Annotated in this window: 107 protein-coding genes (1 of these 107 running past the window's edge); 57 read left to right on the plus strand and 50 right to left on the minus strand. The window is 64.9% G+C overall.

Annotated elements, in window-relative coordinates:
- Nucleotides 1-88: 88 nt before the first annotated feature.
- Both coaD and rsmD read right to left on the minus strand, forming a co-directional pair.
- Nucleotides 89-592, minus strand: coding sequence for a pantetheine-phosphate adenylyltransferase (gene coaD / locus IPU70_RS22715; RefSeq protein ID WP_013396175.1), 504 nt, complete (start codon nt 590-592; stop codon nt 89-91).
- A 58-nt stretch (nt 593-650) separates the two neighbouring features.
- Nucleotides 651-1217: a 16S rRNA (guanine(966)-N(2))-methyltransferase RsmD gene (gene rsmD, locus IPU70_RS22720; RefSeq protein WP_054451938.1), complete on the minus strand. Its 567-nt coding sequence runs from the start codon at nt 1215-1217 to the stop codon at nt 651-653.
- A gap of 205 nt (nt 1218-1422) precedes the next feature.
- Here rsmD and ftsY point away from each other — a divergent pair, with 205 nt between their 5' ends.
- On the plus strand, nt 1423-2661 hold the full coding sequence (ftsY, locus tag IPU70_RS22725; RefSeq protein WP_371819052.1) for a signal recognition particle-docking protein FtsY: 1239 nt from the start codon (nt 1423-1425) through the stop codon (nt 2659-2661).
- A gap of 78 nt (nt 2662-2739) precedes the next feature.
- Here the strand turns inward: ftsY and IPU70_RS22730 are convergent, their stop codons facing one another.
- A complete protein-coding gene (locus tag IPU70_RS22730) occupies nt 2740-4398 on the minus strand; it encodes a CYTH and CHAD domain-containing protein (protein ID WP_207470558.1) in 1659 nt (552 codons plus the stop codon).
- 340 nt (nt 4399-4738) lie between these two features.
- Here IPU70_RS22730 and IPU70_RS32840 point away from each other — a divergent pair, with 340 nt between their 5' ends.
- Nucleotides 4739-10687: an autotransporter domain-containing protein gene (locus IPU70_RS32840; RefSeq protein ID WP_242702651.1), complete on the plus strand. Its 5949-nt coding sequence runs from the start codon at nt 4739-4741 to the stop codon at nt 10685-10687.
- Nucleotides 10688-10757: 70 nt separating this feature from the next.
- Here IPU70_RS32840 and phnE (IPU70_RS22765) read toward each other — a convergent pair whose 3' ends face one another.
- The 6 genes from phnE (IPU70_RS22765) to IPU70_RS22790 form a co-directional block, all read right to left on the minus strand.
- Nucleotides 10758-11582: a phosphonate ABC transporter, permease protein PhnE gene (gene phnE, locus IPU70_RS22765; RefSeq protein WP_207470560.1), complete on the minus strand. Its 825-nt coding sequence runs from the start codon at nt 11580-11582 to the stop codon at nt 10758-10760.
- Nucleotides 11579-12463, minus strand: coding sequence for a phosphonate ABC transporter, permease protein PhnE (gene phnE, locus IPU70_RS22770; protein ID WP_041654340.1), 885 nt, complete (start codon nt 12461-12463; stop codon nt 11579-11581). The genes phnE (IPU70_RS22765) and phnE (IPU70_RS22770) overlap by 4 nt, the downstream gene beginning before the upstream one ends.
- Nucleotides 12460-13230: a phosphonate ABC transporter ATP-binding protein gene (phnC, locus tag IPU70_RS22775; RefSeq protein ID WP_013396168.1), complete on the minus strand. Its 771-nt coding sequence runs from the start codon at nt 13228-13230 to the stop codon at nt 12460-12462. Before phnC ends, phnE (IPU70_RS22770) begins: the two co-directional genes overlap by 4 nt.
- 6 nt (nt 13231-13236) lie before the next feature.
- Complete coding sequence (phnD, locus tag IPU70_RS22780) at nt 13237-14235, minus strand: phosphate/phosphite/phosphonate ABC transporter substrate-binding protein (protein WP_013396167.1); 999 nt, start codon at nt 14233-14235, stop codon at nt 13237-13239.
- 161 nt (nt 14236-14396) lie between these two features.
- Nucleotides 14397-15215, minus strand: a complete 819-nt coding sequence (locus IPU70_RS22785; RefSeq protein ID WP_207470562.1) for an IclR family transcriptional regulator — start codon at nt 15213-15215, stop codon at nt 14397-14399.
- 12 nt (nt 15216-15227) lie between these two features.
- Nucleotides 15228-16043 carry an HAD-IIB family hydrolase gene (locus tag IPU70_RS22790; protein WP_207470563.1) on the minus strand — a complete coding sequence of 272 codons (816 nt, stop codon included), beginning with the start codon at nt 16041-16043 and terminating at the stop codon, nt 15228-15230.
- 151 nt (nt 16044-16194) lie between these two features.
- On the opposite strand from IPU70_RS22790, the gene ribBA reads away from it, so the two are divergent.
- The 6 genes from ribBA (at nt 16195) to IPU70_RS22820 (ending at nt 20697) form a co-directional block, all read left to right on the plus strand.
- Nucleotides 16195-17370, plus strand: a complete 1176-nt coding sequence (gene ribBA, locus IPU70_RS22795) for a bifunctional 3,4-dihydroxy-2-butanone-4-phosphate synthase/GTP cyclohydrolase II (RefSeq protein ID WP_207470565.1) — start codon at nt 16195-16197, stop codon at nt 17368-17370.
- 10 nt (nt 17371-17380) lie between these two features.
- Entirely contained in the window at nt 17381-17911 is a 531-nt protein-coding gene (gene ribH, locus IPU70_RS22800; RefSeq protein ID WP_006391339.1) for a 6,7-dimethyl-8-ribityllumazine synthase, read from the plus strand.
- Nucleotides 17880-18383: a transcription antitermination factor NusB gene (nusB, locus tag IPU70_RS22805; protein ID WP_088142634.1), complete on the plus strand. Its 504-nt coding sequence runs from the start codon at nt 17880-17882 to the stop codon at nt 18381-18383. Before ribH ends, nusB begins: the two co-directional genes overlap by 32 nt.
- A 222-nt stretch (nt 18384-18605) precedes the next feature.
- Nucleotides 18606-19571: a thiamine-phosphate kinase gene (gene thiL / locus IPU70_RS22810; protein ID WP_207470568.1), complete on the plus strand. Its 966-nt coding sequence runs from the start codon at nt 18606-18608 to the stop codon at nt 19569-19571.
- A gap of 56 nt (nt 19572-19627) precedes the next feature.
- Nucleotides 19628-20134 (plus strand): phosphatidylglycerophosphatase A, encoded by a 507-nt coding sequence (locus tag IPU70_RS22815; RefSeq protein WP_207470840.1) that lies wholly within the window; start codon nt 19628-19630, stop codon nt 20132-20134.
- Nucleotides 20131-20697: a CinA family protein gene (locus IPU70_RS22820; RefSeq protein ID WP_207470570.1), complete on the plus strand. Its 567-nt coding sequence runs from the start codon at nt 20131-20133 to the stop codon at nt 20695-20697. Before IPU70_RS22815 ends, IPU70_RS22820 begins: the two co-directional genes overlap by 4 nt.
- 43 nt (nt 20698-20740) lie before the next feature.
- Here the strand turns inward: IPU70_RS22820 and pyrF are convergent, their stop codons facing one another.
- Genes pyrF through IPU70_RS22835 form a run of 3 tightly spaced genes read right to left on the minus strand, consistent with a single transcriptional unit; the run spans nt 20741 to nt 23333 of the window.
- Nucleotides 20741-21559 (minus strand): orotidine-5'-phosphate decarboxylase, encoded by an 819-nt coding sequence (pyrF, locus tag IPU70_RS22825; RefSeq protein ID WP_013396159.1) that lies wholly within the window; start codon nt 21557-21559, stop codon nt 20741-20743.
- 6 nt (nt 21560-21565) lie between these two features.
- A complete protein-coding gene (locus IPU70_RS22830; RefSeq protein ID WP_207470572.1) occupies nt 21566-22885 on the minus strand; it encodes an NAD(P)/FAD-dependent oxidoreductase in 1320 nt (439 codons plus the stop codon).
- Between the two features lie 49 nt (nt 22886-22934).
- Nucleotides 22935-23333 carry a diacylglycerol kinase gene (locus IPU70_RS22835; RefSeq protein WP_207470574.1) on the minus strand — a complete coding sequence of 133 codons (399 nt, stop codon included), beginning with the start codon at nt 23331-23333 and terminating at the stop codon, nt 22935-22937.
- Nucleotides 23334-23505: 172 nt separating this feature from the next.
- Here IPU70_RS22835 and IPU70_RS22840 point away from each other — a divergent pair, with 172 nt between their 5' ends.
- The 11 genes from IPU70_RS22840 to IPU70_RS22890 all read left to right on the plus strand — a co-directional run bounded on the left by IPU70_RS22840 (nt 23506) and on the right by IPU70_RS22890 (nt 35650).
- Complete coding sequence (locus tag IPU70_RS22840; protein WP_207470575.1) at nt 23506-24243, plus strand: FadR/GntR family transcriptional regulator; 738 nt, start codon at nt 23506-23508, stop codon at nt 24241-24243.
- 49 nt (nt 24244-24292) lie between these two features.
- Nucleotides 24293-25327, plus strand: a complete 1035-nt coding sequence (locus IPU70_RS22845; protein WP_207470577.1) for an L-idonate 5-dehydrogenase — start codon at nt 24293-24295, stop codon at nt 25325-25327.
- A 61-nt stretch (nt 25328-25388) separates the two neighbouring features.
- Complete coding sequence (locus IPU70_RS22850; protein WP_207470579.1) at nt 25389-26363, plus strand: sialic acid TRAP transporter substrate-binding protein SiaP; 975 nt, start codon at nt 25389-25391, stop codon at nt 26361-26363.
- Nucleotides 26364-26427: 64 nt separating this feature from the next.
- Entirely contained in the window at nt 26428-27054 is a 627-nt protein-coding gene (locus IPU70_RS22855; RefSeq protein WP_207470581.1) for a TRAP transporter small permease, read from the plus strand.
- 44 nt (nt 27055-27098) lie between these two features.
- Nucleotides 27099-28505, plus strand: a complete 1407-nt coding sequence (locus IPU70_RS22860) for a TRAP transporter large permease (RefSeq protein ID WP_207470582.1) — start codon at nt 27099-27101, stop codon at nt 28503-28505.
- A 13-nt stretch (nt 28506-28518) separates the two neighbouring features.
- Nucleotides 28519-29265, plus strand: a complete 747-nt coding sequence (locus IPU70_RS22865) for an SDR family oxidoreductase (RefSeq protein ID WP_207470584.1) — start codon at nt 28519-28521, stop codon at nt 29263-29265.
- A gap of 29 nt (nt 29266-29294) precedes the next feature.
- A complete protein-coding gene (locus tag IPU70_RS22870) occupies nt 29295-30161 on the plus strand; it encodes a fumarylacetoacetate hydrolase family protein (RefSeq protein WP_207470587.1) in 867 nt (288 codons plus the stop codon).
- A gap of 24 nt (nt 30162-30185) precedes the next feature.
- A complete protein-coding gene (locus IPU70_RS22875) occupies nt 30186-31721 on the plus strand; it encodes a UxaA family hydrolase (protein ID WP_207470589.1) in 1536 nt (511 codons plus the stop codon).
- A gap of 46 nt (nt 31722-31767) precedes the next feature.
- Nucleotides 31768-32979, plus strand: coding sequence for a D-mannonate dehydratase ManD (gene manD, locus IPU70_RS22880; RefSeq protein WP_207470591.1), 1212 nt, complete (start codon nt 31768-31770; stop codon nt 32977-32979).
- Between the two features lie 3 nt (nt 32980-32982).
- The gene (locus IPU70_RS22885; RefSeq protein WP_207470593.1) at nt 32983-34545 is read left to right on the plus strand and encodes a mannitol dehydrogenase family protein; all 1563 of its coding nucleotides are present in this window, start codon (nt 32983-32985) and stop codon (nt 34543-34545) included.
- Between the two features lie 40 nt (nt 34546-34585).
- Nucleotides 34586-35650: an Ldh family oxidoreductase gene (locus IPU70_RS22890; protein ID WP_207470595.1), complete on the plus strand. Its 1065-nt coding sequence runs from the start codon at nt 34586-34588 to the stop codon at nt 35648-35650.
- A gap of 28 nt (nt 35651-35678) precedes the next feature.
- Here IPU70_RS22890 and IPU70_RS22895 read toward each other — a convergent pair whose 3' ends face one another.
- From IPU70_RS22895 to IPU70_RS22920, 6 genes are all read right to left on the minus strand, one after another.
- Nucleotides 35679-36689, minus strand: a complete 1011-nt coding sequence (locus IPU70_RS22895) for an amidohydrolase family protein (protein ID WP_013396145.1) — start codon at nt 36687-36689, stop codon at nt 35679-35681.
- 61 nt (nt 36690-36750) lie between these two features.
- The gene (locus IPU70_RS22900) at nt 36751-37302 is read right to left on the minus strand and encodes a 3-hydroxyanthranilate 3,4-dioxygenase (RefSeq protein ID WP_207470597.1); all 552 of its coding nucleotides are present in this window, start codon (nt 37300-37302) and stop codon (nt 36751-36753) included.
- A gap of 139 nt (nt 37303-37441) precedes the next feature.
- Complete coding sequence (locus IPU70_RS22905; protein WP_207470599.1) at nt 37442-38410, minus strand: LysR substrate-binding domain-containing protein; 969 nt, start codon at nt 38408-38410, stop codon at nt 37442-37444.
- 6 nt (nt 38411-38416) lie between these two features.
- Entirely contained in the window at nt 38417-38866 is a 450-nt protein-coding gene (locus IPU70_RS22910) for a RidA family protein (protein ID WP_207470601.1), read from the minus strand.
- Nucleotides 38867-38891: 25 nt separating this feature from the next.
- Complete coding sequence (locus IPU70_RS22915) at nt 38892-40349, minus strand: 2-hydroxymuconic semialdehyde dehydrogenase (protein ID WP_207470604.1); 1458 nt, start codon at nt 40347-40349, stop codon at nt 38892-38894.
- A gap of 78 nt (nt 40350-40427) precedes the next feature.
- A complete protein-coding gene (locus IPU70_RS22920) occupies nt 40428-40982 on the minus strand; it encodes a GNAT family N-acetyltransferase (RefSeq protein ID WP_242702652.1) in 555 nt (184 codons plus the stop codon).
- 147 nt (nt 40983-41129) lie between these two features.
- Between IPU70_RS22920 and IPU70_RS22925 the strand changes: the two genes are divergently transcribed.
- Together IPU70_RS22925 and IPU70_RS22930 are read left to right on the plus strand one after the other, a co-directional pair.
- Nucleotides 41130-41966, plus strand: a complete 837-nt coding sequence (locus tag IPU70_RS22925; protein WP_207470606.1) for an AraC family transcriptional regulator — start codon at nt 41130-41132, stop codon at nt 41964-41966.
- An 82-nt stretch (nt 41967-42048) separates the two neighbouring features.
- On the plus strand, nt 42049-42546 hold the full coding sequence (locus tag IPU70_RS22930) for a MarR family winged helix-turn-helix transcriptional regulator (RefSeq protein ID WP_013396138.1): 498 nt from the start codon (nt 42049-42051) through the stop codon (nt 42544-42546).
- An 11-nt stretch (nt 42547-42557) separates the two neighbouring features.
- Here IPU70_RS22930 and IPU70_RS22935 read toward each other — a convergent pair whose 3' ends face one another.
- The 3 genes from IPU70_RS22935 to groES all read right to left on the minus strand — a co-directional run bounded on the left by IPU70_RS22935 (nt 42558) and on the right by groES (nt 45651).
- Nucleotides 42558-43484, minus strand: coding sequence for a YihY/virulence factor BrkB family protein (locus IPU70_RS22935; RefSeq protein WP_207470608.1), 927 nt, complete (start codon nt 43482-43484; stop codon nt 42558-42560).
- Between the two features lie 201 nt (nt 43485-43685).
- Nucleotides 43686-45326 (minus strand): chaperonin GroEL, encoded by a 1641-nt coding sequence (groL, locus tag IPU70_RS22940; RefSeq protein WP_013396136.1) that lies wholly within the window; start codon nt 45324-45326, stop codon nt 43686-43688.
- A 37-nt stretch (nt 45327-45363) separates the two neighbouring features.
- Nucleotides 45364-45651, minus strand: a complete 288-nt coding sequence (gene groES / locus IPU70_RS22945) for a co-chaperone GroES (protein WP_006221616.1) — start codon at nt 45649-45651, stop codon at nt 45364-45366.
- 797 nt (nt 45652-46448) lie between these two features.
- Between groES and IPU70_RS22950 the strand changes: the two genes are divergently transcribed.
- Both IPU70_RS22950 and IPU70_RS22955 read left to right on the plus strand, forming a co-directional pair.
- Entirely contained in the window at nt 46449-46805 is a 357-nt protein-coding gene (locus IPU70_RS22950) for a hypothetical protein (RefSeq protein ID WP_207470609.1), read from the plus strand.
- 555 nt (nt 46806-47360) lie between these two features.
- The gene (locus IPU70_RS22955; RefSeq protein ID WP_207470611.1) at nt 47361-48344 is read left to right on the plus strand and encodes a tripartite tricarboxylate transporter substrate binding protein; all 984 of its coding nucleotides are present in this window, start codon (nt 47361-47363) and stop codon (nt 48342-48344) included.
- 166 nt (nt 48345-48510) lie between these two features.
- On the opposite strand, the gene IPU70_RS22960 is transcribed toward IPU70_RS22955, so the two are convergent.
- A complete protein-coding gene (locus tag IPU70_RS22960) occupies nt 48511-48936 on the minus strand; it encodes an Rrf2 family transcriptional regulator (RefSeq protein ID WP_207470613.1) in 426 nt (141 codons plus the stop codon).
- A gap of 72 nt (nt 48937-49008) precedes the next feature.
- On the opposite strand from IPU70_RS22960, the gene IPU70_RS22965 reads away from it, so the two are divergent.
- The 9 genes from IPU70_RS22965 (at nt 49009) to IPU70_RS23005 (ending at nt 55657) form a co-directional block, all read left to right on the plus strand.
- The gene (locus IPU70_RS22965) at nt 49009-49986 is read left to right on the plus strand and encodes an alpha/beta fold hydrolase (RefSeq protein WP_207470620.1); all 978 of its coding nucleotides are present in this window, start codon (nt 49009-49011) and stop codon (nt 49984-49986) included.
- 161 nt (nt 49987-50147) lie between these two features.
- Nucleotides 50148-50756 carry a hypothetical protein gene (locus IPU70_RS22970; protein WP_207470622.1) on the plus strand — a complete coding sequence of 203 codons (609 nt, stop codon included), beginning with the start codon at nt 50148-50150 and terminating at the stop codon, nt 50754-50756.
- Between the two features lie 261 nt (nt 50757-51017).
- Nucleotides 51018-51947 carry a DMT family transporter gene (locus IPU70_RS22975; RefSeq protein ID WP_242702653.1) on the plus strand — a complete coding sequence of 310 codons (930 nt, stop codon included), beginning with the start codon at nt 51018-51020 and terminating at the stop codon, nt 51945-51947.
- 35 nt (nt 51948-51982) lie between these two features.
- Complete coding sequence (locus tag IPU70_RS22980) at nt 51983-52210, plus strand: hypothetical protein (RefSeq protein WP_242702654.1); 228 nt, start codon at nt 51983-51985, stop codon at nt 52208-52210.
- Between the two features lie 147 nt (nt 52211-52357).
- Nucleotides 52358-52825 carry an ester cyclase gene (locus IPU70_RS22985; protein WP_207470624.1) on the plus strand — a complete coding sequence of 156 codons (468 nt, stop codon included), beginning with the start codon at nt 52358-52360 and terminating at the stop codon, nt 52823-52825.
- Nucleotides 52826-53170: 345 nt separating this feature from the next.
- Nucleotides 53171-53752 carry a methylated-DNA--[protein]-cysteine S-methyltransferase gene (locus IPU70_RS22990; RefSeq protein WP_207470626.1) on the plus strand — a complete coding sequence of 194 codons (582 nt, stop codon included), beginning with the start codon at nt 53171-53173 and terminating at the stop codon, nt 53750-53752.
- Nucleotides 53753-53884: 132 nt separating this feature from the next.
- Nucleotides 53885-54589: a 2OG-Fe(II) oxygenase gene (locus IPU70_RS22995; RefSeq protein ID WP_207470628.1), complete on the plus strand. Its 705-nt coding sequence runs from the start codon at nt 53885-53887 to the stop codon at nt 54587-54589.
- Nucleotides 54579-54917 (plus strand): Ada metal-binding domain-containing protein, encoded by a 339-nt coding sequence (locus IPU70_RS23000; RefSeq protein WP_207470845.1) that lies wholly within the window; start codon nt 54579-54581, stop codon nt 54915-54917. The genes IPU70_RS22995 and IPU70_RS23000 overlap by 11 nt, the downstream gene beginning before the upstream one ends.
- The gene (locus IPU70_RS23005; RefSeq protein WP_371819050.1) at nt 54914-55657 is read left to right on the plus strand and encodes a 2OG-Fe(II) oxygenase; all 744 of its coding nucleotides are present in this window, start codon (nt 54914-54916) and stop codon (nt 55655-55657) included. The genes IPU70_RS23000 and IPU70_RS23005 overlap by 4 nt, the downstream gene beginning before the upstream one ends.
- Before the next feature lie 178 nt (nt 55658-55835).
- On the opposite strand, the gene IPU70_RS23010 is transcribed toward IPU70_RS23005, so the two are convergent.
- From IPU70_RS23010 to IPU70_RS23025, 4 genes are all read right to left on the minus strand, one after another.
- Nucleotides 55836-56345 (minus strand): flavin reductase family protein, encoded by a 510-nt coding sequence (locus IPU70_RS23010; RefSeq protein WP_207470630.1) that lies wholly within the window; start codon nt 56343-56345, stop codon nt 55836-55838.
- A 74-nt stretch (nt 56346-56419) separates the two neighbouring features.
- A complete protein-coding gene (locus tag IPU70_RS23015) occupies nt 56420-57448 on the minus strand; it encodes a methionine synthase (protein ID WP_207470854.1) in 1029 nt (342 codons plus the stop codon).
- Between the two features lie 27 nt (nt 57449-57475).
- On the minus strand, nt 57476-58459 hold the full coding sequence (locus tag IPU70_RS23020) for a DUF1852 domain-containing protein (RefSeq protein ID WP_207470632.1): 984 nt from the start codon (nt 58457-58459) through the stop codon (nt 57476-57478).
- A gap of 300 nt (nt 58460-58759) precedes the next feature.
- Complete coding sequence (locus IPU70_RS23025) at nt 58760-59650, minus strand: LysR family transcriptional regulator (protein ID WP_207470634.1); 891 nt, start codon at nt 59648-59650, stop codon at nt 58760-58762.
- A 98-nt stretch (nt 59651-59748) separates the two neighbouring features.
- Between IPU70_RS23025 and IPU70_RS23030 the strand changes: the two genes are divergently transcribed.
- The 5 genes from IPU70_RS23030 (at nt 59749) to IPU70_RS23050 (ending at nt 65178) form a co-directional block, all read left to right on the plus strand.
- Nucleotides 59749-59838 carry a hypothetical protein gene (locus tag IPU70_RS23030; protein ID WP_207470636.1) on the plus strand — a complete coding sequence of 30 codons (90 nt, stop codon included), beginning with the start codon at nt 59749-59751 and terminating at the stop codon, nt 59836-59838.
- Between the two features lie 125 nt (nt 59839-59963).
- Entirely contained in the window at nt 59964-60503 is a 540-nt protein-coding gene (locus IPU70_RS23035; protein WP_207470638.1) for a sigma-70 family RNA polymerase sigma factor, read from the plus strand.
- 22 nt (nt 60504-60525) lie between these two features.
- Entirely contained in the window at nt 60526-61518 is a 993-nt protein-coding gene (locus IPU70_RS23040) for a FecR domain-containing protein (protein ID WP_207470640.1), read from the plus strand.
- 78 nt (nt 61519-61596) lie between these two features.
- Entirely contained in the window at nt 61597-64062 is a 2466-nt protein-coding gene (locus IPU70_RS23045; protein ID WP_207470642.1) for a TonB-dependent siderophore receptor, read from the plus strand.
- Between the two features lie 6 nt (nt 64063-64068).
- The gene (locus tag IPU70_RS23050) at nt 64069-65178 is read left to right on the plus strand and encodes a PepSY domain-containing protein (RefSeq protein ID WP_207470644.1); all 1110 of its coding nucleotides are present in this window, start codon (nt 64069-64071) and stop codon (nt 65176-65178) included.
- A 79-nt stretch (nt 65179-65257) separates the two neighbouring features.
- On the opposite strand, the gene IPU70_RS23055 is transcribed toward IPU70_RS23050, so the two are convergent.
- Complete coding sequence (locus IPU70_RS23055) at nt 65258-66427, minus strand: GGDEF domain-containing protein (protein WP_242702656.1); 1170 nt, start codon at nt 66425-66427, stop codon at nt 65258-65260.
- 389 nt (nt 66428-66816) lie between these two features.
- Here IPU70_RS23055 and IPU70_RS23060 point away from each other — a divergent pair, with 389 nt between their 5' ends.
- Both IPU70_RS23060 and IPU70_RS23065 read left to right on the plus strand, forming a co-directional pair.
- Nucleotides 66817-67998, plus strand: coding sequence for an MFS transporter (locus IPU70_RS23060; protein WP_207470658.1), 1182 nt, complete (start codon nt 66817-66819; stop codon nt 67996-67998).
- Nucleotides 67999-68147: 149 nt separating this feature from the next.
- Nucleotides 68148-69047, plus strand: a complete 900-nt coding sequence (locus IPU70_RS23065; protein WP_207470659.1) for an arginase family protein — start codon at nt 68148-68150, stop codon at nt 69045-69047.
- A gap of 23 nt (nt 69048-69070) precedes the next feature.
- On the opposite strand, the gene IPU70_RS23070 is transcribed toward IPU70_RS23065, so the two are convergent.
- The 7 genes from IPU70_RS23070 to IPU70_RS23100 all read right to left on the minus strand — a co-directional run bounded on the left by IPU70_RS23070 (nt 69071) and on the right by IPU70_RS23100 (nt 77101).
- Complete coding sequence (locus IPU70_RS23070; protein ID WP_207470661.1) at nt 69071-69922, minus strand: ABC transporter permease; 852 nt, start codon at nt 69920-69922, stop codon at nt 69071-69073.
- A gap of 8 nt (nt 69923-69930) precedes the next feature.
- Nucleotides 69931-70785: an ABC transporter permease gene (locus tag IPU70_RS23075; protein ID WP_207470663.1), complete on the minus strand. Its 855-nt coding sequence runs from the start codon at nt 70783-70785 to the stop codon at nt 69931-69933.
- A gap of 2 nt (nt 70786-70787) precedes the next feature.
- On the minus strand, nt 70788-71834 hold the full coding sequence (locus IPU70_RS23080; protein WP_207470665.1) for an extracellular solute-binding protein: 1047 nt from the start codon (nt 71832-71834) through the stop codon (nt 70788-70790).
- A gap of 11 nt (nt 71835-71845) precedes the next feature.
- Complete coding sequence (locus tag IPU70_RS23085; protein WP_207470667.1) at nt 71846-72967, minus strand: ABC transporter ATP-binding protein; 1122 nt, start codon at nt 72965-72967, stop codon at nt 71846-71848.
- Nucleotides 72968-73010: 43 nt separating this feature from the next.
- Nucleotides 73011-74213: an aspartate aminotransferase family protein gene (locus tag IPU70_RS23090; RefSeq protein WP_207470668.1), complete on the minus strand. Its 1203-nt coding sequence runs from the start codon at nt 74211-74213 to the stop codon at nt 73011-73013.
- Between the two features lie 351 nt (nt 74214-74564).
- Nucleotides 74565-76091, minus strand: a complete 1527-nt coding sequence (locus tag IPU70_RS23095; protein ID WP_207470670.1) for a M81 family metallopeptidase — start codon at nt 76089-76091, stop codon at nt 74565-74567.
- A gap of 14 nt (nt 76092-76105) precedes the next feature.
- Entirely contained in the window at nt 76106-77101 is a 996-nt protein-coding gene (locus tag IPU70_RS23100) for a tripartite tricarboxylate transporter substrate binding protein (RefSeq protein ID WP_242702657.1), read from the minus strand.
- A 187-nt stretch (nt 77102-77288) separates the two neighbouring features.
- Here IPU70_RS23100 and IPU70_RS23105 point away from each other — a divergent pair, with 187 nt between their 5' ends.
- The gene (locus tag IPU70_RS23105; protein WP_207470672.1) at nt 77289-77969 is read left to right on the plus strand and encodes a GntR family transcriptional regulator; all 681 of its coding nucleotides are present in this window, start codon (nt 77289-77291) and stop codon (nt 77967-77969) included.
- A gap of 91 nt (nt 77970-78060) precedes the next feature.
- On the opposite strand, the gene IPU70_RS23110 is transcribed toward IPU70_RS23105, so the two are convergent.
- Nucleotides 78061-78732: a lysozyme inhibitor LprI family protein gene (locus tag IPU70_RS23110; protein ID WP_207470674.1), complete on the minus strand. Its 672-nt coding sequence runs from the start codon at nt 78730-78732 to the stop codon at nt 78061-78063.
- A 130-nt stretch (nt 78733-78862) separates the two neighbouring features.
- On the minus strand, nt 78863-79762 hold the full coding sequence (locus tag IPU70_RS23115) for a LysR family transcriptional regulator (RefSeq protein ID WP_207470681.1): 900 nt from the start codon (nt 79760-79762) through the stop codon (nt 78863-78865).
- A gap of 73 nt (nt 79763-79835) precedes the next feature.
- Here IPU70_RS23115 and IPU70_RS23120 point away from each other — a divergent pair, with 73 nt between their 5' ends.
- The 9 genes from IPU70_RS23120 to fes all read left to right on the plus strand — a co-directional run bounded on the left by IPU70_RS23120 (nt 79836) and on the right by fes (nt 91448).
- Nucleotides 79836-81035 carry a pyridoxal phosphate-dependent aminotransferase gene (locus IPU70_RS23120; protein WP_207470683.1) on the plus strand — a complete coding sequence of 400 codons (1200 nt, stop codon included), beginning with the start codon at nt 79836-79838 and terminating at the stop codon, nt 81033-81035.
- Between the two features lie 66 nt (nt 81036-81101).
- Nucleotides 81102-82709, plus strand: a complete 1608-nt coding sequence (locus tag IPU70_RS23125; protein WP_207470684.1) for a thiamine pyrophosphate-binding protein — start codon at nt 81102-81104, stop codon at nt 82707-82709.
- Between the two features lie 75 nt (nt 82710-82784).
- On the plus strand, nt 82785-83753 hold the full coding sequence (locus IPU70_RS23130) for a tripartite tricarboxylate transporter substrate-binding protein (protein ID WP_207470686.1): 969 nt from the start codon (nt 82785-82787) through the stop codon (nt 83751-83753).
- Nucleotides 83750-84916, plus strand: coding sequence for an acetylornithine deacetylase (gene argE / locus IPU70_RS23135; protein WP_207470688.1), 1167 nt, complete (start codon nt 83750-83752; stop codon nt 84914-84916). Before IPU70_RS23130 ends, argE begins: the two co-directional genes overlap by 4 nt.
- 446 nt (nt 84917-85362) lie before the next feature.
- Nucleotides 85363-87510: a TonB-dependent receptor gene (locus IPU70_RS23140; RefSeq protein ID WP_371819053.1), complete on the plus strand. Its 2148-nt coding sequence runs from the start codon at nt 85363-85365 to the stop codon at nt 87508-87510.
- 79 nt (nt 87511-87589) lie between these two features.
- Nucleotides 87590-87877 (plus strand): hypothetical protein, encoded by a 288-nt coding sequence (locus tag IPU70_RS23145; protein ID WP_207470691.1) that lies wholly within the window; start codon nt 87590-87592, stop codon nt 87875-87877.
- Complete coding sequence (locus IPU70_RS23150) at nt 87864-88154, plus strand: hypothetical protein (RefSeq protein ID WP_207470693.1); 291 nt, start codon at nt 87864-87866, stop codon at nt 88152-88154. The genes IPU70_RS23145 and IPU70_RS23150 overlap by 14 nt, the downstream gene beginning before the upstream one ends.
- Nucleotides 88155-88169: 15 nt before the next feature.
- The gene (locus IPU70_RS23155; protein WP_207470695.1) at nt 88170-89798 is read left to right on the plus strand and encodes a PepSY domain-containing protein; all 1629 of its coding nucleotides are present in this window, start codon (nt 88170-88172) and stop codon (nt 89796-89798) included.
- A gap of 42 nt (nt 89799-89840) precedes the next feature.
- Complete coding sequence (gene fes, locus IPU70_RS23160) at nt 89841-91448, plus strand: enterochelin esterase (protein WP_242702659.1); 1608 nt, start codon at nt 89841-89843, stop codon at nt 91446-91448.
- A 15-nt stretch (nt 91449-91463) separates the two neighbouring features.
- On the opposite strand, the gene IPU70_RS23165 is transcribed toward fes, so the two are convergent.
- A complete protein-coding gene (locus IPU70_RS23165; protein WP_207470697.1) occupies nt 91464-91793 on the minus strand; it encodes a helix-turn-helix domain-containing protein in 330 nt (109 codons plus the stop codon).
- A gap of 104 nt (nt 91794-91897) precedes the next feature.
- Here IPU70_RS23165 and IPU70_RS23170 point away from each other — a divergent pair, with 104 nt between their 5' ends.
- Nucleotides 91898-92602 (plus strand): glutathione S-transferase family protein, encoded by a 705-nt coding sequence (locus tag IPU70_RS23170; protein ID WP_207470699.1) that lies wholly within the window; start codon nt 91898-91900, stop codon nt 92600-92602.
- Between the two features lie 15 nt (nt 92603-92617).
- Here the strand turns inward: IPU70_RS23170 and IPU70_RS23175 are convergent, their stop codons facing one another.
- Nucleotides 92618-94972, minus strand: a complete 2355-nt coding sequence (locus IPU70_RS23175; protein WP_207470868.1) for a mechanosensitive ion channel domain-containing protein — start codon at nt 94970-94972, stop codon at nt 92618-92620.
- A gap of 228 nt (nt 94973-95200) precedes the next feature.
- Here IPU70_RS23175 and IPU70_RS23180 point away from each other — a divergent pair, with 228 nt between their 5' ends.
- Nucleotides 95201-95434 (plus strand): hypothetical protein, encoded by a 234-nt coding sequence (locus tag IPU70_RS23180; RefSeq protein ID WP_207470701.1) that lies wholly within the window; start codon nt 95201-95203, stop codon nt 95432-95434.
- Nucleotides 95435-95437: 3 nt separating this feature from the next.
- Here the strand turns inward: IPU70_RS23180 and IPU70_RS23185 are convergent, their stop codons facing one another.
- From IPU70_RS23185 to IPU70_RS23210, 7 genes are all read right to left on the minus strand, one after another.
- Nucleotides 95438-96406, minus strand: a complete 969-nt coding sequence (locus IPU70_RS23185; protein ID WP_207470703.1) for a spore coat U domain-containing protein — start codon at nt 96404-96406, stop codon at nt 95438-95440.
- The gene (locus IPU70_RS23190) at nt 96403-98682 is read right to left on the minus strand and encodes a fimbria/pilus outer membrane usher protein (RefSeq protein WP_207470710.1); all 2280 of its coding nucleotides are present in this window, start codon (nt 98680-98682) and stop codon (nt 96403-96405) included. The genes IPU70_RS23185 and IPU70_RS23190 overlap by 4 nt, the downstream gene beginning before the upstream one ends.
- Before the next feature lie 32 nt (nt 98683-98714).
- Nucleotides 98715-99443 (minus strand): molecular chaperone, encoded by a 729-nt coding sequence (locus tag IPU70_RS23195; RefSeq protein ID WP_207470712.1) that lies wholly within the window; start codon nt 99441-99443, stop codon nt 98715-98717.
- Nucleotides 99444-99455: 12 nt separating this feature from the next.
- On the minus strand, nt 99456-99977 hold the full coding sequence (locus IPU70_RS23200; protein WP_207470714.1) for a spore coat U domain-containing protein: 522 nt from the start codon (nt 99975-99977) through the stop codon (nt 99456-99458).
- A 277-nt stretch (nt 99978-100254) separates the two neighbouring features.
- A complete protein-coding gene (locus IPU70_RS23205) occupies nt 100255-101967 on the minus strand; it encodes a cytochrome c biogenesis protein DipZ (protein WP_207470716.1) in 1713 nt (570 codons plus the stop codon).
- A gap of 54 nt (nt 101968-102021) precedes the next feature.
- Nucleotides 102022-102153, minus strand: coding sequence for a hypothetical protein (locus IPU70_RS33005; RefSeq protein WP_256439250.1), 132 nt, complete (start codon nt 102151-102153; stop codon nt 102022-102024).
- Between the two features lie 12 nt (nt 102154-102165).
- Nucleotides 102166-102618, minus strand: a complete 453-nt coding sequence (locus IPU70_RS23210) for an Ohr family peroxiredoxin (protein ID WP_207470718.1) — start codon at nt 102616-102618, stop codon at nt 102166-102168.
- Between the two features lie 189 nt (nt 102619-102807).
- Here IPU70_RS23210 and IPU70_RS23215 point away from each other — a divergent pair, with 189 nt between their 5' ends.
- Nucleotides 102808-103275, plus strand: a complete 468-nt coding sequence (locus IPU70_RS23215; RefSeq protein WP_207470870.1) for a MarR family winged helix-turn-helix transcriptional regulator — start codon at nt 102808-102810, stop codon at nt 103273-103275.
- Between the two features lie 12 nt (nt 103276-103287).
- Here the strand turns inward: IPU70_RS23215 and IPU70_RS23220 are convergent, their stop codons facing one another.
- On the minus strand, nt 103288-104619 hold the full coding sequence (locus tag IPU70_RS23220; RefSeq protein WP_207470720.1) for a PLP-dependent aminotransferase family protein: 1332 nt from the start codon (nt 104617-104619) through the stop codon (nt 103288-103290).
- Between the two features lie 82 nt (nt 104620-104701).
- Between IPU70_RS23220 and IPU70_RS23225 the strand changes: the two genes are divergently transcribed.
- Entirely contained in the window at nt 104702-105463 is a 762-nt protein-coding gene (locus IPU70_RS23225; RefSeq protein ID WP_207470721.1) for a sulfite exporter TauE/SafE family protein, read from the plus strand.
- 76 nt (nt 105464-105539) lie between these two features.
- Here the strand turns inward: IPU70_RS23225 and IPU70_RS23230 are convergent, their stop codons facing one another.
- On the minus strand, nt 105540-106382 hold the full coding sequence (locus IPU70_RS23230) for an oxidoreductase (RefSeq protein WP_207470727.1): 843 nt from the start codon (nt 106380-106382) through the stop codon (nt 105540-105542).
- Nucleotides 106383-106545: 163 nt separating this feature from the next.
- Here IPU70_RS23230 and IPU70_RS23235 point away from each other — a divergent pair, with 163 nt between their 5' ends.
- From IPU70_RS23235 to IPU70_RS23250, 4 genes are all read left to right on the plus strand, one after another.
- Nucleotides 106546-107514 carry a LysR family transcriptional regulator gene (locus tag IPU70_RS23235; protein ID WP_207470729.1) on the plus strand — a complete coding sequence of 323 codons (969 nt, stop codon included), beginning with the start codon at nt 106546-106548 and terminating at the stop codon, nt 107512-107514.
- Nucleotides 107515-107523: 9 nt separating this feature from the next.
- The gene (locus IPU70_RS23240; RefSeq protein ID WP_207470730.1) at nt 107524-108432 is read left to right on the plus strand and encodes a LysR family transcriptional regulator; all 909 of its coding nucleotides are present in this window, start codon (nt 107524-107526) and stop codon (nt 108430-108432) included.
- Between the two features lie 80 nt (nt 108433-108512).
- Entirely contained in the window at nt 108513-109193 is a 681-nt protein-coding gene (locus IPU70_RS23245; protein ID WP_207470733.1) for a DsbA family protein, read from the plus strand.
- Between the two features lie 85 nt (nt 109194-109278).
- Nucleotides 109279-110292 (plus strand): cyclase family protein, encoded by a 1014-nt coding sequence (locus IPU70_RS23250; protein WP_207470734.1) that lies wholly within the window; start codon nt 109279-109281, stop codon nt 110290-110292.
- Between the two features lie 84 nt (nt 110293-110376).
- On the opposite strand, the gene IPU70_RS23255 is transcribed toward IPU70_RS23250, so the two are convergent.
- The 3 genes from IPU70_RS23255 to IPU70_RS23265 form a co-directional block, all read right to left on the minus strand.
- Nucleotides 110377-110988 (minus strand): TetR/AcrR family transcriptional regulator, encoded by a 612-nt coding sequence (locus IPU70_RS23255; RefSeq protein WP_207470736.1) that lies wholly within the window; start codon nt 110986-110988, stop codon nt 110377-110379.
- Complete coding sequence (locus tag IPU70_RS23260) at nt 110985-111605, minus strand: NAD(P)H-dependent oxidoreductase (protein WP_207470739.1); 621 nt, start codon at nt 111603-111605, stop codon at nt 110985-110987. Before IPU70_RS23260 ends, IPU70_RS23255 begins: the two co-directional genes overlap by 4 nt.
- Nucleotides 111606-111742: 137 nt before the next feature.
- Nucleotides 111743-112250: the 3' portion of a GntR family transcriptional regulator gene (locus tag IPU70_RS23265; RefSeq protein WP_207470741.1), read on the minus strand. Its footprint extends 200 nt past the window's final position; only the last 508 of its 708 coding nucleotides appear in the window; its start codon lies off the right edge, out of view; its stop codon occupies nt 111743-111745.

A 112250-nucleotide genomic window follows, 5' to 3' on the forward strand; every position in this document is an offset into this window, starting at 1 on the left:
TGTACCGCCGCCGCCCGCCCCGGCCGCGCAGCGCAAGAAGGGCGCTGTGCGCGCCCTTCGAGGGTGGAGCAATACCTGGTGGCGGGGCTCAGCCCGGCCAGGACTGTTCGCGGCGTTCCTTGGCCTTTTCCTGCAGCCAGCGCTCGACCGACGGAAACACGAACTTGCTCACGTCGCCGCCCAGCTGCGCGATTTCGCGCACGATGGTGCCCGAGATGAACTGGTACTGGTCCGAGGGCGTCATGAACAGCGTTTCGACGTCGGGCAGCAGATGGCGGTTCATGCCAGCCATCTGGAACTCGTACTCGAAGTCGGACACGGCGCGCAGGCCGCGCACGATGACGCGGCCGCCCTGGTCGCGCACGAAGTCCTTGAGCAGGCCGCCGAAGCTTTGCACTTCCACGTTGGGATAGTGGCCCAGCACTTCGCGCGCGATTTCCACGCGCTCGTCGATGCTGAAGAAAGGCTTCTTGTTGCGGCTAATGGCGATCCCAACCACGACTTTGTCGAAAAGCGTGGCGGCACGGCGGACCAGATCCTCGTGGCCTCTGGTCAGCGGGTCGAAAGTGCCGGGATATACAGCGGTGATCATACGAGCTCCGTACCGTTATAAGTGGTGTACACCATCCTCCGAAGCTCGGATTATTGACCTATTTGCGCAATGCAGCAAATTCCAGCAGATGGTAGTGGACCGCGCCTGCCTTGTCTTGCCGCAAGATCGTGAATCCTTCGGGGGCTTCGATGGGGCTTTCCGCCTCTACGTAGACTAGCCCATGCTCGGTCAGAATGCCCGGCAGAATCGGCCACAGGCGCGGCAGCCAACCCTGGCCGAAGGGCGGATCCAGCAATATCAGGTCAAACCGGGACGCATCCATGCGTTCGGCGACCTGCATGGCGTCGCCCACGTGGATGCGTATCATGTCGGCTTTGAGCTTGTCGCGCAGTGTCCGCAGCGCGGACGCGGCGGTCTTGTCCCGCTCGACCATCTGCACATGCGCCACGCCGCGCGAGGCCGCCTCGAAGCCGAGGGCGCCACTGCCGGCGAACAGATCCAGCACCTGCTTGTCGGCGAACTCGCCGCCCCACAGGTGATTGAGCCAATTGAACAGCGTCTCGCGCACCCGGTCGGGCGTGGGGCGCAGCGTCTCCACGTCGGGTACGGCAATGGGGGTGCGTCTGTATTGGCCCCCGACGATACGAATATACTTGTTACCCATGTTTAGCCGCTTCTTCAAGAAAAAATCCCCTCCGCCCGCCGCGCCGGTCCAACCCGCGCCGCCGCCGGAGGCCGCAGACGCCGTAGCCGCGCCTGCCGAGCCCGCCGCCGTCCCGGTCACGCCGGCGCCTGTGGCCGCCGAGCCGCGCCGCGAACCGGGCATCGAACCGGCCGCCGCCGCGCCGGCCGTCATCGCCCCGGCCGTCATCGCCCCGGCTGCTGCCGCCCCGGCTGCAACGCCTGTTGTTCCGCCTGTTGCTGCGCCGCATGAAGCGCCGGCTGTAACGCCCGCGCCGGCTGCGCCCGCAGCATTTTCGCCGGCGCCCGCTCAGGCATCGTCGCCGGCACCTGTTCCGGCGCCGGCACCTGTTCCGGCGCCAGCGCCTGCCCCGGCAGCGGCTCCCGCACCTGTCGCGGTTTCCGCGCCAGCGGTAGCAACGCCGGCGCCGATCTCCGCTCCTGCGCCCGTTGCGGCTGCGCCGGCCGTACCGGCTCCCGCGCCTGCTCCCGAGCCCGTCGCTGAAGCTCCCAAGAAGGCCTCGTGGCTGTCCCGCTTGAAGCAGGGGCTGTCGCGCACGGGCCAGAGCATCGGCGGCATCTTCGTCGGCGTGAAGGTCGACGAGAACCTCTTCGAGGAACTCGAATCGGCGCTCATTATGGCCGATGCGGGTCTGGAGGCCACCGAAAAACTCCTGACCGCGCTGCGCGCCCGGGTCAAGAAGGAACGCATCGAGGACCCGGCCAAGGTGAAGACGGCCCTGCGCCAACTGCTGGCGGACCACCTGCGCCCGCTGGAACGTGCCTTCGACCTGAAGCGTACCCAGCCCCTGGTCGTCATGATCGCCGGCGTCAACGGCGCCGGCAAGACTACTTCCATCGGCAAGCTGGCCCACACCTTCCAGCGCCAGGGCGCCAGCGTGCTGCTGGCCGCCGGCGACACGTTCCGCGCCGCCGCGCGCGAGCAGCTCATCGAATGGGGCAGCCGCAACAACGTGACGGTGATCTCGCAGGACGGCGGCGATCCGGCGGCGGTGGCGTTCGACGCCGTCAACGCGGGCCGCGCGCGCGGCATGGGCGTCGTGATGGTCGATACCGCAGGCCGCCTGCCCACGCAGCTGCACCTGATGGAAGAGCTGAAGAAGATCCGCCGCGTGATCGGCAAGGCGGATGCCGCCGCGCCGCACGAGGTGCTGCTGGTGGTGGATGGCAACACGGGCCAGAACGCCTTGGCGCAGATCCGCGCTTTCGACGCCGCAATCAATCTGACGGGCCTGGTCGTGACCAAGCTGGATGGCACCGCCAAGGGCGGTACGCTGGCCGCCGTGGCCGCGGGCAGCCAGGGCGTGCGCCCGATCCCGGTGTATTGGATCGGCGTGGGCGAAAGCCTGGAAGACCTGCAGCCCTTCGTGGCGGACGAGTTCGCCGGGGCCTTGCTGGCGGATTGATGCCCGTGGATCCGGCGCGCTTGCGCTGGCAAAAACAAAGGGACGGCGCATGCCGTCCCTTTTGCGTTCAAGCCCGCATCACTTCCAGAATGGTTTGCTGGCGGCGAGGTCGTCGAAGGCTTTCTGCGCGTCGTCCGCCAGTTCTTCCAGGCGGGCGCTGATCCAGCCCAGGGCGAACCAGGCTTGCGGGTGGGTGGCGGTACACGACTCGTAATAGTCCTTGGCCACTGCCAGGTCGTTGATCTCGCCCAGCACGTCCTGCACGCGCGACAAGAGCTTACGATAGCCGCGCAGCTTGCCCGAGGGCAGCAGTGATTCCGCGAACGCCAGGCTGTAGCGCAGCCGTTTGCCGCGCTTGCGCAATTCGTGGCGCGTGGGGATGTCCAGCGTCGCAAACTGCGTGCCCTGGTCGGCCACCTTGCTGTGCCAGCGATGCAGGCGCCGCGCGAGCTGCTTGTGCAGGCGTTGCGGATCGGGTTCGGGCGCCAGCATGGGGATGATGGTGGGTTTGACGCTGGGACCGGCCACGCCGCCTTCCAGCCGGATGGCGGGTTCGGGCGCGGTGTCGCTGGGGGTGCCGTTGGCGATGGTCTGGTTGTCGATGGCGGGCAGGGCCGGCGGCACGTCCAGGCTCCATTCCAGCAGGTCCAGCAGCCAGGCCTGGAAGGTCTTGCCGCCGGCGATGCTGCGCGCGTCCTGTTCCGGGGGCGCGGCTTCCATGGGGATGACCGGCATGCCCGCCCGTATCAGCGCGGGCGCCACGGTTTCGTTCAGCACGTCCTGGTCGCGGTTGGCGCCGAAGGCGGCGAAGTGCGTGCGCACGCCTTGCAGCAAGGCGTCCGGAATCGGCGCGATCCAGCCGTCGAACAGCTTCCAGGCCGAACGCAGTCGGCGCACGCCCACGCGCAGCTGATGCACGTGTTCGGAGTTGCCGGCGCGGTAGACGCCTTCGGTGTCGACCTCGGCCAGCACCGAGGCGTTGCGCGCGATCTGGTCCAGGCATTCCGCCGCGATGCGCGCCATGGCCTGGGGCGCCGTCATATCTTCGCGCAGCTTGACCGATGCGGCGCCGCGCGGCGCCCAGAACTGGGCGATGGCTTGGGCGCGGCGGGCTTCGAGGTCATCGCCCGGGATGGCGTCTGCATCTGCCAGGCGCTGAGCCAACTGGGCCAGCGCATCGCCGCGTTCGGACTTGCTGCGCGGATCCAGCACCAGGCTGTGGCGCTGCTGCCAGCCGCGGGCTGCGGCGAAGATGGCGGCGGGGCGGCCCGACACCAGTTCGAATTCCAGTTCAGAGATCGGCAGTTCCAGCGCCCCTGCGCGCAGGATGCCGGTGTCGTAGGCCAGCTCCACCGTGCCGTAGCGTGTGCGGACCTTGCGCAGCAGCCGCTGCACGTCGGTTTCGTAGCGCAGGCCCAGTTCGCCCTTGACGGCCGCCAGCGCGGCTTCGACCTCGGTGCCGGCGTAGACCGACAGGTCCAGCACCGGGCCCGGTCGCGGGTGATTGAGTTCGATGCGCGTGATGGCGTTGATGCCGGGCATCTTCAGCGTCTGCACCCAGTCGCGGCCTTCCTGGCGCAGCCGGATGGCGATGCGCGCCCGCGCAAGCTCGCGTTCGGGCGTATCGAAGTACATGGCATGCAGGCGGATACGGGTCGCCTCGCGTTGCTTGATCTCTCGCTGCACCGCCTGGCGCGAAGCCGCGGGCACGTGCAGTTTCAATTCCTGTTCCGACATGGCGGCGGGTGTCCAACGGCAAAAGCCGAGATCTTAATCAAACGAGGGGGGCGATTTGATGACCGGTCATATTTATTTCACATTGAGCATAGACGGGTTTGCGGCGCATCAACAACTGGGGCAAAGGGCGCGAATCTTTGGCTGGAGTAGCGGACCAGGACAGTGGCGGGCAGACGTGCTTGAGCAGACATGAGCCCTGAAATTACCCAGTTTCAGTGATATGCATGGTTACGAATCGCTTTTCTAATTGTAATCGGCGGGTTACGCGGCCCGCGCCATCCGATTCCACACGCGTCCGCCTGGCGTCAGCCCGAGCGGGCCACGATTACAGAAGAGCCCAATGAACCATACGTATCGCATCGTCTTCAACCGCAGCGCAGGCTTGTGGCAGGTTGTAAGCGAGCATGCCCGCGGGCAAGGCAAGGGCGGCCGCCGTGCAAGCAGATCTGCGCGCAGACGCCTGCCCTTGATGGCGATGCTGCTGGCGGCCCTGGGTGCGACCGGCCAAGCGCAGGCAGGGCCGATGGTCACGCTTACCGGCGATACCACTTTCGGATCCTACTCAGATCTGAATTTGACGGTTGTTGGTCCGCTACACGTGGGCATATCCGGTGTAGGAACATTGACCGCCGCCGATGGCGGCCAGGTGACGATATTGCCGGGCCACACGCTCACTCTGGCCGACTCGGCCTCGGCTAACGGCACGATCAACATCGGCGCGGCTCCCGGCGCCGCGCCCGCGGGCGCCGGTTTCCTGGCGACGTCGCTACTCCAGTTCGGCGCGGGCACGGGCACGCTGAACTTCAACACCAACAACTTCCACGACTTCGCCGCGGCGCTGGTCAGCAGGGATGCAGGCACGCATCAGCTCAATCACTATGCCGGCTCCACGCGGCTGGTCGGTAATAGTTCAGGCTTCGTCGGCAAAACCACCGTCACGGGCGGAAACCTGCAGATCCTCAACATTCTGGGCACCACCGAAGGACGTATCGACGCCGGACAAGCGCCAGGCGCCACGGCCCGGGTCAGCGTGTTCAGCCCGGGCTCGACCTGGGCGCTGACGGACAACCTTTTCGTCGGCGGCGCCGGGCCCGGAGAGCTGAGCATCTTCAGTAGCGGCACGGTCTCGAACCAGTTTGCAACGGTGGATGCTCAGCAGAACGACGCGGCGAAAGTGACGGTTTCCGGTGTCGGGTCGCTTTGGAGCAATCGCGCGGTGCTGCTGGTTGGCTCCGAAGGCGGGCGGGGCAGCGTGTCGGTCCTGGCGGGAGGATATGCGACCAGCGTCGATGGCGTTGTCGGGCGCACCCAGAACGGCAGCGGCGCCTTTCTGGTGTCGGGGGGCGGCTCCGCCTGGACCAATGGCGGCGAGCTCAGGGTGGGCGATGTCAACGGACAGGGCACGTTGACCATCGAATCGGGGGGCTTTGTCTCGAACAAAGACAGCTATGTGGGCAGCATGGGCGGCAGCGGCAACGTCGTTGTCCGCGGCGCCGGCTCCATCTGGGACAACAGCGGCGCGATGACCCTGGGGTTCGGCATAGGAACGGGGGCGGGCAGCCTGACGATCGCGCAAGGCGGCACAGTGAGCGTCGGCGTGAACGGTGGAGGGGCCATTTCCCTGGCGCAGGATCGGTTTCTTATCTTTCCCACCACCGGCACGATCAATATCGGGGCGGCGGCGGGGCAACTGGCCGCAGGTGCCGGCACGCTCAATGCCAGCGCGATCCAGTTCGGCGCCGGCATTGCGACCGTGAACTTCAACCATACCGAGCCTGCCTACACGTTTTCGACGCCGCTGTTGAGTACAGGCGCCGGCTCACATAGTCTGAACCAGATAGCCGGTACCACGTTGTTGACGGGCGCCAATGGCTCATTCCGCGGCAGGACCACGGTGTCCGGCGGCAAGCTGGTGGTGCTGGGCCAATTGGGAGGTTCGGCCGCCGTCACGGGCGGGGTCTTGCAGTACGGCAATGGCGTCACGGGCGCGGCCAACTCCCTGAGCGACAACCTGAAGGTCTCCGGCGCCGGCAGCACGCTGGCGGTGCAGCGGGGCGCCTCGCTGGCGGTCGCGGGCGATGTGGAAATGGCCGACGGCACCGTGCTGGACCTGATGGCCGGCACGGGCAGTCCGCTATTGCAGGCAAACAAAGTCACGCTGGGCGATGGCGTGGTGTTCAGGCTGAGCGGCCTCGCCGACAAGAACGCGCTCGATACCGTGTTGATCCACGCGCCCACGGGCGGCATCGATGGCGACTTCAGCGCCGTCAGCGTGGGCGGCTTCACCGGAGAGGTCGACTATCTCACCGTCAACACGCACAAGTCCGCCGACAACACGCAGTACCTCGCCACCTACGGCCTGAGCTGGACCGCCAGCAACAATCTGGCCCATGGCACTTTCACGCTGACGGATGCGTCGAACAGCTTCACGCTGGGGTTGCCACTTTCCGACCAGGCCGCCAATGTCGCCGCCGGTTGGGACGGCAAGACCCTGACCAAGGCTGGCGCAGGCACGCTGGTGCTGCAGGGCGCCAACACTTACAGCGGCGGCACGGCCATCCTGGGCGGCACGTTGCAGGTCGATCGCGATGCCAACCTGGGCGCCGCCGCCGGGGGGCTGCGCTTTGGCGAAGGCACGCTGGTGACCACCGCCAGCTTCGATATGGCACGCGCCGTTACGCTGGGACAGACGGGGCGCTTTGACGTGGCCGCGAACACCACGCTGGGACTGACGGGCGCGGTGTCGGGTGCTGGAGCCTTGGTCAAGAACGGCGCCGGCACGATGGTGTTGAGCGGCAGTAATAGTCACGGCGGCGGCACGACGATCGCCAGCGGCACGCTGCAGATAGACCGGGATGCCAATCTGGGCGCGGCTACCGGCGGCCTGGCCTTCGGCGACGGCGCGCTCGCCGCTACGGCCTCGTTCGACACCGCGCGTACCGTGTCGCTGGCGCAGTCGGGAAGATTCGACGTGGCCGCTGGCGCCACGCTGGGCCTGACCGGCACGGTGTCGGGAGCGGGCGCGCTGGCCAAGAGCGGCGATGGCACGCTGGTTCTGAGCGGCAGCAACAGCTATGGCGGCGGCACGCTGATTTCAGGAGGCCGGTTGCAGGTATCGAGCGATGCGAATCTGGGAGCCGCGTCCGGCGGTCTGAGTTTCGACGGCGGCACCTTGGCGACCATGGGCAGCTTCGATACCGCGCGGGCGGTCGAACTGACGAAGGTAAACAGTTTTGACGTGGCTGCCGGCACGACATTGGGCTTGGGCGGCGCCATAACGGGCAGCGGAGACCTGTTCCTGTCCGGGGCGGGTACGCTGCGCCTGGACAATGGAGCCAACGCCTACGGCAATACCTGGGTGCGGGCCGGCACACTGATCGGCCATGCCGGTTCGATCTCGGGCAACGTCGACATCAACAACATCGGCAGGCTGCTGTTCGAGCAGGCCGCCGATGCGCGCTTTGCCGGCGCCATCTCCGGCAACGGCGCGCTCGTCAAGAACGGCGCGGGCACGCTGAGCCTGGACGGCAGCAATTCCTACTCCGGCAAGACAACCGTGTCTGGCGGCCGGCTGGTGGTGCAGGGCGTCCTGGGGGGATCGGCCGAGGTCACGGGCGGCGTCTTGCAGTATGGCGATGGCGTAGCGGGCGCGGCCAACAGCCTGACGGGCAACTTGAACGTTGGCGCTGCGGGCAGCGCCCTGTCGGTTCAGGGGCCGGCGACGCTGGCGGTGGCGGGCGATGTCAATCTGGCGGATGGCACCCTTCTGGACATTGCTGCCGGCGCGGGCGGCCCGTCATTGCAGGCGGGCGGACTGACGCTGGGCGCGGGCGTCGCCTTCGCCCTCAGTGGCATAGGCAGCGCCAGCCAGCTCGACAAGGTGCTGATCTCCACTCGCGACGGCATCCGCGGCGATTTCGGGTCGGTGAGCGTGGGCGGCTTCAACGGCGCGGTGGACTATCTCACGGTCAATACGCGCAAGTCGGCCGACGGCTTGCAGTATCTCGCCAGCTACGACCTGAGTTGGACCGCGAACAACAATCTGGCGCATGGCACGTTCACGCTGAGCGATGCCGCCAATCGGTTCGTGGTCGGCGCGGATCTGGCAGACCAGGCGGCCAACGCCGCGACGGGCTGGAATGGACGGTCGCTGCTCAAGGCCGGCGCCGGCACGCTGGTCCTGAGCGGCAACAACACCTATAGCGGCGGCACCACGATCGCCGGCGGTACGTTGCAGGTCGCAAGCGATGCGAACCTGGGCGCGGCGTCTGGCGGCGTGGCATTCAACGGCGGCACGCTGGCGGCGTCGGCGTCCTTCGATACCGCGCGTGCCATGACGCTGACGCAGGCCGGGCGCTTCGAGGTGGCGGGCGGCGCAACGCTGGGGCTGGTTGGCACAGTCTTGGGCAACGCCGACCTGATCAAGACCGGAGCCGGCACGCTGCGACTGGACAACGCGGGCAACGCCTACGGCAATACCGTCATCCAGGAAGGCACGCTGATCGGCGATGTCGGGTCGATCCGGGGCAATGTCGACAACAATGGCTCCTTGGTGTTCGAACAAGGCGCGAACGCAACGTTCGGCGGCGCCATCTCCGGTGGCGGCGCGCTGGTCAAGAGCGGCGCCGGGACGCTGGCGCTGAGCGGCGACAGCTCGGGCTTTACCGGCAGTACCACGATTCAGGGCGGCCGGCTGGCCTTGAACGGCAAACTTGGCGGCGCGCTCAATATCGGCCAGGGCGGCGTGCTCGGAGGCCGCGGCACAGTGGGCTCGGGCGCTGGCTCGGTGGTGACCGTGGCGGCCGGTGGCACGCTGGCGCCAGGGAATTCCATCGGCACGCTGACCGTCGACGGCGATCTCGTCATCGAGAGCGGCGCGCGCTACGCCGTGGAAACCAATCCGCAGGGTGCCGATGCCGACCTCATCCATGTCACCGGCAATGCCACGATCAATGGCGGCTCGGTCGCGCATATCGGCATCGGCGGTGACTATGGGCTACGTTCCGTCTACACGATACTGGCGGCCGACGGCGCCTTGTCTGGCCGGTTCGACACGGTGACGTCCGACTATGCCTTCCTGACGCCGAAACTCGGCTACGACTACGGCGCGGGCCGCGTGTCGCTGGAATTGGCGCGCAACGGCACCGCGATGGCCACAGCCGCCGACACGCGCAACCAGCGCGCGGCGGCGGGCGCCATCGACAGCATCGGCATGGCGGCGGGGAATGGGCTTTACGACGCGATCGCCGTGCTGCCGGACGACAAGGGCTTGCTGCGCTCCAGCTTCGACCAGCTATCCGGCGAAATCCATGCATCGGCCAAGACCGTGCTGCTGGAGGACAGCCGCTACGTGCGCGACGCCGCCAACGAACGCCTGCGCTCGGCCGCAGGCGCGGTCGGCGCGTCGGCGGCGCCGGTGCTGGCGTCCGCCGGGGGCGGCGCCCGCCTGGCTCCGGCAACGGCGACGGGGCCAGCCAGCTGGATACAGGGCCTGGGTTCCTGGCGCCAGACCGATGGCGACGGCAATGCCGCCCAGGTCAAGAGCTCGACCGGCGGCTTTCTGCTGGGCGTGGACGCGCCCGTGTCCGACGCCTGGCGGCTGGGCCTGATGGCGGGCTACACCCGCACGGATCTCGACGTGCGCGACCGCGCGTCATCGGGCGACAGCGACAACTATCATCTTGGCGCCTACGGCGGCGGCCAGTGGGGCGCGCTGGGCCTGCGCGGCGGGCTGGCCTACAGCTGGCACGACATCGCCACGCGGCGCTCGGTTTCCATGCCCGGCTACTCTGATCGCCTCAAGGCCAACTACGATGGCCGCACGGTCCAGGCTTTTGCGGACCTCAGCTATCGCATCGACACGCGCATCGCCGCGCTCGAACCGTTCGCCAACCTGGCTTACGTCAATCTCAAGACCGACGGCTACAGCGAAAGCGGCGGCGCTGCGGCGTTGCGCGCAAGCAGCCAGACCACCGAGACCACCTACACGACGCTCGGCTCGCGGGTCATGTCCAGTTTCGAACTGGGCAGCGCGCAAGCCACGGCCCGGGGATCGCTGGGCTGGCGCTACGCCTTCGGCGACTTGAAGCCCACAGCCACCCAGGCATTCTCCGCTGGCGATGCATTTACCGTGGTCGGCGTACCCATCGCGAAGAACAGCGCGGTGCTGGAAGCGGGGCTGGATGTGCAGGTGTCGCGCAAGGTGTCGTTCGATCTGTCATACCAAGGGCAGCTCGCAAGCGGGGCGCAGGACCACGGTGTCAGGGCCGGGGTAAGCGTGCGGTTCTGATTCGCCGGCGCAAAAAAAACCGCCCGTTTCCGGGCGGAGCAAAGGAACGCTGTAGGGATCCGCGGACGCGTCAGAGGATGCGCTTGCGGACCTGCGTGATGACGATTTCGGCCACGACGACCACCGCGAAGATGGCGGCCAGCACCAGCGCCACGCGGTCCCACTGGAACAGGTTCAGCGCCGTGTCCAGCGCCATGCCGATGCCGCCTGCGCCCACCAGCCCGAGCACGGCCGATTCGCGCACGTTGATGTCCCAGCGCAGCAGCACGATGGACCAGAAGGCAGGACGGATCTGCGGCCAGTAGGCGTACCAGATCACCGAGGCCTTGCTGGCGCCGGTGGCGGTGACGGCTTCGATGGGGCCGCGCTGCGCTTCCTCGATGGCTTCGCCCACCAGCTTGCCGACGAAGCCGATGGAGCGGAACGCGATGGCCAGCGTGCCGGCCAGGGCGCCCGGCCCGAAGATGGCAATGAACAGCAGCGCCCACACCAGCGAGTTGACCGAGCGGCTGGATACCAGGATCAGCCTGGCCAGCATGTTGACGGTCTTGCTGGGCGTGAGGTTGTTGGCCGCCAGCAGGCCTACCGGCACCGCCATCACCACGGACAGGATGGTGCCCAGCGTGGCGATGTGCAGCGTTTCGATCAGCGCGCCATGCACGCCTTCCGGGTAGTAGGCCCAGTCTATTGGCCACATGCGCCGGAACAGGTCAGCCATCTGCTCGGGCGCGTCGTACAGGAACTCCGGAATGACCTCGACGCCGCGGATCGCCTGCACGATGGCCGCGACCACCAGCAGGTAGAGCGCGAAGCGCAGCAGGCGCTGGCCCATGCTGTAGCGTTGCCAGACGCGCGGCGAGCCTGCCGGATTCAAGGTGGAAGCGTGGGCGTTCATTCGTCCACCTCCGCCCGGCGCTTGACTGGCGTTGCGCTGCTGCCGATGCCGCGCGCGCCGGCAAAGCGGCCTTGCAGGATGCGGTCAAAGCCCAGGTTGTCCAGGAACACGGCGCGCACGAAGCCGGCCAGGATTTCGCCCAGCATGATGATGGCGATCAAGGTCAGCAGGATGGCGCTGACGAAATCGTAGTCGAAGCGCTGGAACGCCGAGAACAGCGTGCCGCCGACGCCGCCCGCGCCCACGATCCCCACCATGGTGGAGTTGCGCAGGTTGGAGTCGAACTGGTAAGTCGCAAAGCCGATGAAGCGGGCGAACACCTGCGGCAGCACGCCGAAGATGATTACGTTGGCGAACGACGCGCCGGTGGCGCGCACGGCTTCTACCTGCTTGAGCGAAATTTCCTCGATGGCTTCGGTGAACAGCTTGCCGATGAAGCCGACCGACGCGACCGTCAGCGCCAGGATGCCGGCCAGTGCGCCGAAGCCCACGGCCTTGACGAACAGGATGGCGACGATGACGGGGTGCAGCGCGCGGCACAGCGCCACGATGGCGCGGGCGGGCCACGAGACCCAGGTCGGCATCATGTTGCGCGCGCCCAGCAAGCCGATGGGCAGGGCGATGAGGATGCCCAGTACCGAGGCCAGCACCGCGATTTCCAGGCTCTCCGCGATGCCCTTCCACAAGGTGGCGGGCTTTTCGAAGTTGGGCGGGAACATGCGCGCCAGGAACGTGGAGGCGTGGCCCATGCCGGTTTCGAAGCGGGCCCAGCTGAAGTCCAGCTGCGCGCCGGCATACAGCGTATAGGCCAGCAACAACAGCACGCCGGCCTTGGCGCGCCCGGACATGGCGAAGGGGCGGGCGCCTTGGGGTGGGATCATTCCAGCCAAGACTCGCCTCCGTAGATGGTCTTGAGCATGGCGGCGTCCAGCCCCTGGCCGTCGCCGTCATAGACCACGTGTCCGCCGGACATGCCGACGATGCGGGTAGCGTAGCGGCGGGCCAGTTCGACGTCGTGGATGTTGACGATGACGGGGATGCCCGTGGCGCTGCCCTGCTCGGATAGCAATTCCATGATCTCGACGGAGGTCTTGGGATCGAGCGAGGAGGTGGGCTCGTCGGCCAGCAGCAGCTGCGGGCGCTGCATCAGCGCGCGGGCAATGCCCACGCGCTGGCGCTGGCCGCCCGACAGCGCGTCGGCGCGCTGGTCGGCAAAGCCCGCCAGGCCCACGGTATCCAACAGCTTGTAGGCGTGCTGGATGTCCTCGGGCTCGAAGCGGCGCATCCACGCTTTCACGGCGGAGGTGTAGCCGAGCCGTCCGGTCAGCAGGTTTTCCATGACCGTCAGGCGTTCGACCAGGTTGTATTCCTGGAACACCATGCCGATGCGGCGGCGCGCGCGGCGCAGCGACGCGCCACGCACGCGGGCCAGGTCCACGGATCCATCCTGCGACTGCAGCACGATCTCGCCCTTGGTGGGTTCGATCAGCCGGTTGATGCAACGCAGTAGCGTGCTCTTGCCGGTGCCCGAGGGGCCGATGATGGCGGTCAGCCCCTGTCCCGCGATCTGCAGGTCGATGCCGTTGAGTACCGGCCGGCCGGCCCGGTATTCCTTCACCAGGCCGGAAATGCGTAGCGACGTCGTCATACGGAATTACTTCTTGCTCTTGGCGGATTCGCGGTCGTAAGCGGCGCGGTTGAAGCTTTCGCCACCGGATTCGGCGACCTGGCGCACGATGGCCCAGTCCTTCTCGTAGGTCACCGGATAGAAGCGGTCGGCGCCGTCGAAGGCCTTGGACATTTCCGCCGGGAAGCGGTAGTCGTAGAAGCACTTGAGCATCTGGTCGCGGAACTTGGGTTCCAGGTCATGCGCGTAGGCGAACGACGAGGTCGGGAACTTCTCGCTCTTGTAGATCACGCGGAAGTCGGCTTCCTTGACCTGGCCGCGTTCGACCATGCGCTTGAACACGTCCGAGGCCACGGCGGCGGCGTCGTAGTCGCCGGAGTTCACGCCCATGACGGACTGGTCGTGCTTGCCGGAGAAGATGACCTTGTAGTCCTTGTCGGGGGTCAAGCCTTCCTTGGGGAACAGCGCCACGGGCGCCATGTGGCCCGAGTTCGACGAGGGCGCGGTGTGCGCCAGCTTCTTGCCCTTCAGGTCGGTCAGCTTCTGGTACGGGCTGTCCTTCTTGACGATGACGATCAGGTTGTAGCCCTGGAAGCCGTCGGCGTAGCCCTTGACCGCGAACGGCACGGCGCCCGCGATGTTCACGGCGAAGGCAGTGGGGCCGGTCGAGAAACCGCCCACGTGCAGGCGGCCCGAGCGCATGGCCTCGATTTCCGCGGCGTTGCTTTGCACCTGATAGAACACCACGCGCTTGCCCGTGCATTCGGACAGGTGCTTGGTGAAGGGCTTGAAGATGTCTTCGTAGACCGCCGGGTCTTCCACCGGGGTGTAGGTGAACACCAGGGTGGACGGCGTCTTCAGCTTGGCCGGATCGGTGGGCGTGTCGGCCACCAGATCCTTGTTGGCGTCGCAGTACATCTGGTCCAGGTCGCCGCGGTTGGAGCAGGCGTCGGCGGCTTGCGCGGCGGACGCACCCAGGGCGAAGGCGGCCAGCGTGGCCGCTTGAAGCAGGCGCAGAGCTTGCATCTTGTGTCTCCTCTTTCTTTGTTTGTGTGACGTGTCACTTAATTCAACCTGAATTCAAACATGGAAGAGGAGGGGACGCACTCGGGAAAGTCCCTGTGTTTCTTTTCGGCTTTTGTTCGTTTTATTCGATTTATGTTCGTTTTTGCGCGAATTTCAGCCTATCAGGTCCGGTACCCGAGCTTGCGCGAGATTTCCTGCGCGCAGGCCAGCAGCGGCCTGGCGATGGCACCGTCCCAGGCCACGTCGAACAGTCCGGTGGGGCCCAGGCTGGTCAGGGCCAGAACGATATTGCCGGTGTTGTCGAAGACCGGCACCGACAGCGCGTCCACGCCCGGCAGCGGATTGCCCAGCGCGCGCGCCATGCCGTGCACGCGGATGTCGGCCAGTTGGGCCTCGATGTTGGCGCGCGAGGCCTTGCGCGGGGGCGGGGTGCTGGCGATGACGGCGGTGTCGCCTTCCTCGCGCGCGATGTAGTGTTCGCTGACCTTGGGCGGCAGCCAGGCCGCGAACACCAGGCCGGTGGCCGTGTGCAGCATGGACATCACCGTGCCCTTGCGCATGTTCACGTGGACCGGGTAGCTGGCTTCGGTCATGTGGATCATGGTGGGGCCGTGCGAGCCCAGCACCGCGATGCCCAGGGTATGGCCGATTTCCGATTGCAGCTTGGCGATTTCCGGCATGGCGACGCGCACCGGGTCCAGGCGTTGCAGGCTGACTAGCCCCATCTGCAGGGCAAAGGGGCCCAGTTCGTACTGGCCGGTGATGGCGTCCTGCTGCACCAGGCCGACGCGGATGAAGCTGACCAGGTAAGGGTGCGCCTTGGCCGAGGTCATGCCGGCGCCCGCGGCCAGGTCGCGCAGGGTCAGGGGCTTGCCGGCGTCGACCAGGGCGGCCAGCAGCGGCACGCCCACCTCGATCGACTGGATGCTGCGGCGGCCATCGTTGGCGGCCGGGGAGGAAGCGGAAGGGGATGTCGCCACGGTGTGCGGACCTCAGGCCGGCTGTGCTGGGGTGGACCGCGCGGCGAGCAGCCGGTCGGCCATTTCGACGAAGCCCGCGCCGCCGTGGAAGGCGGCGACGAAGGCGGGACGGTGCGTCAGGCGGTGCAGTTGGGCCTGGATATTGGCCACGCCGACCGAAATCGGGAAGTAGGCGAACATGGGCTCGTCGTTGGGCGAGTCGCCGATGAACAGGGTGCTGTCCAGGGCGTTGGCCACGTCCGCGCCGAACTCGCGCTGGAACATGGTGCGCGTCATGGTGAGCTTGTCATAGTCGCCGAACCAGCCATTGACGTGGATGGAGCTGACCTTGGCCTGGGCGCCGGCTTCCTCGAAGATCTGGACGATGCGGCTGATGGCGGAATCGGGCAGGGCCGGCACGTCTTCGCAGAAATCGATGGCCAGGTCGGCCACGCGGTAATCCTGGTCGCTGGCGACGGCGGCACCCGGCACTTCGGCCAGGACGCGGTCGCGGATGGCGTCCAGCTTGCGGCGGCTGGCCTGGCGCGAGGCGGCGTCGGTCCAGTAGTGGGTGGTCATGCGGCGGGCCTGGCGATCATAGGCGTAGTAGAACGCGCCGTTCTCGCCGACCACGGCGCGCACCGGCCACATGCGGGCGATATGGTCGCACCAGCCGGCCGGGCGGCCGGTGATGGGTACGACCTGGATGCCAGCCTGCTCCAGGCGCTCCAGCGCCGCGTAGGCGTCCGCCGGCAGGCGGCCCTCGGTGGTCAGGGTGTCGTCGATGTCGGTCAGCACGACGCGGACGGCCGCCGCGACGGTCAAAGGCATGGCCGCAAGGGCTTGCATGTGGGGTTTCCTTGGCTCGGTTTTTAAGGGGTGGTCTCCGGGCGAAAGTTTACCGGAGGCCCCCGCCCGGCGGGGCCGGCAGGGCCGGATAGGGGTTCCGCCTCCAGGGGCGGTAAAATCCGGGCTTTCCCGCCTGGTTTACGTGCCCGCCATGTCCGTCCAGTTGTCCCCCTTGCCCGGCTCCGAGCCGGAATCCTTCGGTATCGCTTCGGTTGCCGAAATCATCGCCGAGCTGCGCGCCGGTCGCATCGTCATCCTGGTTGACGAGGAAGACCGTGAAAACGAGGGCGACCTGGTCATGGCCGCCGAATTCGTCACGCCCGAAGCCATCAACTTCATGGTGACCCATGGCCGCGGCCTGGTTTGCCTGACCCTGACCGAAGAGCGCTGCCGTCAGCTGGACCTGCCCCTGATGGCGGCCCGCAACGGCACGCGCTACGGCACCAACTTCACCCAGTCCATCGAGGCCGCCGAAGGCGTCGAGACCGGCATTTCGGCCGCCGACCGCGCCCGCACCATCCAGGTGGCGGTGGCGCGCGACGCCAAGCCCTCGGACCTGGTCCAGCCCGGCCACATCTTCCCGGTGCGCGCGGTGCCCGGCGGCGTGCTGGTGCGCGCCGGCCACACCGAGGCAGGCTGCGACCTGACCGCCATGGCCGGCCTGACGCCCGCCGCCGTGATCTGTGAAATCCTCAAGCCCGACGGCACCATGGCCCGCCTGCCGGACCTGGTGCAGTTCGCCCGCGAGCACGGCCTGAAGATCGGCACCATCGCCGACCTGATCCAGTACCGCAGCGAACACGAATCCATCGTCAAGCGCGTGGGCAAGCGCACCATGCAGACGGCCTGGGGCGAGTTCGAGGCCGTGGCCTACGAAGACGCCGCCACCGGCTCCGCCCATTTGGCGCTGGTGCATGGTAACGTGACTCCCGATGCCGAAACGCTGGTGCGCGTGCACGAACCGGCCTCCGTGCTGGACGTGCTGGACACCGGCGCCAGCCCGCACAGCTGGGGCGTGGCGCAGGCCCTGCAAGCGATTGTGGCCGCGCCTGCCGGGGTGCTGGTGCTGATGAATTGCCAATCGTCCACGGAACACCTGTTTGGCCAGATCGCCGGCTGGAATGATCCGAAGGCCCAGGCCAACCCCGCCAACGCCGACCGTTACGGCCTGCGCACCTACGGAATTGGCGCCCAGATTCTGCGTGACTTGAACGTGGGCCAGATGAAGCTGCTGGCCCGGCCGCGCAAGATGCCCAGCATGGCGGGCTTCTCGCTCACCATTACGGGTTACGATTGCGACCCTCCGAATACTCCCGCAACACACTGAAGGCCGACATATGAACCCTTACATCCTTACCCCCGACCTGAACGGCGAAGGGCTGCACATCGGCATCGTACGCGCCCGCTTCAACGAGGAAATCGGCCAGGCCGAACTCGAAGCGTGCCTGAAGGAACTGGCCGAACTGGGCGTGGACGAGCGCGACGTGATGGTCGCCACCGTTCCGGGCGCCCTGGAACTGGGCGTGGCCCTGTCCCACATGGCCGAAACGTTTGAATTCGACGCCCTGATCGCGCTGGGCGCGGTCATCCGCGGCGAGACCTATCACTTTGAAGTGGTCAGCAATGAAATGGCCACGGCAATCACCCGTATTTCCCTGGAAACCGGCATCCCCGTCGCCAATGGCGTGCTGACCGTCGACACCGACGAGCAGGCCCAGGCGCGCGCCGCCGGCAAGGGCCGCGATTGCGCCCAGGTGGCCGTTGAAATGGCCAACCTGGTGGCGGCCCTGGAGCCCGAGGAAGAAGACGAAGACGACGAAGACGAGGACGAAGATTTTGACGACGAAGAAGACGACGACCAGCGCTGATAGCGCGGCGCAAGCCCGCGCCAACGCGCGCAGCGCGCGCCGCCGCGCCCGTGAATTCGCCCTGCAGGGCGTGTACGCGTGGCTGCTGCGCGGCGGCGAAGGCACGCAGGACGCCGGCGAGATCGACGCCCATCTGCGCGACACCGAGGACTTTTCCGAGGCCGACGCGCAATGGTTCAAGACCTTGCTGCATGGCGTGCTGCGCGAAGCGCCCGCGCTGCGCCAGCGTTTCACGCCCTATGTCGACCGTCCGCTGGCGGAACTGTCGCCTGTCGAGCATGGCATCCTGCTGATCGGCAGCTTCGAACTGATCCATCACGTCGAAGTGCCGTACAAGGTCGCCATCAATGAAGCCGTCGAACTGGCCAAGTCGTTCGGCGGCACCGACGGCTTCAAGTTCGTCAACGGTGTGCTGGACAAGCTGGCGGCCGACGTGCGCGCGAACGAAGTTCAGGCCGCTGCTAGAAGGTAGGGGCTCCCCCCGAAGCGCTGCGCGCTTCCCCCGGGGGGGGGCACCGCTGCGGACCGGCGGAGCCGGATCCGCGCGGCCCGGATTGGGAGGCACCTGTTTCTTGCCACGCAAGGAGTGGGTTGGGGGTCTTCCTGGTTGTGCGGGGGCGCCGCATGATTTTTGGGGGTAGCAAGCCCCCGTGGGATTCAATGCCGGCCAGCAGCGCCGGACTGCGGAGTTGCCTTGGCGTCCGAATTTGATTTGATCGCGCGCTATTTCACGCGCGCGGCCCCGGTCGGCCTGCTGGGCGTGGGCGATGATTGCGCCCTGTTCCCTGTTCCGCCCGGCGAGCAGGTGGCCACCAGCACGGACCTGCTGCTGGAAGGCCGCCATTTCTTTCCTGATGTCGATCCGAAGTCGCTGGGGCACAAGGCTCTGGCGGTGAACTTGTCCGACCTGGCCGCCATGGGCGCCCGTCCCATCGGCTGCGTGCTGGGCCTGGCCTTGCCGCGGCTGGACGAGCCCTGGCTGGCGGCGTTTGCCGAAGGCTTCCATGCGCTGGCCGGCGCTCACGACTGCCCGCTGATCGGCGGCGACACCACCCGCAGCGCGCATGACCTTGCCATCAGCGTCACCGTGTTCGGCGCAGTACCCGCCGGGCAGGCCTTGCGCCGCGACGGCGCGCGCGTTGGGGACGACATCTGGGTATCGGGCGAACTGGGGGCGGCTGACGTCGCCTACCGCCTGCTGGACGGGCAGTACCCCGCGAACCCCGCGCTGCTCGCGGCGACCCGTGACGCCCTTGAATGGCCGCAGCCCCAGGTGGCGTTGGGCCTGGCGCTGCGCGGCATCGCCCATGCCGCCATCGACCTCTCCGACGGCTTGCTGCAGGACCTGGGCCACATCCTGGCCGCCAGCCGCGTGGGCGCTACGCTGCATTACGCCGAGCTGCCCGTGGCAGCCGCCCTGGCGTCCCTGGAAGATGCGCCGCTGCGCCGCGCGGTGCTGGGCGGGGGCGACGTCTACCAGCTATGCTTCACCGCGCCTACCTCCCGCCGCGAGGCCGTGCTGGCCGCGGCGGCGGCGGCCGGCGCGCGCGTCATCCGCGTGGGGCAGATCCAGGCGCAGCCCGGCCTGTCCGTGCTGGACAGCCAGGGCCAGCCCCTGGCCGAGCTGCCGGCGGGTTTCGATCACTTTCCCGCGGCCTGATCCGCCGCATTCCAACCCTCTTCCCCATGTCCGCGACCGACAATCGTCCCACCTCCATGCGCGACCGCGCCCGGACCGCATATCCGCCGCTGTCCTGGGTCTGCCGCGATCCGGGCCGGCTCATCGCCTTCGGCTTCGGCAGCGGCCTGATCCGGCCGGCGTCGGGCACCTGGGGCACGCTGCTGGCCTGGGCGATCTGGGTCGCCGCCGCGCCCGCCGCATCGGACCTGGCGATCGGCGCGTTCCTGGCGCTGGCTTTTTTGTACGGATGCTGGGCCTGCCATCGCGTCGGCCGTGAACTCCAGCAGTCGGATCATGTCGGAATGGTCTGGGACGAGATGGTGGCGTTCTGGCTGGTGCTCTGGCTGACGCCCGCGGGCTGGCTGTCGCAGGCGCTGGCGTTCGTGCTATTCCGCACGTTCGACATCGTCAAGCCGCCTCCCATCAAGTTCTTCGACGCCCACATCAAGGGCGGTTTCGGCGTGATGTGGGACGATATCGTGGCGGCCGGATATGCCTTGCTGGTCATGGCGCTGGTCGTGCGCACAGGAGTCTTGGGATGAGCGGACAACAAGAAGGCACCCGGCCCAATCTGTCGGCCGAACAGCTGGCGCAGGCGACGTCGCTGGCGCTGGCCGAAAGGCTGGGCGAAACGCTGCGGCGCAAGGGCTGGATGCTGGGCACGGCCGAATCCTGCACCGGCGGCCTGCTGGCCGGCGCGATGACCGCGGTGGCCGGTTCCAGCGACTGGTTCGAGCGCGGCTTCGTGACCTACAGCAACGAAGCCAAGGTCTCCGAGCTGGACGTTTCGCCCGACGCCTTGCACCACTTCGGCGCGGTCAGCGAACCGGTGGCGCTGGAGATGGCCAATGGCGTGCTGCTGGCGTCCCCCGCCGCGCATGTGGCCGTGTCCACGACCGGCATCGCCGGCCCGGGCGGCGCTACCCCAGGCAAGCCGGTGGGCATGGTGTGCTTCGGTTTCGCGCTGCGCGCGGGCGAAGGCATCAGCAGCCGCGCCGTTACCCACGTGTTTCCGGGCGACCGCGCGCAAGTGCGCCAGGCAGCGGTGGATTACGCGCTGCGAGGCCTGCTGGAATTGTTGGGAGCGCCGGTCAACCGGCGCTGAAGCTAGGGACTGCCGCGGCTGGGGGTGCAAGACCCCCGCCGGATCAGCGCACCGCGTTGATCGCGTCGCGCAAGCCCTTGGCCGCCGTGCCGGCGGCTTCGCGCCAGTCGTCGCCGCCGCTGGCGTAGATGATGGCGCGGGAAGAGTTGATCATCATGCCGCTGCGGGCGGCGTTGGCGCCTGCGTTCACGGTGGCGGTGATGTCGCCGCCCTGGGCGCCGATGCCCGGCACCAGCAGGGGTACCGCGTCGCCGATGCGCTCGCGCACCGCGGCCAGCTCATTCGGGAAGGTCGCGCCCACCACCAGGCCGCATTGGCCGTTGGCGTTCCATTTGTCGGCGACCAGGCCCGCGACGTGCAGGTACAGCGGCTCGCCATTGTCCATTTTCAGGAATTGCAGGTCCGAGCCGCCAGGGTTGGAGGTGCGGCACAGCACGATCACGCCGCGGTCGCGCCACGCGAGGTAGGGCTCGACCGAGTCCAGGCCCATGTAGGGGCTGACGGTCAGCGCATGCGCCTGGTAGCGCTCGTAGGCTTCGCGGGCATAGTTCTCGGCGGTGGAGCCGATGTCGCCGCGTTTGGCGTCGAGCACGATGGGCAGGTCGGGATGCTTCTCGCGGATGTGCTGGCACAGCGCCTCCAGCTGGTCTTCGGCGCGGTGCGCGGCGAAGTACGCGATCTGCGGTTTGAAGCTGCAGGCGTAGGGCGCGGTGGCGTCCACGATGTCGCGGCAGAACTGGAAGATGGCGTCCGGCTTGTCCTGCAATTCGCGCGGGAAGCGCTGCGGATCGGGATCCAGCCCGACTTGCAGGAGCGAGTTGCTGGTGGTCCAGGCGTGTTCGAGTTTTTGCAGGAAATTCATGGGAGTTCAGTGCAGTTTGACCCGCGGGCGCGTGCGCCGCATGAGCAGGCGGGCCAGGGCAAGGGAGGCGGTACGCGAGATGCCGAGCACCGCCTTGTGGTGCATCAGGTGCAGGCTCATGTACATCAGGCGTGCCAGTGTACCGCTTACGAACAGTCCCCGCCCCGCCAGCTTGCCCATCAGGCTGCCGACGCCGGCGTCCTGGCCCAGCGACACCAGGGAACCGTGGTCCTCGTAGACATAGGGCGCGGTGGGCTCGGCCGCGTGGCGCAGGCGCGCGGTGAGCTTCTTGGCCAGGTAGTCGGCTTCCTGATGCGCGGCCTGGGCGCGGGCCGGCACGCTGCGGCCGTCGCGCCAGGGCGCGGCGCAGCAGTCGCCCAGCGCCAGGATGTGCGGATCGGCGGTTTCCAGGCGCTCGTTCACTTCCAGCTGGCCTACCTTGTTCAGCGGCAGGCCCAGGTCGGCCAGCAGGGCCGGACCCTGGATGCCGGCGGCCCACATGCAGAGCTGGGCGGGGAATTCGCGGCCATCGGCCGTCTTGACGCTGTCGTCGGTGACTTCCGAGACCCGGCAGGAGGCTTCCACCCGGATGCCCAGCTCGGTCAGCCGCTTGGTGGCCGCCACTGAGATTTTTTCGGGCAGGGCCGACAGGATGCGCGGCGCGCCCTCGACCAGGGTGATGGCCAGGTCGCGTTCGGCTTGGAAATTGGGCAGGCCGTAGGCGCTGACCACATGGCTGGCCTCGACCAGTTCCACTGCCAGCTCGACGCCGGTGGCGCCTCCGCCCACGATCACCAGATCCAGCCGGGCCGAGGGGTTGCGCACCTTGGCCTGGTCCACCAGCGCCATGGCCTTGAGCATGGTCAGGCGGAATTGCTCGGCGTTTTCGGTGGAGTCCAGCGTCACCGCGTGTTCGGCCGCGCCGGGGGTATTGAAGAAATTGGAGGTGCTGCCCATCGCCAGCACCAGGGTGTCGTAGGCGAGTTCGCGGCGCGGCAGGACTTCCTGGCCCTGCGCGTCGTTCACGGCGTCCAGGGTGATGCGGCGTTGTTCGCGGTCGACCTGTTCCAGGCGGCCCTGCGCGAACGAAAACCCGTTCATGTGGGCCAGCATCAGGTAGGACAGGCCTTCCTGGTGGATGTCCAGCGTGCCCGCGGCCGCCTCATGCAGCGAGGGCTTCCAGATATGGAAGGGGCGGCTGTCGACCAGCGTGATGTGCTGCCGGCCGTGCACGCGGCCCAGCTTGGCCGCCAATTCCAGGCCGCCGGCACCGCCGCCGACGATGACAATGCGCTCAGAAGAATTGGGCGTCGATCTAGGCATCATGGCTCCCAGTATAAATAGCGGCGCATCTCCCCGGAGATGTTTAGCCGTGTCAATGCATGACGAAACGGCTGATGGCCACGCCCACCCAGACCGTCCCGGCGAAGATCAGCAGCAGCATCACCGCGGCGCTGCCCAGGTCCTTGGCGCGGCCCAGGAGCGGGTGCGATTCGACCGAAAGCGCGTCGGCCAGCGCTTCGATGGCGGAATTCAGCAGCTCCGCCGCGAGCACCATGATGACCGTGCCCACCAGGAAAAACACTTCGACCGTGGTCCGGCCGAGGAAGAACGCGGCCGGAATCATAAGCACGGCCAGCGCCAGTTCCTGGCGGAAGGCCGCCTCGTACTTGATGGCGGCCTTCAGGCCCTGCAGGGAGTAGCGCAGCGCGTTGAGGATGCGACGCAGGCCGCCTGTGCTCTTGTAGGGCGAATGATGCGGATTGTGTGACATGGATGCTGAAAGTGGGCTGGGTGTGGCGGCTTTTTAACAGATAAGCATTGCCCGCGAAGCCATCGCGCGAATCTTTGGGCAAACCCTAATTGTGACCTATGCGGGAGCGGCGCAAGATTTGATCAATTGGTAAGGCCACTTTACCTTTTGGCCTGAATTTTCCACCCAGTCCATGCCTATCCAGACCATCGAACCTCGCCGCCTGTACCGCCAGATCGCCGACCAGCTCCGCTTGCTGATCGAGACGGGCGAGTTTCCGGTCGGCGCGCGCCTGCCGCCTGAGCGCGATCTCGCGCTCAAGCTGGGCGTGTCGCGTCCTTCGGTGCGCGAGGCGCTGATCGCGCTGGAGGTCGAAGGTTGGGTGGAAGTGCGCATGGGCTCGGGCGTCTATGTGCAAAGCCTGGCCGGGGGGCCGCGCGCCAGCCTGACGGCCGAGAGCCCGCTGGAAACCATACGCGCCCGCCAGGTGATCGAGGGCGAGCTGGCCGCACAGGCCGCGCTGCGCAACACCCCCGCGCTGGTGGACGGGCTGGCCGAAGCCGTCGGCACCATGGAAGACGAGGCGCTTGCGGGCAATGTGCCCATCCGCGGCGACCGGCTGTTCCACCTGCGCGTTGCCGAGATGGCGAACAATGCCGTGCTGGTGCGCGTGGTGAGCGAGCTGTTCGACGAGCGCCACAACCCCCTGTCCGTGAAGCTGGGCGACTACTTCGAGAATCCGGCCAGTTGGGCGGCCGCCATTGCCGAACATCGCAAGGTGATCGACGCCATCCGCGCCGGCGACGACCGCGGCGCGCGCGCCGCCATGCACCACCATCTGGCCTGCTCGCATGACCGCCTCACCGCAAGCTGGCCCGGCGCGGACGCTCCCGGCCAGCCGCTAGCCAGCCGGGAGCAGACGACACCATGAGCATCACGCGCCGGTTCCCCCCGTTCGGAATGACCAGGAGAAAATCGCCATGACGCTGGCCTGTCGCATCCACGGGGCGCGCGACCTGCGCCTGGAACCGGACGAAGTCGCGCCGCTGGCGCCGCACGAGGTGGAATTGAGACTGGGGGCCGCGGGCATCTGCGGTTCCGACCTGCACTATTTCCTGCATGGCCGCGTGGGCGCCTTCGTCATCCGCGAGCCCCTCATTCCCGGCCACGAGGCCTCGGGCGTGGTGCTGCGCACCGGCGCGGCCGTGCGCTCGGTGGCGCCGGGCATGAAGGTTGCGATCAATCCCTCTCATCCCTGTGGCGGCTGCGATTACTGCCGCGCCGGCCGCGACAATCTTTGCCGCAATATGCGCTTTCTCGGCAGCGCCAGCCTCTATCCGCATGTGCAAGGCATGTTCCGCGAGCGTTTCGTGATGGGCGAGCGGCAGCTCACGCCGGTGCCGGAAGAGGATGTCTCGCTGGGCGAGATCGCCTGTGCCGAGCCGCTGTCCATCGGCCTGCACGGCGTCAACCGGGCTGGGCCGATGATGGGCAAGCATGTCCTGGTGACGGGGGGCGGCACCATAGGCTGCATGACCGTGTTGGCAGCCAGACTGGCGGGCGCGGCGCGCGTGACGGTGTTGGACGTGGCCGACCGGCCGCTGGACATGGCGCGTCAGGTCGGCGCCGATGAGGCCATGCGCAGCGACCTGCTCGCGCCCACCGATCTGGCCGATATCGCCGACATCAGCATCGAGGCCGCCGGCAGCCCGGCGGCGCTGGCGACCTGCCTGACGGCGACGCGGCGCGGCGGCCGCATCGTGCAAGTGGGAACGCTGCCGGCCGAGGGCATCGCATTCCCGGCCAACAACATCATGGCGCGGGAGCTCGACTATGTCGGCGCGTTCCGCGCGGGCGTGGAGTTCGATTGGGCGGTCTCTTACCTGCGTACGCGCAAGGTGGACGTGCGGCCCCTGATGAGCGCGCAGTTGCCGTTGTCGCAGGCATTCGAGGCCTTCGAACTGGCGGCGGATCGCAGTCGCAGTACCAAGGTGCAACTTGTAGTTGAAGCATGAACCGCTGGCGGCCCACCATGGGCCGCCACGCCGGGCATTCAAAAAACAACGAGGAGACGACATGAACCTAGGCAACGCCGTCAAGGCGCTGGTTGCCGCCCTGGCGCTCGCCGCCAGCGGCAGCGTGCTGGCGCAGACCAAGCTCAAGTGGGCCCACGTGTACGAGACATCCGAACCCTTCCATACCGCTTCCGTCTGGGCGGCGCAGGAAATCGGCAAACGCACCAACGGCCGCTACCAGATCGACGTGTACCCGGCCTCGCAGCTGGGCAAGGAAAACGACATCAACCAGGGCCTGACCCTGGGTACGGTGGACATCATCATCTCGGGCTCCAGCTTCGCTGCCAAGAGCTTTCCCCGCATCGGCGTTACTTACTACCCCTATACCTTCCGCAATCCCGAGCACCTGATCGCCTACACCAAGAGCGACATCTACAAAGAACTCACGCGCGGCTACGACGAGAAGAGCGGCAACCACATCGTCGCCACCACCTATTACGGCACGCGCCAGACCACCTCCAACCGCGCCTTCACCAAGTGCTCCGAAATGAAAGGCCTGAAGATCCGCGTGCCCGACGTGGCCGCCTATCTGGCCATGCCGCGCGCCTGCGGCGCCAACACCGCGCCGATCGCCTTCGCCGAGGTCTATCTGGCCTTGCAGAACGGCACCGTGGAAGCGCAGGAGAATCCGCTCACCACCATCGAGGCCAAGAAGTTCTACGAAGTGCAGAAGAACATCATCCTCACGGGCCACATCGTCGATCACTTGAATACGGTCATCTCGGGCAAGCTGTGGAAGAGCCTGTCCGACGAGGACAAGAAAATCTTCTCCGAAGTCGCGCAGCAGGCGGCGGAAAAGGCGTCCGCCGAGGTCGCCGAAAGCGAGAAGAAGATGGTCGAGGTGTTCCGCAAGCGCGGCCTGAACGTGGCGGAAGTGAGCGTCGCGGATTTCCGCGACACCGTGCTGGAGAAGGTGCCGTTCAAGCAGTACGGCTACGAAAAATCGGATTGGGAACGGATCCAGGCCGTGAAGTAAGCGCGTCCGGGGCCGCCCGCGCGGCCCCGTCCTGACCCGTCCGATTCCGTACAAGGGGAACGCCATGCATTCCGATGCCAAGGCCGCCGTCATGGCGGCCGCCAGCAACAACCCTGTCCATCCCGCCGGGCACCAGCCGCCCGCCACGGCGGAGGAGATCGTCCACAGTTTCGAGGAAGCCGACCAGCACGAGGTCAGCCTGGCTGGGTACCAGCCCGAGGACTGGATCTGCCTGGGCATCTTCTGGGTCATGGCCCTGCTGGTCTTCCTGCAGTTCTTTTCGCGCTATGTGCTGAACGATTCCTACGCCTGGACCGAGGAACTCGCCGTCTATTGCCTGATCGGCGTGGTGTTCATCGGTTCGGCCATGTGCGTGCGGACCTGCCGCCACATCCAGGTGGACTTCCTCTATCGCTATCTGCCGCGCCCCGCCGGCCGGGCGCTGGCCACCGTCATCGATCTGCTGCGCACGGCATTCTTCGGCTATGCAGTATGGCTCACCTACCGCTACATCGTCCTGGTGGGCGATGAGCCCATGACCACCCTGTTCTGGAACAAGGCCTATGTCTACTGGATGGCGCTGGGGGGATTCGTCCTGATGTTCCTGCGCTCGGTGCAGGTGTCGGCGCGCAACTGGCGCCAGGGCTACTCCATCCTGGAAAACCCCGCGGCCTACGAGTCGCAGGACTAGCCGGGGCAGCCCCGGACCCCGACAACGACAACCGGAAGCGAGACATGGGCATACTGATCGGAACCTTTCTGCTGTTGATGATCTTCGGCCTGCCGGTGGCGGTGGCCATGGCGGGCGCATCGCTGCTGTTCGTGCTGATTTCGGGCAGCGTGCCCGACGTGGTGGTGGCGCAGCGCATGATCGCGGGCGTGGAGTCCTTCCCGCTGCTGGCCGTGCCGTTCTTCATCCTGGCCGGCAACCTGATGAACATCGCCGGCATCACCGGCCGCATCTACAACTTCGCCGTGGCGCTGGTGGGCTGGATGCGCGGCGGGCTGGGGCAGGTGAACATCATCGGCTCGGTGGTGTTCGCCGGCATGTCCGGCACCGCCATTGCCGACGCCGCGGGCCTGGGCACCATCGAGATCAAGGCCATGAAGGACCACGGCTATGAGACCGAGTTCGCGGTGGGCGTGACGGCCGCCTCGGCCACGCTGGGGCCCATCATCCCGCCGTCGCTGCCTTTCGTGATTTACGGCATGATGGCCAACGTATCCATCGGTTCGCTGTTCCTGGCGGGCCTGATCCCTGGCGCGGTGCTGACCGTGCTGATGATGCTGACCGTGGCCTACTACGCGCGCCGCAACAACTGGGGCGGCGATGTGTCTTTCGACTGGAAGCGGCTGGGCGCAGCCGGGCTGGAGGTCGGCATCGTGCTGGCGTTCCCGCTGGCGATCTGGCTCATGACCGAGGCCGGCGTGTCGGCCAATCTGGCCGCGGGCATCGCCTTTGCGGTGTTGCTGGCACTGGACTGGCGCTACAACTTTTCGGCGGTGATGGCGCTGATGGCGCCCGTCATCCTGATCGGGGGCATGACGCTGGGCTGGTTCACGCCCACCGAGGCCGCCGTGGCCGCGGTGATATGGGCGTTGTTCCTGGGGCTGGTGCGCTATCGCTCGATGACCTTGCGGACCCTGGCCAAAGCCACTTTCGACACCATAGAGACCACTGCGTCGGTGCTGTTCATCGTCACCGCCGCCTCGGTGTTCGCCTGGCTGCTGACCACCACCCAGGCCGCCCAGGCGCTGACCGACGGCATTCTCAGCGTGACGCAGAACAAGTGGGTGTTCCTGCTGATGGCCAACGTACTGATCCTGATCGTGGGCTGCTTCATCGACACCATCGCCGCCATCACCATCCTGGTGCCGATCCTGCTGCCCATCGTGCTCAAGCTCGGCATCGACCCGATCCATTTCGGCCTGATCATGACGCTGAACCTGATGATAGGCCTGCTGCATCCGCCAATGGGCATGGTGCTGTTCGTGCTGGCGCGCGTTTCCAAGCTGTCGGTGGAACGGACCACGGTCGCCATCTTGCCCTGGCTGGTGCCGCTGTTCGCGGCGCTGATCGCCATTACCTACATCCCGCAGATCACACTCTGGCTGCCCACCGTCATGGGCATGGCCAAGTAAAGAGGAAATCGTCATGACCGGAAGACTGCAAGGCAAGACCGCCATCGTCACCGCCGCAGGCCAGGGCATAGGCCGCGCCGTGGCCGAGGCCTATGCCCGCGAAGGCGCCGACGTGCTGGCGTTGGACATCAACGGCGGGGCGCTCGAGACGCTGGCGGGGTGCCGGCGCAGGACGCTGGATGTGACCGATGCCGACGCCGTCGCCGCGCTGATTGCCGACGCGGGGCCGGTGGACGTGCTGTTCAACGGCGCCGGCTTCGTGCATGCCGGGACCATCCTGGACTGCGACGAACAAGCCTGGGACTTCTCGTTCGAGCTGAACGTGAAATCCATGTACCGCATGATCCGCGTCTGCCTGCCCGGCATGCTGGCGCGCGGCGGCGGCTCCATCGTCAACATGGCCTCGGTGGCGTCCAGCATCAAGGGCGCGCCCAACCGCTGCGTCTACGGCGCCACCAAGGCGGCGGTGATCGGGCTGACCAAGTCGGTGGCCGCGGACTACGTGGGGCAGGGGATACGCTGCAACGCCATCTGCCCGGGCACGGTGGAATCGCCTTCGCTGCGCCAGCGCATCGAAGCGCAGGCGAGCGCTGGCGGACAGACGCTGGCCGCCGTCGAGGCCGCCTTCGTCGCCCGTCAACCCATGGGCCGCATCGGCAGCGCCAGTGAAATCGCCTTGTTGGCGCTGTACCTTGCGAGCGACGAGTCCGCCTTCACCACGGGCACCGCCCAGGTCATCGACGGCGGCTGGTCGAACTGAACATCTACGACACACACGAGGAACATGCGATGAAATTGTTGCGTTATGGCGCGAAAGGCGCAGAGAAGCCCGGCATGCTGGACGCCAACGGGCAGTTGCGGGATCTGTCGGCCGTGCTGCCGGACATTGCCGCGGCCACGCTCACGCACGCCGGCCTGGCGCCGCTGCGCGCGCTGGATCCGGCCAGCCTGCCGCTGGTGGAGCGTCCGGGCCGCCTGGCGCCGCCTTGGATCGGCATGGGCAAGTTCATCTGCATTGGCCTGAACTACGCCGACCATGCGGCGGAATCAGGCCTGCCGGTGCCGGCCGAGCCGGTGATTTTCATGAAACCCACCTCGGCCGTGGTCGGCTGCAATGATCCGGTGGTGCTGCCGCAAGCCTCCGTCAAGACCGACTGGGAAGTCGAGCTGGGCGTGGTGATCGGCGAGCGCGCCCGCTACGTCAGCGAAGCCGACGCCATGAAGCACGTGGCCGGCTATTGCGTGGTGAACGACGTGTCCGAGCGCGAGTACCAGATCGAGCGCGGCGGCACCTGGGACAAGGGCAAGGGCTGCGACACCTTTGGCCCCGTCGGCCCGTGGCTGGTCACCGCCGACGAGATCGTCGAACCGCAGGCGCTGGACATGTGGTTGGAGGTCAACGGCAAGCGCTATCAGAACGGCAGCACCCGCACCATGGTATTTGGCGTGGCGCAACTGGTGTCCTATGTCAGCCGTTTCATGACCCTGTACCCAGGCGACCTGATCAGCACCGGCACGCCGCCAGGGGTGGGCATGGGCCAGAAGCCGGCGCCTGTGTACCTGAAGGCGGGCGACGAGATGCGGCTGTGCATTGCCGGCCTGGGCGAGCAGCGGCAGCGGGTCTATGCCTGGGATCCGTCGCTGATCGACGGTTAGCCGCAAGCGCGCCAGGAGCCTCTCATGTCAGAAACCGATAACGTGGTCATACGCATCCACCCGGCGGACAACGTGGTGATCGCCAGGCGCCAACTGGCCGGCGGCACGCGCCTGGCCGGCGAAAACGTCGTCGTGCGCGGGTTGGTGCCGCCCGGGCACAAGGTGGCGACGCGCGCCATCGCCGCCGGCGAGCCGGTGCGGCGCTACAACCAGGTCATAGGCGTGGCGCGCTGCGACATCCCGGCAGGCTCGCATGTCCATACCCAGAACCTGGAATTCTCGGATTTCGAGCGCGATTACGCCGTGGGGGCCGACGCGCGCGTCACCGAATACGTGGACGCGCCGGCGCAATTCGACGGCATCGTGCGGGCCGATGGCCGCGTCGCCACCCGCAACTACATTGGCATCCTCACCAGCGTGAACTGTTCCGCCACGGCCGCGCGCGCCATCGCCGATCATTTCCGCCGCGACATCCATCCGGACGCGCTGGCCGCATATCCCAACGTGGACGGGGTGGTGGCGCTGACGCATGGCGCGGGCTGCGCCACGGGCAGCGAGGGCGAGCCTTTGCGCCTCTTGCGCCGCACGCTGGGCGGCTACGCCCGCCATCCCAATTTCGCGGGCCTGCTGGTGCTGGGCCTGGGCTGCGAGACCAATCAGATCGGCGGCCTGATGGAGCAGGAAGGGCTGCGCGAGAGCGGCTTGCTGCATACCTTCAACATCCAGGAGACCGGCGGCACGCGCAAAACGGTGGAGCACGGCATCGAGCTGGTGGGGGCCATGTTGGCGCAGGCCGACCGGGTCCGCCGTCAGCCTGTGCCCGCCGGCAAGCTGACGGTGGGGCTGCAATGCGGCGGGTCCGACGGCTATTCGGGCATCAGCGCCAACCCGGCGCTGGGCGCCGCGGTGGACCTGCTGGTGCGCCACGGTGGCACCGCCATCCTGTCGGAGACGCCAGAGATCTACGGCGGTGAACATTTGCTCACCCGGCGCGCGGCCACGCCCGAGGTGGCGGCCAAGCTGCTGGCCCGGCTGCGCTGGTGGGAGGACTACTGCGCCCGCAACGACGCCGAAATGGACAACAACCCTTCGGCCGGCAACAAGGCTGGCGGGCTGACCACCATCCTGGAAAAGTCGCTGGGTGCCATCGCCAAGAGCGGCACGACCCGTCTGGCCGACGTGTATGAGTATGCCGAGACGGTGCGCGAACGCGGGCTGGTGTTCATGGATACGCCCGGCTACGACCCGGTTTCCGCGACCGGCCAGGTTGCCGGCGGCGCCAACCTGATCTGTTTCACCACCGGCCGCGGCTCGGCCTACGGCTGTGCGCCCGCGCCGTCCTTGAAGCTGTCGACCAATACGGCGCTGTGGCAGCGGCAGTCCGACGACATCGACATCAATTGCGGGGAAGTTGTTGACGGCGCGCAAAGCGTCGCCCAGATGGGCGAGCGCATATTCCGTCTGATGCTGGAAACGGCCTCGGGCCGGCGCACGCGCAGCGAGGAACACGGCTACGGCCAGAACGAGTTCGTGCCTTGGCAGCTGGGCGCGGTGATGTAGGCGCCCGGCATTGGCCAGGGGTTTCCAGCATTCCACAGGACCATCCATGAAGATTACCCAAGCGCGCGTCATCGTCTGCAGCCCCGGCCGCAACTTCGTTACCTTGAAGATCGAAACCGATGAAGGTCTGCACGGCATCGGCGATGCCACCCTGAATGGCCGCGAACTGGCCGTGGCGGCCTACCTGACCGAGCACGTGATTCCCTGCCTGATCGGCCGCGACCCGCAGCAGATCGAGGACATCTGGCAATACCTGTACCGCGGCGCGTACTGGCGGCGCGGCCCGGTCACCATGTCCGCCATTGCCGCGGTGGACACGGCGTTGTGGGACATCAAGGCCAAGGCCGCGGGCATGCCGCTGTACCAGCTGCTGGGCGGCAAGAGCCGCTCGGGCGTCATGGTCTACGGCCATGCCAATGGCCGCGACATCGACGAAACCGTGGACGAGGTGCTGCGCTATCGCGAGATGGGCTATCTGGCCATCCGCGCGCAAAGCGGGGTGCCGGGGCTGAACTCGGTCTACGGGGTGGGGCGCGGCCGCATGTTCTACGAACCCGCCGACGGCTCGCTGCCGTCCGAGCATGACTGGTCCACGGAAAAGTACCTGGACCATGCGCCGCGCCTGTTCCAGCGGGTGCGTGATGCGGTGGGCTGGGACACCCATCTGCTGCACGACGTGCATCACCGGCTCACGCCCATCGAGGCCGGCCGTCTGGGCAAGTCGCTGGAGCCCTACCGCCTGTTCTGGATGGAGGACGCCACGCCGGCGGAGAACCAGGAAGCCTTCCGGCTGATCCGCCAGCACACGGTCACGCCGATCGCGGTGGGCGAAGTCTTCAACACCATCTGGGATTGCAAGGACCTGATCGAAAACCAGCTGATCGACTATATCCGCGCCACGGTGGTGCATGCGGGCGGCATCACGCATCTGCGCCGCATCGCCGATCTGGCCGCGCTCTATCAGGTGCGTACCGGCTGCCACGGGGCCACCGACTTGTCGCCGGCCTGCATGGGGGCGGCGCTGCATTTCGACCTGTGGGTGCCGAATTTCGGCATCCAGGAGTACATGCGGCACACCGATGACACTGACGCAGTGTTTCCCCATGCTTACAGCTTCAACCAGGGCATGCTATACCCTGGCGACGCGCCGGGCCATGGCGTCGACATCGACGAAGAGCTCGCCGCCAAATATCCCTACCAACGCGCCTACCTGCCGGTCAACCGGCAGGCGCATGATGGCGCACTATGGCACTGGTAATCCATGCTCGAACGCTTGAACTCGGAGTCACTGTCGCATCTACCCGAGGATGTGGAATCCCCCGCGTATGACCGCAGCAGGGTCACGCCCGGCATCGTGCATCTGGGCATAGGCGCCTTCCACCGCGCCCATCAGGCGGCCGTGACCGATCTGGCCATGGCCGCCAGCGGCGACCTGAGCTGGGGCATCGTGGGCGTTTCGCTGCGTAGTCCGGCCACGCGCGATGCGCTGACGCCGCAAGACGGCCTGTACACCCTGGCGCTGCGCGACGCCGGTCCGGATGGGCAGACGCGGGAGCAGCTGCGGGTGGTCGGATCGGTGCTGCGCATCGTGGTGGCCGAGGAGGATCCCCAGGCGGTGCTGGAGCGCATCGCCTCCGCCCAGACCCGCATCGTCAGCCTGACGGTCACCGAGAAGGGCTACAGCCACGAACCGTCCACCGGCCACCTGTGCTGGGACGACCCGGACATCGCGCACGACCTGGAATATCCGGTCAGGCCGCGCAGCACCATAGGCATGCTGGTATACGGCCTGGCGCTACGGCGCGAGCGCGGCCTGCCGCCGGTCACGCTGCTGTCCTGCGACAACCTGCACGCCAACGGCGACACCTTGCGCAGCCTGGTGCTGGCCTTCGCGCTGCGGGTCGACGTCGGCCTGACCGCGTGGATCGACAACCAGTGCACGTTTCCAAATTCCATGGTGGACCGCATCGTGCCGGGCACGCAGGACGAAGACCGCGCGCGCGTGGCGGACCGCCTGGGCTTCGAGGACGCCTGGCCGGTGGTTGGGGAGCCGTTCCTGAACTGGGTCATCGAGGACAAGTTCGCGGCCGGCAGGCCCGCCTGGGACGCTGCGGGCGCGAGCTTCGTGCGCAACGCCGCGCCCTATGAACGCCTCAAGCTCCGGATGGTCAACGCGCCGCATTCCGCATTCGCCTACCTGGGTTCGATGCTGGGCCTGCGCACCAACAGCGAGGCCGCCGCGACGCCAGCGCTGCGCCGCTACGTTGACGACATGATGCGGCTGGAGCTTGGGCCCACGCTGCGCGGCATTCCCGAGTCGGGACTGGATGAATATCGCTCGCGCTTTCTTGCGCGCGTGGCCAATCCGGCGCTGCCGCACCGCACGCGTCAAGTCGCCATGGACGGCTCGCAGAAAGTGCCCCAGCGCCTGCTGGCCGCCATCCGCGACCGCATGCGTGAGGGAGACGATTTCAGCCGGCTGGCCATGGCCGTGGCCGCGTGGCTGCACTACCTGCGTGGCTACGACGAACAGGGCAACGCCTATTCCATCCAGGATCCGCTGGCCGGGGCGCTGGCCAAACTGCTGGCGCGCGCCGATGTGGCCGCCACGGCTTCGTCGCCGTCGCAGGCGGCCCATCGCCGGGCCACGGTGATGGCCGGATTCCGGCCGGTTTTCGGCGACCTGGGCAGGAAGCCCGCCTTCGTCGACGCGCTGGCCTTGCATCTGGAGCGACTGCGGACGCTGGGCGTGCTGGGCGCGCTGGAAGCCCTGGAGCGGGATGTGGCGCCGGCAGGCTCGGTCCAGCCCGCGCCGGCCGCATGACCGCAGGCGGCATGCCGCCTGCATCCACAAGGAGCGCAGCATGGCAGGGCAGGAAAGCGTGGACGCGGCGCTGTGGCGGCAATGGGGCGAGGCCTGCTTGCAGGCCCTGGATTTCTGCGATGCCGATGCCTCTTGCCTGGCGTCCAGCCTGGCGCAGACCAGCTTGTGGGGCATCGACTCGCACGGCATCGCCCGGCTGCCGCACTATCTGAACCGGATCGTCCACGGCTCGATCCTGGCGCGGCCGGCCATCCGTATCGAGCAGAGCGGTCCTGCCACCGCTCAGGCGCATGGTGGCAGGGGCCATGGCATCGTGGTGGCGCACCGCGCCAACGAGGCCGCGATGGCGCTGGCACGCGAGGCCGGCGTGGGCGCCGTCGGCGTCAGCGATTCTTCGCATTGCGGGGCCATCGGCTTGTACACGCGCGCGGCCGCCAGGGCAGGACTGATCGGCATCGCCTTCACGCATTCCGACGCCATTGCCGCGCCGTTCGGCGGCCGGCAACCGTATTTCGGCACGAATCCTGTGTCCTTTGCCTTTCCCAGGCAAGGCGGCGAACCGTTGTGCCTGGACATGGCGACGACTTCAATTCCGTGGAATCGCGTCGTGAACGCGCGCCGCGACGGCACGGAGCTGCCCGCAGGCGTGGCGCTGGATGCCGCGGGGCGAAACGTGACCGACGCTGCGCGCGTCCGCGCCTTGACGCCCTTGGGCGGCGAGTACGGCCACAAGGGCTACGGCCTGGCGATGATGATTGAATTGCTGTGCGGGCCGCTCAACGGCAATCCCCACGGACCGCACATTGGTCCCATGTACGAGCAACTGGGTCGTCCGCGCGAACTGGGGGCATTCTTCATCGCCATCGATCCCGCCCGCTTCGCAGGCGGCGCGGCGCTGGCCGCGGTGGCGGCGGGCATGGCGGCCGAACTGGCGGCGCAGCCCGGCTCGCCACGCATGCCGGGCGATCCCGAGTCGGCCTCGCAGGCGCAGCGTCAAGCCACCGGGATTCCGGTGCCGCCTGCGCTGAAGGCTGAAATGGCCGACTGGAGCGGCAGGCTGGGGGTGGCCTTGCCGCCGTTCGCGCCATTGCAATCTGAGGCGTGATCGCGGCCGTTCTCCCGGGCCGTTTGTGTCACCCGGCGCGCCGCTCCAGGCCGAAGAACTCCACCGTGTTGCGGCACAGGATCTTCTGCTGCACTTCCTGCTGCAGGCCAGCGTGGGTCACCAGCTTGCCCACTTCTTGCTCGCCCAGCGGATAGGGATAGTCCGAACCCAGCAGCACGCGGTCCTCGCCCATCACGTCGATCAGCAGGCGCAGCGCGCGCGGATCGAACACCGCGCTGTCGGTGTAGAAGCGGTCGGTATAGGAAGAGGGCAGTTGCGGACAGTCTTGGCGGATGATGTCGCGATGGCGCCAGGCATTGTCCACGCGGCCCAGCAGAAAGGCGAAGCTGCCGCCGCCGTGCGCGAAACAGAGCTTCAGGCTGCGCGGAATGCGTTCGAACGCGCCGGACAGGATCAGCGACAGAATGCCCAGCTGGGTTTCGGCGGGCATGGCGACCAGCCACGGCAGCATCCATTTCTTCATGCGGCCGTCGGTCATCATGTCCCAGGGGTGCACCAGCACCGGGATGTCGTTGTTGGCGCAGTGGATCAGGAACTGCACCAGGGTTTCGTCGTCCAGGTCGCGCGGGCCGACGTGGTTGCCGATCTGCACGCCCAGGTGGCCGGCGGCGCGGGCCCGAGACGCTTCCTTGCAGGCAAGGTCCAGATCCTGCAGCGGCACTTGCGCCAGCGCCTTCAGGCGCGCTGGCGCATGGGCGCAATGCTCCAACGCCAGATCGTTCATGCGGGCGGCCCAGTCGGCGGCGGCCTGTGCCGGGTAGGAATAGCCGAACATGATGGGCGTGGCGCACAGGATTTGCAGGTCCACGCCGTTGCGGTCCATCTGCTCCAGGCGCAGGGCCGGATCCCACAAGGTGGCGTCCACCGGGCGGAAGGGGCGCTCGCCCGCCATGATCTGGCCGCTGGAGCCATCGCCGTCCAGCCGCAGCCAGGGCGCGTTGACGGGGTCCAGCGCCGCCGCTTCCTGCCGGGTGATCGGCGGGAAGAAGTGCGCGTGCATGTCGATTTTCTGGGTCATGTGCAAATAGAAAAGAAGTCGATCGAGTGCCTGCCGGCTTATCGTCAGGCCAGACGGGGCGCTAGGCCGGAGCCGTCTGTGCGGCAGGCGCATGCCCCTTGCCCGGATGGATTTCGCCGCAACCGGGACAGGTGCGTTTCCCGGTGCTGGAATAGAAGGCCTGGAACAGCGGCGGCAGGTCCGTCACGATGCTCTTGAGCTGCACCTCCACGCGATGCACCAGGCTGCCGCATTGCGGGCAATACCATTCGAAGCCGTCCAGCAGGCCCTGCGGGCGCTGGCGTTCGATGACCAGGCAGGCGCTGTCGGTCTCGGGGCGTTGCGGCGAATGCCGCACGTGCGGCGGCAGCAGGAAGATGTCGCCTTCCTTCAGGTCCACGCGCTCCGGTTTGCCGTCCACCCACAGCGACAGCCAGGCGTTGCCGCGCAACTGGTAGAAGAACTCTTCCAGCGGATCGTCGTGGTAGTCGGTGCGATGGTTCGGGCCGCCGACCACGGTGACGATGAAGTCGGCGTCCTGCCAGATCTGCTGGTTGCCGACCGGCGGCTTGAGCAGGTGCGCGTGATCGTCTATCCAGCGCTGGAAATTCAGTGGCGGGCCATAGGCGGGCATGAGGATCTCCGGGAGTCAGGGGGCGGACCGGGGCTGCCCCATAGCCCGCAGTCTAGGCGGGACCTTGCGGGCCTGCACAATAGAAATTACGCCGCCGGATATGCTTGTTGTCTATGGCGGGATAACCCTGGGCCGATCTTCAGCCGCCGCTTTCGGCGCGTTGCGCCGCGATCTGCTTCAGATAGTCGACCAGGCGCAGGCAGGCCGGCGTCAGCGGGCGGTCCGCCCGCACCGAGTAGCCCACGTCGCCAAATGCGCCAAAGGCGTCGGTGGGCAATCGGGCCAGCATGCCCGTGGCCAGGAACGGCGCGGCCGCGTCGTAGGGCAGCAGCGCCAACGCGTCGCTGTGCATGAGCACGCCGATGTTGGTCAGGAGGGACAGCGATTCGACATGCCGGGCCGGCAGGCGCAGGCCGGCGTCCAGGAAGCTGCGCTCGATCGAGGCGCGCAGCGGCGAACTGGGGGCGGGCAGGATCCAGATATGGCCGGCCAATTCGGCCAGCGCCGCCGCCGGCGCACCGGCCAAGGGATGGGCAGCGCGCGCCACCAGGCACAGCTCCTCCCGGTACAGCTTGTAATGGTCCACCGCCACCCCGGAGATGGACGCCATGTCGGCGCCGGGCAGGCGGCCGACCACGATGTCCAGGTCGCCCGTGGCCAGCGCCGGCAGCAACTGGGAGGTCGGCCCTTCGCGCACGCTGACCTGGATGCCGGGGTGCGCGGTCATCAGGCGCGCAATGGCCTCGGGCAGCAGCTTGGCGGACGCGGCGATCAGTGTGCCCACCACCACGTGGCCGCTGGCGCCGCCCAGTACCGCGTCGATGTCGTCGGCCATGTAGCGGATCTCGGCCATCATGGCGTGGACCCGGCGGCCCAGCACCACGGCCAGTTCCGTCGGCGTGACGCCGCGGTTGGAGCGCTCGAACAGCGGGGCGCCGAAGAAGGTTTCCAGTTCGTGGATCGCCTTGGTGACGGTGGGCTGGGTCAGGTGCAGCTCGCTGGCGGCGCGCGACAGCGAACGGCATGCCAGCACGCGCTCGAAGATCTGCAGCTGGTGCAGCTTCAGCTTGCGGCTGAGCGCGTTGGGTGTGATGCGGAAGTCCGACATGCGCCGCTAGCGCGCCTGCGGCTTGTAGGCCACGGCCTTGATCTCGATCAGCAGCTGCGGATGCGGCAGTTGATGCACCGCGACGGTGGTGCGGGCCGGGCCGTCGGAGTCGAAGTATTCGCCGTACACCTGGTTGTAGCCACCGAAGTCGTTCATGTTGACCAGGAAGGTGCTGATCTCGACCACGTCGGTCAGCGTGGCGCCGGCCGTGGCCAGGATGTCGCGGATGTTCTCGATGACGGCGCGCGTCTGCACCCGGATATCCAGCGTGGCGGTACCCATCGCGTCGACCTCGGCGCCCGCGATGCGGTTGTCGGGCAGGCGCGAACTGGTGCCGGAGACATACAGGAAATCACCCGCGCGCTTGATGTGCGGATACTTGCCGCGCGGCGTGGCCTTGCCGGCGACGACGGTGGCGCTGGGCTGGTCGGGTTGACTTGTCCGGGACTGGTTCATCGCGTCTTCCTTTGCGTAGGATGGGTCAGAGCTTAATGCAGACGTTGGTGGGTTCGGTATAGAAATGCAGCGAATGGCGGCCGCCCTCGCGGCCGATGCCCGACAGGCCGCTGCCGCCGAAGGGCGTGCGCAGGTCGCGCAGGAACCAGCAATTGACCCAGGCCAGGCCGACCTTCATCGCCTGCGCCACCCGATGGCCGCGCGTGAGATTCTGGGTCCAGACGGCCGCGGCCAGGCCATAGCGGGTGTCGTTGGCCAGGCGGATGGCTTCTTCCTCGGTATCGAAGGGCGCCACGTGGCAGACCGGGCCGAAGACTTCCTCCTTGATGCAGCGGGCGGTCTCGGGCAGGCCGGTCCAGATGGTGGGCTGCACGTAGGCGCCCTCATCGCGCGCATCGCCGAATACCGGCATGCCCCCGCCGGCCACCACCGTCGCGCCTTCCTCGCGCGCCAAGGCAAAGTACGACAGCACTTTCTCGCGATGTTCGCGCGACACCAGCGGCCCCATCTCCGTGGCGGGATCCATGGGCCAGCCGATGCGCAAGGCTTCGGCCCGAGCCGCCAGCGCCGCGACGAAGCGCTCGTAGATCGGGCGTTCGACGTAGACGCGCTCGGTGCAGAGGCAGACCTGCCCGCAATTGGCGAACACCGATTGCGTCACGCCGTCCACGGCCGCATCGAAGTCGGCGTCGGCGAACACCAGCGCCGCGTTCTTGCCGCCCAGTTCGAAGGACACCGGCTTCACGCCGGGGGCAACCGCCCGCATGATGGCGGCGCCCGTGGCCGATTCGCCGGTGAAGGTGATGCCGTCAATGTCCGGGTGCGTGGTCATGAATTCGCCCGCCGAGTTCGGACCGAAGCCATGTGCCAGGTTCAGCACGCCGGCCGGCAGTCCGGCCTCGTGCGCGACCTCGGCCAGCAGGGTGGCCGTGGACGGCGTCACTTCGGACGGCTTCATGATCACCGTATTGCCGAACGCCAGCGCGGGCGCCACCTTCCAGGTCAGCAGCAGCAGCGGCAGGTTCCAGGGCGAAATCACGCCCACCACGCCCAGCGGCTTGCGGTAGGCGTAGTTCAGCGCCTGCCTGCCGTCCGGGGTGTCCGTCATATAGCTTTCCATGTCCAGCGTGCGCGCCAGTTCCGCGAAGGCGCGGAAATTGGCCGCGCCGCGCGGAATGTCGATCTTGCCGGCCCAGCCCACCGGCTTGCCGGTGTCGCCGATCTCTGCCTGCAGGAAATCATCGAAGCGCCGCGCGATGCCGTCGGCCAGCGCCAGCAGGTGGTCGGTGCGCGCGGCCACGGGCAGTCCGGCCCAGGCCGGCAGGGCGCGGTGCGCCGCCGCCACCGCGCGGTCCACCTGGTCGCGGCCGGCTTCGTGGACCTGGGCGATCAGGCGCCCGTCCACCGGGCTGTGCTTGTCGAAGGTGGACGCGCCGTCTTCAAAACGGCCGTCGATGTAGTTGCGCAATTGTCGGATCGTCATGTGCAGGGCTCGGTCGGGATGCAAAATAAATACGTATACGTACTATATTTTGGATCATAGACAGCGTCCAGCCTCAAGTCAACGGGACTTCAGGACCGCAAGCGCCTGCCATTCCTCTTTGCCGATCCGGCTGACATGCTCCGTCCGGTAGTCGTTCATGAACTGATTGAACTTGTTCTCCTCGGTGTGATGATGCTTGAAGCCGCACTTTTCCTGGGCCTTGCGCGACTTCTCGTTGTCGGCGAAGTAGCCGCACCATAGCGCGTTGAAGTTCAACGTTTCAAACGCGTGGCGCATCAGTTCCCTGACGGCTTCAGGAATCAATCCCTGGCCCCAGAACGGCACGCCGATCCAATACGCGATTTCGGCTTCATCATCGGCAATGTCGAAATTGCTGTCCTTCCCCATGAGCAACGCCACCAGGCCTATGGCGGTGTTGTCTGCCTTCAGTGTCAAGGCATAGGCCAGTGGCCGCGAAAAAATCGTCTGGATGATCTCCCGGCTATGTTCGACGCTTGTATGCGGGGGCCAGCCCGCGGCGGGGCCGATCCGTTCGTCGCTCGCATACTCAAACAGGCTCGGCGCGTCGTCGGTGTGCCAGGGCCGCAAGATGAGGCGTTCGGTGCGCAGCATGATTTCCCTTCCTTTCAGCAATGAAAACAACAGCTGGAATTCTAGGAGTTGCCCACGCGATTGATAACAGACAGTCTTGAGTAGATTAGGTAATTATGAAAACAAATAGCCGGAATTTATGAGGATTCCTTTAGAATTTATGCATAAATGAAAACTCTCTCTCAACTCTCGTATACGGGCCTCGAAGACTTCTGCATCGGTCTCTATGGGTTCGACGGACAGGTGGGGCACCCCTTGGCGTTGTCGTATGTGGCGGTGTTGATCTGCCGCGAAGGTAGCGCTGAGTGGGAAGTGAACTTCAAGCCACACCGCATGAAGAAAAACGATCTGCTGGTCCTGGCGGAAGACTCCATCGCGCGCATCAAACGCAAGTCGGATGACTTTTCGTGCGTCTGCTATTTGATGAACCGGTCGATCGCCGCGGAGATTGCGCACGCCCTGCCCAACAGCCTGTTTTCCTTCTTGAGCCGTTCGCCGTTCTTCGCCGCGGAAAAGCTGTCGCCACGTTATTCAAGGGCCTGGGAGGGCCAGGCCGCGCTGATCCATGAGCAGTGCGGGACCTACAAGCGGACCATGATCGTCAACCATGTCCAAAACCTGTTCTTGTGGATCTGCGAAAAGACGGAAGGCCTTGGGGCCGGTACGCAGAATGACTTCAGCAGATCGGAGGCGGTCTGCTGGAAATTCTGGGAACTGATCTCGGAGCACTGCGTGCAACAGCGCGGGGTGGCATTCTATGCAGGGCTGCTGCACATCACTCCGTACTACCTGTCGCAGTTGAGCAGGAGGTTCTTCAACGACGCGCCCAAGACGCTGATCGACAGGCAGGTCGTGCTGGAGATAAAAAAGCGCCTTACCCAGCCCGGGAAATCCGTGCAGCAGATTGCAGAGGAGCTGCATTTCGCCGACGCCTCCTATTTGGGCAAGTTCTTCAAGCGCCATACCGGCGTGGGGTTGACCGACTACCGGAAAGGCAGGGCATGATGAAGTCTGACAGGGACGTGAGCTATCTTATGGGACTGCGGAACAATGCCATGACCGCTGACATCCATCCCTTGGAAGCCCGATGACCGCTACATCCCGACGTGCCCCTGCCGACCAGGCCGCTCCCCAGGCCTTGCAGGCGTTCGATCTGACCCAGGTCGCGTCCCATCTGCTGCGCCGGGCTCATTTCCGCGCCGAAGCCCTGTTCGCGCAGGCCTTTCCCGACGAAGACCTGACCCCGCGCCAGAAGGCGCTGCTGATCACCGTCTACCAGAATCCCGGTGCGACCCAGAACCGCATCGCCGAACTGATCGCGCTGGACCGCAATTCCTTTGCCGAAATGATCGCCCGCATGACCAAGAAGGGCTATGTGCGTCGCAAGCGCTCGGCTCAGGACGGCCGGGCCTATGCGCTGGAGATCACCGAAGAGGGCATCGCGCTGCTGGCGCGCATCCTGCCGCAGGACGCGGCCGTGGAAGCGGAAGTGCTGGCGCCGATACCGGAGGAGCTGCGGCCGGTGTTCCTGAAATGCCTGCGCCTGATGGCGGGGCTGGAACAGCAGGACGACGCCGCTGCCTGACGGCGACGGATTCAGGCGTCCGGCGCGGCCGTTGAGTCTGGCGGCGCAGGCGCGGACGTGCTGTTCCTGCCAAAGCGCAGCGCGAACTGGCGCGTGAAGACCGCGCCAAAGAAGAAGATCTGCGCCGAATAGTAGATCCACAGCAGCAGCGCGATCAGCGATCCCGCGGCGCCGTAGGCGGACACCGCCGCGCCACGGCTGAGATAGACGCCGATGCCCCACTTGCCGACCAGGAACAGCGCCGCCGTCACGATCGCGCCGGGTATCACGTCCGGCCAGGAAATCTTGGCGCTCGGCAGCAGCTTGAAGATCACCGCGAACAGCGCCACCACGATGGAGAAGGAAAAAAAGTTGGAGATCCACTCCGCCACCAGCGCGAAGGACGACGCGGTCCACAAATCGCCGTAATAGCTGCGCGCCGCGGCCAGTCCCGCGTTCACGCTCAGCGAAACCAGCAGGAACAGCGCCAGCACCAGCACCAAGCCGAACGACAGCACGCGGCTGCGCACCATGCCGTGCAGCCCGCTTTTCTGGTTGGCGGAAACTTCCCACAGCTCGTCCAGGCTGGCCTTGAGTTCCGCGAAGGCCGTGGTGGCGCTGAAGATCAGCACGAAAATCGAGATCAGCGCCGCGATCCAGCCGCCGCCCGATTCGTGGGCGCTGGCCAGCACTGTCTGGATCACTTCCGCGCCGCGGTCGCCGATCAAATCGCGCAACTGCGTGAAGAGCTCCGAGCGCACCGCATCCTCGCCAAAAAAAGCGCCCGCCACGGCGATCACCAGGATCAGCATGGGCGCCAGCGAAAACACCATGTACAGCGCCAGCGCCGCGCCCTTGCTGGAGGCGCGATGGGTGGACCACTGCTTGGCGGAGTCCATCAACAGCCCGCCGATTTCGGCCGGGCGCAGTACACGCAACAGGGTCTTGGAAAAACGCATGGGGCTAGGCTCGTTCTGCGGACCCTTTATTGTAGGGACGCATGCGCTGCGGCGAAACCCGCAGATTGTGCGCAAACGTGTTCTTTGGCGAGGCAGCGTTGCGGCAGAAAAAGAAAAACCCCCGGGGCGAAGGACCGGGGGTTTTTCGGGATACTGCATTCCCCGGCCGAAGCCGGGGAGGCCTTGCAAGGGTAGCGGGACTTAGAAGTCCATGCCGCCCATGCCGCCCATGCCGCCGGGCATGGCCGGAGCAGCGGGCTTGTCTTCGGCCAGTTCGACCACGGCAGCTTCGGCGGTCAGCAGCAGGCTGGCGACGGAAGCGGCGTTTTGCAGGGCGGTGCGGGTCACCTTGGTGGGATCCAGCACGCCTTGCTCGACCAGGTCGGTGTACTCGCCGGTCGCGGCGTTGTAGCCGTAGTTGCCCTTGCCGTTCAGCACGTTGCTGACCACGACGCTGGCTTCTTCGCCGGCGTTGGTGACGATGGTGCGCAGCGGCTCTTCGACAGCGCGCAGGATCAGCTTGATGCCGGCGTTCTGGTCAGGCGTGTCGCCCTTCAGGTCGGTGATGGCTTGCTTGGCACGCAGCAGAGCAACGCCGCCGCCAGCCACAACGCCTTCTTCCACTGCAGCGCGGGTAGCGTGCAGGGCGTCTTCGACGCGAGCCTTCTTTTCCTTCATTTCGACTTCGGTGGCAGCGCCCACGCGAATCACGGCAACGCCGCCGGCCAGCTTGGCCACGCGTTCTTGCAGCTTTTCACGGTCGTAGTCGGAGGTGGCTTCTTCGATCTGGATGCGGACTTGCTTGACGCGAGCTTCGATCGACTTGCTGTCGCCAGCGCCGTCGATGATGGTCGTGTTTTCCTTGCCCACTTCGATGCGCTTGGCTTGGCCCAGTTCAGCCAGGCCGGCCTTTTCCAGCGACATGCCGGTTTCTTCGGAGATCACCGTGCCGCCCGTCAGGATGGCGATGTCTTCCAGCATGGCCTTGCGGCGGTCGCCGAAGCCAGGAGCCTTGACGGCGGTCGTCTTCAGGATGCCGCGGATGTTGTTCACAACCAGGGTGGCCAGGGCTTCGCCTTCGACGTCTTCCGCGATGATCAGCAGGGGACGGCTCGACTTGGCAACTTGTTCCAGCACGGGCAGCAGGTCACGGATGTTGCTGATCTTCTTGTCGAAAATCAGGACAAACGGATCTTCCAGAGCGGCAACTTGCTTGTCCGGGTTGTTGATGAAGTAGGGCGACAGGTAGCCGCGGTCGAATTGCATGCCTTCGACGACGTCCAGCTCGTTTTCCAGCGACTTGCCGTCTTCGACGGTGATGACGCCTTCCTTGCCGACCTTGTCCATCGCGTCAGCGATGATCTGGCCGATGGAGGTGTCGCTGTTGGCGGAGATCGAGCCGACCTGGGCGATTTCCTTGCTGGTCGTGACCGGCTTGGATTGCTTCTTCAGTTCAGCGACGGCGGCGGCGACAGCCTTGTCGATGCCGCGCTTCAGGTCGATCGGGTTGAAACCGGCGGCAACGTACTTCAGGCCTTCCTGAACGATGGCCTGGGCCAGCACGGTGGCGGTGGTGGTGCCGTCACCGGCGTTGTCGGAGGTCTTGGAGGCAACGTCCTTGACCAGCTGAGCGCCGATGTTTTCGAACTTGTCCTTCAGTTCGATTTCCTTGGCGACGGAGACGCCGTCCTTGGTCACGGTCGGGGCGCCGAACGAGCGCTCCAGCACGACGTTGCGACCCTTGGGGCCCAGGGTGGTCTTGACAGCGTTGGCGAGAACATTCACGCCGCGGACGATGCGCACGCGGGCGTCGTCACCGAACAATACTTGCTTGGCAGCCATTTCTTAGCTTCCTTCGAAAATTCGTTTGAGGCGGGGTTTACTGGACCACGGCGAGGATTTCGTCCTCGCGGATGACGAGCAGCTCTTCGCCGTCAACCTTCACGGACTGGCCGGCGTACTTGCCGAACAGCACCTTGTCGCCAGCCTTCAGGTCGACCGGCAGGATCTTGCCGTCTTCGGTCTTCTTGCCGGGGCCGACGGCCACGACTTCACCCTGGTCGGGCTTTTCAGCGGCGCTGTCGGGGATAACGATGCCCGATGCAGTCTTGCGCTCGTTTTCGAGGCGTTTGACGATCACGCGATCGCCCAGGGGACGCAAGGCCATGAGGAACTCCTGTTGCTAAAAGAGAAGGGAATGATCGGTTAGGCCCGGGAGCACTGTTAGCACTCACCGGTGTCGAGTGCTAATTATAGGGATGATGTTCTAGGGTTCAAGAGGGGGGGAGGTGGCTGTTACATATTTGGGGAAGCTGTCGAATGTCATTCCACCTGGAATTAGTTGTCGAATTGTCGAAATTCATCCGATTTGGGATTTTCGTCATCCAGTTTGGGAATCGAGAATTCTCGATATACAAGCGCTGGCACGGCCTCCAGCCGAATTTCACGTCTGGAGGTCCGATTTCCTGTGTCAACTGTAGAAGTTCATTGAACATGAAACTTTGATCACTGAGCTTGCAATGTAACAAGGGTGTGACCCTAACCCAGTTTCGGTTCTGCCACCCAGGTCAAGAAGCTGAGCTAAGGCCTATGCAAGGCCTGAAGCGTGCGATCAGGCCGGCGCTTCTTCGGCAGATATAGATACAGCCCCGTGACCAGCACGGCGATCGTCGCCTCTTATTGATCGCAACGGGCACCTTTGGCGACTTTGGGATAGCCAAATCGATGGGCATTATTGCTAGGAAACCGGGACCCGGGCAACAGGGCTAGGCCAGGTCGACGAGCAGCCGGCAAGCAGGGCGACAAGGCACAGGCCTGCAACACGGGGGCAACAGCCCCAGTACGCTGCGATATCAGCCATAATCAATCCAACCTGGCCCCGAGTGACGGGGCAGGCATTCTGTTTTCGCTCCCACATAAACCGGTAGCGGGTGGGCCGTAGCGTACTCAGTGCGGAATGTCTCAATGATGACACCGGAAACGCCAGACGACGATTTGGTACGGACCCGCAGCCACAGGCCACGCGACCTGCCCCAGGGCTTTCGGGCTGGATTGATTACGGCCATCACGGTATTGCTGGGCTTTTCGCTGGGTTTCCTGCGCTACTGGGGCTTCGACGCGCCGGGCGATTGGAGCGCGCTGTCCGTGTTGCCGGGCGTGTCCCTGTTGCTCGCCAGCCTGCTGCAGATAATTGCTCTTTACCGCGCCTTGCGTTTGGAGGATGAAGCCGAGGATGAATACCGGAAAACCGTGCGATGGTTCATCGCGTCGGCGACGCTGCTGTTGCTGGGCGTGACAGCGGCGTTGTGGGAAGTGGCGTGACAGGAGAAGGATTGGAGCGGGTGAAGGGAATCTAACCTTCGCATGGAGCTTGGGAAGCCGCCGTTTTACCATTGAACTACGCCCGCTCGGGTGTCGTGCGCCGAGACAAGACCTGGGCAGGGGTGGCGATTACAGCGCGGATTTCTGGCGGTTGGATGACGGCACATAAGGCGCGCCAACGCCTGCGGACTGTTTACGATCTCGCCAGCAACGGGTGAGCCTGCCGACATAACCAGATCGCGCCGCCGGGGCGCCAGCCTTGCCTTGGCGCGACCAGTGCTGCCAATCCACTTGGCGATAAACCCTGCAATAGGAACGGGAGGCTCGAATTGGAGTCATCCCGTTTTTTTGTTCGGACTAAAGCCGTCTCGATAAGCCGCGCTTGCCACCGGAAAATTAGGGTTATCCGGGATTCTTTATGCTTAAACTTTTGTGAAGAATGAGCGGCGGATGCAGGGCCGCCGCCGCGATGAGGCATCAAGGCGGTTCACCTGGGTGCGGCACGTGACGCACCGTGCGCGGGATCGTGGGGTGAGCCCCCATAAGGAGAATCGCATGCTGCTGCGTAGACGTTGTCTGGTCATGATGATGCTGGCGCTGGCTGGCTGGGCGACGGGCAGCCATGCGCAAACGTCGTCTCAGGCCTGGCCCGTCAAGCCTGTGCGCCTGGTCGTTGGGCTGGCACCCGGAGGACTGGTCGACGTGCTGGCGCGCACGGTGCAGCCGCACTTGGCCGAGGCCTTGAAGCAGACCGTTATCGTGGAGAATCGGGGCGGTGCGGGCGGCAACGTGGCGGGAGCCGAGGTTGTGCGCAACGGTGGAGACAACCATACCTTCTTGCTCAATCCATCGACGACCGAATCGGTCAACCCACTGATGTTCGCCAGCATGCCGTTCGATCCGCAGCGAGACCTGCGGCCGGTTGCCTTGCTGGCCAACAGCCAGTTGTTCCTGTTTGTCCGGTCCTCGCTTGGCGTCGATACGCTCGAAGAATTCGTGGAATACGCGCGCAAGCGGCCCGATCCTCTCAATTACGGTTCGGCTGGAAACGGCACGACGCCGCATCTGGCCGGCGAGCTGCTCAAGCAGGCTACTGGCATGCAGGCCACCCATGCGCCGTATCGCGGCGTCGCGCCGGCGATACAAGACTTGGCAGCGGGCCAGATCGACTTCGCGTTTGGACCCGCCACGGTCTTTCCCATGGTGCAAGCGGGCAAACTGAAGGTACTGGCGGTGGCAAGCCGGCAACGCGCTGCCGTGGCGCCCGACATACGAACCTTTTCCGAGGTCGGCATCGACGGTGTTTTCGCGGACAGCCTGTTCGGCGTGTATGCCGCGGCTGGCACCCGCGACGACGTGGTCGATCGCATGAACGCCGAAATCAACAAAGTGCTTGCGCGGCCGGAGATCCAGGCGCGCTTTCTGGATGCGGGCGCCGAGGCGCTACCGCTACGCGTGGCCGACTATGCCGCGCGCGTGCAGGACGAAAAGAAATTGTTCGCCCCGTTGATGAGGTCGTTGGGGCTAAAGGAACAGTAGATAGAACAACGATAAAAGCTCAGCCTGCGACCTGCATGCCCTCGGATTCGGCTACCGCGTTGGGACTGAGTTTGGCGCTATCCGGAGACTGAGCGCGGATACAGGCCAGCATCCACGCCAAATGCGGCGCCTGTGCGGGTGTTGAAGCTCATTCAACTCTACGAGATCATCCTTCCTCGCGCGCCGCAATCTCTGCGGCAAGCTCGGAAAGCGAAGCCGCGCCCAGGCGTTGCAGCAAGGCGTGCTCGCCTTCGCGCAGGGAATCCGCCACTAATTGGTTCGCTGCTCGTTCGACGGGGCAAGCAGGATTGTCGCCAGCCGGCCCGATGGCAAAGACCGTGCCATGGGCGATGGCTTCATGGACATCGCGCGCGGTGATGGTTTCCAGTCCCCTGGCCAGTACCCAGCCGCCGTTGCGCCCGCCCGTGGAGGTCACCATGCCGGCGGTGCGCAGCGCCGCCATGGATCGGCGCACTACCACCTCATTCGTATGCAGCATTTTGGCCAGCGTTCCAGAAGTGGTCGTGCCGCCGCGCAAATGCATGTGGATCAAGACGTGCAGCAGACGGGCAAGGCGGGTGTCATTGGCCATGGGATCGATTTACCGTAACTATAAAAGTTACGGTATTATAGCTGCACCGGATACTTCCTGAGAGCTACCCCGATGATCGACCTTGAAACACGCGATGTGACCGTCAACGGCATCACGCTCAATGTGACGGCCCAGGGCGAAGGCCCTCTCGTCGTGCTGTGCCACGGTTTCCCCGAGACCGCCTATGCCTGGCGCCACCAGCTTCCAGCCCTGGCCCGGGCGGGATTCCGCGGCGTGGCGCCGGATTTGCGCGGTTATGGTGGCAGCGACAGTCCGACGGATGTGGCGGCGTTCACGACATTGGATGTCATTGGCGACTTGGTCGCGCTTGTCGAAAGTGAGGGAGCCGATGATGCGGTGATCGTTGGGGGCGATTGGGGTGCCAGCATTGCATGGCAGGCAGCCCAACTGCGTCCGGACCGCTTTCGGGCCGTCGTCGCCCTGGGCGTTCCTATGATGCGCAGAGCGCCGGTTGCGCCCAGCCGCCTCTTCCCCAAAACCGAGTCCGCCGCGTTTTACACGCATTACTTCAACGAGCCGGGAGTTGCTGAAGGGGAATTCGAGCGCGACATCAGCGCGACCCTTCGCGCCATCTACTTCGCGGCATCGGGCGACGCCGGGCCGCGTGACGACCCCGGCACGCCCAATCCGTTTGGCATGGTCGCCGCTGGCCGGGGCCTGCTCTATTCGCTGCCTGTCCCCCAGACGTTGCCGGCCTGGCTGACTCCGTCGGATCTGGCCACCTTTGCCCGAAGCTACGCCACCAGCGGCTTTCGTGGCGGTCTCAACTATTACCGGAATCTAGACCGCAATTGGGCGCTACAGGGGGCTTTGGAGGGAAAGACGGTGGATGTGCCTGCGCTCTATCTCGTAGGGGAAAGGGATACTGGCCTGGCGATTCCCGGCATGGATCAGATCATCGCGGCCATGCCGGCCCTCGTTCCTCAACTGCGCGCCACTGAAGTCATTCCCGGCGCGGGGCATTGGTTGCAACAGGAAGCCCCCGAGGCAGTCAACAAGGCGCTCGTCGATTTCCTGAGGAGCCTTTGACCGTGCGAAGGAGCCATATTGCAATATCGCGTTGAAACTGCGTCTGCGAATCCTGACCTGAGCCGCCGCATCCCGGCAGGGCGCGCGTCGACGCGCATGATTACACTCTGATCGTCACTCGCGCATCATTCCGGAGGAAGTCGTATGCAATTGGCTCAAACATGACTGGCAGCGGAGAGATCCAGGCGTCGGTTTATACCCGATGGCACCAGTTGTCGGTGCCGTTGGCCTTCGCCTTGGCGGCGGGCAGTTTCATGTTGGTGGTGTTCAACCGCGGGCCGATCGGCCTGGCGGCCGTGCTGGCGTTGCTGGGATTGCTGGTGCCGCCGCTGGTGGCGTTCAAGGGCTATCCCACTCGCAATACCGTCAGGGTGACGGCCGAGGGGCTGGAGTTTTCGCGCCGCTCTCCCGTCGCCTTCGCCCAGTTGTCCAGCTGGGGCACTGACGACTATCTCAAGCTGGTCCGCCCCGGCCTGCCGACGTTACTGGTCAGCGCGGTGGACCTGCCCAGGCGTGAACGTCTGCTGCGCGAGTTCGAGCAGGCGTTGGCGGCGTGGCAAAAGCGCCAGCCGGCAGGTACGCAGGCGGCGCGCCGCAAGCATTTCCATGGTTCCACTGGGGGGCGCCTGGTGGGCTTGTTGATTACCGTGCTGGGGGCGGGTTCGGCAATCATGGCACTGAGCTTGCGCGAACCATCGATGTCGTTGGCTATCGTCGGCGGGCTGGGAGCCTTGTTCGGATTGACGATGCTGTTTGGCCGGCGGGGCTGAATGGTAGTGACGGCAGGCGAGCACGCCGGCGCCAACCGAGAAGCCTTGCAACGCGGGTTGGCTGAACGGGGCGGGCATCATGGGGCCGCGTGCCCTGTTCTTCCGGATCGAAGACCAGCCGGCCATGACCCTATGATTGCATGGCGCGCTGCCAGCTAAAATCCCGCTGCGCATGGACGGCTGCCAGGGACGGGCAATCTCGATGCGTTGCGTTTGCACCGTCGCCTCGCGCGACCACCGCGGCCCACTTTTGAAGCACACATGAAGAATACATTGATGGCCACGCACCTGCGCCTGGTTGGCATGGCAGCGCTCTGGGGCGCGTCCTGGTCCTGGGGCAAGGTCGTCGCCCAGTCGATGGCCCCACTGGCCGCAGCCAGCCTGCGATTCCTGTTTGCCAGTGTGGCGCTGGTCCTGTGGATGCATCGCGCCTCGGCGCTGCGGGGCCTGAAGGCTCTGACGTTCAATCAATGGCTCGGCTTGGCCGCCGCGGCGCTGGCGGGCGTCTTCGGCTACTCCAGCTTCTTCATGTTGAGCCTGCAGCTGGTGCCGGCCGGCAAGGCCGCGATCGTGGTGACGCTGAACCCCGGTGCGACCCTGCTGCTGGCCGCGATCCTGTTCCGCGAACACCTCAACTTCGCCATCCTGGCCGGCATGGTCCTGTCGGCCATCGGCGCGTATATCGCCATCGGCGGCGTGGGTTCACAAGCCGCAGCCGGCTCCAGCGTAGGCATCGGAGAACTGCTGCTGCTCGGCTGCGTGGCTTGCTGGGTGGCGTACACCTTGATCGGTCGGCTGGTGCTCAAAGGCGTGGACGCCCTGACCGCCACTACGGTCACCACCGTGATCGGCGCGCTGATGCTGCTGCTGACCAGCCTGATCGTGGAAGGCGTTCCCGCCTGGGCGAAACTGGCGCAGGCGCCCGCCAGCGCCTGGGGCAGCCTGCTGGCCCTGGCGTTCGGGGCGACCGCGATCGCCTATGCCTGGTATTTCGACGGCGTGAAGATGCTGGGCGCTGGCGCGGCCTCCGGCTACATCACGCTGGTGCCGGTATTCGGCGTGCTGTTCTCCAGCCTCTGGCTGGGCGAAGCCACCCCCGCGAATCTGTTCATCGGCGCCGCCCTCGCGATCTCGGGCATGGCGATCATGCACGTCGGCCGGCGTCGCGTCGAGGCGCGACCGCGCCGATAGCCGGCCCTCCCACGCAGCCCTATACCCACGACAACATGCCGGCCCAGGAAACCTGGCTGGACTGCGCGATTGCCGACGGTGGCCGGCTGCGCGTGATGCTGCTCGCAGCTGATCCACGGGCGGCGGCGCCCTTGCTGGCGCAGGCCCGCTCGATCGCTCATGCCCTAGCCATGCACCGCGACGCGGCGCTGCATTTCCTCTGGCACGCCGGGCGCGACAGCGGCGACCCCGAAGATCCCCACGCGACGTTCCTGCTGCGCTGATCTCCAACCTGCGTCGCTGTCGAAGCGATTGACTGACATCCATACAGCAAGAATCAGAGTTTAAAGACTGCGCTGATTTCCTATTCTGCTGCTCAGGTTGTCGAGCATGTGCGATGACCTTGCTAAAACTACTGTGAGGATCTCATCATGAGCAAGGAAGAGCAAAACAAGGCTGTAGTCGGCCGCTGGTTCACCGAATTCTGGGGAAAGAACCCCAATCTGGCCGTCATTGATGAAATCGCGGCGCCCGATATGCTGCTGCAATACTCGCTGCATGAACCGCGTCGCGGCCGGGAGGATATCCGCGCCTTCATGACGGATTTCCGCAAGGCGTTCCCCGACCTCAATTTCTGGGGAACTGCGGATCTTATCGCTGAAGGCGACTACGTGGTCGGTCAATGGGAAGGCGGCGGTACGCATACCGGGCCGGCGCACGACGATTTCCTCATTGGTGGCTTGCCTGCCGCGACCGGCCGCAAGATGCGCTTCACCGGCACCACGGTGCTGAAGGTGATCGACGGCAAGATCGTGGAAGAGCGCGGTCTGGATGATGGCGTAGCAGCGCTGACGCAGCTCGGCCTGATCAAGCCGGCTGCTCAGAATGGCGACGCCTGAGCGCAAACAGATAAGACGCGGCACTGGGCGTCTCTGCGCAGCAACGTCCATCCGCCGTGCCGTTGAGCGGCCCGCAATAACGCGGGCCGCTTTTTTTCCATTTGGTCCCGACGCGCGGAAACTTGAATCTCTTCCAGGTGAGGCGCCTCAATCTCCTCAGGCAAGCCAAGGAAAATTGCGACTTCTGTACCGCCGGCGTTGTGGCCGACGAGGTCCTGATCGAGCACAAGGGAGTCAGGCCGGTCGTTCCATTGATTGATGCAACGAATTCGACCGCAAAGATCGGAGTTTCAAGCAGGCCGCGTATTTCTACACTGACCCTATGTATTGACTAAAGAGGTTGCCATGCAAACCCGTACGGATTTCACATTCAAGTACCACTTCCGCGCTCCGGGGTGTCACGTAGAAGGCCCAATCCGCTTCGCCATCGGAAATACGGTGCTGGGCCTGGTGGTCGTAGGTCGCAGTCAGCGCGGTATTTGCGCGATTTTCTTGGGCGAGGACGCCGAGGCGCTGCGTGGCCAGCTCGCGTCTGCATTTCCCGGCACCGCGTTGCAGGCGGACCAGGCCGCCTTGACTCGCGAACTCAGCCAGGTGATTGCGTTCATCGACAAGGATACGGCTGAAGGCGTGATCAACCTCGACATAGGCGGCACTGCGTTCGAGCAAAAGGTATGGCAGGCGTTGTGCGGCATTCCGGCAGGCAAGACCCGCAGTTACGGTGACGTGGCGCGCGATCTCGGCGTACCCGAGGCGGTTCGTGCCGTGGCCGGCGCCTGCGCGGCCAATGTGTTGGCCATCGCCATTCCTTGCCATCGCGTGGTCCGCAGGGACGGCTCCGTCTCCGGATATCGTTGGGGCGTCGAGCGCAAACGCGCACTGCTCGCCATGGAGTCGGCCGTCCAGCTTGCAGAGGTTGGGACATGAGCACCGGGAGCATTGCGACACGCCGAGTTGGACGGCGTGGTGCCTAGCCTGGATGCCGCGCGCCGTCTGCCGGACTCAGCCTTTGTGCGTGCAGCTGCGTCGTGAATTGAGCGATTGATCGGGAGACGGTTCGTGACCACATTTGATATCTTGCTGGACCGGCTGGACTGGGAGGCGCTACGCGCGCAACTCGATGCCGACGGCTATGCCCTGCTGCCCGGTCTGCTCGATGCGAGCTCGGCGCGCGGCCTGGCGCATTCGGTTTCTGCGGGTGACTCCCGCCGGGTCACGCTGGAATCCGCTGAACTCGGCCGCGGCGAGCTGTTCTATTTCGACAAGGCCATGCCGGCTCCGCTGCAGAACTGGCGCTCGGGTTTCTACCGGCGCCTCGCGCCCATCGCCAATCGCTGGCAGGAGATCCTGGGCGTCGCACACCGCTATCCGGACGAGCTGGATGAGTACTTGCGCCACAACCGCGACGCCGGCCAGATGCGCGCGCAGTCCTGCCTGGTACGTCTAGGCGTCGAAGATCATGTCTCCTTGCATCAACGCATTGAAGGGAGTCAGGTCTTCCCGCTGCAGATCATTGCGTTGTTATCCGAGCCAGGCGCCGACTTCCAGGGAGGCGAATTCGTGCTGACCGAGCAGCGCCCGCGCATGCAGTCACGCCCGACGGTGCTACCGCTGAAGCTCGGTGACGTCGCCATCATCGCCACGGCGGAACGGCCCTTCAAGGGGGCCAAGGGCTACTACCGGGTCAACCTCAAGCACGCCATCAGCCGCGTGCGCATGGGCGAGCGGAACGGCCTGGAACTGTCGTTTCATGATGCGCCCTGATGCAGCCGGGGAGCCATTCGTGTCGACGTTGAACAAGGCATACACGCTGTTGGGGCCTGACGGGAAGCCACACGTCAGCCTCGTCCCGGGCAGGTTCGGTGGACATCGTGGCGGCAAACTGTACGGCAGACTGGATTGCCGGGCGGCCCTGCAGGCCATCGCCCGTGGCGGCTATGTGAAATATCGCGTCTTTTTTTCCGATGAGGCCGTTGCCATTGCCGCCGGTTACAGGCCGTGCGCTGTTTGCATGCCGCAGGCGCACGCGATCTGGAAGAGTACCCGCCCGGCCAGGAAGGCTGGCGGAACAAAGCAGGAGGCACGCTCATGAGCGCACTGATGTCGATGTACGCGGACAGGGATAGCCTGCCCGAGGACCGGATCGCGGCAGCCAATTGGCCCGCCGTCGAAGACGCTCTGGGGGCCGACGGCTACGCGGTCCTCCCTGGACTGTTAACGTCCGGGCTGTGCAATGAGCTTGTGGACCTTTTTTTCCAGGAGCAGCGTTTTCGCAGCCGCGTCGTGATGGAACGCTATGCCTTCGGCAGAGGCGAGTACAAGTATTTCGACTATCCGCTGCCGGACGTGGTCGCACGCTTGCGGCAAGCGCTCTATCCGCGGCTGGCGCCCATTGCCAACCGCTGGCATGCGGCCATGCGGATTGATGAGCGCTTTCCCGCGACCCATGACGAGTTTCGGGACGTCTGCCATGCCGCCGGCCAGCGGCGGCCGACGCCGCTGCTGTTGCGGTATCAGGCGGGTGACTATTGCTGCCTGCACCAGGATCTGTACGGCGATCATGTTTTTCCGTTCCAAGCCATTTTCTTGCTCGATGAGCCGGGACGCGACTTCGAGGGCGGCGAATTGCTGCTGACGGAAAGCAACCCGAGGCGGCCCGGCCGTGCAGATGTGGTGCCACTGCGCCAGGGCGATGCCGTGGTGCTCGCCGTCAACCATCGACCCGTGCGTTCATCGCGAGGGGTTTATAGAGCAAGCCTGCGCCACGGGGTCAGCCGCTTGCATCGCGGAAACCGACATACGCTGGGCATCATCTTTCACGACGCGACGTAGTGCTGCGGGACCGCGCAAGCGCTTTTTTCCGCAACGCCATGCCACCGTCTACCTTTGACCTGCCATGGATGGCGCCGTTGCAGCGAGCGGGGATTCGGCGCGGGCACCGGGAACATGCACGGACATGGCAAGGCGCCCGATTGATTGAGGCGCAATAGCGGACAGTGGAGATAAATCCTCAAACCGCGCCATGCGCGGCGATGTTGCGATACTGCCCTTTGAAATACAGCAATGGCTGCGTAGCAGCAGTTTCTTGCCGGTTCATCGCTTTCACTTCGCCAATCACGATCAGGTGATCGCCTGCGGCGTGTTCGGCGTAAATCTCGCAATCAAGCCAGTGCAGGCTGCCTGCAATGATCGGATTACCCAGCGGCGATTCCCGCCACTCGACTTCGCGCCACTTGTCCGTGCCCCGCTGAGCGAATTGGTTGGAAATCCTGACTTGCTCATCCGACAGGATATTGACTACGAACCGACCTGCCTGGCGAATCTTGGGATAACTGGCCGAACTGGACATCACGCTGAACGACACCAGCGGCGGACTCATCGACACGCTATGGAACGACTGGCAGGTGAAGCCGATCGGCTCGCCTGCGATGTGCGATGCAATCACCGTGATGCCGGACGCGTAGTGCCCGAGAGCTTCGCGAAAGCGCAATGGCTCGATCGCAGTACTGGAAAGTGACATGGTTGGGTCTGAAGCTTGGCTGTCCGGTCGTGGTCGTCGCGATCAGTTCGCGACGACCATTTTCCGCCCCGGAATCAGTTCGAGAGTTCTTTGCGGACGATTTCTGCGCCTGCGCTCAAAGCGCTCAGCTTGCCTCTGGCGACGGAACGGGACAAGGGCGCCATGCCGCAGTTGGTGCAAGGATAGAGCTTGTCGGCATCGACGAACTGAAGTGCCTTTCGCAGGGTATTGGCGACTTCCTCGGGCGTCTCGATGGTATCGGTCGCCACGTCAATGGCGCCTACCATCACTTTTTTCCCGCGAATGAGTTCGATCAGATCCATTGGAACGCGAGAGTTCTGGCATTCCAGCGAGACTATGTCGATATTGGATTTTTGCAGCTTGGGAAAAGCCTCTTCGTATTGCCGCCACTCTGATCCCAGCGTCTTTTTCCAGTCCGTATTGGCTTTGATGCCATAGCCATAGCAAATATGGACAGCAGTCTCGCACTTGAGGCCTTCAATGGCTCTTTCCAGGGTGGCGACGCCCCAATCATTCACCTCGTCAAAGAAAACATTGAACGCGGGCTCGTCAAACTGGATGATATCGACGCCAGCAGCCTCCAACTCCTTGGCTTCCTGATTGAGAATCTTGGCGAATTCCCAAGCGAGTTTTTCACGGCTTTGGTAGTGGCTGTCGTAGAGCGTATCGATCATCGTCATGGGACCCGGCAAAGCCCATTTGATCGGTTGCCTGGTCTGCTGGCGCAAGAACTTGGCATCTTCGACAAACACGGGCTTGCGGCGAGCCACGGCGCCCACGACCGTCGGCACGCTCGCATCATAGCGATCACGAATCCTGACGGTCTTGCGGTTCTCGAAATCAACGCCGTCCAAGTGCTCAATGAACGTCGTCACGAAATGTTGGCGCGTTTGTTCGCCGTCGCTGACGATATCGATGCCTGCATGCTGCTGTTCTTGCAGAGACAAACGCAAGGCGTCGTGCTTGCCCTCGATCAGTCCTTGGTCTTGCAATTTCCAGGGTGACCAGAGTTTCTCGGGTTCGGCAAGCCAGGAGGGTTTAGGCAGGCTGCCGGCAGTTGAGGTGGGTAACAGTTTTTTCACGTTGGATGCCATGGTGTGTTCGACTGGTCAAAGAGGGTAGTTGGCGGACCACTGCTCGAGAATCGCCTGGTATGGTTTGATAAAGTGTTCCTCGACAAACCTTCCTTGCTCGATAGCCAGCTGGCTGCGTTCCTCGCGATCGTAGACAATCCGGGTCAACGAATAATCCTGGTGCTTCAAGCTGGGTTGATAGGATTTTCCCGCTGCGGAATTCGCGTTGTAAATCTCGGGCCGGTAAATCTTTTGGAAGGTATCCATCGTGCTGATGGTGCTGATGAGCTCAAGATTGGTGTAATCGCTCAGCAAATCGCCGGAAAAATAAAAAGCCAAAGGCGCGGCACTGTTCGGAGGCATGAAGTAGCGAACCTTCATCCCCATTTTCTTGAAATATTCGTCTGTCAGCGAATATTCATCTTGCTGGTATTCGACGCCCAATACAGGGTGCTGATTTTCAGTCCGGTGATAGATCTTGCTGCTCGAAACGCTCAGGCATATGACGGGCGGCTTCTTGAAATGGTCTTTGTAAGTGCTTGAATTCACAAAGCACTTGAACAGCTTCCCGTGCAGGTCGCCAAAATTTTCCGGAGTGCTGAAGCTGGGCTGGTTCCGGGTGTGCTCGAGCAGCAGCACGCTGAAGTCATAATCTCGCACGTAGGAGGAAAAGTTATTCCCTACGATGCCCTCGATGCGTTCGCTGGTCTTTCGATCAACAATGCTGGTCTTCAATATTTCAATCAAAGGGAGGGCATGGTCGCCGCCTGCGCCGTCAATGTTCATTTCGACCGAAATGATCTCAAGGCCGACGCTATAACGATCGCCCTTGGGATTATCCCAATGCGCCAAGGCATTGAAACGATTGTCGATCATCCTGAGCGTATTGCGCAGGTTCTCCTGGCGGCTTGTGCCTCTGGCCAAATTGGCAAAGTTGGTTGTGATCCGCGTATTGTCCGAAGGACGATAGTCTTCATCGAAACAAATGCTCTTGATGGCAAATGTGAAATCTGTACTCATGGTGATGTACCGCCCTGATTCTTGAAATAAAACCCGCGCCTGATTCTTGCCTGTCCAGAGCCGCTCTTTTTTCCGTGTTTTTATTCAGCAGTCTTGACACTGACAATATAGGGGGCGTAGTTTATGTTGGGCGATCCATGAATAAAAGTGAATTGATTTCATCAATCCATTAGCCGTATTCATGAGGCGACGGGCGTGCCGTTCTGCTCGCGGATTTGACCCACCGCCCTGGAATGCGTGCCCGGCCGCCTTCCAGGCGATGCCGGGTGCCGTGTAGCGGGCAGACGCCGCCACAAGGAATCAAACCAGGGCAGGCCTTTTCGCTTGTTCGACAAAGGCACGCAGGTAATCGATACCCACGTCCGCCTCGCGAGCGCCCAGATAGATATGCTTGGCGATGCCTTTCTTGCCCAGCCGGACTGGCACCACATCCATCGTGTCCGCGTATTCCAGCACCAGCCAGCGTGGCAATGCCGCCACCCCACGGCCGCTGGCGACCATCTGCAGCATGATGTCGGTCGTCTCGATGGCCTTGTGGCGCTTGGGTGTGATGCCGGCGGGCGTCAGGAACATGTTGTAGATGTCGAGCCTGTCGACCGGTACCGGGTAGGCCACCAGCACTTCGTTGGCAAGCTGTTTGGGCGTGACGTACTCCTCTTTGGCAAGAGGATGGCCGCTGGCGACGACCAGCACTTGCTCGTAGTCGAATACGGGCTCGAACAGGAGCCCGGGCTTATTCAGCGGATCGGGTGTGACCAGCAGGTCGATTTCGTAGCCGAACAGCGCTCCGATGCCCCCGAACTGGAATTTCTGCTTCACATCCACGTCCACATCCGGCCAGGCCGCCAGATACGGGGAGACAATCTTCAGCAGCCACTGATAGCAAGGATGGCATTCCATGCCGATGCGCAGTGATCCACGCTCTCCCTGGGCGAACTGACGCAGACGCTCTTCGGCCAGGGTCAGTTGCGGCAACACCCGGTTGGCCACCGCCAGCAGGTATTGACCGGCTTGCGTGAGTCTCAGGCTGCGGCCTTCACGCAGCCAGATGTCGGTGCCCAGCTGCTGCTCCAACTTCTTCATGCTGTGGCTCAAAGCCGACTGCGTCACGTGCAGGACGCCGGCGGCGGCGGTCAGCGAGCCTTGCTTTTCCACCTCCTGCACGATGGATAAATGGATGCGATCAAGCATAATCGATGATCAAAATTCATGGGTTATTGAGATAACACCATTTTACTTCATCATTTTCCGAGTCTTACGATGCGCCAATTCAAGAGTTCGCCGGTGAAATGACCAAATGGTTCGACACCAACTACCAGTACATCGTCCCCGGGCTCACTACCGCCACCGAATATTGGAACTGGGCCTGCCCGGCTTGATTTGAACGTTCGTCCCGGGGGCTCTTGCGCTGACGGCCAGCACATCAGCCGCGCGGGCGCGGGCGCCGGTTTTGAGAGTTGGAATAAAATGCAATCCATTCCTATTCTCTTTTGAGATCGACACCATGGGTGCTGCCGACTCGACCGCGGCGCAGCGGCTGCAGGTGCTGTACCGCAACCACCACGGCTGGCTCTATGGCTGGCTGCGCGGCCGGCTGGGCAACGCCGCGGACGCGGCTGACCTGGCGCAGGACGCGTTTCTCCGGTTGTTGTCGCGCCCGCGCGAGTTCGATGGCTTCGATGGCGAACGGGCTTATCTCAGCACGATGGCGCGCGGCTTGTGCGTTGATCTCTGGCGCCGGCGCGAGATCGAGCAGGCCTGGCTTGCCGCGCAGGCGGAGCGCCCGCAGGCGGTGCAGCCGTCGGCGGAACACCATGCCATCGTTATCGAGACCTTGTGCGAGATCGATGCGATGCTGGCGCGCTTGCCGTGGCGCGCCGCCGAAGCCTTTCTCATGGCGATGGCCTATGGCATGAGCGACCGGGAAATCGCCGCGGAATTGCAGGTTTCCGACCGCATGGTGCGCAAGTACGTGGCGCAGGCCATGCTGCATTGCGTATCGCTTGAAGTCCAGGCGGCGCAAGCGCTTGCCGCGTGTTCCTGAAACCACCGGCGACGAGAGCGCAATGAAGACGCGGGCGGTCCCCACGCATGAAGCCCTGGAGCAGGCGGCGGAATGGTTCGCGGCCTTGCGCTCCAGTCCGCATCCCGAGCAAGACCAGCGGCTGTGGCAGGCCTGGCTGGAGCAACACGAAGAACACCGTGTTGCCTGGCGCTATGTGGAAGATGTCAGCCGGCGGTTCGCGCCCATGCAGGGTGGAACGTCCGATCCCGCGACGGTGCAGGCGCTCAAGGCCGTGCGCCAGCGGCAACGGCGCCGCCAGGTGCTGGGCGGTCTTGCCGTGGCTTGCGGCGGGTGGCTGGCCTGGGCGGGATGGCAGCACACGCCGCTGCGCCGCCTCACGCTCGCCGCCATGGCGCAGCACCGGACCAGCACCGGCGAAGTGCGGGAAATTTCCCTGCCGGACGGCACGCGCGTGTGGCTCAACACCGCCAGCGCAGTCAATGTCAGCTATTCGGCGGATCTGCGGCTGCTGGAACTGGTGGCGGGAGAAATCCTGATCGAAACCGCCCACGACGCCGTCCGCCGCTTCGTGGTACAGGCCGGGCACGGCCGCATGACGGCGCTGGGCACGCGTTTCACCGTGGCTCTGGGCGACGACGCAAGCTATCTCGCCGTGTATGACGGCCGCGTCGCGTTGGAAGCAGGCAGCCGCAGCCAGGTCGTTGGCGCAGGCGAGCAGCTTACTTTTGGACGGGAGGGCAGTTGGCGGCTCGAGCCCGCCAGCCGGGCCCGCGAGGTCTGGGCCAGCGGCGTATTGCTGGCTGACGATATTCCCTTGGGCGCGCTGCTGGAAGAGTTGGGGCGCTACATGCCTGGACATCTCAGCGTCTCGCCAGAGGCAGCCCGTCTGCGGGTTGTGGGCGGCTTTCCCTTGCGTGACCCGGATCAGACGCTTTCACTGCTGGAAAGCGTGCTGCCCATCACGGTGAAGCGGACACTGCCGTGGTGGACGGCCGTGGAACTGCGTCCGGCGGCCCGGCGGGATAATTTGTAACCGCAGTTCCGGAATTCCGGGCTGGCTCGATACACAAGATGAATCCGTACTTGTGCCATCGATCCGAGGTCTTGAAAAATGCGTCCTTTCCCCCGGCGCTGCCGTTCCCGCGCACATGCGCGTCAGCCAGGCATCGCGCTGTCGCGGACCGCCATGCTGGGCAGCCTGCTATTCGCGGCGGCTGTCCATGCCCAGCCGGCCGCGGCCGACGAGACGCGCCATTACCAGATCGCCGCCGGACCGCTCACAACGGTCCTGCCCATCTTTGTCGCCCAGTCCGGCATCGTCCTGGCGGGTTCCGGAGACTTGGCGCGCAACCGCAGCAGTTCTGGGCTAAAGGGCCGCTACACGCCGGTGCAAGGGCTGGCCGTCTTGCTGAACGGGACGGGCTTGCGCGCGACCCGCAATGCGCAAGGCGCCTTCGTGCTGGAAACCAATCCACAAGGGGCGCCGCCCGTGGCGGTGTTGTCCGCCGTCGAAGTCAGCGGGCTTGCGCAGACCGCGACCGGTCCGGTGGACGGGTATCTGGCGACGCGCACCCTGTCGGGAACCAAAACCGACATGCCCATCCTCAGGATTCCGCAGACGATCAACGTGATCACCGCGGATCAGATGCGGGACCAGGGCGCGCAGAGCGTCAGCCAGGCCCTGCGCTATACGCCCGGCGTGCTGGCGGAGACCTACGGCGCCAGCTCGCAGTTCGACATCTACACCCAGGTGCGCGGTTTCCGGCCCGCCTTTTTCCTGGACGGCACCCGCCTGCCGTTCGGCAGCGTGGCGACCGGCTGGGCCAGCGCCGTCATGGAGCCCTACGGCCTGGAGCGCATCGAGGTGCTGAAAGGGCCGTCATCGGCCTTGTACGGTCAGAGCGGTCCGGGGGGCCTGATCAACATGGTCAGCAAGCGTCCCACCGCCGAGACCTTGCGTGAAGTGGAGGTGCAGACGGGCAGTTTCGATCGCGCCCAATTGGCGCTCGACCTGGGAGGGCCAGTCGATGATGATGGGAAATTCCTGTATCGCCTGACCGGCCTCGTGCGCGAGGCCGGCACGCAGGTGGACTACATCGAAAACAACCGCAGCTATATCGCGCCGGCATTGACCTGGAAGCTGACGCCGGACACCTCCTTGACCCTGCTGGCCAATTACCAATCGGAGTGGGGCGGCAAGACGGGCTTCAACTATTTGCCGACTTCCGGCACCTTGACGTGGAATCCCAACGGCAGGATTCCCATGCATCGCTATCTGGGCGAACCTGATTTCGATCGCCTCAAGCGTGACCAGGGTTCGGTGGGCTACGCATTCGAGCATCGCTTCAATGACGCGTTCACATTCCGCCAGAATCTCCGCTACAACGAGACCTCGGTGGATCTGCGGGCCTTGAACCGGATTGGCGAGCTGTTGCCCGACAACCAGACGCTGAACCGCGCGGCGCTGCGCATCGACGCCGGCGTCGACGTATTCACGCTGGACAATCAGTTGGAGTCCCGCTTCAACACGGGGCCGCTCTCGCACGCGACGGTGGTCGGGTTCGACTATCGCAAGGAAAGCAGCCACTACATCGTCGGGCGTGGCAGCGCGCCGCCGATCAACGTCTATCACCCGGTGTACGGCCGCGACATCGCCAATCCTCCGTATGACAACTTCGTCAGCCAGTTCGGCGAGGACCGGCAACTGGGCGCGTATGCGCAGGACACCGTCACCTGGGGCAAGTGGAGCCTGATGCTGAGCGGCCGTCATGACTGGGCCGACAGCACGGTGGATAACCGCCGCACCGGCATCACGACGACACAGCGCGATGAAGCCACGACCGGGCGGGTGGGCCTGAATTACCTGTTCGACAACGGTGTCGCGCCTTACGCAAGCTACGCGACCTCGTTCGAACCCACTGGCGGCAGCGATTTCTCCGGCACGCCATTCAAGCCGACCAAGGGTGAGCAATATGAAGTCGGGGTCAAGTACCAGCCCCCGGGTACGGACAGCCTGCTGACCGCGTCGCTCTTCCAGATCCGCCAGCGCAACGTGCTGACGCCGGATCCGGATCCCGCCCTGGATTCCCTGGGCTTCAGCGTGCAGACCGGCGAGGTGCAGGTGCGCGGCCTGGAGCTGGAAGCGCGAACCGCGCTGAGCCGGGCGTGGACCGTGCTGGCCTCGTACACCTACCTGGACGACAAGGTGACGAAGAGCAATCGGGCGGGCGAGGTCGGCAACCGCTTGGCCGGCACGCCGTCGCATCAGGCTTCGCTATGGACCGACTACACCTTGCAGGAAGGCACGTTGCAGGGATTGGGCTTGGGCGCAGGCGTCCGCTATGTAGGCAGCACGTACGACACCACGAATCGGACCAGGACACCCGATTACACGCTGGTCGACCTCAATCTGCACTATGACCTGGGCCGTGCCAGCCAGTCGCTGCGCGGCGCGCGGGTATCGCTGGGCGTTACCAACCTGACGGACAAGTACTACCTGACCCAGTGCACTACGGGGCAAGGTTGCACGCAGGGCGTGGGGCGGACAGTGCTGGCGACCTTCAACTATCGCTGGTAAGCCGCCATGACGTCGCCCCGCAGCGATCTCCGGCGTTGGAGCGCCGTGCACAAATGGTCCAGTCTGGCCGCGACGCTGTGGTTGCTCCTGCTTTGCCTGACCGGCCTGCCGCTCGTGTTCCATGACGAGATCGAAGCGGCGATGGGCGCGCATCCGGAATTTCCAGCGCGCGCGCCTGGAACGCCGGCGCCATCGCTGGACCAGATCGTGGCCGATGCGCTGGCGGTCCAGCCAGGCAGCCGGGTCGACTCGCTTGGTTTCACGCCAGACGCGCCCGCGCTACTGGTGATTTTGCGCAAGACGGATGCGCAGGGCGCAGAGGCGGTGCAGCGGCAGTTCCATTCCCTGCTGGACGGGCGTCCGGTCGAATTGCCCCCGCCGCGCAGCGAAGGCGCCATGGAAACGGTCCGCCGCTTGCATACCGATCTGTACGCCGGCCTGCCGGGCACGTTGTTCCTGGGCGCAATGGGCCTGCTGCTTGCCGTTGCGATGGTGTCCGGCATTGCGCTGTATGGCCCGTTCATGCGCAAGCTGTCTTTTGGCAGCGTCCGCCGCGACCGCGGCTCCCGTATCCGTTGGCTCGATCTGCACAATTTCCTGGGCATTGCGACAGCGGCCTGGATGTTGGTCATTGCGCTGACCGGCATCATCAATAGCCTGCACGATCCGCTGGCCGCGCTCTGGCGCACCCATCAACTGGCGGACATGGTGAACAGCGCCCGCCAGGATGGGCAGGGGCCGCCGCAGCGACTGGCGTCGATTGATGCAGCCGTTGACACGGTCTTGCGCGCCGCACCCGATATGAAGGTGGCCGCGGTGTTTTTCCCCGGTTCGGCCTTCAGCAGTACGCGCCATTACGCGGTCTTCCTGCGGGGCGCGACGCCTATCGGTTCCCGCTTGCTCAAGCCTGCCCTGGTGGACGCGGAGACTGGGGTATTGACGGCGATGGAAGATATGCCGTGGTACACGCGCATGCTGTTCCTGTCGCAGCCGTTGCATTTCGGCGATTACGGCGGGTTGCCGTTGAAAATCATATGGGCTGTGCTCGACCTCGTGGCCATCGCGGTCCTGCTCAGCGGGCTTTATCTTTGGCGCAGAAAGTACATGGCGAAGTAATCAGCGCACCGCAGACCAAGGCGGCGTGCGGTGCGTTTTATTTCCAGGCGCTTACCCACGGTGGACAGTGCCACCGGTTTCATATTTTTGCGCAACAATTTTCACTGCCCAGGTTGTCGCCAGCCACGCGCAGGCCATGTCCGGCAATGGCCGGCGCATCACCCGCAACCGTGCAGTTTCGTCCGCGTCGCTTTGCCGCGTAGAGCAGGTCGTCTGCGCGCTTCAACGCGCTGGCGAAAGGTTCTCCTGCTTGCAGGAGGGTGACCCCCATGCTGGCGGTGAAACGCGAATTTGGCGCTTGCGGTACCCAGCGCTGCGCCACGAAACTGGCACGGATCTCCTCGGCGATGGCGGTGGCACCCTCCAGGTTTGCCGCGGGCAGCAGCAGCAGGAACTCCTCTCCTCCCAGCCGGGCGGCATGAATGTGGGCGTCTGCCTGCGGCCTGAGCAGGGCGCCGAATCGCGCCAGCACCGTGTCGCCAAACGGGTGGCCGAAAACGTCGTTAATGCGCTTGAAGTTGTCGATATCGGCCATGATCAGGGCGGCCGGCGTCGCCGCATCCGGGAACAGGCGGCCGGAAACGGAGGCCAGCAGGCTATCGAGTCCTTGTCGGTTCAGCAGGCCCGTCAAGGCGTCGGTATGAGCATGGCGACGGTATTTCTCTATGGCGTCGTAGCTCGTCGCGATAAAGACCGCGAAGGTCAGGACTATGCTCCCGAGCAGTCCGGTGTATTGGATCAGGATGCCCCAGACGGACGTTCTCCATTCGCCCGTTGCGAGCGGAGGTATCGGGGTGGCAATGTACAGAATGCACTGGCCCGTCAGCACGAGCGAGATGAAGAGGAACGCGGCGGTGAGCACCCTGTCCGAAGTCGTCACCGCCTGCCTGGCGAAGGACATCGTGGCCCTCCAGGTCACGAGCGCGCAACAGGCCTGCACGAAGAACGTCTCCAGTTTTGCGCTGGCAAACAGCACGACCGAGACGACTACCATTGCCGTCGAGGCAAGCAGGACCGCACCATCGAAGTAGGGCGGAATCTGGCTGCGGCGCCGGCTCATGAGGGCGCGGCAGGCCAGGATCACGCCGCCCAGGATGAAAGCATCCTCGACGACCTGTTTGTAAGGGGAAAGCGCGCTGGCCTGCATGAGCATGATGGCGTAGCCCGCGCCCAGGCACGCCAGGGCGCAGCCCCACCGGAGCGTATGGAAGCCAATGAAGCGTGCGGCGCTGAGTCCGATGGCGCACATCAGGATCGCCGCGGGTACGGACCATTCAAGGAGAGTTGCGGGCATTGGACAGGCGAATACGTGGAACAGAATGGGGCGAAGGCGAAAGTCCAGCGCATGCCCGACCGACACGAGTTGTGTCGGAAAAGATTACAGTGTGTCGCAATGTATCGCCAGGACTTAACAGTCAAGGATTGTCAATCGAAGCGGCCGTCTTCGCCGGGAAGCGAAAGCGGCTGTTCGCCGGATGCGGATCGGCCAGGGAGGGACGTGGCGGCTGTCAGCTGGCCGACAGCCGGGCGCGAGGGGCTCCAGCTACACTTTCGGCATCCCGCGCCGATGGCCGCCGGACCGGTCCCGCGCGCAGGGGCAAGGCGGCGGGCAGGCGGCCGATCTCTCATTCTCCTGTCATGTCGCAATCCGATTCGTTCAATCTGAAGCAGATCGCCGTGCCGGCGTTCGGCCCGTCGCTGCTCTATGGCATCAGCAACGGCGCCATTCTTCCCGTGATTGCGCTCACCGCGCGCGACCAGGGAGCGTCGATGGCCACTGCCGGCCTGATAGCCGCCCTTATCGGGGTCGGCTCGCTGCTTTCCAACATTCCGTCCGCGCTGATCACCCATCGCTTCGGCGAGAAGCGCGCCATGGTCGGCGCGGCCGCGTTGAGCGTGATCGGCTTGCTGCTCGTCATCGGCGTGCCCAATCTCTGGGTGCTGGCGCTGGCCATGTTGATGCAGGGGTGCGCGCAGTCGGTGTTTCAGTTGGCACGCCAGAGCTACATGATAGAGGTCGTGCCGCTGGCGTACCGGGCGCGCGCCCTGTCCACGCTCGGCGGTACGACACGGATCGGTACCTTTTTCGGCCCCTTCGCGGGCGCGGCGCTGATCCATTTCCTGGGGCTCGACGGGGCCTATTGGATTGCGATATGCGCCATGCTTGGCGCGGGACTCATCGCCATCAAGGCACCCGACATCGAGCCCTCGGGCGGTGCGGGCGCGGGTGCGCGGCGCGTGCGCATGGGCGAGGTCGCGCGCGACCATCGCGGCGTGTATGCCACGCTGGGTGTGGGCGTGATGCTGATCAGCGCGCTACGCGCGTCGCGCCAGGTGGTGATACCCCTGTGGGCAGACCATTTGGGTCTCGACGCTACCACCACCTCGCTCATTTACGGGCTGGTCGCCGCAGTCGACATGTCGGTGTTTTATCCGGCGGGCAAAGTAATGGATCAGCGCGGCCGTCTGTGGGTGGCGCTGCCTTGCACGCTGCTGATGGGACTGAGCCTGATGGCGATTCCGCTCACGGACGGAGTGGCGAGCTTCATCCTGGCGTCGGCGCTGCTGGGCTTCGGCAACGGCATCGGATCGGGCATCGTGATGACACTGGGCGCCGACGCCGCGCCGGCGGGCGCGCGCACGCAGTTTCTCGGCATCTGGCGTTTCATGGCCGACCTCGGCTCGAGCGGCGGACCGGTGGCGCTGTCGGTGCTGACCGCCCTGGTGTCGCTCGGCGGCGCATCGTTCGGCGTCGGCACGCTGGGCCTGGTGGCGGCCGGCGTATTCTGGCGCTGGCTGCCGCGTAACGCGCAGGCTTGAGCGCCTTGCTCCAGGCCTCGCACTCTTGATGGGAACCGTCCGCGTCCCGGCAGGACAGCGGAAGATAGGGTGCCAGATTGAGCTTTCGCGCCGTAATTTGTAGTCTGGCAGCATATTTTTCTGCGGAATAGCCGCCCACGGAGGCGCTGATGCCGACTCTCTCCTATGCAATCCTCGAAGCCCCTTCCACGCTAGGCTTGGCGACCGACGGTGTGGAGCGCCTGCCGGGTCAGCTCCTGGCGCACGGCCTTGCTGAACGTATCCATGCACGTCGCGGCGGGAGATTGGCTGTGCCTCCCAAGGATCCGACGCCCGATCCTGATACCGGCACCCTGAACGCCAAGGCCATTGCGGCGTGGTCGCCCAAGCTCGCCGACGCGGTGGAAGCGGTGCTTGACGCGGGCGAGTTTCCGGTTCTGTTGGGCGGCGATTGCACAATCCTGCTGGGTTCCATGCTCGCGTTTCGCAGGCGCGGCCGCTACGGTCTGTTTTTCATCGACGGCAACGCCGATTTTTTCCAGCCCGAGGCGGAACCCAACGGGGAAGGCGCCTCGATGGACCTTGCCTTCGTTACCGGCTACGGTCCGCCGCTATTGACCGACATCGAAGGGCGCGGTCCTTTGGTCCGACCTGAAGACGTTGTGGCGTTCGCGTATCGCGATCACGAGGACCAAAAGGAGTATGGGAGCCAGCCTCTTCCCGAAACGCTCAAGACGCTTGATCTCCCCGCAGTGCGTTCGATGGGCATCGAGGCTGCTGCGCGCCAGGCAGTCGATCACCTGACGCGAGCGGAGCTGGACGGTTTCTTTATCCACCTTGACGCAGACTGTCTAGACGACGCCATCATGCCGGCCGTCGATTTTCGCGTGCCTGGCGGCTTGTCGTGGGAAGAGCTGACGGCCGCGCTGCGGATCGCCCTGTCGAGCCGCAAGGCCGTCGGCCTTGAGATCACTATCTACAATCCGCATCTCGATGAAGATGGCAGCGCCGGGCGCGGCCTGGCCGATTTGCTGGCCGTAGCCCTCGGAACGGCAGTGTCGTCGGTGTAAACATGGATGCCGCAACGCAACCTCTACCCAGTGCTGCTGCGCGCTAATTTCGGGCGTCGCATCAGAGCGGCAATTGCTGCCACCATAAGGATGGAAACCGCGACCAGCATCGTCGCCACGGCGGTAATGGTGGGATCTATGCGTTCGAGAAGCTGAGTGAACATGCGCTTGGGTATCGTGTCGTGCGTCCCGGCTAGAAAAATCGTGACAGTGATTTCGTCAAAGCTGATCATGAAAGCGAATAGCCAGGCAGCGAATAGATTGGGAGCCATGTTTGGCGCGACCACCCGCCAAAGCACAATTGCGCGCGATGCGCCAAGTGTGCAGGCGACCTGCTCGACGCGGACATCGAGCGCGGCCAGACCGGTGGACACCACCAGTACGACATAGGGCGCGGCCAGGACCGCGTGCGCCAGAACAAGTCCGCCCATGGTTCCGAGCAGGCCAATGTTGGCAAAGAAGATATAGAGTGCGACGCCTGTAATGACGTGCGGTACCACCATGGGCGCCGCGAAATTCAACTCGAGTAGAGACCGGCCACGGAACCTGCCGCGAACCAGTCCGTATGCGGCGACGCTGCCGAGGCAAAGAGCGATAAGGCTCGAAATCAGTGCAATGAATACGGAGTTCCGGAGTGCCTCGATCCATCGCGGGTCGCCGAAGAATGCTTCGTACCATCGCAACGAGTAGCCAGGCGGAGGGAACTCCAGGGTGCTGGAACTCGAGAAGGACATCGGCACCACGATGGCGACGGGAATGCAAATGAAGAACAGGACAAGAGATGCATAGACGGCCAGTACGGCGGGACCTGGTTTGCGGATTCTCTTGCTGTCCTGCATAGCCTTGGATTCTTCCACTAGAAGCCTTGACGACATGGGAGACCTCATGACGAACGTAGATTGAGTCGCCCAAGTCTTCTGCTTGTGGCGTACAGCGCCAGGCAGGCAAGCAGCAGAGCGATGGAAATGGCGGATGCCAGGTTCCAGTCGGGCATGCGGTTGATCAGCAAATCAAGCATGTTGACCAACATTGGTACGCGTCCGCCGCCGAGAATCATGGGTGTGACGTAGAAGCCGAGTGCCATCAGAAACACCAATAGCCCTCCCGCTGCGAGCGCGGGCAGAGTCAGCGGCAAGAATATTCGCCAAAATGCCGTCCATTCCGTCGATCCCAGGGATCGCGCCGCATGCAGGAGTCTTGGATCGACTTTGCGCATTGCCGCGTACAGGGGCAGTACCAGAAAGGGCAGCAGGGCATTGACCACGCCGAGGGTTACGCCGCCGCGGTTGTACAAGAATGCGATCGGACCGTCGATGAGACCGCCAGCTTGCAACAGGCCGTTGACGATGCCGGCGTTGCCCAGCAGGATGATCCAGGCATAGGTACGGATGAGCACGCTAACCCAGAATGGGATGACCACGAGCGCAAGGGCGAAGAGCTGTGCCCTGGGAGTCAGACCGTTGATCCAGTATGCCAAGGGATAGCCTAGCGCCATGCAGGCCAGCGTGGCGAGCGCGGAGATGATGAAGGTATTGGCAATGACCTTCAGATAGAGCGGCGAGCCGAGCAGCTCGCCATAGTGCGCCAGCGTCGGATTTGGCCAGCCGAAGCTGCGGATTAGCGTGTCGAGTAGCGGTAGATTGAAAGCCAATACCATCAGCATGAGCAATGGTGCGACCAGCTTCAGCTCCGCTCGGCTGCTGCGCTGCCGCGCAGCGTGGTTGGGTGTCGGGTGCATGTTCAGAGCCCCAGCTTGAAGAGCTGCCACCGCTTTTCGACCACGGAGGCATGGGCGGCCCAGAATGCTTCATTGGGGAGGATTTGTACCTCCCGATTGGCCTGGCTCGTCGGGAACTGCGCCAGCTTGTCCTGCGGGAGCAGCTTGTCCAGGTGGGGACTGTTGCCGGTATAGGGAATGATCTTCGCTGCTTCCGCCTGGGAAGCGGGCAACGTCATCTGATGGAGCAGGCCAAAGGCGGCGCTGGCTTGGCCTGGTGCAGCGCCTCGCGGCATGACGAAGTAACCGATATTGAGTAGCCCCTGATTGAATTCCAACCGCAGCTTCGGGTTCCCCGCGACGCGGCCCGAATAGGAGGCGGCGTAGCGGACTTCGTTATCCAACAGCAATTGGGCGGGTTGGGCTCCGCTGGACCACCACACCGGTACGTGCGATTTGATCCGCTCCAGGCTGGCGAAGGCTCGATCGAAGTCGATTGGATAGAGACTATCGGGCGCCACGCCATCGGCAAGCAGCGCGATGGGTAGGGAGTAGTACGGGATATCGGGCAATGAGCGCCACCCCGGAAACTTCGCTGTATCCCAGAAATCCTTCCAATTGGCCAACGGAGCGGCATCGGCCCGTCCGGACAACGCGACCGAGAAATACTGATATCCCATGCCATGTGTGTGTCGGGCCTCGGGGAACATCGCGGCGGGATCGATCTGTGCCCAGTCCAAGGGCGCAAGCAGGTTAAGCGCCATGGCCTGGGCCAGGGCGGGGCCGCCGATTTCGTGCAGCACGGCGTCGATGCGCCCGGATTCGACCATCGCCCGCAGTTTTCCCAGGGGCGTTCCGGTGGTGTCTTCCCGTTGCACCATGATGCCGGTGCGCGCGGTGTAGGGATCAATGTAGCCTTTTTGCAGCGCCTCGCCGGACTGACCCCCGGCCGCGATGATGCGGATGGACTTGGCCGTTCCCGACGCTGAGGCTGCGGCATGCACCAAGGCGGGTGTGACGCACGCACCCATGGTGGCCAGCGACGACTTGATGAAAGTACGACGTTCCATGAAGGACTCCGTTAGTGCAGGTGGGTGACAGCGGAAAGGGGAGGCGCTATTGCGGCGGGTTGTTTGGCCGGAAGCAGCCAGACGGCATCTTCTGGCCACGAGAGAGCGACGTGGTCTCCGATAGCGAACCGGACTTGTTCGTCGCCGGTGGCGACTATGAATGGACGCGCCTGGCGGGTTTGGACGTGATAGCGTACGGACTGCCCCAGATAAACAATGTCCAGGACGCGCCCTCTGAGGCCCGTGTGCCCGGCGGATGGGGCGGATAGCGTGGCCCGTTCGGGCCGGACGATCGCCTGCACCAGATCGCCGTCCGATGGCGGTTGCGATTGTCCCGAGGGATGGACTACAAGCCTTTCCCCTTCTCCAAGGTCAAGAATGAACTTGGAACCTAGCGTCGCAAGACGGCCATGCAGGAAATTGGCTGTTCCTAAAAAGCCGGCCACAAACGAACTGCTTGGCCGTGTGTAGATTTCTTGCGGCGACCCAACCTGTTGCATCATGCCATCGGCAAGGAGCATCACCCGGTCGGACATGGACAATGCCTCTTCCTGGTCGTGGGTAACAAGGATGGTTGTCGTGCCCAGAGAACGCTGCAGCCGCCGCAATTCCACCTGCACCTCTTCGCGCAGTTGTTTGTCCAACGCTCCCATGGGTTCGTCCAGCAGCAGGATGTCGGGCTGGAAGACCAGGGCTCGAGCGAGCGCTACGCGCTGTTGTTGCCCGCCGGACAATTGCGCGGGCCGGCGGCTGTGCAGACCGTCCAGGCGCAGCAACGCGAGCACTTCCTTCACCTTCTTGTCTATTGCGGCGGCATTGTTGTGCCGGATCCGCAAAGGAAACGCGATATTCTCGCGCACCGACAAATGGGGAAAGAGTGCATAGCTTTGAAAGACGAGACCGATGTTGCGCTGTGCAGGGGGGAGTCGGGTGACGTCGCGCGGGCCGAGGAAGATTGCTCCTTCGCTGGGTAGCGTAAGCCCGGCGATCAAGGCCAGCGTAGTGCTCTTGCCGGAGCCGCTTGGGCCGAGGATGGTCAGGAACTCCCCCTGTTCCACGTGCAAATTCAAATCTCGCAAGGCGGTCGTGCCATCGTAATGCTTAGACAGTTTCGCGATGGTGATTGCTGTCATATCGACTCCCCCTATTCTTGTTGGCGCTACAGTGCTTGGGTGCTCAGTAGGTATGGGCGTTGGTTTGCGCCGTCAGCTTGTTATCGCGTACGTTTTTGACGGCTGCGCGCAGGTCGTCCAGGTAGCTTTCCATGATGGATTGGTGCACCGGATTCACCATGAAGTGGATTGCCACGGGATCCACGCCGACGCCGACGAACCATCCCTTTTTGTCCAGCTCTTGGGCGACGGCGTTGATGTCGACCGACGGATCTCGCGATCGATAGAGCACGAAAGAAAGCTCGCTATGAGGACGTAGTACCTCCAAACCCTCGATGTCTTCTATCCCTCTAATCATGCGATTGCGCGTATCGGCCACGATCTTGGCGATACCCCGATATCCCTCGGTGCCCAGGTAATTCAAGACCGCCCAAGCCGAGGCGACGGGGCTGGCCGGGCGTGTGCCGAGAAAGGTGTCCGTCTCGTAGTGGCCACGGGGCCAATCGTCGAATTCGAAGCGTTGGTGTTGTTTGAAGGTTTCGTTGCGATAGAGAATCAGCGAGGCGCCTTTCGCGGCGAATCCGTACTTGTGGATATCGGCCGAGATGCTTGTGACGCCAGGCAGCGAGAAATCAAAGTCAGGAATGGGTTCGCCATTGAGCTTCATGAACGGGCCGAGAAAGCCCCCCACGCACGCGTCCACATGCAGCGGAACTTGGTGCTTCAATGCGACTTCCGAGAGTGCGGCGATCGAATCGTAGACTCCATGCGGATATGCGGGAGCGGAACCCACGATCAGTGCCGTGCGCTCGTCAACGGCGGCATTCAACGCCTGGACGTCGACCCGGAAATCGTCGCCGATGGCAATGCGCTGCACGTCCATGTCCAGGTAATACGCCGCCTTGTTAAAGGCCGGGTGTGCTGAGCGCGGAACCACGATCTTGAGCCGTTCATGGCCGGCTACACCTCCAGTCGCTCTTTTCAGACTACGCGCCGATTTCACCGCCTGGAAAATGCTTTCGGTACCCCCCGAAGTGAAGCTGCCTGCGGCGCCAACCGGAGCATTGAACAGGGACAGCGCCATGTCGATGACTTCCGATTCAAGGCGCTGGACACTGGGGAACGCCTTGCGACCCAGGCCGTTCTCCATGAAGTACTTTGCCGAGGCGTTCTTCGATACGGCGCCGAGCGCGTCATCCAGCCAGTAGACATAGAGCGCCATCCTGCCCTCGTCCCAGCGGTAGTCACAATTCTTGGCGTCATCCAAGCGCTTTTCTAGCGCTGGCCAGGGCGTGCCGGTGGCTGGAAATCCGATTCGCGGGGATAGAGGGGAATGAGGCGTCGTCATGGCTGGTGCTTTATGTGAAAGTGAATGAAAAATTAAGATATCACGAACAATATAATTTGTGATCACAAAATGGATAGGGAATTCCCGTGTGTAGGCAAGGCGATCCACAGTGATCCGCGAAATTGCCGTGAGAGCGCCTAGTTCCATGGGCGCGCGAATGCCCGTCGGAAGGCCGACGTTCAACGTGATTGCATCTTTTGCGAGAAGGCCTCTCTGCGAGGCATGAAAGATGTCGAGCTCGGACCACGCGACGCGATATGCCGCGCCGGCTTAGGCGAAACGATCGACCGAGTACCAAGGCCCCAGCAGGGGTTCCGCCGTTACGTCGTGCTCGGGCCAAATCCGACTATCACTCCAGGCGTATCGGCCGGGAGCGTAAATACTAAGCCCCGGGGTGGCGACAGCGAGCGCCGTCCCGATGCCCGCAAAGTTCAGCTTGAAGTGATAGCCCGACTTGATCCCGACGAAATCGAATTCGCCCGGCTCGACGCCATGGCTGCGGAACCCCTGCGGATCATGTATCAGTCCAGGCTGGCTGGTGGCGATGACGACGGAACCATCGGGCATGCGCAAAGTAGTTGTCAAACCAAGCTGAATCAACGTTCCCTGCTTGTAGGGTCCGCTCACGACGTAGCTGCCCGGGCCCAGGGCGATGACCTCGACCAGGGTTTCCAGTGACGACAGGCCAGGCGTATCAAGGCCTCCGAGTCTGGCAACGAAGCGAGCTCCGACGCCAAGCGCATGCGCATGCTGGACCGCCTGTGCATCGGTCACTGTTACGGCGCCGCGTAGTGGCCGCTCGCGATGCTGGGCACGGCGCAGGATTTCAATGCTGTCGCCTGGCGCTCCAGCAAGCACGCGATCTCCCATATCCGCCAAAAGAAATGGGCGTTCTTCGGGACTTTCCTGAACCTTCTCGAGAGCGGCTTCCGTAGTCGGTAGCGTATCCAGAAATTCATCACGTCGAAGCCAGAAATCGCCTGCCAATTTTGCGGCCAGCTTGGCGGCGAGCACGGCATCGCCGTCGACGATGACCAGGGCGCCCTGGCCCATGGCCTGGCCGTTGGCATAGGGAAAAACGTTGAATAGAGAAATATCCAGTACCGCTGGGTGTTGACGCAGCATCTGGCGGGCTTGCTCGTGTAGCGCGTGGAGCGGGCCAGAACTGGTGTCGGCATTTCCGGGCAGAATCATGCGCGCCTTAGTGAGAACCGAGACCGGCCTGATCGCCTTCCGGGCCGCGGCCTCCAGCAGTTTGACGCAGCGGCGGCCGCAGTCCATGACGTCGCGATGGGGGTTCTCCTTGCAGGCGCTGACAATGTCCACCGCACTCAACATGTCGGCCGTCATATGGCAATGAAGATCCAGGCCGACGGCAATTGGCACGTCCTCGCCCACCCAGGCGCGCAGGCGTTTAAGGAAGTGGCCTTCGACATCGCTGATCGACGCGGTGGCCATGGCCCCATGCAACTCCAGCGCGATGCCGTCGATTCGTCCAAATTGGTCAAGAGCGCTTTCGATGCTTGTCTTGAATCGCGTCAGGAGATTCTCATACACGTCCTCATCGACGGGGCCGCCAGGCGCCGCCTCGGCGAAGAGGGCGGGTATCACGGTGTGCTCCCGTTGCGTCAGCTCCGAAACGATGCCTCCCAAGGTGGTGCCTGCACCTTGCATCTTAGCTATGAGTTCAGGGCCTTCGATCCATGTAAATGCGCTTGCGGTGGTCCGGCGAGGGTTGAACGCATGGGTTTCGTGGAAAAAGCCGCCGACAACAATTTTCAAGGATTCGGTATTCATGCCAGTTCAGACGCTCAGTTGATTCGCGGCATTTGCGTGTCGCGGATCATCTGCCCCATTTCTTGGAGGCCCTTTTTTAACTGTGCAGCATATTCGGCGCCATTCAGCGGCATCGCGTCCATGCCCAACTTGTCGAATGACTCGAGCGTCGCGGCATCACGGACTGCGGCGACGGCTGCATCTTGCAAAATGGCAAGCACCTCGGGCGGAGTGCCGAGTGGTGCAGCAAGCCCGATCGACGAGTCGATCTGCACTGGCCAGCCGCTCTCCCGAAGCGTTGGTACGTCTGGGTACTCGGGCCAACGCATCGGACCCACTGACGCAATCATTCGTAGTTTGCCGGCTTGCATGTGCGGTAGAACGTCGGAGGGGTTCGCGACGGTGACATCTATTTGCTTGCCCAAGAGGGCGTTAACAGTCTCGGTGCCGGACTTGTACAAGACTTGTTCGAACTTGCCTCCGGTCTGGCGACTTAGCTCGAGCACCGCGAGGTTGACTGCCGCGCTGGGTGAGCCGAGAAAAACGCCATCTCCCTTCTTGGCGGCGTTCAGCAAGTCTTGCAAAGTGAGGTAGGGTGAGTCGGCGCGCACCACGATGCCGTAACGGTACCGTCCCACGCCAGCCACGAAGGCGAAATCCTGATCGGCATAGGGGAGCTTCATCAGGTGCGGCAGGATGGCCTGTGTGGAATAGGTGACCACGCCGACGGTATAGCCGTCTGGCGTCTGGCGCGCCACATAACTTGGGCCGAGCGTACCGAGCGCACCGGGCTTGTTTTCGACCACCACGGGCCGGCCCAGTCTCGCTTCCATGCCCTTGGCCAGAACGCGCGCAGCCACATCGGTGCTACCGCCGGGGCCGTAATTTACGACGAGGTGAATTTCGTTCTTGGGAAAGTCTGCCGCCGCGGCGGCTGTCCCCAGGCTCGAGAGGGCAAGGAAGGCGGCGAGGGCTATGCGCGCGCGTGGGCTGGCATCAATGCTGCAATTCTGGGACGTGGTGTTGGCCATGTCGAATCCCCGGAGTGTCGATTTTGTTCCAGAAATATATCACCAATAGAAAATAATGTGATCACAAAATAACGCTAGGGAATTCCCTTGCCACGTAGCTAGGCAAGGACGCCGGAGTGCGCCGTGCGAAATTCTGGGAGAATTGGCCCTGTTTTATGTCACATTCAACTCCGTCATGCAGCGTGTCATGTCCGAAGCAACCCCAGAAACAGCTATGCGCGAGAGCGTCTATCAAGGCATTCGTGGGTCTCTGATCTGCGGGCGTTTCGCGCCCGGAGAAAAACTGCTGCTGCGGCAACTCGCGTCGGAATTCGAGGTCAGTCTGACCCCGGTTCGAGAGGCGCTGCATCGCCTCATTGCGGAAGGCGTGCTGACGCAGGAGCACAGCCGCTCCGTGCGTGTGCCTATATTGTCGAAGGCACGGGTGCTGGAGTTACGGGACATCCGCCTTTCGTTGGAAGGCCTGGCTGCTGAACGCGCCGCTGCGAACGCGACGGCGGCGGACATCAAGGTGCTGGAGCGGTTGGCAGGCGAGGTTGAGGCCGCCCGGCATTCGGGCGATATCGCAAAGGACACGCAAAAGGTGGCCGAGTTTCAGGTCGCTCTTTACCGGGCAAGCGAAATGCCCGTACTCGTGCGGCACATCGAAATGCTGTGGCTGCAGACCGGTCCTTACATCCGGCTGTTGCATCCAGATTTCATCCGCATGGTGCAACAAGTGCGCGCAGGATGGCGATATGAGCTATGCGATGCTTTGCGCAAGCGAGACGGTGGCAAGGCGCGGCAATTGATAGAGACCGACATTTCCGAAGCCCTCACTTATTTAGCGAATCTTTTCGACGCGGCCGCATTGATCAACCACGCGTGAGAGCTTCGGCTGTTGAGCGCGGAGTGATGGGGCCCTGCCGCTTTCTATTGAGCGGAACGAAGTCCATTCAACATGCCCAATAGCCCTCTGCTCAGCGCACCGCGAACCAATCCCCCTCCAGGCTGCCATTCATGCCGCAGAACGGCGGGCCGAAGCCGTCGTTTGCCACCCCGGCGGGCGGCGTTTCACGCACCATCAGCACGGCGCCGCGGCGCGTCAGGTCCAGGGTCCAGGGCGGTCCGTCCTGATAGCTGACGATCAGGCTGTCGCCGGAGGCGACCGCCTTGCCGCTCAGATCGCAGACCCAGCGGCCGTTGTAGGGCTGGGCTGAGTTTGCCGCCACGAACAATTGGCCGTCGGCGCTTCGGGTGATTTCAATTTCACCTTCGAGGTTCTTCCACTTGCCGACAAAGCCGGCAGCCGGCTGGGGATTGATGGCCTTCAGAAAATCCAGGCGGTAGCGCATGCTGGTGCCGATCTCCTTGACCGGAGTGCTTCCCGTAAAGGGCTCGGCATAGATGTTGTCCCGCACGCCCAGGAAATAACGTTGATCGGAGGTCAGCGATTTGACCGCCTCGGCGTCGAGCTTGGCACGCACAGCCTTGTACTGCTGCGCGATGGCCGCGTCCTGGTCTGCCAGCGCCGGGTGGGCGCAAATGGCTTTTTCGACCGGAGTCGTGGCCTTGGCGCAGTTGAAAGAAGGGGCGGCGGCGGCGCTGCCTGCCGTGGCCAATGATGCTGCAAGGACCAGATGACGAATCATCGTGTGTAGCGCTCCAGGTTGTGTACAAGTTCGGGCAGCCCGCAGGCGCCGAGATAACGGCGCAGTTTACCGGTGCGGACGTTGTTGGCGCTGTTTGCCGCCTGCGTGACCGTCCGTGCCGCGTCGTGGGCTATTTCTTCTTCTGGCTGGTCTTGGCCTGTTTCCAGAACGCTGCTGCCGCGGGAGACAGGCGGTTCTCGTTCAGGCATGCCAGTCCGACGCGCCGTGCCGTCTTGGGCAGCAAAGGGCGGTAGACCACGCCGGGATAGGTGTCCGGCAATGCGAGCGATGCCACTACCGATATTCCTTCGCCCTTCTGCACGAACGCCAGAATCGACAGCATCTGGGTCAGTTCATGCGAAATCTTCGGCGTGGTGTCGGATCGCGCGAACATTTTGGCGACCAGGCTTTGTGATCCGGCGTGGGTCAGGATCAAGGGGTAGCGGCCCAGGTGGTGGATGTCGATGGATGGCGCCGCAGCCAGCGCATGTCCTTCGGGCAGCACGGCAACCAATTCGTCCTCGGCCAATGGGAGGGTATCGAAATTGCTTTTGGGCAGGGTGACGACGCCGATCTCCAGCCGGCGCTCGATCAAGTCCTGTTCGATCTCGGCATCGGCTTTCTCGAAGACCCGTACATCGATTCCAGGGTAGAGCTGCCGGAAGCGTTGCAGCAGCGGCGGAAGAAGCTGCAGCGAGGAACTCAGGCCGAACGATCCCAACCGAAGCGTCCCGCTGTTGAGGCCCGCGCTTGCGCCCGCTGTTGTCTGGATGAGGTGCATCGCGGCAAACAGGTCGCGCACATGGGGGAGTATCTGCTGTCCGGCATGGGTGAGCTCCAGCTGCGGGGCATTGCGATCAATCAGGTCTGTGCCCAGCGTGGTTTCGAGCGCACGCAGTACGTGGCTGGTGGTGGACGGCGTCATGCCTATCTTGGAGCCGCCGCTGGCGATGCCGTCCGACGCAGAGAGCGACAGGAATAGCTCCAGTTGACGCAAGGTTGGCGCATTGGGTCCAAGCGGAGATGTCATATTGAATTCAAATTCAATTGTTGTTGAATCCTTTGAATTCTAGACTTATTCCCATAGCCACCGGAAAAAGCCCATGCTCTCGCCACTCGTTTCGACTCTGCGTTCCTCACCTATCCAGGTCATGGCAGAGCAGACCCGCCAAGCCATTCAACAGGGCCGCAGCGTCATCGACATGACGTTGGGTGAACCCGATTTCCCGACGCCTGCCCATATCTGCGAGGCTGCGGCGCGCGCTATCGCTGACGGCCAGACGCGCTACACGCCGATCAACGGGACCCCGTTGTTGCGCGAGGCGATCGCCGAGAAGTTCCGCAGGGACAATGGCATTGAATGCACGCTGGCGCAGATCAATGTGGGTTGTGGCGGCAAGCAGGTGATCTATCAGGCCTTCCTGGCCACCTTGTCGCCCGGGGACGAGGTGATGATCCCGGCCCCGTATTGGGCGTCTTACAGCGATATCGTGTCGATGAATGGCGGCGTGCTGCGCCCCTTGGCGACGACGCCGGATGAGGCCTATGCGCTGCATCCGCAGGTGCTCGAGGCTGCCATCACGCCGAAGACCAAATGGCTGGTCCTGAACTCGCCGAGCAACCCCAGTGGCACCGCTTACACGCAAAGGCAGCTGGAGCAGTTCGCCGCCGTCATCCGGTCCAGCCGCAATCAGGATTTCCTGATCATGGTCGACGACATCTATGAACACATACTCTATGACGGCAGGAATTTCGTCACGTTCGCGCAGGTCGCGCCGGATCTGGGGCATCGGATCCTGACCGTCAACGGCGTTTCCAAGGCCTACTCGATGACGGGCTGGCGGGTGGGCTACGCCTGTGGTCCGAGGTTCTTGATCGATGCCATGACGAAAGTGCAGATGCAGATCAACTCCCATACGTCTTCGGTGTCGCAGGCGGCCGCAGCCGCCGCGCTCACGGGTCCGCAGGACGAAGTGCGGCGCCGCTGCGGCATCTTCCAGCAGCGCCGCGATTACCTGCTGGCGCGGTTCGCGCAAATCGATGGTCTGGCGACGCCGCGGCCGGGAGGCGCGTTTTACCTGTTTCCCGATGTCCGCAGTTTCATCGGCCGCAAGACGCCTGCAGGCCTACGTCTGGAGGATGACGTTGCGCTGGCGTCATATCTGTTGGGCGCGGGCGTGGCGGCCGTGCCGGGTTCGGGATTCGGCATGCCGGGATTCATGCGCCTTTCGTACGCGACCTCCGATGAAAACCTGCACATCGCAGCCGCCCGCATGGCCGCCTCCCTGGGCAATCTTCAATAGCCACGGCGTTTGCCGCCGCCATTTTTCAAACACTCGTATCAAAGCCTTCCTAAAGGGGAATGTTGCATGTCCACGGTTTCGCAGATCATCGGTAAACGCCTGTACGAAGCAGGGTGCCGCCACGCATTCGGGATTCCTGGCGGCGAGGTCCTGTCCGTCATGCGTGGACTGGACGAAGCGGGGGTCAAATTCACTCTGGTCAAGCATGAGAACTCCGGCGGCTTCATGGCGGAGGGAGTGTTCCACCGCACTGGCGCGCCGGGCGTGCTGGTCGCCACCTTGGGGCCCGGCGTGGCCAATGCGGTGAACGTGGTGGCCAATGCGCTGCAGGACCGCGTACCCATGATCTTCCTGACCGGCTGCGTCGACGAGGACGAAGCCGCCACCTATACCCATCAGGTGTTCGACCATGCCGCCCTGATGCGGCCGATCACCAAGGCCTCGTTGCGCATGACGCCGGGCAATGCAGAGGCCATCATGGACAAGGCATTGGCCATAGCCATGGACGATCCCCCCGGACCGGTTCATGTCGACGTGCCGATCAGCGTGGCCATCGCCGAGGCCGCTGTGGCCAGGGGCGCCCGGCGTGTCCAGCCGGCCCCGGCCGTTCCCGCGCATACCGAGCAACTCGAATTGGCACGGTCGTGGTTGGGCAATGCCAAGCGCCCCGTCATCATCGCCGGCGTGGAGGCCCTGCATCATCGCGCGGAGGAGCAGGTCCGCGCGCTGGTGCAGAAGCACCGGATCCCGCTGATCACCACGTACAAGGCCAAGGGCATCATCGACGAGCGCGACGATATGGCCGTGGGCGGCATGGGCCTTTCGCCGAAGGCCGACAGCATCGTGCTGCCGCTGATCAAGGAGGCGGATGTGGTGCTGTTGCTGGGCTATGACCCGATCGAAATGCGGGTGGGCTGGCGCAACATCTGGGAAGACGGCGCGCACGTGATCGAGCTGTCCTCGAACCGCAATACGCATTACATGCACCAGTCGGCGATCAGCTTCGTGGGCGACATCAAATGCGGGGTGGAGGTGTTGGCCGACGGCTTGCGCACCGCATCGGAATGGCAGGACGACGAGGTCAGGGCCATCAAGCGTGCGCTAGCGAGCATCTACCGCGTCGACGAAGAATGGGGTCCCGGCGCCATCGTGGATGTCGCGCGCGCGGAAATGCCGGCCAATACCGTGGCGTCGGTCGACAGCGGCGCGCACCGCATCCTGCTGTCCCAGACCTGGCAGTGCTACGAGCCGCGCGGCCTGATGCAGTCGTCGGGTCTTTGCACCATGGGTTGCTCCTTGCCCCTGGGCATAGGCGCCAAGCTGGCGGAGCCCGGACGCCCCGTGGCGGTCTTCACGGGCGATGCCTGCCTGGAGATGACACTGGGCGAATTGGCGACCGCCCGGGACGCCGAGACTCCGGTCATTGTCTTCGTGTTCGCGGACGAATCCCTATCCCTGATCGAGATCAAGCAGCGCGGCACCGGGCAGCCAAACCTGGGGGTGGATTTCCCCGGGACGGACTTTGCGGCCGTGGCCAGGAGCATGGGAGGGCTGGGCTTCGACGTGCAGGACCGCGCGGGCCTGGCGCGAGCGATACGCGAGGCCCTGGCGGCAAAGACGTATTCGATCATCTCCTGCCGCATCCCGCGCAAGGCGTACGACAACCGGATCTGAGGCACGCGAGGGACGGATTGCAGCAACCAGGCAGGAGAGTACTTCCAGCTTCAAAGAAACCAAGGGGAATGCCTAATGAAGCGACGCTGTTTTCTCAGGGTATGTGCTGTATCGATGGTCGCGGCGCCCGTGGTGGCGCGGGCCCAGGACCGCATCGTCAGGATCGTGGTGCCGTTCGCGCCTGGCGGCTCTGGCGATCTGATTCCACGCATTGTTGCGCCGGCCATGTCGGAACGGTTGGGCATGACGGTGATCGTGGAGAACCGGGCCGGCGCCGGCGGCGCGATCGGCGCGGGCTATGTGGCGCGCGCGCCCGCCGACGGGCTTACGCTGGGGGTGGCGACCGTGAGCACGCATGCGATACAGCCTGCGGTGCTGGCAAAGCCGCCGTACGACCCGTTGAAGGATTTCTCGCCCATCTCCAACCTGGCTCGGGTGCCCAATGTGATCTCCATCAATCCGGGCCTGCCAGCGCAGGACATGGCGGCGTTCATCGAGCTGGCCAAGCAGCGCGGCGGCGATATCACCTACGGGTCGCCGGGAGTGGGCTCGCTGGGGCACATGATGGGCGAATTGCTTACCCAGGCCACGGGCGCGCCCATGCGGCACATTCCGTACCGTGGGGCCGGCCCGGCGTTGCAGGACGCCATCGCGGGCCACGTAGACGTGCTGTGCGACAACCTGCCCGCGTCATTGCCGCATATCCAGGGCAAGCGCTTGCGCGCGCTGGGGGTAGCCTGGCCCGGCAGGGTGGAGCAGCTGCCGGACGTTCCCACTTTTGCGGAGGTCGGTGTGCAGGCCCTCAATGATCCTGCCTGGTTCGGCCTGGTTGCGCCCGCGGGAACGCCCGCGGCATTTGTGCAACGTGTCAGCGAGGCGGCCGCCGCCGCGCTGAAGAATCCGGAGGTGGCCAGCCGCATCACGCAGTTGGGCGCCGTGCCTCAAGGCGGCATGCCGGAGGCGTTCATGGCCGATATCCAGTCCGAACTGGACAAATGGCGCCGTGTCGCCAAAGCCGGCAACATTTCCCTGGAGGCCAATTGACTGATCAATCTCTTGATTGTTCCAGCGAAACGCTAGCCTGGCTGGAATCGTTGATTGCCTGCCCCACCGTATCCGGCAGCAACTCCAACCTTGAGTTGCTGGCGCAGGCGGAATCGTTCCTGCGCAAGATCGGTTTCGCGGTGCGCTACACCTACAGCGAGGACCGCAAGCGCGCCAACCTGTTCGCCAGCCTTGGAGGCGGCGCGGGCGGAATCCTGCTTTCCGGCCATACGGATGTCGTGCCGGTGGCGGGGCAGGATTGGACTCGGGATCCGTTTCGCCTGACGGACGAAGGCGAGCGGCTCTACGGCCGCGGCACGTGCGACATGAAGGGCTTTCTCGCCTGTGTGCTGGCGACCGTGGGTCGCCTGGGCAGCGGCAGGCTGGCCCAGCCCGTGCATATCGCGCTGACCTACGACGAAGAGATCGGCTGCATAGGCGTGCGTGGTTTGCTGGCTGACCTGCGGCAGCACGGCATTCAGCCGTCTGCGTGCATCGTCGGCGAGCCGACCCGCATGGAGGTGGTGCGTGCGCACAAGGGCCGCCATTCCTGGCGCTGCAATATCCGGGGCAGGGCAGAGCATTCGTCACTGAGCGGCCTGGGCGTGAATGCCGCGCAGACGGCTTGCTTCCTGGCGGCAGAAGTCGCGGCGCAGGCTGAGGCACTGCAGTCTGCAACGCGTGACGAGGGCTTTTATGTGCCGTTCTCGACGATGGCGGTCTGTCGCGTGCATTCCGGACATGCGTCGAATGTGATCCCGGAGGAGGCAGAGTTCGACTTTGACCTGCGGTTCCTGCCAGGCGTCGATCCCGACGCCGTATTGGCGCCCATCCATCAGCGCGCCCGGGAGCTTGAGGGGACGATGCGGCAAAGGGTCTCGGAATCGCAGGTGCTGCTGATGCGGCGGACATCGGTGCCCGCATTGGTGCCCCGGGCGGATACCGACATGCTGGTGGAGGCCCTGTTCCGGGCGGGGGCTCAGGCCGGCGGGCACGTGGCCTACACAACGGAAGGCGGGCTCTACCAGCAAGCCGGCATTCCGGCCTTGGTTTGCGGGCCAGGCGACATCGCTCAGGCCCACACGGCGGATGAGTACATCCTGCGCAGCCAGCTCGGGATGTGCGAATCCGTGCTGGAACGGCTGCTGGCAGGCGGGCCGTGATACGCATAGGCGCGGCAGAGGCGACTGCCTCCTGCCTGCTGCCGCCACAGCATCCCTTGGCGCAGGGCGTGGCGCCGATATCGCTGGACATGATGCGCCACCAAGCTCGAGAACCTGTTCAGCAAGGATTGCCGGGTCGCAAACGGATCGGGTGGGGCGGGGTTGAAGACGCTACGGCTCTTCATGCTACCGGCCGCGATGGACTTCTGATAATCCCGGGCGCGGCCGTGGCATGGGTTCGGACCGGCCGCCTAGTCAGGAAGTCAATCAAAAAAAATAAGTCATTGATTTTTATCGGGTTGCGCTGAAAATTCGACCGGATTGCAGAACCGTACCCGCAGATTCCCGGTCCATTGAGTTTTTCCAAATATATAATTCATCTGATAAGCATTCGCATTTAAATATCGGAATGATGAATTGTGCCCAAGAAAACTCCCTTGACAATCGTGCTGTGCGCCCAATGCTTCAGCCCGGCCGTTGCGCTGTCCTTGATGCTTCCCGCCAGCGCCAGCGCCCAGAGCGCGGCGCAAACCGCGACGCTGCAGCCCGTCACGGTGACTGCGGGCTCGGTGTCGGATGAGGACTTGCCTGCGCCCTATGCCGGAGGGCAGGTGGCGCAGGGCGCGCGCCTGGGTCTGATGGGCAACCAGGACGTGATGGACACCCCGTTCAACGTCACCAGCTACACCTCCGAGCTGATCCAGAACCAGCAGGCGCGCACGCTGGCGGACGTCATGGCGAACGATCCGTCAGTGCGGTTCACGACATCGAGCGGACATGCCTATGAGAACTTCCGGATCCGGGGCTTCGACGTCAACCAGAACGATGTGGCGATCAATGGCATGTATGGCCTGGCGCCCATGGGCCGCACGCCGTTGGAATTCGTCGAGCGGGTGGAGGTGTTGAAAGGCCCGAACGCCTTGTTCAGCGGCATGGCGCCCAGCGGCGCCGTGGGCGGCACGATTAACCTGGTGCCCAAGCGCGCGGAAGACACCCCCAATGCCACCTTCGGCGTGAACTGGCAGGCCGACGGCCAACTGGGCACGACCATCGATGCCGGCCGCCGCTTCGGCTCGGCCAATGAATGGGGCGCACGCGTCAACGGTTCATTCAGCGATGGCGCCACCACGCTGGACGGCCAATCCAGAAAGCGCGAGTTCCTGTCCGCAGGGTTGGACTATCGCAGCAGCGCTTTCAGCGCGTCGATAGACGCTTATCACAGCCAAGAGTCGTTCTCGGGCGGCACGCCCGCCATGTTCTGGTTCGGTGGCTCCGTCGTGCCCGACGCGCCCGATCCCCGTATCAACCAGTTCAGCACGGGCTACGGCAGCATCCAGAGCAACGCCGTCATGGCGCGCGCCGAGTACCGCTTCAATGACAGCGTGTCGGCATTCGCCGGCGTGGGCAGGCGCGACAGCCATCAATCGGGCCTGATCAACGGCACCCATGCGCGGCAGATCGACGCCAACGGGAATTTCACCGGTTCGATCATCGGGCAGCGCGCCTACACGGACGCCACCTCTGCCGATGCTGGTCTGCGTTCGCGCTTCAACACTGGCAGCGTGCGACACGAGCTGGTGCTCCAGGCTTCTCTGCTGAAGCTGGAGGACGGATCGGCCACCGGGCCGGCATCGACTTTCAAGTCCAATATCTATGACCCGATCACGCCGGTCATGCCGGCGGTACCCGGCAGCGCGCCCAAGACCGCGGAGAACACGCTGTCCAGCCTGGCGCTGGTGGACACCATGTCCTTCTTCGACGACAAGTTGCTCCTGACTGGCGGCCTGCGCAACCAGCGCGTGAAGACCACGAATTTCGACAAGACGGGCAAGACGACCGCGCGCTACGACGAGGATGCCGTGACGCCCGCTTTCGCCATCGTCGTCAAGCCCTGGGGACCGGACGTTTCGCTGTACGCCAACTACGTGCAGGGCCTGAGCAAGGGCGATAGCGTCACGGACACCACGGCCAGCAACTATGGGCAGGTGTTCGCGCCCTACAAGACCAAGCAGCAGGAGCTGGGCGTCAAGTGGAACGCTGGCACCTTTACCAACACCTTGGCGTTCTTCCAGATCGACAAGCCCATGCTGGTCACGGAGGGGGCCACGTCCAAGCCGACGTACGCGGACGGTGGCGAGAAGCGCGTCCGTGGCGTGGAATGGAACACCTTCGGCGAACTGGCTCCTGGCGTGCGCGTGCTGGGGGGCGTCACTTACACGCAAGGCACGCAGGTCAAGACTTCCTATGGCCGCTATGACGGCAACACCGCGGTGGGTGCGCCGCGCTGGCAGGCCAACACCGGACTGGAATGGGACACGCCGTGGGTACCCGGCCTGACGCTGAGCGGGCGCGTGCAGGCTACGTCGAGCCAATACGCCGACGCAGCCAACAAGCTGCAGATTCCGGGCTGGGGCCAATTGGACCTGGGCGCCCGCTACGCCACGCAGATCAACGGCCGGGACGTGGTGCTGCGCCTGAACGTCAACAACGTGTTCGACAAGCACTATTACGCCGGCAGTTTCAGCGACACGACGCCTATCGTGACGCTGGGGCCGGCGCGCACCGTTACCGCCTCCGCCAGCATCAGTTTCTGAACGCCGACTCCTGTTCCGGACAGCCGGTCCGGAGCAGGAATTGGCGGTCAGGTAGCGGACCTTGCATCCAGGGATGACCATGGAAGTCCTCATACTCCTCAGCCTGGCAAGCCTGTTCGTGGGCTGCTTCTGCATCTATCGCGCTTCGCCGAACCAGCGTTGGGGCGTAGATCCCTGGCCGGTTCTGCCCGCCCGCGCCACGGGCCTTCTGCTGCTGACGCTGGGCGGCTGGGGCTGCCTGCGCGCATTCTCTGCCGTTGCGGCTGTGTTCGTGTTCTGTACGGCCCTGATGCTGTTCTTCAGCCTGATCCCCTATCTTGGCGTGCTGGCAGGCTTGCGCCGAAGCGATACGCATGAAGTCCGCTAAACCCGCGCCGATCCGGCGCGACTGGATATCCAAGAGCCTGGCAGGCGCGTTGCTCGGCTTCGCGCTGGCCATGGGCGCAAGCGCGGCGCTTGCCGCATTGACTGGCGGCATTCCTTTGGCAACGCGCTCGCAGCTGGCCATGTGGCTGGTGCCTCCGGTCTGGCTCGGCATTGCGAGTACGGTCTATTTTTTCGCCAGCGGCCTGCGCGCCTGGATCTGGCTGGGCGGCGCCTGCGTGCTGCTCTATGGCGGGCTGTATCTTGCCAAGGCGATCTGAGGAGGGCCTGCGACCATGAGAGCCGACTACATACGCATCTACAAATCGGTCCATACCTGGACGGGCATCCTGACAGGCATGGCGCTCTTCATTGCCTTCTATGCCGGCGCGCTGACGGTGTTCAAGGAGCCCCTGACCCGTTGGGCAACGCCGCCCGCAGCCGTCGCGCCCGTGCCGCTGGACGAGACGCCAGGCCTCATCGCCAGAACGCTTGCGGCGCGGCCGGACGTGTCCAAGGGATTCAGCATCCATCTTCAGGATGCCGAGCACGTGCCGGCGCGCATGGCTTGGGAAGTCCGCGACGGGCAGGCCGACGATCATGACGAATCGTCGCTCCGTCACTACGTGGCCTATGTGGATCCGGGCGGTGAACTGCGGCTGGAGGAGTCCGCGCCCAGCGGGCTGATGCCGTTCATCGACGTACTCCACCGCGTGGTAGGCCTGCCCGCGGATAGTGATCCCAACCGTTGGTTCATGGGCATCGTCGCTTCGCTTTATGCAATCGCGCTGGTGTCTGGGGTGATCGTGCTGCTGCCGTCGCTGGTCAAGGACTTCTTCGCCCTGCGGGTCGGAAAAAACCTGAAGCGCATGTGGCTGGACGCGCACAACGTGGTGGGTATCGTCTCATTGCCTTTTCACATCATCATGGCGTTGAGCTCCGTGGTGTTCGCGTTTCACGACGGCATCTACGACCTGCAGGACAAGCTGATATACGAAGGCAAGCTGGAATCGGTCTTCCAGCGGTCCGGTGGCGGCGCGCCGGGCGGAGACGCCAGGAATCCTGCTGACATGCTGACGCCCCGGGAACTGCTGGCCCAGGCGCGTGGGCTGGCGCCGGGCTTCGAGCCCGACGCATTGCAGTATCAACAAGTCACCGGCCCGCGCGCCATCGTGCGCGTCTGGGGCAAGGACGATAGCGCGGTGTCGCCGCGCGCGCGGGGCGGCTTCGTGGCGCTCGATCCCTATACCGGGAAGGTGCTCAATCGCGACTATCTGCCGGGCGGGCAGGACGCGCCCAACCTTTGGGTCAGCAGCTTCTTCGCGCTGCACATGGCTTCCTTCGGCGGCGCGGTGGTGCAGTGGCTTTATTTCCTGCTGGGGCTGGCGGGCGCATGGTTGTTCTATAGCGGCAACCTGCTATGGATAGAAACGCGCCGCAAGCGCGCCAACCGGCAGACCGGCGAGGTTCCGGTGCAGCGGTTGGACACGCGGTTGATGGCATCGGCGACGGTGGGCGTCTGCCTGGGCTGCGTGTGCGGCATTTCGTTGATGATGGTCGCGTCCAAATGGTTGAGTGGGCATGTAGGCGATCTGAATGCCTGGCTCCAGGGGCTGTACTACACGGCGTTCTTCGCCAGCGTGGCCTGGGCTTTCCTGCGCGGGGGCGCGGCAGCGGGCGTACACCTGCTATGGCTGGCGGCAGCGTTGACGCTGGCGATACCGGCGACCTCGCTGGTGGGCGGCCTGCTGCCCGCCACCGGGCTTTGGGCGCACACGTCGGCCGTGACGCTGGCAGTGGATGCGGCGGCATTGGCGGCAGCGCTGGGGTTTGCCTGGATGGCAAAGGCCAGTGCGCGCAGGATCGGGCGGGGCGAGCCCGACAGCGCATGGGCGCCGAGACGGCTCGCTGCGCGCGAGGGATAGCGGATCGCGGCCAGTAAGCCGTGAACAAATGAATGGATGAATATGCGTAAAAAGAACAGGTTGAAATGGCGGGATTGGATGTCTTCGGCGGCGCTGGCGGTTTCGATGATGGGTTTGGCGCCGGGCATGGCCACGGCGCAGTCCAGGCAGGGTGAAGTGACGCCCCAAGCCCGCGTGGACGAACGGATTTCCCTGCAAAAAGGCGAGTTCCTTGCGGGAACCTGGGCCGCCGATCCGGGCGTGACCCTGGATCTGTTGGACAGCGCCGGCCAGCACGTGCGTCGGCTGAGCGACCGGGAAAAGCCGGCCGGGGCGTTGATGCTGGTGGCGCCGGCGGACGGCCTTTACACCGTGCGCGCGCAGGGCCAGGGCGCATTCCGGTGGGAGGTGACGGAACGCCTGCCGCTTGCCGAACAGCGCGCGCCTGCGCCTGCGCTCGATAGTCCGCGCCTGGCCAAGCTTGCTGTGACGCTGGCCCAGGGCGGCACGACCGATGCCTTCTGGGCAGAGATCGCGCAGCAAGGCACGCCGCTGGTCGAAGAGGTGGACGGCCGGCATGACCGCGTCACGTTCCTGTGGCGCGGCGCCGAACGCAATGTGCGCCTGTTCGGCGGGCCATCGTCTGACCATGCGCAGTTGGCGCGGCTGGGCAACTCCGACGTCTGGCACGCCAGCTTCGTCGTGCCCAGGTCCACGCGCCTGTCATATCGCCTGGCGCCCGACGTGCCGGAACTTCCGGGCTCCGGCATGGCGCGGCGCCGCGCGATTCTTGCCACGGCGCAGGCCGATCCACACAACCCCAAGGCGTATCCGGCGCGTGGCGTCGACGTATTTCAAACCTATTCCATGCTGGAACTGGCGGAAGCGCCGCCGCAGCCCTGGGTCGAACCTCGGGCGGGCGTGCCGCAGGGCACGGTCGAGGCCATGGATCTGCGCAGCGATCTCATGCGCAACACGCGCAAGATCCACCTGTACCGCCCCGCGGGCTGGCAGCCCGGCGGCGCAAACAATCACGTGCTGGTGCTGTTCGATGCCGGCGCCTACCTGGGCCGCGTGCCCACGCCGACCATCCTGGACAACATGATCGCCGCAGGTGTCATTCCCCCGACCGCGGCGCTGCTCATCGACAATCCCACGGCCGAATCCCGCAGCCTGGAGCTGCCGCCCAACCCGGACTTTGCCGACTTCCTCGCGAAAGAGTTGATGCCGTGGGCGCGCAAACAAGGCATCGGCGCGCCAGCCGCACGCACCGTCATCGGTGGCTCCAGCTACGGCGGTCTGGCGTCGGCTTATGCCGCGCTGCGCCACCCTGAGGTGTTCGGCAATGTGCTCAGCCAGTCCGGTTCCTATTGGTGGTCGCCGGCGGGCGAAGAGGACCAATGGCTGACGCGGCAATTCGTCGCGGTGCGCAAGCTGCCGGTGCGCTTCTTCCTCGGGGCCGGCCTGTTCGAATCGGGACGCGGCGGCCAGCCGGGGATTCTGGAAACCAACCGGCATCTGCGCGATGTGCTGCTTGCCAAGGGCTATCTGGTGACGCACCGCGAGGTGGCGGGCGGGCACGATTACCTGGTCTGGCGGGGCACCTTGTCGGATGGGCTGCTGGATTTGATCGGCACGGGAAAGCAGGGTGGCGGGCGCCTCCAGCCTTAGGGATGACTGGCCTGCTCAGAGGGCGTCTTCGGACGCCGCCCCATTCTCTTCCCACCAGTCGCCCAGCGCATCCAGCAGCGGCACGAGCGTCTTGCCGGAAGGCGTGAGGTCATATTCCACGCGCCGCGGATAGCCGTCGAAATCGGTGCGCTGGACGATGCCGGCCAATTCCAGCTTGCGCAGTTCCAGCGTCAGCATCCGATGCGAGATGGTCGGATTGTCGCGGCGCAGGTCGCTGAAGCGCTTGGTGCCTTCCTTGAGGTAGTAGATCAGCAGCGTCGGCCATCTGCCGCTCAGTATCTGCATGGCTTCCTCGATGGGGCAGCGCGAAACCAGGTCTTTCATGGGAGGGTCATGGTGACAAAAATGTGCGTAATTTACTTAGCCTATCAGATCCGTAGAATTCAATCCGCTGCGCAGCGTGACCCTTATCTACGGAGAAAATCATCTTGGAACCCATACTGGTTTATGGCTTTCCGCTGGGAAGTTCAATGGGGCTCGTGGCTGCGCTGGAGTGGCTGGGCAAACCCTATCGCCTGTGCCGCGTGGACATGCTGGACGAAATGCGGCTGCCTTCCTATGCGCGGATTAATGCGCGCCACGAGGCACCCGCGTTCGTCAGCGAGCAGGGCGCGGTTTTCACGGAAACCATGGCGATCGCGCGCTGGATGGAAAACCGGGACAGCGAGCGCAGGATCAGCTTCGATCCCTTGTCGCCCGAATCCGACCGCATGCACCAGTTCATGGCATTCTTGAACACCGGCTTCACCGCCGCCTTCACCCCGCACTGGGTCGCCCTGGAAATGGATCCGCCCGATCCGGCTTTGCAGAAGACCCTGCGGGAATGGGGCGCGCAGCGCGTCATCGAGCGTCACGACAAGCTGGAGGCGATGCTGGGCGACACGCCGTTCGTGGTGGGCGACCGTCCGACCTTGGCGGACGCGGTGCTGGTCGGCGTGGCGCGCTGGCTGGATTTTCATGAGGTCGCCGCAAAGTCCCGCTGGCCCAAGCTGGCGGCGCTGCGGCAGCGTCTGGAAAGCGATCCGGCAGTCCAATATGCCATCGCACTGGAAGATGGCGAAAGCCCCGTCTATCCGGGGCTCTGCAAGGGCCATGTTCCGCTGGAAACGGTGATCGCGACCTACGGGAAGTAAGCCCCGCGCGTACCGCTACGTTCGCGGCGCTTCGCCTTCCTCGCGCGCTTCGAGTTCGTTGCCCAGCACCTCGGCGGAATCCTCGCCGCGCGGCGCCGGTTCCAGCGGACGCCGGGTGTGCCCGGCCGCGCGGGCGTCCTCGCCTTCGTCGGTACGCTCGGATTGCATGAAGACATTCGCCGGCGGCGCGTATCCCCGCTTGTCCTGGCCGAAGTACACCACCGTGTGCGGATACGGCAGCTCGATGCCGGCGGCATCGAAGTGTTTCTTCAGGAGCCGGTTGTAGCCGCGCTGCACGGCCCACTGCATGCCCGGCGTGGTCTTGATCAGGATCCGGATGGTCACGCCCTTTTCGTTGACCGCGGTGACGCCGGCGACCGTGATGTCTTCGAGGATCTCGGGTCCCAGCACCGTGTCGGTCATCAGTTCGGCGAAGGCGGCGCGCAGATGCGCGATCGCGTCGTCCACGCTTTCGCGATGCGCGATGGTGTATTCGCCCAGGTGATAGGAGAAGTCGCGCATGTGGTTGGTCACCACGTCCACGGACGAGAACGGCACCAGATGGTAGCCGCCGTCCAGCGTGCGTATGCCGACCGAGCGTATCGTCATCTTCTCGACCGTGCCGAACACGCCCGCGACTTGCACCACGTCGTTCTCGTTCATGCCGTTCTCGAGTTGGATGAAGATCCCCGTGATGATGTCCTGGACCAGCTTCTGCGCGCCGAAGCCGATGGCCAGGCCGACCACGCCCGCGCCGGCAATCAGCGGCCCCACGTCGATGCCGATCTGCGATAGCAGAACCATCAGCGTCATCGTTACGATGACGATCAGCGCGGCGTTGCGGAACAGCGCCAGCAGGGTGCGCTCGCGCGCGCTGGGCATGCCGCGTCCTTCGTTCTGGCTGAGGCGGTGCTCGATGATGCTGGCAATTACGGTCCAGGCCAGGGCCGCGATCAGCAGCACGATGACGATGTTCACCGTCATCTTGATGGCCGCGCCGCCGGCATCCGAGGCCAGCCACCGCGACAGGTCGAAGGCGCGCCACGCGTCCAGGACCAGCAGCACCAGGACGATGCGGATGATGAGACCGGCCAGCTTCAAGGTGGCGGGCACATAGGCGTTGACGCGCGCCTCCAGCAGCGGCAGGCGTTTGCGCAAGTCGTCCGGCAGCCTGATGGGCTTGGCCAGCACGGCGTTCAGCAGCAGGATCAGCAGGCTGCCCACGCCGATCACCAGCAGGGTCTGCGCGGTGGCGCGGGCCATGAAGGGCAGCGCGTTGGTCGGATCCACCTGGCTGACCACCAGCAGGATGGTGAAATAGCCTATGCCCAGCACATGCCACACGCGCGCCAGGATGTGCAGCCGCGAGCCCATGAAGGTGGTCGCGCTGGCGGCGTGCCGGTCCAGATGCCCGCGCACCGTCTGGCGGTTGCGCCAGATGACGCGCACGGCGTAGACGTAGACCGCCAGCATGATCAGCAGGTTCGCCAGACGGCCCAGCGCGGGCGACAGCGACGCCGAGACCACGGGGTCTATCAGCAGCGTGCCATAACCGGCTGCGGTGGCAATGCGCAGCAGCCACGCATTCCAGTACCTGGCGTTGTCGTCCGTCATGGGCAGGAGGCGCAGGTGCGGGTGCTTTACCGCGAACACCGTGCGGATCAGCACCTTGACGATCTCCACCGACACGAAGGCCCGCAGGAACACGGCCGCCAGCGTGTCCAGCGTGCCGCGGCCCGGCGTGCCCCACAGGGCCGCGGCGCCGCCCGCCATGGCGGCGAGCAGCACTACGCCCGCATCGATGGCCAGCGCGCCCACGATGGCGCCCGCGCGCCGGGACAGCACGCGCATGGAGGTCGGCGCGCCGCGCTTGGGTGGCGCTTCGGGATGATGGCGCTGTTCGGCGACCCAGCGGTCGATGCGGCCGTAGATGTACATGGCGATCATCCGCAGCAGGATGAAGGCGAGGATGGCGGCGGCGGCAGCCAGCGCGAGAGGCTTCAAGGCATGGCCCGCGGCGTCGCCGTCCATCCGCAGGCTGTCGCCCGAGGCCAGCGCGCGCATGTCTTCCACGCCCTGGCCCATATCGGTCGCCAGGCCGGTCAGAAAGCGTTGGACGTTGTCGGCCATGCGTTCCTGCAGGCCGGGTCCGGCGGGGACTGGGGCCGCGCCCGTGGCGCGGGGGGCAGCTGGCTTCGCACCCGCTGCCTGCGTCCGCAGTTCGTCCACCAGCGCCTTGCGTGCCTCGGGATTCTCCAGCAGGTCGGCCAGCGCGGCCGGAGTCAGGGCTGTGGAGGATGCCGCCGCTGCTTGCGGTTGCAGCAGCCCGGCGGCCTGGGCTTGCCAGGATAAGGACAGGCAACACAGCATCGCCGCCAGCAGCAATGCTGCCAACCAGGGCCTCTCGTGTCTGCGCCGCCGATGGGGGCCGGCGTGGATGTGGGGCGGGAAAGGAATCGATGCTGTCGTTGCGGGTCCAACCACTAGGGAATCTCCTGTGCGATCTGGTCAAAAAATGGGGCGGGGTCGAGCCGCGCATTAAGAAATGCCGCGGGTGGCCGTTACTGCAAGTGGCTTAACTCTGGTCTGGAGCTTTTCATGGCCTCCAAGTTCTTCCTCCCGGCGTTGGCACTATTGCTGGCGGGCGGTGTCGGCCTGGCGGTCCACCAGGCAAAGTCCGCGACTCTTGCGCCTATGCTGGTGCGCTTCACGGTCCCCAGCCTCTGCACGGTCAGCCCGGGTCCGGCCCGGCCGGCGGTGCGATGTTCCCAAGGAACGCCCTGGCATGCGCAGCGCGCCGTGGGCGAGCAGCACTGGACGGTGGTGTTCTGACCATCAGAATTCGATGGTGGCGGTTACCACGTCACTGTATTGCCCCGGACTCGGCGCTGCCTGCGCGGGTACCCGTCCATAGACCTGTACCTGCTGGATGTTGCCGGTCCCCGTGCCTGTGACAAATGCCGTGCCCGCGGTGCCGTCGCCCCAGGGAACCGTGCGGTCCGCCGAGGTGTGCAGGTCATACCTTACCAGCCGCGTGCCGGTGGTGTCTCGCAGGTAGCGCTGGCTCACGGTGCCATTCTGGCCGCCGTTCAGGCGTATCCGGTAGGCATCGTTGTTGGTGCAGCGCACCGCCAACGTCGTATTGGCCAGGCGGGCAGAACGAAAGTCCGCCATCGAGCCGAAGTTCAAGGGGTTGGCGGAGATGGTGCAGTTGTTGGTCACGTTGGCGCGTACCGTGAAGTTGTAGCTGCCTCGGGAGGTCAGCGATGCGCACGCGGGCCGGACCAGGATGGAGAAGCCGTAGTTGAAGGTCGCCACGCCGGGGAAGGTTTCCGAGTAGGCGGTGGTGGCGTTATTGGCCGTCGGCACCGTGTATTGGCCTGGCAGGATCTGCCCGGTGATGGGCTGGTTGACCGTGGCCTGGCTTCCCAGCAGGGGCTGGGTGAGGTCGACGACGACGGGCGTCGAGCCGTTGGCGCTCGAACCCCACGGCGGACTCATGGACGTGTTCGGCGCAAGCCGGTACTGCAGGCGGTTGGCGCCATTGGCCATCTGCCGCGGGTCTTGCACGGTCGATCCGCTGCCTATGCCCAGGCTCACGCACACCCGGGCATAGCCCCCCGTGAGCAGTCCCCAAGTGCAGGTCACACTCAGCGTGCCGGTCTGCGTCACCGACGAGCCGAGCACCGGATTGAGGTTCGGAAATGTGATGGGGGCCATGGACACGGTGCAGGTCTGCGCCTGCGCGCTGTTTCCCCCCAGCCACAGGGCCGCCAGCAACAACGCGGCAATCAGCTTTTTCATGGCTGCGGCTCCACGCAAGCCACCGGTCCCAGACGTGGCAGGCTGCCGTCTGCCGGCGCTTGGAAGGCGAAGCGCGCAGTGCAGGCAAGATCCTGTCCCCGCACGTCCAGATGATTGAGCTTGCGCAGATTGCGCACGAAGGTCTGGCTGCCGTACCCCACCACGCTTTCGGAGCCGCTCTCCCTGTGCACGACCTGCGCGCCCACCGGCAGCGGCTTGCCGTCGCCGCCCACCAGATCGATCGTGGCCGCGGCTTCCCGGGTGATGCCGAACTCCGCCAGCACGCCGGACCGGGACTGCGGAACCACGTCGAGCGCATAGGCGGACACCTGGGCGTTGGGCGGCAGGTCCAGGCCGTCGAGCTCCAGCGTGTTGGTCTGATAGCTGTTCAGGTCCGGCACCACCATATGGCCGTCGGAGCCGGTATGGCCGATGACCCGGTTCTGATGCAGGATGGGCAGGCCAGGCTCGCCGGTGGAAACCAGCGCGAAGCCGTCGTCGATGCGCCGGGACGCCTGCGCCACGCCATCCATGAACACCAGGGCGCCATTGACGTCGAGTTCTCCCGTGGTGCGTCCGTCGTAGCGCTGCGCGCCCAATGTGATCTCGCCGTAGCGTCCCAGGTAGCGGCCCCAGCCTTGCTCGTACCGGCCCGCCTCGTAGGTGCCGGCCTGCACGCCCCAACCGAATCCGCCGCCATAGTCGGGGCTGCGGATGGCGCTGGCGTTGGTGTAGGTGCCGCCGTCCTGGCGTCCGGCCATGGCATTGAGCGAGACGTCGCCCAGGGTGATGCCCAGGCTGAGGAATGCGCCCCGGCTGCCGCTGTCATTGAAGTCCTGATAGGCGCTCATAGTCAGCGTGGCGCGATTGCCCAGGCGGCTGCTGTAGGCCACCGATCCGATATGGGCGGCTTCAACGCCTGGATAGCGTTGGCCGATGTAGCTCAGCGATACGGTTTGCCCGCCGCCCAATGGCACGGCCAGCGTCGCCCTGTCGCTGGCGCGGGGCACGGGGATGCCGTCGTTGCCCGCCAGATCCGCATAATCCGAGATCGCGCGCAGGCTTTGTATGTCGATGGAATAGCGCTCGCCCACATACTGGTAGCCCAGGCCGGCCTGCAGACCCGTGTTCCTGCCCAGGCTGCCGGCCAGGGACGCATTGATGACGCCCGCCATGCCCAGTTTCGCCAGCATGCCGGCGCCCGCGTTGTACAACCCGGCGCTGGCTTCGCCATGGGCTTCCACGGTCAGGGCGTTCGAGACGCCGTATTGCCATGTGCCGCTGAACGCCGGATCGTCCTTGTAGTCGAACGATCGCCAGCCGTAGGCGCGCCGTAGAAAGCCGGCTTCGACCGAATAGCTGGACATGCCTTGCGCCAGCAGCCGCGTGTCGATGTAGATGGGAACCGACTGCGACACCGGCCTGCCCAGGGCGTCGCGCGTGATGAGATTGGCCTGTCCGTAGCCCGTGATGCCGGCCACGTTGTCCACCACGAAAGGGCCGCTGGGAACATTGCCGGAATAGCGCCGGATGTTGTTGATGTAGACATCGACTGCGGACGGCACCACGGCGCTGCCGGCGAAATCCGGCATGGGAAATGTGACCAGGTCGGGCCGCAATGAAAAATTGCGTCGCCACTGCAGGCCGCCCATGCGTATCGAGCGCGACCAGGCCAGCGATCCGGAAATGGTGTCGCCTACCTGGGTGGCCGTGAGCGTGGCGGGATCCGAGCGGGTCCAGCTCGAATCGAAGCGGACATAGCGCCGCAGGTCGCGGTACAGATAAGCCGTGCCGGTGTTGCTGAAGACTCCGTGCTGGTCGAAATAGCGTTGTTCGCTCCAGATTGCCAGCGGATTCTCGCGATCGGTGCGGGCATAAAGATCGTAATTGATGAGCAGGCCCCGATCCGCCGTCGGGGCGGCAATCGGGCTCAGGCCGCGCGCATCGATGCGATTCGGGATGCGATAGCGGACCGGCATGTCAAGATCGACGTCTTGCGCGGCCGCGTCGTAGCGGTACTGCAGGCCCGGAATCCGGTCCAGCGGAATGCGTGTCTCGTCCGATATGCCCAGGACCTGGGTATCGATCCCCATCTCCCGCAAGTCCGCGCCGCGCGCCGACAGGCGGCCATGCTGGTCTTCGAACCGCGCGATCTGATGGCTGGGCTGGCCGCCGAAGCTGACGTTCAGATAGACCTCGATGGCCGCTTGCCCGATGGCCGCCGTCGGGGCGGGCTGCGCCCGCGCGCCACAATGAACGGCTGCGACGGCGAGCATCAGTGTCAGCTGTGCGGTGCGCGCGCAATGTTTCACTTCCCTGTGTCGGCTTGCACGTCGGCCTGGACGGGAACGCTGTTGACCCGCGCATCGACCGTGATTGTCCCCTGCATCGCGGGTGGGAAGGGCAGCGGCCATTGGCGCGCGCTGCCGCCCAGGACATAGCCAAGCAAGCCGTCCCGCAAGCTGTGGCGTTTGCCATTGACGACGAGCGCCACATCGCTGAGCTGCGCGCGGTGCGCGCCGCTATTGTCGACCCGCAAGGCCCAATCGCGGCCATCGCGTACCAGGGACCATGTCAGGTGCCGTTGTGCCGGAATTTGCGGGGCGGCTCCCACGAACACCGGCACGGAGTAACGCAGCCGCACCTGCACGCCCGTCGCCCGCAATGGGTCGGGCGGCGCGATCTCGTCGATGATCAGGCGATACGACGCCTCGCCCGGGCGCTTGGCGGCCTCGGGCTGCAACAGGCGGACGACTTGCGTGCCGCCCGGCGCGATCTGGATCATGGGCGGGCTGGCCACCAGGGCCGCGGTCTCCTGCAGCACATCCTCGGTCGTGGTCTGGCGCCAGGCGTAGACGCGGACCTGGCCATAGATGGGCTCGGCGCCTTCGTTGCGCAAGGTCATGCTGGTGGCGCGCTCCGCGCCGTCCATGTTCAGGATCACCGGCGAGATCTGCAGGCTGGCGGCATGCGCCAGCAGCGCCATGCCGAAGAGACAGGCTCCCGCCGCCTGGCGAACGATCCCAAGCATCGTCATGTCGATCCGGGGCTAGAAGTAGACGGTGGCCGTGACCGTCGATTGATAGGTATCCGGCGCGGGGGCAGCCTGGGGCGGAACCCGGCCGTAGACGGTCAGCGCCTGGGCCGTGCCCGTGCCGGTGCCGCCCACGGTGTCCGTACCCTGGGTGTTGCCCCACACCGTCGTGCGGCCGGCGTTTTGATAGAGCTGGTAGCCCACATTGGTGCCGGTATTGCCAGGCGCCGTGCCCGCGAGCTGACGGTTTGCAATCGTCGACCCCGCGGCGGTGCCGGCATCCAGGCCTACGTTGTAGGGAGTGGTATTCGTGCAGGTGACCCTGAGCGTCGTTTCCTGGTTTACCGGCGCGCTCAAGAGGCCGGTGGACGGAAACACCAGCGGATCGGCCGCAATCGTGCAATTCGCCTGCACGGTCAGGGACACATTGAAAGTCGCCGTCGAACTCCCGTTCTCATACACCTGGGCCAGGGCCGCGCCGGGCAGGGAAAAGCCGATAGTCGCAGACAGAATCGCAGCGGAACCGATGGACTTCATGCTCGCTCTCCTTCAATTCATGGCTGTAACGACCTTAGCGGAGGGGGGGTACGCAATTTATTTCGCATTATTTCCAACTTCTTCGGTTGCTGTCTCAGGAGTGGGTTTTCCGCGCCCATTGAATGTGGTTTATCCCGTTGTTGAGACATGGCCGTGCTTTGTTCCGTTCTTCGCCTAAAATTGAAATGAAAAGACACAATTTCAGGGGGTCGTGGCCTAGCCTTTGGATGCCGCCGAATTCCTCGATGACGTTCATTTTGAAACGGCGTGGGTCTGCCTAGCCGAACGTAAAGGCGTAAGCCTCTGCGCCAGGCTCCAGGAATTCGATCTGAAAGACCCGGTCGCGGTCCGGCGCCTGCTGGCGGATCAATTGATACAGTTTCTGCCGGTCGATGACTCCCTCGCCCTGTTCATTGATGTCTGTCCCGTGGTCGGCCAGGGGCGGCCGGCCGTCCAGCGTGACGCGAAAGCGCACCGGCTGGCCGTCGGCGGATGGACCCAGCACCATATGCAGGTCGCGTGCGCGAAAACGCTGGATGATGCGGCCGTTGTTGCCGGTGACCACCGCGCGCTCCGGCTCCAGCCGCCACGATCCGGCCAGCGTCCACTGGTTGGCGCCCAGTCCGGCGGCGGGGACATAGGCCGCGTCCCGGTCCTGCCTGATCGGGGTGCCGCCCGGCGCGTAGCTCGTGGCCTTGCCGTAACCGAGGTAGCTCTCGCCCGAATGCAGCGTCGACCACTGCGGCGGCGCTTCCACGCCGTGAGCCGGGGGCAGGGCGACGCCGCTGTCGGGAAGCGTCCGGCCCGCTTCAGCAAGCAGCCGCTGGATCATGCGCTCCGTCTGCGCGTAGTCGTGTTCGCCCGCGACGGTGTACCGTAAGCGGCCCTGGCCATCGAGCAGATAGAAGGCGGGCCAGGACTGATTGCGGAACGCGCGCCATATCTTGAACTCATTGTCCTGGGCGACCGGGTACTGGATGCCCAGATCCGCGACCGCGCGGCGCACATTGGCCGGACTCTTCTCGAAAGCGAATTCGGGTGTATGCACGCCTATCACTTCCAGCCCCGCATCCTTGTACTTGTCGTGCCAGGTCTTCAGATAGGACAGCGTGCGCAGGCAGTTGATGCAGGAGTAGGTCCAGAAGTCGACCAGCACGATCTTGCCGTCGAGATCGGCCGCGCTGAGCGGGCCTGAATTCAGCCAGCCGCGGGCGTCTGGCAGCGACGCCAGCGGACCGTTCACGCGCGGCGCCGTTTGGGCGGGTTCGCCTGGACGCAGCTGTTCGACCAGTTGCTGCTCCAGCCGTGCGGCGCCCGGCGCAGAGGCGCTGGACAGGAGCGCGGGGTTCCAGCCGAGCGCCGGCAGGGCAACGCCGGCCAAGACGGCGGCGCCAGCCAACCGGCGCAAACCATGGGCCGCCGGCAGCATGCGGCGCAGGGCTGTCGCCATGCCGCGCCCCAGCCAGAGCGCCGCAGCCAGCGCCGCCGCCGCGCCGCATGCGAATGACAGCAACAGCAAGGAGGTCTGGATGTTGGCCCCGTTGAGCGCCGCGCTGGTGAGCAGCAGTCCCAGGATGGGGCCGGCGCACGGCGCCCACAGCAGGCCGGTGCCTATGCCCAGCCCGAGGGACAGCAGCGGAGCGGTGCGAGCCGAGCCAGGCGTCGCGCTGGTCAAGCGGTTGCCCAGCGCAACCAGGGGCCTGCTCATCCAGTCGCCCACGGCGGGCAGCAGCAGCACCAACCCGAAAAGCGCCAGCAATCCCATTGCGGCGTAGCGCGCGCCCTCGCTGAGCGTCACGACCCAGGCTCCGCCGACAGCCGCAAGGCTCGCGACCGCCGCAAAGGCGACCGCCATGCCCGCGAGGAGCGGTAAGGCATGAGTCCGGAATGAACCCGATCCGCGTGCGAACACGAAGGGCAGGATGGGCAGGATGCAGGGGCTCACGATGGTGAGGACGCCGCCGAGAAAGGCCACAAGAATGATCAGCATGGGGATGCACCGCTATGTGCAGAGTGGGGAAGGGCGCGAGAGCCCGCCTCTGGTTCAGGACTCTCGCTTTTGCCGGCGCGTGCCTATGTCCTTGCGCGCCGTGATGGTCTGGCAGTTCAGCGGGTTGCGCAGCTCGTGCGCCAGCCCGCCGGCAAACAGGATGAGTACGAGCAAGAGCTTGCGCACGTCGATTCCCGTTCAGGACACATGCACGTTCAAGCTCACGTCGATGTTGCCGCGGGTGGCCTTCGAGTACGGGCAAATTTCGTCGGCCGAATGGGCAATCTGTTCGGCGAGGGCCAGGTCCAGTCCGGGCAGGAACACGTTGAAGCGGGCCTGCAGCAAGTAGGCGCTGCCCGACATGCCCAGGTCCACTTCCACTTCCACCGCGCGATCGGCCGGCAATTGCACTTTCATCTGCTTGGCGATGACTTCCAGCGCGCTGGTGTAGCAGGCGGACCAGGCGCCGGCGAAAAGCTGTTCCGCCGTCGGATGCGGCTGGATATCCTCGAACGCGTGGACCAGGTCCGGGTTGTTGGGGGTCGAAAGACGGATGTCGAGCCGTTCCTCGCCGCCTTGGGAGGCGTAGTTGCGGGCGAGGGTCGTATGGGTCTTGCCGGTCAAGAGGACTTTCTGGATTCGGGTGGGCATGGTGCGCTCCTGGGAGTTGAAAGTTTGATCGAATTCGATTAAATCGTATGCGACTGAAGCGCATGGTAAAGATCGAGAATGCCCAGGTCAAGAGTGTTCGAAGGGAAATTGGTATAAAATCGTTTGCGACCGCATCGTATGCGATGTAAAATGACGCCATTGTTCAGGCCAGATATCCACGAGGTGCAGATGAAGAAGCCCAAGACCGCCACCGATCCGTCGCAAAGAAAGCTCGCGGAATTCCTCTGCTTCGCCGTTTACTCGACCAACCTGGCTTTCGGCCGGGTGTACCGTCCGATCCTGGACGCGCTGGGGCTGACCTATACGCAATACGTGACGATGATCGCCCTTTTCGAGGAAGACGCGCAGACCGTCAGCGGCCTGGGCGAAAAGCTCTTCCTGGAGTCCAATACCCTCACGCCGATACTCAAGAAGCTCGAAGGCATGGGCTATCTGGAACGCGTGCGTGACTCGGCGGACGAACGGCAGGTCCGGATCTGCCTGACCGGGGAAGGTCGGCAATTGCGCGAGAAGACCGCGGGCATCAATTTGAGCGACGCTTGCGGGCTCACGAGCGATCAATTCAAGTCGCTGAGGGAGCAGGTGGTCGAATTGCGCGACAACCTGGTCGAGGCGTCACGCTCGAACGGCGCCTAGGCGGGGCTGATTTCAGCAGTCAAGGCTGAACACCGTGGCTGCCACGGTTTCCAGTGCCTGCCGCAGCTTCGCGTGGGTGACCGAGCCCAGCGCCAGCCGGATGGCATGCGGGGCCTGGCTACCGATGGCGTAGGGTTCCGCGGTAGAGACCAGCACGCCTTCCTCCCTGAGCCGCATGGCGACCGCGTCCGAGCGCACCTCGCCCGGCATGGGCAGCCAGATGAAATAGGACGCCGGATGACGCACGGTCTGCAAGCCGGCCAGCGCCTTGGCCGCGATGGCCTGGCGCGCGCCGGCATCGCGGCGCTTTTCCCGTTCCAGCCGCGCCACCGTGCCGTCCTGCAGCCAGCCGCAGCAGAGCGACGTCACCAGGCTGGGCGTGTTCCAGGCGGTGGCGCGTATGGCGCGGTTGATCTTCGGGACGAAGGCCGCCGGCGCGCTCACGAAGCCGAAGCGCAGGCCAGCGGCGACGCTCTTGGAAAGGCTGGATACGTAGACGGTGATGTCGGGCGCCAGCGCCGCCAGGGGAGGAGGGGCCTTGGCTTCCAGAAAGGCGTAGACGCCATCCTCCAGCAGCAGCAATCCATGGCGCCGCGCCACGGCAATGAGGGCCTCGCGTTCGGCCCGGGTCATGACCCAGCCCAGTGGGTTATGCAGCGTGGGCATGCAGTACAAGGCCCGGACTTTGCGTTTGCGGCATAGCGCCTGCAGCGCTTCGAGGTCCGGGCCGCTTCTGCCTGCGGGGATTGCAACCATTTCCAGCCTGCATTGCTCGGCCACCACCTTGATGCCGGGGTAGCTCAGCGCATCCACCGCCACTACGTCGCCGGGCTGCAGCAAGGACATGGCCACGGTGGCGAGCCCGTGGATGGCGCCATTGACGATGAGCACGGAATCAGCTGCTACCGACAGGCCCCGGCTGCGCAAATGTTCCGCGACGATGGCCCGTTCGTGCGACCGGCCGCCATGCGGCTGGTAGCGCAGCACGGACTCCAGCTCGCCGGTGGAGGCCAGTTGCCGCAGCGCCGTTCGCAGCAGCTCGGTCTGCGTGGGCAAGGCCGGGTAGTTGAACGTGAGATCCGCGAGATCGCCGCTGGCGATATGCATCCCGACCTCCTCGCTGGAGGGTAGCGGCTCTCGCACATAGGTGCCGCGGCCCACTTCGCCAGCGACCAGGCCCATGTTCCGTAATTCGGCATAGGTGCGCGTGGCGGTGGCCAGCGAAATGCGTTCGCTCGCCGCCAGCTGGCGGTGGGTGGGCAGCGCCGTTCCCGGCTTCAGCCGGCCCTGGCGGATGTCATCGGCCAGCCGGTCCACCAATTGCTTGTAGCGCGCTTGCGGCATGAGGAAATGTATCCATGACAATAATTTGATTGTACTGAGTTGCGCGCATACGATGCTTCTTTCCCCTTGATTGACGCACGACATGGAATTGACCGTCGGCACCATCCTTGTCGCCTTCGCGGGCGTCTTCCTGATCTGCTTCATGAAGGGCGCGTTTGGAGGCGGCTTTGCCATCATCGGCATTCCGCTGCTCTCGCTCGTCATGGATCCCGTGACGGCCGGCGGCCTGCTCGCGCCCTTGTTCGTCGCGATGGATCTCTATGGCCTGCGCTACTGGCGGCCATCTACATGGTCCAGGCCCGATCTCGCCTTGCTGCTGCCCGGCCTGGTCGTCGGTATCGGGGCTGGCTACCTGGTGTTCCGCGGGCTGGACCACCGCGCAATCGCTATTGTGATGGCCGTTATCACATTGGCCTTCGTGGCCTTGTGGTTCATGCGCGGCGGCCAGGTCGCGGTCCGGCCGCGCTCCCGCCCCAAGGCCGTGGCCGCCGGCGTGGCGTCCGGCATCACCACCATGGTCGCGCATTCGGGCGGACCGCCCCTGGCGATGTATCTGCTGCCGCTGGGCCTGAGCAAGCAGGTCTATGCCGGCACCACCAGCATGTTCTTCACGGTGGGAAATCTCATCAAGGCCGTGCCCTGGCTGGCGCTGGCGAAGCCGGCGGGGAGCGTCTGGATCCTGATGGCGATCTGTCTTCCGGCGATTCCCGCGGGCGTATGGCTGGGTTGGCGCCTGCACGCGAGGCTGGATCAGCGGCAGATGTACAAGGCCTGCTATTTCTTGCTGATCGTGACGGCCTTGAAGCTGTTGTGGGACGGGCTGTCCGGCTATATGCCCGGGTAAGCGGCCATGGGCGCCGCCGGCCTTGCCAGCGGCGCCGAAGGATGGCGGGCCCGATGGACGACGCGTGCAACCGGGCCTAGAAATCCGTGGACGTAGCAACGCCACGCCACTGTTCCGTCTCCCGGTCAACCTCGGCCAACCGCTGCGCAATGGCGCCCAGCGTATCCGTACCCAAGGGCAAGCGCGAGGGCGGGGTGGGCGCATCGGCCAGGGCGAGGATGGCGTCGGCCAGGCGCTCGGGGTTGCCGGGCTGCTTGTGGCTGAGGTCCCGCGCGGCTTCGCGCACCCGGCCGGCGGTGGCGGCGTAATCGCCGATCGTCGCCGGCGATACGGCCAGCGAGCTCGAATCCAGGAAGTCCGTGCGGAAGTAGCCGGGCTGCACCGAGCTCACGTGGATGCCCAGGGGGCCCAGTTCCGCGCGCAGCGCCTCGGACAGGCCTTCCACGGCGAACTTCGTCGAACTGTACACGCCGAAGCCTGCGGCGGCACGCACGGCGCCGATGGACGAGAAGTTGACGATACGGCCGGCGCGCTGCCGGCGCATGGCGGGCAGTACGGCGCGGGTGATGTTGAGCAGGCCGAAGACGTTGGTTTCGTACAGGCGGCGGACTTCATCCGCGCTGGCCTCTTCCACGGCGCCCAGCAGGCCGTAGCCGGCATTGTTCACCAGGATATCGATGCGGCCGAAGCGCTCCAGGGCAACGGCGGCGGCGCGTTGCGCCTGCGTTTCGTCGGTTACGTCCAGCGCCACCGGCAGCAGGGCGGGATGCGCGCCCAGCGCCTGGGTCACGGCTTCGGGCTTGCGGGCGGTGGCGACCACGGCATCGCCGCGGTCGAGGGCGGCGCGGGCGATGCGGGCGCCGAAGCCGCGCGATGCGCCGGTAATGAGCCAGACGCGTTGGGAGGAAGAGGTAGTCATGGGGCAGTCCTTTCGAGGGTGAGTGCTTCGTTTCAGCCGCTTCCGGGTGGAAGCGATGAGATGGACTGTACCGATGGGAGCGACAATCAACTACTGCCTAATCTCTTGTTGAATAGGCAAGTTTTACTTGATAATGGCGTGACATCCTCGCGACTCCTGTCCCATGCCCATCAACGAATTGCGCGCCATCACGATCTTTGCCAAGGCGGCGGAGCTGGGCAGCTTGCGCCAGGCCGCGATCGCGCAAGGAATCTCGCCGCAGGCTGCCAGCCAGGCGCTCGCCCAGCTTGAACACTTTCTGGGAACCCGGCTGTTTCATCGCACCACGCGCAACATGGCGCTTACCGATGCCGGACAGCAGTTCCTGGAGGCGGCGCAGCCCGGCCTGATTGCGCTGCAGAAGGCCGTGCAAGGCGTGCGCAGCGCACGCGAGGAAATCGCCGGTGCGCTGCGCATCGCTGGGCCGCGATCCACCTTTCTGCCGGTGCTGCAGCCGGTGCTGGATGAGTTCTGCGCCTTGTACCCCGCAGTGCAAGCCGACGTGCAGCTGGACGACCACATCGGCAACTGGGTGATGGATCGCGTGGACGTGGGCTTCCGCACGGGCACCCCGCCCGCGGATGGCGTGATCGCGCGCCGCCTGTTTCCGCTGCAGCTTGTTATCTGCGCGGCGCCGCAATACCTGGCGCGGCATGGCACGCCGGCCAGCCTGGCCGAGCTGGTGGCGCACCGTTGCAGCGTCTACCGCCATCCGAACACCGGCAAGCCGATGCCATGGACGGTGCGTGCCGGCGGCAATCTGGTGGAGTACGATCTCGCGCCGGCGCTATGCACCAATGACATGGACCTGGAGCTTCAGGCCACCCTGGCCGGCCAGGTCATGGCGCAACTGACCGGCGTCATGGCGGCTCCGCATATCCGCGCCGGCCGCCTGGTGCCGGTGCTGTGCGAGCATGTCTGCGACCATCTGGGCGTGTACGTCTACTATGGCAGCCGCGCGGCGCCGCGCCGCGCGCGGGCCTTCGTGGAACTGGCCGTCGAGCGGCTGATGGATTCGTCCCGGCACACGCTGTCGGACGAGGAATTGAAAGCGGCGCAAGGCAGACGCAAAGCCCGCGCACGCAAACACTGAACCGCAAGCATGGACACCTTCAACTACATGCGCGCCTTCCGGCGCATCGTGGAACTGGGCAGCCTCGCCAAGGCCGCCGAGGATCTGGACATGTCGTCCGCCGGCCTCAGCAAGCAGCTGCGGGCGCTGGAATCCCATCTGGGCGCCGTGTTGATCCAGCGCACCACCCGCAAGATGAGCCTGACCGACACGGGCGCGGCTTACTACGCCGAATGCTGCCGGCTGCTCGACGAACTGGACGCTCTGGAAAAATCCGTCAAGCGGGAGTCCCGCCTGGTCTCGGGGCGGCTGCGCGTGAACGCGCCGGTCTCGTTCGCCCTGAGCGTGTTGTCGCCGCTATTGGCGCGCTTTCTGCACCAGTATCCCGTCCTGCGGCTGGACCTGGCCATGGAAGACCGGTTGGTCGACGCGGTGGGGCAGGGCTTCGACGTATCGATCCGGCTGCGCGCCCAGCTGGATGATTCGTCGCTGATCGCGCGCCGGCTGGCGTCGCTGACGCAGGTGCTGTGCGCGGCGCCGTCCTACCTGGACAGCCGCGGCCGTCCGGACAGCATGGAGGCGCTGCGGGGGCATGACATCCTCAGCTATAGCCTGGCCGAAAGCCCTGGCGCCGTTGCGGATGAGGAAACCGGCCAGCAGGCGGATCCGCTGGCCGGACCGGCGCAGGTGCAGGTCAACAACAGCCTGATGCTGCGGGACCTGCTGGAAGCGGGGCTGGGCATAGGCGCGCTGCCGTCGTTTCTGGCCGCGCCGGCCATCGCCAGCGGCCGGCTCGTGCGCGTGTTGCCGCAGCTGCCGGCCGCGCCGCGCCACGTCTACGCGGTCTATCCGACCAGCCGCCACCTGCAACCCAAGGTCAAGGCCTTCGTGGATTTCCTGGTGGCGCACCTGCCGGCGGCGATGCAAGGCGATTGTTGACGGCCAGTTAATAAAGTCCTGCCGGCGGACACCTTACTCCCGCGCCGGCCCGTCCTTAAGCTGGCGTCCATTGAAACGAGATGGACGCCATCATGACTTCGACACCCGATTACGCACCCGCTGCGCCGCTGACCGTGGACTTCTTCCATGACGTGGTCTGCGGCTGGTGCTATGTAATGTCTCCCCGCCTGCGCCAGGTGGCTGCCGAACTGGGCATCGCCGTGCGCCAGCGCAGCTTCGTGCTGCAGGACTCGCCCGAACAGATGTGCCAGGTGTTCGGCTCGATGGAGCGCGCCAAGCAGGTGATCCTGGGTCATTGGGAAGCCTGCGCCCGCCATGACGACCAGCCCCGCATCGACGTCGAGGGCATGCGCGCCGAGCCATTCGATTATCCCAGCGGCATGGCGGGCGCGCTGGCCTGCCAGGCGGCCCACCTGCTGGCCGGCGATGCTGGCCACTGGGACATGTTCGACGCGATCCAGCACGCCCACCTGAGCGAGCACCGCAACGTCGGCGATAACGCCGTGCTGCTGGATATCGCTGCCGGGCTGGGTCACGACCGCGGCGCATTCGCCGCGCTGATGCAGGGCGAAGAGGCGCTGCGGCGCGTGCAGGCCGACCGCGCGGCCGCCGCGCGGCTGGCCATCGATTCCATTCCTACCTTGATCGCCGGCCCGCACCGGGCCCGCCTGCGGACCATGTCGACGGCCGAGTTGCGGGACAGATTGCTGGCATTGATCCCGGCCTCGGCCGAGACTTGATCGTCGCGTACCCGGCCATCGCCCACATTTTTCTTCTTTTCATTTTGCCGTCCGCAGGACGGCAGCCACACGCACAAGGTGCATCATGACTATCCGCTACACCCGCAAACTGCTCGGCCTGGCGCTGGGCGCCGCCCTCAGCTTCAACGTCCTCGCGCATGGCGCGCCCGCCCGGGCGCCCGCGTCCGGCCAGGAGGTGGGCATCAGCCCCTGGGGGCCGGACGATGAAATCGGCCGCCTCAATCTGATCACGCCCGAATCGCGCGCCGCGGTCATGTCGCGCGTGGCTGGCGGCAAGGTCTATGACCTGGCCACGGAATACTACATGGGCATGCCCAGCTGGCAGGACGCGGGCGATCCCCGGTACCAGTTCTGGATGACGCACACGCCGCGCGGCACCGAGGTCGACGACCCCATGGGCGTGGGCCAGGACATGAACGCCATGCGCAGCTACACCGGCACGGCGTTCTCGATGTACAGCCACACCGGCACGCACATCGACGCGCTCAACCATTTTGGCATCCACGGCAAGATCTGGAACGGCTTCCGTGCCGACGAGCATCTGGGCGACCGTGGCTGGAAGCGCACCGGCATCGAAAAATTCCCGCCGCTGGTGGCGCGCGGCGTCTTGATCGACGTGGCCGCGCTCAAGGGCGTGGACATGCTGCCCGACCAGTACCGCATCACGCGGCAGGACCTGAAGGCCGCGCTGGCGCGCCAGAAGACCGAACTGCGCGAGGGCGACATCGTGCTGATCCGCACCGGCCGCATGAAGCTGTACAACGATCCGGCCGCCTACATGGCCAAGCCGCCAGGCATGGGCCTGGACGCGGCGCGCTACCTGGTCGAGGAGGGCGGCGCCATGATCCTGGGGGCGGACAATCTCAGCTTCGAGACCTTCCCCTCTGAAGTGTCCGACGACTATGTGCCGCTGCATACCTATCTGCTGGCGCAGAAGGGCGTACCCATCATCGAGCTCGCGGCGCTGGACGAGCTGTCGCGCGATCAGGTCTATGAATTCGCCTTCATCGGCGGACCGCTGAAGATTCGCGGCGGCGATGCGGCGCCGCTGCGTCCGGTGGCGATGCCGCTGCGCTGAGGAATAAGGCGCGGAATGCCGCCGCGCCCGCGGGTGAGGGCGCGCGGCGAGTCCTCGCTTCGGTGCCTTCTCCGCGTTCTCTGATTATTTGCTGCGCTTGACCATCGCCACGATGGTTTCCATCAACTCGTCGCGCGCCTGTTTCACGCTGATGTCTCCGGCCACGGCCGCGTGCGCCAGGCCATCGGCCGCGCCGAGCATGGCCCACATGCCGGCGGCCGGGATTCCCGCGGGTCCGGCGTAAGGCGCAAGTATGGCTTGGCATTTCTCGATGAAGGCCTGCTGGTACTGATGCTTGACCGCGGCCAGTTCGGGCGAGCCGCCCAGCGCGGCCAGCACGCCGGGAATCTCGCGCCCTTGGGTCATGACGCATTCGATGTAGCCCGATGCAATGACCCCGGCCTTTTCCTTCAAGGCCGGTTTGCTGGCGGCGATCGCGGCGTCGATGAGCGCGGTCTGGCGCACATCGAAGTCTTGATACAGCGCCACCAGCAAGCCATTGCGCGTGCCGAAGTGGTCATAGGCCACCGGCTTGGTGATGCCTGCATCCGCGGCCAGCCGTCCCAGGGTCAGCGCGTCCGTGCCTTCGTCGCTGATCAGTTTCCAGGCGACATCCAGCAACTGGCGCTGGCGCTCGTCGCGGGACAGGCGGCGCTGCGTGGCGGTTTTGGCGGTGCTTGATGCTTTTGCTGTCATGGTTCGACTTCCTCCTCGCGGATTACAGCACGCGAGGAGAAAATCTTCCCGCCGATCGCCTGGGCGGTCGCGAGATGCGCGGCGGGAAAGCCGGCGTCCGAGGGCAGCAGCAAGTCTGAGGTGAGCACTTGGGCGCCGCAGTAACCGAAGATGCCGTGGTCGATCTGCGTCTTCATGGCGCCGAAGTAGCCGTGCCGCGCATAGGTGCGCTGATTGGCTCCGCCCAACGCCACCAGATGCACCTTGAGGCGCTGCAGCTTCTTGACCAGCTTGCCGTCCGCGTCTTCATAGGCCCAGCCTTGGGTGAACACCCGGTCGATCCAGCCCTTGAGCAGTCCTGGGAAAGACCACCAGTACACGGGGTAGACCAGGACCAGGGCATCCGCGCGTTCCAGGCGGGCATGTTCGGCCGCGACTTCCGCGAGCGGCTCGCCCCGGCCCATGGCCAGCGCCGTGTCTGGCTGGGTGAATCTAGGATCGAAACCCTCCGCCGCCAGGTCGGCGACTTCGAAGGAATGCTCGGAATTGGATGCGGAAATTCCTTCCGCGATCTGTCGTGCCACCGCGTGGGTAAGCGATGCAGGATCGGGGTGGGCGACAACAATGAGTGCGTGCATGGCGTATCGGCTCCATCAAAATAGTTAACCTACCAATAGTAACTTACTTTTGGTAGGTTGTGGTTTTGACGTGGAGCGCCGGGTTGTTCCCCGGGGGGCGCGCGGCGCTGGCGTCCCGCCGAAGATCAGGTCTGCTGCTAGTGGCTTGGAATCTGCGCCAGCACCAGCTGGGTGGTCTGGCGCAGGTGCTGGGCCAGCAGTTCGACGGCGGTGCCGGCGTCGCGCGCAAGCGCGGCTTCCAGCAGGTCGCGGTGTTCGCCGGCGATGTTGCGTTCCTTGCCCTTTTTGGGAGCCTTGGCGTTCCGGGCGCCGGCGTGCCGCTGCACCGACAGGTAGCGGTAGCGCGCGGTCTGGTCGCGCAGCAGCTCGGCGATGGCGATGAGCGACTTGGAGTCGCTGCCGTTGATCAGTGCGGAATGGAAGGCGGAATGCGCTTGTTCCCATTCGGCGGACATTCCCAATCCGTCCGGCGCGTGCAGGGGCAGACGGCTGAGGCGGTGGTGCGCGCCGGCCAGCCGCTCTTCCCAGTCCAGGCTGCCGCGCGCAATGGCGCGGCGCAGCGCTTCGCATTCGATATGGATGCGGGTTTCGGTGATGTCGAGCAGTTCTTCCGCCGATACGTCCGCCACGCGGAAGCCGCGCTGG

It is taken from the genome of Achromobacter sp. SD115 (assembly GCF_017355315.1).
Taxonomy (GTDB): Bacteria; Pseudomonadota; Gammaproteobacteria; order Burkholderiales; family Burkholderiaceae_B; genus Achromobacter; species Achromobacter xylosoxidans_B.

Excerpts from the sequence above, each read along its gene's own strand:
- IPU70_RS22935 (WP_207470608.1), bottom strand. The coding sequence starts at position 43,484 with ATGCGTTTTTCCAAGACCCTGTTGCGTGTACTGCGCCCGGCCGAAATC.
- IPU70_RS22920 (WP_242702652.1), bottom strand. The coding sequence starts at position 40,982 with ATGCTGCGCACCGAACGCCTCATCTTGCGGCCCTGGCACACCGACGAC.
- IPU70_RS23030 (WP_207470636.1), top strand. The coding sequence starts at position 59,749 with ATGACCAAATGGTTCGACACCAACTACCAGTACATCGTCCCCGGGCTC.
- IPU70_RS23165 (WP_207470697.1), bottom strand. The coding sequence starts at position 91,793 with ATGAAAGACCTGGTTTCGCGCTGCCCCATCGAGGAAGCCATGCAGATA.
- IPU70_RS22915 (WP_207470604.1), bottom strand. The coding sequence starts at position 40,349 with ATGACGATCCGACAATTGCGCAACTACATCGACGGCCGTTTTGAAGAC.
- IPU70_RS23075 (WP_207470663.1), bottom strand. The coding sequence starts at position 70,785 with ATGCACCCGACACCCAACCACGCTGCGCGGCAGCGCAGCAGCCGAGCG.
- IPU70_RS22865 (WP_207470584.1), top strand. The coding sequence starts at position 28,519 with ATGACCGGAAGACTGCAAGGCAAGACCGCCATCGTCACCGCCGCAGGC.
- IPU70_RS22970 (WP_207470622.1), top strand. The coding sequence starts at position 50,148 with ATGACTGGCAGCGGAGAGATCCAGGCGTCGGTTTATACCCGATGGCAC.
- IPU70_RS23175 (WP_207470868.1), bottom strand. The coding sequence starts at position 94,972 with ATGCTGTGTTGCCTGTCCTTATCCTGGCAAGCCCAGGCCGCCGGGCTG.
- IPU70_RS22990 (WP_207470626.1), top strand. The coding sequence starts at position 53,171 with ATGCAAACCCGTACGGATTTCACATTCAAGTACCACTTCCGCGCTCCG.
- IPU70_RS23010 (WP_207470630.1), bottom strand. The coding sequence starts at position 56,345 with ATGTCACTTTCCAGTACTGCGATCGAGCCATTGCGCTTTCGCGAAGCT.
- IPU70_RS22885 (WP_207470593.1), top strand. The coding sequence starts at position 32,983 with ATGCTCGAACGCTTGAACTCGGAGTCACTGTCGCATCTACCCGAGGAT.
- IPU70_RS23055 (WP_242702656.1), bottom strand. The coding sequence starts at position 66,427 with ATGTGCGCCATCGGACTCAGCGCCGCACGCTTCATTGGCTTCCATACG.
- IPU70_RS22845 (WP_207470577.1), top strand. The coding sequence starts at position 24,293 with ATGACGCTGGCCTGTCGCATCCACGGGGCGCGCGACCTGCGCCTGGAA.
- IPU70_RS23025 (WP_207470634.1), bottom strand. The coding sequence starts at position 59,650 with ATGCTTGATCGCATCCATTTATCCATCGTGCAGGAGGTGGAAAAGCAA.
- IPU70_RS23080 (WP_207470665.1), bottom strand. The coding sequence starts at position 71,834 with ATGGAACGTCGTACTTTCATCAAGTCGTCGCTGGCCACCATGGGTGCG.
- IPU70_RS23130 (WP_207470686.1), top strand. The coding sequence starts at position 82,785 with ATGAAGCGACGCTGTTTTCTCAGGGTATGTGCTGTATCGATGGTCGCG.
- IPU70_RS23125 (WP_207470684.1), top strand. The coding sequence starts at position 81,102 with ATGTCCACGGTTTCGCAGATCATCGGTAAACGCCTGTACGAAGCAGGG.
- groES (WP_006221616.1), bottom strand. The coding sequence starts at position 45,651 with ATGGCCTTGCGTCCCCTGGGCGATCGCGTGATCGTCAAACGCCTCGAA.
- IPU70_RS23065 (WP_207470659.1), top strand. The coding sequence starts at position 68,148 with ATGCCGACTCTCTCCTATGCAATCCTCGAAGCCCCTTCCACGCTAGGC.
- IPU70_RS23020 (WP_207470632.1), bottom strand. The coding sequence starts at position 58,459 with ATGAGTACAGATTTCACATTTGCCATCAAGAGCATTTGTTTCGATGAA.
- IPU70_RS23005 (WP_371819050.1), top strand. The coding sequence starts at position 54,914 with ATGAGCGCACTGATGTCGATGTACGCGGACAGGGATAGCCTGCCCGAG.
- IPU70_RS22960 (WP_207470613.1), bottom strand. The coding sequence starts at position 48,936 with ATGGCCAATGACACCCGCCTTGCCCGTCTGCTGCACGTCTTGATCCAC.
- IPU70_RS23040 (WP_207470640.1), top strand. The coding sequence starts at position 60,526 with ATGAAGACGCGGGCGGTCCCCACGCATGAAGCCCTGGAGCAGGCGGCG.
- IPU70_RS23205 (WP_207470716.1), bottom strand. The coding sequence starts at position 101,967 with ATGCTGATCATTCTTGTGGCCTTTCTCGGCGGCGTCCTCACCATCGTG.
- IPU70_RS23260 (WP_207470739.1), bottom strand. The coding sequence starts at position 111,605 with ATGCACGCACTCATTGTTGTCGCCCACCCCGATCCTGCATCGCTTACC.
- phnC (WP_013396168.1), bottom strand. The coding sequence starts at position 13,230 with ATGACGACGTCGCTACGCATTTCCGGCCTGGTGAAGGAATACCGGGCC.
- IPU70_RS22730 (WP_207470558.1), bottom strand. The coding sequence starts at position 4,398 with ATGTCGGAACAGGAATTGAAACTGCACGTGCCCGCGGCTTCGCGCCAG.
- IPU70_RS23100 (WP_242702657.1), bottom strand. The coding sequence starts at position 77,101 with ATGGCCAACACCACGTCCCAGAATTGCAGCATTGATGCCAGCCCACGC.
- IPU70_RS23000 (WP_207470845.1), top strand. The coding sequence starts at position 54,579 with ATGCGCCCTGATGCAGCCGGGGAGCCATTCGTGTCGACGTTGAACAAG.
- IPU70_RS23245 (WP_207470733.1), top strand. The coding sequence starts at position 108,513 with ATGGACGCCATCATGACTTCGACACCCGATTACGCACCCGCTGCGCCG.
- IPU70_RS23115 (WP_207470681.1), bottom strand. The coding sequence starts at position 79,762 with ATGACATCTCCGCTTGGACCCAATGCGCCAACCTTGCGTCAACTGGAG.
- IPU70_RS23050 (WP_207470644.1), top strand. The coding sequence starts at position 64,069 with ATGACGTCGCCCCGCAGCGATCTCCGGCGTTGGAGCGCCGTGCACAAA.
- IPU70_RS22905 (WP_207470599.1), bottom strand. The coding sequence starts at position 38,410 with ATGTCGGACTTCCGCATCACACCCAACGCGCTCAGCCGCAAGCTGAAG.
- IPU70_RS23250 (WP_207470734.1), top strand. The coding sequence starts at position 109,279 with ATGACTATCCGCTACACCCGCAAACTGCTCGGCCTGGCGCTGGGCGCC.
- IPU70_RS22985 (WP_207470624.1), top strand. The coding sequence starts at position 52,358 with ATGAGCAAGGAAGAGCAAAACAAGGCTGTAGTCGGCCGCTGGTTCACC.
- IPU70_RS23240 (WP_207470730.1), top strand. The coding sequence starts at position 107,524 with ATGGACACCTTCAACTACATGCGCGCCTTCCGGCGCATCGTGGAACTG.
- rsmD (WP_054451938.1), bottom strand. The coding sequence starts at position 1,217 with ATGGGTAACAAGTATATTCGTATCGTCGGGGGCCAATACAGACGCACC.
- IPU70_RS23185 (WP_207470703.1), bottom strand. The coding sequence starts at position 96,406 with ATGAAAAAGCTGATTGCCGCGTTGTTGCTGGCGGCCCTGTGGCTGGGG.
- IPU70_RS22895 (WP_013396145.1), bottom strand. The coding sequence starts at position 36,689 with ATGACCCAGAAAATCGACATGCACGCGCACTTCTTCCCGCCGATCACC.
- IPU70_RS23120 (WP_207470683.1), top strand. The coding sequence starts at position 79,836 with ATGCTCTCGCCACTCGTTTCGACTCTGCGTTCCTCACCTATCCAGGTC.
- pyrF (WP_013396159.1), bottom strand. The coding sequence starts at position 21,559 with ATGAATTTCCTGCAAAAACTCGAACACGCCTGGACCACCAGCAACTCG.
- IPU70_RS22840 (WP_207470575.1), top strand. The coding sequence starts at position 23,506 with ATGCCTATCCAGACCATCGAACCTCGCCGCCTGTACCGCCAGATCGCC.
- IPU70_RS32840 (WP_242702651.1), top strand. The coding sequence starts at position 4,739 with ATGAACCATACGTATCGCATCGTCTTCAACCGCAGCGCAGGCTTGTGG.
- manD (WP_207470591.1), top strand. The coding sequence starts at position 31,768 with ATGAAGATTACCCAAGCGCGCGTCATCGTCTGCAGCCCCGGCCGCAAC.
- IPU70_RS23070 (WP_207470661.1), bottom strand. The coding sequence starts at position 69,922 with ATGTCGTCAAGGCTTCTAGTGGAAGAATCCAAGGCTATGCAGGACAGC.
- groL (WP_013396136.1), bottom strand. The coding sequence starts at position 45,326 with ATGGCTGCCAAGCAAGTATTGTTCGGTGACGACGCCCGCGTGCGCATC.
- IPU70_RS22835 (WP_207470574.1), bottom strand. The coding sequence starts at position 23,333 with ATGTCACACAATCCGCATCATTCGCCCTACAAGAGCACAGGCGGCCTG.
- IPU70_RS22980 (WP_242702654.1), top strand. The coding sequence starts at position 51,983 with ATGCCGGCCCAGGAAACCTGGCTGGACTGCGCGATTGCCGACGGTGGC.
- IPU70_RS23225 (WP_207470721.1), top strand. The coding sequence starts at position 104,702 with ATGGAATTGACCGTCGGCACCATCCTTGTCGCCTTCGCGGGCGTCTTC.
- IPU70_RS23215 (WP_207470870.1), top strand. The coding sequence starts at position 102,808 with ATGAAGAAGCCCAAGACCGCCACCGATCCGTCGCAAAGAAAGCTCGCG.
- IPU70_RS22815 (WP_207470840.1), top strand. The coding sequence starts at position 19,628 with ATGCGCGACCGCGCCCGGACCGCATATCCGCCGCTGTCCTGGGTCTGC.
- coaD (WP_013396175.1), bottom strand. The coding sequence starts at position 592 with ATGATCACCGCTGTATATCCCGGCACTTTCGACCCGCTGACCAGAGGC.
- IPU70_RS22820 (WP_207470570.1), top strand. The coding sequence starts at position 20,131 with ATGAGCGGACAACAAGAAGGCACCCGGCCCAATCTGTCGGCCGAACAG.
- IPU70_RS22950 (WP_207470609.1), top strand. The coding sequence starts at position 46,449 with ATGATGACACCGGAAACGCCAGACGACGATTTGGTACGGACCCGCAGC.
- IPU70_RS22790 (WP_207470563.1), bottom strand. The coding sequence starts at position 16,043 with ATGCAAGCCCTTGCGGCCATGCCTTTGACCGTCGCGGCGGCCGTCCGC.
- IPU70_RS22925 (WP_207470606.1), top strand. The coding sequence starts at position 41,130 with ATGAAAACTCTCTCTCAACTCTCGTATACGGGCCTCGAAGACTTCTGC.
- IPU70_RS23145 (WP_207470691.1), top strand. The coding sequence starts at position 87,590 with ATGGAAGTCCTCATACTCCTCAGCCTGGCAAGCCTGTTCGTGGGCTGC.
- IPU70_RS22965 (WP_207470620.1), top strand. The coding sequence starts at position 49,009 with ATGATCGACCTTGAAACACGCGATGTGACCGTCAACGGCATCACGCTC.
- phnE (WP_041654340.1), bottom strand. The coding sequence starts at position 12,463 with ATGATCCCACCCCAAGGCGCCCGCCCCTTCGCCATGTCCGGGCGCGCC.
- IPU70_RS23180 (WP_207470701.1), top strand. The coding sequence starts at position 95,201 with ATGGCCTCCAAGTTCTTCCTCCCGGCGTTGGCACTATTGCTGGCGGGC.
- IPU70_RS23220 (WP_207470720.1), bottom strand. The coding sequence starts at position 104,619 with ATGCCGCAAGCGCGCTACAAGCAATTGGTGGACCGGCTGGCCGATGAC.
- IPU70_RS22955 (WP_207470611.1), top strand. The coding sequence starts at position 47,361 with ATGCTGCTGCGTAGACGTTGTCTGGTCATGATGATGCTGGCGCTGGCT.
- IPU70_RS22875 (WP_207470589.1), top strand. The coding sequence starts at position 30,186 with ATGTCAGAAACCGATAACGTGGTCATACGCATCCACCCGGCGGACAAC.
- phnD (WP_013396167.1), bottom strand. The coding sequence starts at position 14,235 with ATGCAAGCTCTGCGCCTGCTTCAAGCGGCCACGCTGGCCGCCTTCGCC.
- IPU70_RS23210 (WP_207470718.1), bottom strand. The coding sequence starts at position 102,618 with ATGCCCACCCGAATCCAGAAAGTCCTCTTGACCGGCAAGACCCATACG.
- fes (WP_242702659.1), top strand. The coding sequence starts at position 89,841 with ATGCGTAAAAAGAACAGGTTGAAATGGCGGGATTGGATGTCTTCGGCG.
- ribBA (WP_207470565.1), top strand. The coding sequence starts at position 16,195 with ATGTCCGTCCAGTTGTCCCCCTTGCCCGGCTCCGAGCCGGAATCCTTC.
- IPU70_RS23060 (WP_207470658.1), top strand. The coding sequence starts at position 66,817 with ATGTCGCAATCCGATTCGTTCAATCTGAAGCAGATCGCCGTGCCGGCG.
- IPU70_RS23230 (WP_207470727.1), bottom strand. The coding sequence starts at position 106,382 with ATGACTACCTCTTCCTCCCAACGCGTCTGGCTCATTACCGGCGCATCG.
- IPU70_RS23190 (WP_207470710.1), bottom strand. The coding sequence starts at position 98,682 with ATGCTCGCCGTCGCAGCCGTTCATTGTGGCGCGCGGGCGCAGCCCGCC.
- IPU70_RS23035 (WP_207470638.1), top strand. The coding sequence starts at position 59,964 with ATGGGTGCTGCCGACTCGACCGCGGCGCAGCGGCTGCAGGTGCTGTAC.
- IPU70_RS23105 (WP_207470672.1), top strand. The coding sequence starts at position 77,289 with ATGTCCGAAGCAACCCCAGAAACAGCTATGCGCGAGAGCGTCTATCAA.
- ribH (WP_006391339.1), top strand. The coding sequence starts at position 17,381 with ATGAACCCTTACATCCTTACCCCCGACCTGAACGGCGAAGGGCTGCAC.
- IPU70_RS23110 (WP_207470674.1), bottom strand. The coding sequence starts at position 78,732 with ATGATTCGTCATCTGGTCCTTGCAGCATCATTGGCCACGGCAGGCAGC.
- IPU70_RS22975 (WP_242702653.1), top strand. The coding sequence starts at position 51,018 with ATGAAGAATACATTGATGGCCACGCACCTGCGCCTGGTTGGCATGGCA.
- IPU70_RS23195 (WP_207470712.1), bottom strand. The coding sequence starts at position 99,443 with ATGACGATGCTTGGGATCGTTCGCCAGGCGGCGGGAGCCTGTCTCTTC.
- IPU70_RS22930 (WP_013396138.1), top strand. The coding sequence starts at position 42,049 with ATGACCGCTACATCCCGACGTGCCCCTGCCGACCAGGCCGCTCCCCAG.
- phnE (WP_207470560.1), bottom strand. The coding sequence starts at position 11,582 with ATGAACGCCCACGCTTCCACCTTGAATCCGGCAGGCTCGCCGCGCGTC.
- IPU70_RS23155 (WP_207470695.1), top strand. The coding sequence starts at position 88,170 with ATGAGAGCCGACTACATACGCATCTACAAATCGGTCCATACCTGGACG.
- IPU70_RS22850 (WP_207470579.1), top strand. The coding sequence starts at position 25,389 with ATGAACCTAGGCAACGCCGTCAAGGCGCTGGTTGCCGCCCTGGCGCTC.
- IPU70_RS23150 (WP_207470693.1), top strand. The coding sequence starts at position 87,864 with ATGAAGTCCGCTAAACCCGCGCCGATCCGGCGCGACTGGATATCCAAG.
- IPU70_RS22855 (WP_207470581.1), top strand. The coding sequence starts at position 26,428 with ATGCATTCCGATGCCAAGGCCGCCGTCATGGCGGCCGCCAGCAACAAC.
- IPU70_RS22870 (WP_207470587.1), top strand. The coding sequence starts at position 29,295 with ATGAAATTGTTGCGTTATGGCGCGAAAGGCGCAGAGAAGCCCGGCATG.
- IPU70_RS22890 (WP_207470595.1), top strand. The coding sequence starts at position 34,586 with ATGGCAGGGCAGGAAAGCGTGGACGCGGCGCTGTGGCGGCAATGGGGC.
- IPU70_RS23095 (WP_207470670.1), bottom strand. The coding sequence starts at position 76,091 with ATGAATACCGAATCCTTGAAAATTGTTGTCGGCGGCTTTTTCCACGAA.
- IPU70_RS22910 (WP_207470601.1), bottom strand. The coding sequence starts at position 38,866 with ATGAACCAGTCCCGGACAAGTCAACCCGACCAGCCCAGCGCCACCGTC.
- IPU70_RS23235 (WP_207470729.1), top strand. The coding sequence starts at position 106,546 with ATGCCCATCAACGAATTGCGCGCCATCACGATCTTTGCCAAGGCGGCG.
- IPU70_RS22860 (WP_207470582.1), top strand. The coding sequence starts at position 27,099 with ATGGGCATACTGATCGGAACCTTTCTGCTGTTGATGATCTTCGGCCTG.
- IPU70_RS23255 (WP_207470736.1), bottom strand. The coding sequence starts at position 110,988 with ATGACAGCAAAAGCATCAAGCACCGCCAAAACCGCCACGCAGCGCCGC.
- IPU70_RS23200 (WP_207470714.1), bottom strand. The coding sequence starts at position 99,977 with ATGAAGTCCATCGGTTCCGCTGCGATTCTGTCTGCGACTATCGGCTTT.
- IPU70_RS23085 (WP_207470667.1), bottom strand. The coding sequence starts at position 72,967 with ATGACAGCAATCACCATCGCGAAACTGTCTAAGCATTACGATGGCACG.
- IPU70_RS23045 (WP_207470642.1), top strand. The coding sequence starts at position 61,597 with ATGCGTCCTTTCCCCCGGCGCTGCCGTTCCCGCGCACATGCGCGTCAG.
- IPU70_RS22830 (WP_207470572.1), bottom strand. The coding sequence starts at position 22,885 with ATGATGCCTAGATCGACGCCCAATTCTTCTGAGCGCATTGTCATCGTC.
- IPU70_RS22900 (WP_207470597.1), bottom strand. The coding sequence starts at position 37,302 with ATGCCCGCCTATGGCCCGCCACTGAATTTCCAGCGCTGGATAGACGAT.